This is a genomic window from Clostridium sp. CTA-6 (assembly GCF_054768115.1).
In genome coordinates, this window is the sequence record NZ_BAAAAU010000007.1 from 1 (window position 1) to 115,343 (window position 115,343).

Sequence of the window (115,343 nt, forward strand, 5' to 3'; positions counted from 1 at the left end):
TAAGGGATTCGAACCCCTGGCCCACGCCTTAGAAGGGCGTTGCTCTATCCATCTGAGCTAAAGACGCATATTATGGAGCGGGTGAAGGGAATCGAACCCTCGTAACTAGCTTGGAAGGCTAGCACTCTACCATTGAGTTACACCCGCACTCTTTTGGTCGGGGTGACAGGGCTCGAACCTGCGACCTCATGGTCCCAAACCACGCGCGCTCCCATCTGCGCCACACCCCGATATTAAAGAGTTTCTCGAGTTATTATCTTGTTTTGCCGTCTTTTTCGTTTGTTCTCACAATTCTCAACGACATAAACTATTCTACATCATATAATTATATTCGTCAATACATTTTTTTATTTTTTTTTATGTTTTTTAAAATTTCATTATATCTTCTTTATAACAGGCACTACTTTATCCCCATCAATACCTATAACAGCAATGCTTCTAACCCCATTTCTTGGGAGTGTCGGGCTACCAGGATTAATAAACCATATTCCATCTATATACTCTATCTGAGATATATGAGTATGTCCAAATAGGACTATATCAGCTTCTAATTCTAGAGCTCTATATCTTAATTTAGCTAAGTCATACTTCACATCATATCTATTTCCATGAGTTATAAAAAATCTTTTTCCTCCTATATTTTCTATTAATTCAGATGGAGTTTGTTTTGAAAAATCACAGTTTCCTCTTACATTTATAATTTTTCCTTTATAAACAGAAGACAATATTTTTACATCCTCTACATTATCCCCCAAATGAATTATTAAATTTACATTACCTAAACTATTTACAAGAGAAGTTGCATCTCCTATATATCTATGGGTATCGCTAATAACACCTATTTTCAAAATTGCCCCCCCTTATCTATATATATTTTTCTAATTCACATTTTAAAATTTTTAAAGCCTTTCCCCTATGACTTATAGAATTTTTAGTTTGGGAATCCATTTGCGCAAAAGTTTTTTTATACTCTGGTATATAAAATAAAGGATCATATCCAAATCCATCTTCCCCTATTTCTTTTTCTCCTATAATCCCATTAATTTCACCTTGGACTTTTATTACATTATCTTTATCTATTATAAATACTATAGAACAAACGAACTTAGCTTTTCTTTCTTCTACTTTTTTGCCATCTAATTCTCTTAATAACTTTTGATTATTTTTTTTATAGTTTCCATGCTCCCCTGCAAATCTAGCAGAATAAATTCCTGGAGCTCCATTTAAAGCATCTACCATAAGTCCTGAATCATCTGCTATTACCATATACTTAGGCAAAATCTCATGTATAGTAGCTGCTTTTTTATAAGCATTTTCCATGAAGGTATTTCCATCTTCTTCTATATCTATATCAATACCTGCTTCTTTCATTGATAAAGCATCAATATTAAATTTTTTTAATATTTCTTTTATCTCTCTTATTTTATCCTTGTTATTACTTGCAACAATAACTTCTTTTTTCATATGTTAATCCTCCAAACAAATTAAATATTTTATTTATGTATCACTAAATTACCCTTGTATAACATATTATAATATAAGAATTAATTTATGGTAGGTGTGTTTTTTGAAATATATAGGTCCTTTTTTAAGAATGAATACATTAGATCCAAGTAATATTTACTCTCAAATGAACTTTTTAGCTAAAGAATCTTTACAAAACATAATACTTCATTCCAATTGTGGTATTTGTATACCCTTTAGTGAACTAAAACTAAAAAATGATTTTGCTAATTCTAAAAATTTTAGCTCTTGCACACCTTTATTGTGTGTCTATAGAAAAGCTAACCCTAAACTTATAAATTCAAATAAAAAACTAACATGGAATGATAGTAAATTTAAAAAAGAAGTAAACATATTAGGTAATAGCTTTATGGTTCTATCCATTCTCCAATTAATAGAATATTATGAACAATTTAAAGATAAGGATAAAAATTTATACTCTTACACTAAATTATACAATAAATTGTGTAAAAAACAATTAGAATTCTTTGCAACTTATTTTAGAAATGAAGAAGGAGTTTTTGTTGATAAACTAGATGTATCAGACAGTATATTATCTAAAATAGATTTTAAAGAAAAAAATAAAAAATTTAATTTTTCAAATCAATGCTTTTTAATGTGTGCTTACTATGGTACATCTTTATTAGATAAAGATGATTATTGTTCCAACTATAATGACTTTTCTTTAGATATACTTAATATGTTTTTAGACTACAAAGATGAACTTTACACTCTTTCTACAGATGAAATATCCAAATTGTGTTTAGGAATGAATATATTTTATAAATATTCTAAAAATGATGATAGCAAAGTGTTATTACTAGATCTATCAGAACTTTTACAAGAAAAATTAAAGGAAAAAGATTTAAATACTGAAAAAAAAGTTGATACTTATTGTTTAGCTTATATAGACTTTATGCTTACCTTTAATAATTTAGGAATATTAAAATTTAAAAACCTAAGTAAGGAAATATATAAATCATTGATAAAATTATATAATGATAATTTGAGTATATTTATTAAAAATACAGATAAAAAAGAAATAAAATATTCCTGCGATGAGTTAATATTATATCTCTTAGTATTACTTAATGAGCATAAAAGCGATAAAGAAAATTCAGATAAGAACTTATTGCTTAAATTTTATAGAAATCAAATAATAAATTCTGGAATAATACTAAGTTGGCCTGAAGAACCTGCATTAAATAGTATTGAAAGATATAAAAACTTTTCTTTAAAATCAGAAGATTTATTAGATGAACAATGTTTTAGAATGGGATCTATACCATCTCCTGAAGCCATCGAAATAGCACCAATACTAGCTAAATATGTAGAATATAATACAAAGAAACAAGAGTTTACTAATTGCAGAAATTCTTTTGATAGTAATAAAAATTTCTTTCTATGGTTTTTAATTTTATATACACTTAAAAATTAATATGAGGATATTGCACTGCAATATCCTCATATTAATTTATTTTTTGGATATAATAAACGTACATCAATAAGTACAAGCATTGGTAATAAAATACTTTATAGGAGGGCTTTGTATGAATATAACTTGTTCTGAAAAATGTAAAAATAATAAAAATGGAAGATGCATATTAAATTACATCAGTCCCTTTTTAAGTATTCATGAAGAAAATGCCAATTGTGCTTATTTTCTTCCTATTAAATCATCTAAAAATACAACTACTATAAAATAATATTAATTATAGGGTGCTAAGGTTATTTTCTTTATAACAATATTACCATGTATAGTAATATATTGTCCTTGTACCCTACTTCTTTTACATAATATATCATAAAAAAAACAAACAGGAATTGTATGCAAATCCTTAACCAGAACATCTTGTGCTTTATTTATATATTCTTTTTTTTGCCACATATTATTTTCTGATTTAATTTTATTTAAAAACTCTTCATATTGCAAAGAATCACTAGTAAAGTTTAAAAGGAAAAATAAAGGATCATTATTTTTAGCCTTATTCCTAACAAAAGCTAAATCATAATCTCCATCTTTTATTTTTTTCTTTAATTCACTTTCATCTTTGCAATTAACTAAAGTAATATTTATATCTAAATTTTCTTTTAATTCCTCTATTAAACTGTTAGTTATTTTATTAGAAATAGGATCCTCTATTGATATAATTTTTAAATCCTTTCTTTCTTTTTTATATTCACTTTTATCTAAAAATTCTTTTGCTCTTTGTAAATTTCTATTTAAATTAAAATAATTTTTTCCATAACTTATATCATCATTTTGTGCTATATTATTTGGCACATAGGCAACCGCTGGCACTGCTTTCCCATATAATATCTTTGAACACATTTCTTCTCTACTAATACAGCTATCTATGGCCCTTCTTAAGTTTAGGTCCATATAATCTTTTTTATTGAATATTATACTCCCTGTTTCTAAAGATAGCTTTTTAGATATTAATCCTTCTTTATTTAAATCATTAATTTCAGCTATAGGAGGATCAATAAACAAATCTAGTTTGGAAGTTTTTAAATATGCTAATGCTTCTTCACTACTTTGTATGGATTTAAGTACTATTCTATTAATTTTTATATTTTCTTTATCCCAGTATTTATTGTTTTTATTGATTGTTATTTGATCCTTTTCTATTTTACTTATATAAAATGCACCTGTACATGATATTTCATTGAAATTTTCTTTATAGTTTTTAGTTTTCTCATCTATTTTTCTTAATTTATATCTAGGCTTAGAAAGAGTACTTAAAAAATTTGTATCTTTATTATTTAGCCTTATTTCTAATATATTATTTTCTTTAGCTTTTATAGCTATGTTATCTAAATTTCCATTAGTTAAATAATCTTTAACTCCATATACTGAATTTAATTCATTAAATTTTATGTCATTTTCCTTACAATATATGAGCATATCTTTAAAAAATTTTTCAAAATCTCTGGCTACTATTTTTTTACCATTACTCCAAAATAAATTATCCTTAATATAAAATTTATAATCTATACCATCTTTGCTTATTTCCCATTTTTCTGACAATTCTGGAACAATATTATTATTTTTATCTAATCCTACTAGCCCATCAAATAAACTTAATAATAAATCCCCTTCCCTTTGTGAATCTTCTTCTAGCATAATTAAATCCTTAGGCATAGCTTCTATGTTATATATTAAGTAATCTCTTACCCCTTCATCTGAGGTAACTTCTTTATTTTTTTCCACACAACCACTTAAAAAAATTAATGTAAAACTTAATAAAAAACATATAATCTTTTTCATTTTATCCCCCCTGCTTTAAAGAATTATATACTATATTTAATTATTTACACTTATGGGTTAAAATAAACAATATTTTAAAACTTTACATATATTTAAATTATTTTTCACATAAAAAATCCCCACATTTTTATGCGGGGATTTTTTATTTTAATATTTACATTTTGTTTGCTTCTTCACTTACTAATTTATTTACTATTTGAGGATTAGCTTTTCCCTTTGTTTCTTTCATTACAAGACCTACAAGGAATCCTAAGGCTCTTTTCTTTCCATTTTTAAAATCTTCTATAGATTGTGGATTATTCTCTATAATCTTTTTAACTACTTCTAATATAGCACCTTCATCATTATTTTGAACTAATCCTTTTTCTTCAACTATATCTTTAGGGTTTTTACCTGACTTAAACATATCATCCAATACTTTTTTACCTATATTATTAGATATAGTTCCAGCATTTATTAATTTAATTAATTCAGATAATTGTTCTGGATTAAACTTCAAATCTTTAACTTCCATAGCTTTTTCATTCATAAGTCTTGAAATATCACCCATTAACCAGTTGGAAGCAGCTTTTGCATCTTCACTCTTTAGGGCAGTTTCTTCGAAAAATTTAGCCATATCCATTGTTAAAGTTAATACCATAGCATCGTATTTAGGTATTCCAAATTGATTTACAAACCTTTCAGCCTTTTCATGTGGCAACTCTGGTATAGTTTTTCTTACTTCTTCTATCCATTCATCTGAAATATTTAATGTAACTAAATCTCCTTCTGGGAAGTATCTATAATCATTAGCCCTTTCTTTACTTCTCATAAGCACTGTAACAGAATTAGCTTCATCCCATCTTCTTGTTTCCTGCTCCAAGATTTCTCCTTTTGTTACAGCCTCTACATGCCTATCATACTCATATGAGAGAGCCTTTTCTAAAGCTTTAAAAGAATTCATATTTTTTATTTCTGATCTTACTCCAAATTTTTCACTACCTATAGGCCTTACAGATATATTACCGTCACATCTTAAGGAACCTTGCTCCATTTTACAATCTGACACTTCTATTGAAGATAGTATACTCTTTAATTTTTCTAAATATTTTGTAGCTTCTTCTGGAGTTCTTATATCTGGTTTTGATACTATTTCTATTAGTGGTACTCCTGCTCTATTGTAGTCTACCAATGTTCCTGCATTAGTATGAAGTAATTTTCCCGCATCTTCTTCCATATGTATTCTTTCTATACCTATTTTTTTCTTTTCACCATTTTCTAAATCTATTTCAATATATCCATCTCTACATATTGGAACTTCATCTTGAGTTATTTGATAATTTTTAGGACAATCTGGATAAAAATAATTTTTTCTATCCATTCTACAAACTTTGTTTATAGAACAATTTAAAGCTAAACCTGCTTTAATTCCATACTCCACTACCCTTTTGTTTAATTGAGGTAGGGAACCTGGTAACCCTAAACATATTGGACAAACATGAGTATTAGGTTGGCCACCAAATTCTGTAGTGCATCCACAATATATTTTAGTATTTGTTGAAAGCTCAGTATGAACTTCCAATCCTATAACTGCTTCAAAATCCATCTATGTTTTTCACTCCTTTTTTCTAATTAAATAACTATATACTTAAAACTCCGCCCTCATTTTATGAAAATCTGCTGATTGTTCATAACTATATGCTAAATTAAATAATACATCTTCTTTAAAATAATCTGATATAATTTGAAGTCCCACCGGAAGTCCATCTACCATACCACATGGTAATGATATAGCTGGTACTCCTGCTACACTTATTGGAACAGTATATATATCTGAAAGATACATTGCCATTACATCATCTTTCTTTTCTCCTACTTTAAATGCTGTAGTTGGAGATGTTGGTGATACTATAGCATCAAATTCTTTAAATACTCTTTGAAAATCATCTTTTATAAGCTTTCTTACCTTTAATGCTTTTTTGTAATAAGCATCATAGTATCCTGCTGATAATACATAAGTTCCAAGCATTATTCTTCTCTTAACTTCATCACCAAAGCCTTCACTTCTAGATTTTAAATATATATCCTGAGCATCTTTAAAGTTTTTTGCTCTGTATCCATATCTTATACCATCAAATCTAGCTAAATTTGATGAAGCTTCTGCACTAGATATTATGTAATAAGCTGATAGAGCATAATCCATTAGTGGTAGAGAACATGGTTTAACCTCTGCTCCATTTTCCTCTAATACCTTTATGGATTCTTCTACAGATTTTCTTACCTTTTCATCTAATCCTTCTCCAAAAAACTCCTTTGGAATACCAATCTTTTTACCTTTTATATCTTTAGTTAAGCTTTTTTTATAATCTGGTACTTCCTTATCTACTGTTGTAAAATCCTTTTTATCTAATCCTGCTATAGTTGATGTGAGTAATGCACAATCTTCTACATCTTTTCCCATTGGACCTACTTGATCTAATGTAGAACCAAAAGCTACAACCCCTGATCTTGATATTCTTCCATATGTAGGTTTTAAACCAACTATTCCACAAAAGGATGCAGGTTGTCTTACAGAACCACCAGTATCTGTTCCTAATGATAAAGTAGCTTCACATCCTGCTACCGCCACTGCAGATCCACCTGAAGATCCACCCGGTACTCTTTCTAAATCCCATGGATTTTTGGCTAATTTAAATGCACTATTTTCTGTAGATGATCCCATAGCAAACTCATCCATGTTTAATTTACCAAGGATTATTCCATCTTCTTTTTTTATTTTTTCTGTTACGTGAGCATCATAAGGTGAAGTATATCCTTGTAATATTTTAGATGCACAAGTATTTTGCATTCCTTTTACGTTTATGTTATCTTTTATACCTACTGGTATACCTGATAAAGCTTTTAACTCTTCATTTTTTTCTATTTTTCCATCAATTTCTTTAGCTTTTTTTATAGCTTCTTCTTCTGATACATATAAGTATGCTCCTAGATTGTTATCCACTAAATTTATTTTATCTAAAAAAGCTTTTGTGATCTCTTCTGCTTTAACTTCTTTATTTGAAAGCATCCCCTTTAATTGATGTGCTGTTAATTTAGTTAAATCCATTTTCTTTCCTCCTTTTTCCAGAAAACAAAAGAAATATTAATCTATAACTTTAGGAACAATTACATATTCCTCTAAGCTTTCTGGTGCATTATCTATAACTTCTTTTAATTCCATAGACTTTTCTACATTATCTTCTCTATATTTGTTTTCAATATAATATGGATTTACTACTATATCCACATCATCAGTATTTAATTCATCTAATTTTTCCATATAGTTTAATATTTTGTTTAAGTCATTTACAAAATTGTCCTTTTCTTCTTCTTTAAACTCTAACCTTGCAAGCTCTGCTACATATTCTACATCCTTTTTTGAAACTGACATTTTATCCCTCACTTCCTTATATAAACATTATTTTTTTACCTTATGAAGGCTAATATTTTTATTTTACCACAAATATATATTTTTTACATAGAAATAAAAAAAACTACCTGTAAAAATTAGGTAGTTTCTTTATTATATTATATAGCCTCCCCAAATGCTTCTTCTTTAATCACTTTTTCTTCAGAAATACTTTCTTTTCTAAATAACTTATCTATAACTATAGCTATAGCTCCATCCCCACATACATTTGTAGCTGTTCCAAAGCTATCTTGTGCAAAATGTATAGCTATCATTAATCCTTGTTGTACTGGATTAAACATAAGCATATCCTTTAATAATCCTAAAGTGGCATATACACCACCACCAGGTATACCTGGTGCTGCTACCATAGTAACCCCTAACATAAATATATACGGTATCATCATAGCCGCTGTTGGTGCTTGCCCTGACATAAGCATTATCCCCATAGCTCCTAATACTAAAGTTATAGTATCTCCTGCTAAATGTATTGTTGCACATAAAGGTATTACAAAATCAACTACATCATCTGATAAACCATTTTTCTTAGCACATTGTAAATTTACAGGTATAGATGCTGCTGAAGATTGAGTCCCTAAAGCCATCATATATCCTGGTATCATATTTCTTATAGCCTTAACTGGATTTTTTCTTGAAACAGCATATGCTATAGAATATTGTAATACTATGTAAGATATTTGAAGTGGTATTATTATCAAATATACTGATGAAAATGTCTTTAATGTTTGGATTATTTCTCCAGAAGCTGTTAGTTTTGAAAATATACCTGCTATATGAATAGGAACTAATGGTATTATTACATTTTTAACTATTATTTCAACTATTCCTTTAAAATCCTTTGTAACTTCTAAAAGATTTTTTCCTTTTATATAAGGAATACAAATTCCTAAGACAAAGGCAAGTACTAAAGCTGACATTACCCCCATAATAGGTGGTATATCTACTTTAAAAAACGGTTCTAAATATACATTTGATTTGAACACATTGCCACTATTTTTAATTAGTTTTGGCAGTATAGATTGTCCTAATAAAAACGCAGCCATTCCTGCTATTATAGTAGATAGATAAGAAAATAATACAGTGATTCCCAATAGCTTTCCTGATCCTTTTCCTAAATCTGCAATCCCTGGCGCTACAAAACCTATTATAATTAATGGTATAGAGAAATTAAGAAATCCTCCAAATAGACCTGAAAATGTATTTAAAGCCCTAACAACATGATACATGCCTAAGGTCTTAGATATCACCCCTATTAAAATACCAAATATAATTCCTAAAACTAATTTAGTTAAAAGACCTAATTTTTTCATTTTACTCCCCCCTTAACTTCGATGTATCTGTGTTGTATACACATGTTTTTTATTTGAATACAAATTTATGATAACACTTGCTTTTATTTTTGTCAATAATTTTTGTATTTAAATTTTATACAAATGTGTTTATTTTAAACACATAAATATTTTATCTTTTTTATTTAAAGCAGATTAATCTATAAAATTTAAGAATATACAAATTATTTAATTTAAAATAAATTTATCAACAACACTTTTATATTAGTATTTATAAATAAAAATCCTATCTAGTTAAATTGCTATTATAACTAAATAGGATTTTTATTTATAAATTAATTATTTTTAATAATAAAATTTAAAATATCCAATATTTTCATTTACTATAATAATTTATTAATGTCAATATGGAAATCACCATTAATATACCTTCATATATATAAAAAATATATTAGCTGCAGCAAGAAAAATACAAACTAAAGAATAAAATTTATCTCTTATTCCTTTTGAAAAATCTAACATCTTTACGGCCCAAACAATCATAGTAAAAAACATACACCATTGAAGTGTATAATAGCTATCAAAATATTTTATATATGTAAATTGATATATAGTAAGTAAGGTTGCTAGTAATGCCACAGTTGTTATTATAACCATTATCCAACCTAATATATTTATATACTTTCTCATCTTTATCCTCTCCACATTCTTTGAGCTATTATTATAAATTAAGCCAATTAAATAATATACCTTTTTTCATTCATTGTAAATATATGTTTCTACAATGTTATTATTTAATTTTATTGGAAAATTCTTCTTCATTAATTACTTTTACTCCTAATTCAACTGCTTTTTCATATTTAGATCCTGGTTTTTCCCCTACTAAAACATAGTCTGTATTTTTACTTACACTACTAGAAACTTTAGCTCCTAAAGACTGTAATTTATCTTTTATTTCTCCTCTGCTATAATTATTTAAACTTCCTGTTACAACTATAGTTTTACCCATAAAAGGATTCTCATCAATTATTTCTTCTTCATAATAAGGTTTTACACCCAAATTTAATAATTCTTCTATATTATTTATAATCTTTTCATCTTTAAAAAAATCATATACACTCTTAGCTACTATTTCCCCCACATCTGGAACTTCTACTAATTCTTCTATCGTTGCACTTTCTATATTTTCTAAAGTTTTAAATTTCATTACTAAATCATTAGCAGTTTTTTTACCTACATTAGGTATTCCTAATGCATATATAAAGGATGGCAAATCACAATTTTTACTATTTTCTATAGCATCTATAAGATTTTGAGACTTTTTATCCCCAAATTTATCCAAGGTTAATAATTCTTCTTTTTTTATTTTATACAAATCTGCTATAGATTTTATATCTAATTTTTCAAAAAGTTGTTCTGCAGTCTTTTCACTAAATCCTGCTATATTCATAGCCTCTCTACTAGCAAAATGAACTATACTTTTTACCATTTGTGGTTTACAAGATAATGTATTCTCACAATAATAATGTACTCCATTTTGTACTAGATGGCTATTACAATAAGGACATCTATCTGGTGCCTCTATTTCTTTACTTTCCTCTAAGGATTCTTCCACTACTCCCATTATCTCCGGTATAACATCATTAGATCTTCTAACTAAAACCTTAGCACCCAATTTTACATTTTTTCTTTGAATATCGTCCATGTTATTTAGTGTAGCTCTTTTTACCGTAACTCCTCCTAGTTCTACAGGCTCTAATAAGGCTGTTGGAGTAACTCTTCCGCTTCTTCCTACATTCCATTCTACATCTAGAAGTTTCGTGGTAATTTCCTTAGCTTCAAATTTATAAGCTATAGCCCATTTGGGGAATTTTATAGTATATCCTAATACTTTTCTTGTTTTAATATCATCTACAACAATTACTGCCCCATCTATATCATAATCTAGTTCTTCCCTTATAGATTCTATATATTGAATTTCTTTTTCCACTTCCTCCATGTTAGTACATTCTTTAATATACTTATCCTGAGGCAATCCCATATTTTTTATAAATTTCATCATTTCTGTATAACTTTTAAATTCTGGGCCTTCATTATAACCTACATCATAAAAAAATGCTGATAAATTTCTTTTAGAAGTTTCTTTAATGTCTAAATTTCTAAGTGCTCCTGCAGCCCCATTTCTTAAGTTCTTTAGAGGTACTTGAGCAGTTTTATTATATTCTTCGAAAGCTGTTTTAGTCAGTATAGCTTCCCCATGTACCTCTATAACATGGTTGTTCTTTATTTTTAATGGCACAGTTTTTATAGTTTTTATTTGTGCTGTTATATCCTCTCCTATAATACCAGTGCCTCTTGAAGCACCCTTTACTAAAATACCATTCTCATCATATGTACAATTCACTGTTAGTCCATCAAATTTTTTAGTAACTATATATCTTAACTCTGGTAATTTATCTTCATTTATAGAATTATATTGCTCTACAGCTTTTAAATTTCTATTATGCCACTCTGTTAATTGACTCATATTTTGTGCTTTATCCAAGCTCCAAAGTCTTCCTTTATGAGTATATTTACCAAATTCACCTAATATGTTATCTCCTACCCTTTGGGTTGGTGAATAAGGCAATGTAACTTTAGTTTCCTTCTCTAAAACTACCAATTCATCATATTTTAAATCATATTCTTTATCAGATATGCTAGAATTATCTAATACATAATACTCATAAGCATGCTGATTTAATTCCTCTACAAGTTCTTTCATTTTCTCTAACTTGTTATCCATGTATATACCTCCTAAACCGCTTCAATTGGTGCCATACTAAGCATTAATATTTTAACACCTCTACGGTCAAAAGCAATAGTTAACTTTATGTCATCAGAAACCTTACTCATACTAACTATAGTCCCTACTCCAAAATCTTTATGTTTAACCTTTGAACCTACATTAAGCTTATTAGAATCTACACTATTTTTAGGTCCATTATTTAAATTAGGTGATTTATAGGAATTAATACTATTTGTTTTTTGTGACCTTATTCCAAAATTTTTAGGCAATACTTTATCTGTTGCTACTTCTCCAGTAATATTTACGTTGTCCTTTAAGTCTTTTGATATCTCACTTACAAAATCTGATAAAGCATAAGCTACAGTTCTTCCAAATACTTTTCTAATTTCTGCTGAAGTTATATATAACTGCTCTTTTGCTCTTGTTATAGCAACATAACATAACCTTCTAGACTCTTCCATTTCTTTTGGATCTGATAATGATTGCGTTCCTGGAAATATCCCATTTTCCATACCTACCATAAATACTACAGGAAATTCTAATCCTTTAGCACTATGTACCGTCATCATAGCCACACTATCTGAATTTTCATCATAATTATCTATATCTGTAACTAATGCTACCTTTTCCAAAAACATTCCTAAAGATTTATCTTCTGATTCTTTTTCAAAATCAGCTGCTGCAGAAACTAGTTCTTTTAAATTTTCTACCCTACTTACATCATCTGGATTCTTAGAACTTTTTAATTCTTTTAAGTATCCTGTCTCTTCTAATATTTCTTTTATAAGAGCAGATACACTTATCTCATCTTTTTTTCTTATAAAGCTATTCATTATACTTACAAACTTTTTAATAGATGTTATACTTCTTTGAGACAATGTTAATATTTGATCCGCATCTAAAAGCACGCTATACATACATTCATCCATTTCATTTGCAAATTCTTGAACTTTTTTTACTGTAGCATCCCCTATACTTCTTTTAGGTACATTTATTATTCTCCTTAAACTTATATCATCTAATGGATTGTTTATAAGCTTTAAATAAGCCATTAAATCTTTTATTTCTTTTCTATCATAGAACTTTAATCCACCTATTAATCTATAAGGTATATCTCTTTTCATAAATACATCTTCAAAAATACGGGATTGAGCATTAGTTCTATATAAAACTGCAAAATCATTAAAGGATTTGTCACTATCCTTTATTATTTTTTTCATTTCAGATGCTACAAATTTTGCCTCATCTATATCAGAATATGCTCTAAATACTTTTATCTTGTTTCCATTTTCATTTTCAGTTCTTAAAACTTTATTTTTTCTTTGAGAATTATTTTTTATAACCTCATTGGCAGCATTTAATATATTGCCCTTTGATCTATAATTTTGCTCTAACTTTATAACCTTAGCTTCTTTATAATCCTTCTCAAAATTTAATATATTACTTATATCTGCCCCTCTCCATTCATATATGCATTGATCATCGTCACCAACTACACATATATTTCTATGAACTGAAGCTAATAATTTAACTAATTCGTATTGAGATTTGTTAGTATCTTGATATTCATCCACCATTATATATTTAAACTTTCTTTGGTAAAATTCTAATGCCTCTTTATTTGTTTTAAATAACTCCACAGTTTTATATATCAAGTCATCAAAATCTAATGCATTATTGGTCTTTAATTTTTTCTGATATAAAATATATGCATCTGCAATTTTGTCTTTTCTATAATTTCCATTAGAAATTTTTTTAAATTCCTTAGGTGATATTAAATTATCCTTTTGAGTGCTTATAGTATTTATTATTTCTCTGTCTGTAATTTCTTTATCATTTATATTTAATTCTTCCATACATTGCTTAACTAAAGTTTTTTGGTCATAGGTATCATATATAGTAAAGTTTTTATCATAACCTAACTTATCTATTTCTCTTCTTAAAATCCTTACACAGCTAGAGTGAAATGTAGAAACCCACATTCCTTCTACCACATCTCCTACTAGAGCCTTTATTCTTTCTTTCATTTCTCCTGCAGCCTTATTTGTAAAAGTTATAGCCAAAATTTTAGAAGGATATATATTCAAATTTTCTATCATATGAGCTATTCTATGAGTCAAAACCCTTGTTTTACCTGAACCTGCCCCGGCTAGTATTAGTAAAGGTCCATCTATGGTAGTAGCAGCTTCATATTGTTCTTTATTTAATTTATTTTTTAAATCCATTCCATCAGCTCCCTAAGTTTATCTGTTTTACATCTTCTTAATATTATATCATTTTAAATATTAGTTAAACATTCTTATAAATTTAAAATGTGCTAGTAAAAACTAGCACACAATAATTAATCCTATTTATTTGTTCTCTATTCTATTTAATACTATTTTATAGCCTTCACTTCCATAGTTAAGGCATCTATTTACTCTGCTTATAGTAGCAGTACTAGCCCCTGTAGCCGCTGCTATTTCCAAATATGTAATTTTCTTTCTAAGCATTCTAGCTACTTGGATCCTTTGTTCTAAAGCTTTTATCTCGTTAATAGTACATATATCGTCAAAAAACCTATAACATTCTTCTTTAGTTTTTAAACTTAAAAAAGCCTCACATAGAAAGTCCATTTCTTCGCTTTCTAATTTAGATTTATACTGCTCCATATGTTTCAGCTCCTTATCCAAACTCCAATTTATTATTATACTTTAATTTTATCATGTATTAACATATTAATCTACAAAATCAAATAAATATATAATAATAAAAAATAAAACAGCCTATTGGGGTTATAGGCTGCTTACAATAAATAAAAAGGGGGCTATTTATTCTTTTTACTTATCCTTGCATAACCTATTATAATGAATGAAAATAATAAATGCAAGATTTTTTTGCAAATTTTATTGTAAACTTTTTTTAAAATGATGTTTTTATATTCATAATATTTTAATATATTTTACATTTATATATTTTTTAATATAGATATCTCTTCATCTGTTAATTCCCTATATTGACCTTCTTCTAAGCTTTCATCCAATTTTAGTGGTCCAAATTCTTCTCTTTTTAAGTAAATAACCTTTTTATCAACACTTTCAAACATTCTTTTAACTTGATGAAATTTACCTTCATGTATAGTAACTCTTACTTCTGATTCTTCATTAAATGATTTTATTATTTCAAGCTTTGCAGGAAAACATTCATATCCATCATCTAATACTATGCCTTTTTTAAATTTCTCTATATCTTCATCAGTAACCTTTTTATTAATTTTAGCATAATATATTTTATCCACATGCCATTTAGGAGATATAAGTCTGTGATTTAATTCACCATCATTAGTAAGTAAAAGTAATCCTACTGTATTTTTATCTAACCTTCCTACAGGAAAAGGTTCAAAAATTCTATCTTCATCTTCTAACAAATCTACAATAGTTTCATCATAGTTGTCAAAAGTTGCAGAAACTACCCCTTGGGGTTTATTCATCATTAAATAAATATATTTTTTATAAACCAATTCTTTTCCAAATACAAATATTTTATTTTTTTCTGGATCTATTTGCATACCATTATCCTTAACAACTTCACCATCAACATCAACTTGACCCTTTTTAATCAAGGCCTTAACTTCTTTTCTTGTACCATATCCTAAATTAGCTAATATTTTATCTAAACGTTCCATGAAATTCCTCCTAGTTTTGCTTATTCTATTATTAGTATTACCATTATAACAAATTTAAAGGAAAGTGCATTGCACTTTCCTTTTTTATACTCCATAATTTTTCATTATATTTTTTACATAATTTCTTGTTTCACTTGGCAGCCTGTTTATATCAGAAACATTCTTTACCCCTCTCCACTGAAGAGTTCCAGGACCTGCATTGTATGCTGCCAAAGCTAACTCTTTTACGTTTCCATGCATATCTAGCATTTTCTTTAAATATTTTGTTCCCCCATCTATATTTTGCTCTATATCAAAGGGATTTGTAACTCCTACTTCTCTAGCAGTACCTGGCATAAGCTGCATTAGCCCCTTGGCCCCTGCATTTGATACACAATTAGGATTAAAATCCGATTCCTGTTTTATAACTGCCATTAAAAGTTCTTTCTCTATACCATATTTTCTTGAAGCTTTTTCTACAGCGCTATCTATAGTTATACTACCGGTTCTAACTTCTGATTTTATATTATTTATTTCTCTTTTCGCATCTTCTAATCTTTGTCCTGCTCCATAATATTTATTTCCACTATTTGCTATACCGTCTAATGATAACATATTATTTGAAGCACTAATATCCTCATTTTCCATGGCCTTTAATAAACTATCTAAAACTATTTGAAAACTTGATGAATCTCCAAAGGATGATTTCATTATCTGTCCCATCAATTGCATTTGTAGCATTTGTTGTAATACCATTTCACTACTGTTTACTTTCATAAGTCCACCACCAATTTTAAACATATATTTAATATTATCGTTTATCTTTCTACTTTATTTACACTTTAAATTTAAATATATCATAATCTTCATAAGCACATTTTAAAAAGCTACTTTTTGATAAAACTAATACTTCATATTCCCCTTCATTAAAAGGCATAAAGGTATAATATTTCTTTCTGCTATAATCTTGAACTAGCTTCCATTCCCCTTTATTCATAATATAAAATTGATAAAGAACTGCATTTCCTCCCTCACTATCTACGCTAAAAGTTACAGTTTCATTACATTTTATATCTGTCCTGCTAGTTTTTATTTTTGTATTTGTTATAGGCAATGCTTCCCTTACATAAAATTTAACTTCTTTTTTGGAATCATAAATTTCTTCACTTTCTTTATTTTTAGCTAATACTTCTATAGTATAAGCTCCACTACATTTAGGTATATATTTAAAATCTTTATTTTCAATATAATCTGTTTCTTCTACTTTTTCATTATTTATTTTTAAAATATATTTTATTAAATTATCCTTTGTATTTTGAATAATAACTTTTAATAATATCTCATCTCCTACTATATAGCTAGTCTTCACTGGACATATAACATAATCAATTATAGCTGGTATATAATTATGACTGTTTATATAAGCTATATAATGAGAATCATATTCTCTAGATGAATATTTATGTTTTGCTAAAACTTCTAGTTCATATGTACCTGTTTCTTTTGGTATAAACTTAGCCCAATTACAGGTACCAAAATCTATTTTTTCTTCTTCTTTTCCATCCTTTTTTATATAAAATGCATATCTTACATTATTTCCTCCATTACTTATGGCTCTTATTTCTACTTCTTCTCCTTTTAAAACATGTTTCCCTTTGTCTAATATTACTTTTTCAATTTTTATAGGTTCCTTAATGTATTCTAAGTTTATCGTATATTCTATAGAAGACTTATCATCAAATTCATTTTCACTAGAAGCATCTTTTACCCAGGCTTCTATAGAATATTTACCTGGAATAGAAGGTGTCCATGTATATACATTGTTTCTTATATATCCAGAATCTTCTATATGCTTACCTTCTATTATAAACTTATATAAAAGTTCCTTACCACCTTCTGCATTTATTTTCAACTCTATAGCAGTATCCGTCATTTGAGGTGAGTTTAAATTAGTTGTAAATTTTCTTATAACGATATCTCTATAGGCTTTAACTGTAAATTTTAACATAGCCCTATCATCAAATTCATTTTGAGAATACATATCCTTTACTAAACATAACAATTTATAATCTCCACTATCTTTTTCCGTATAAGATACTACATTATTACTAGAATAGTCTTGTATACATTCCTGTGTGCCATTACTATCTATTTTTATAAATTTATATAATATATCTCTACCTTCCTCATAAACTGATTCCACTTTAAAAACCAAGTCTTCGTCACATATTAATTCTTTAGTTAAGCAATTAAAATCAACTATTTCTACATTATCTATAGAATTAACTTTAAAAACTACTTTAAAAGAATCATCATAATCCTTAACAGATTTTAAATCCTTACATTCAACCATAAGTTCTTGTATACCTGGTTTTTTTACTACAAAGGATATGCTATTTTCTGTAGAATAATCCTTTATAAGCTTCCAATTATCATCTTCCTTTAGCCAATATTTAAACATTAATGGGAATTTGTTGCTTTCCACTACCGCTTCTATTCTTTCTCCCATATTGAGAGTATCTTTATTCAAATATACATTTCTTATAAACTTTTCCTCTGACTCTCCTATTACATAATCAAATTTGCTAATAAAATCAAAGGGTTTGGTGCTATCTTCCTTCTTAGCTTGTACCATTATTATATAATTGCCCTCTTCTTCAGGTACCCAACTTATAGTGTCATTAAAATTAAAATCACTAACTGTATTCCACATACCTTCTTTTCCTATTATGAATTTATATAAAATTTTTTTATTGCTTTCTATAAAAGCTTTAATTTTTATGCTAGAATTTTTCTCCTGAGGACTTTCCTTATCAAAAATAATATTTAACTCTTCCATTATTACACCATCCTCTCTTAAAAACAGTAACAAGTACATTATACTATAATACCAAATTTTGTAATAGCATTTTATTCTATTTATATTATTATATCACCTTGGGAACACTTATTATAAGGAGGTTGATGATTTTATGAAAGAAATAGATAAATATGATGGAGACTATCCATATAAAAAATCCTCTGTTTTTACTGGTAAATCAGAAAAAGGATATCCTATAATAGAAAGATTAAATAATGGATTAGTTTTTCCTGAAGGACCCCAGGAAAGATTAGAATTTAAAGATATGAGAATGGATTAATATTCTATAAAAATCAGAAAATATTAAAATTTAAAGGTGTAAAATAAGAAATATGACTATAGAATTAAAATAGGGTGTCTCAAAATTAAGGCTATTTTGAGACATCCTCTTCTTTAATTAAAATCTTATATAAATAATTTATAATGATATATTTATATATTTTTTATTGAATTATTAGTTTTATAAGATTTTTCTCTAATCTAGTATCATCTTCTAAATTTCTTTTTTTATGATTAGAAGTATTTTTTATACCTGCTCTTCTCATTTTTGCACTTACATGTCTTTCAAATAACATTCTATCTATATTGTCATTACTAAATATATATCCTTTAGGATTTATAGCTTTAGCTTTTTTTCCAAGAGCCATAGCAGCTACTCCAAAATCTTGAGTTATTATTATATCATTTTCTTTAGTTTCATTTATTAGAACCATATCTACGCTTTGAAATCCATGATCTACATATTTAATAATACTATAATTACTATTTATAACATGATTTATATCACAAAACATCATAACATCTATTTTATATTTTTTAGCTACTTGTTCTATTATGTTTCTTCCAGGGCAAGCATCTGCATCTACTAATATTCTCATAAAAATTCTATTACTTCAATCTTTCTTCTAATGTAGCTTTCATATCTTCATAGCCTGGTTTTCCCAAAAGAGCAAACATATTCTTTTTATATGCTTCTACTCCTGGTTGATCAAAAGGATTAACCCCTTGTAAATATCCACTTATTCCACAAGCTTTTTCAAAGAAATACACTAATTGTCCAAAATAATAAGCTGAAAGCTCTGGAACATTTAATACTATAGCTGGAACACCACCATCATTGTGAGCTAAAACAGTACCTCTTAATGCTTGATGATTCACATAATCCATGTCTTTCTCTGCTAAAAAGTTAAGCCCATCTAAATTCTCTTTATCTTCTTTTATTATAATTGATTTTCTAGGATTTTCTACATTTATAAATGTTTCAAATATATTTCTTAAACCTTCTTGTATATATTGTCCCATAGAATGTAAATCTGTTGAAAAATCTGCTGCTGCTGGGAATATTCCCTTTCCATCTTTACCTTCACTTTCTCCATATAGTTGTTTCCACCATTCTCCGAAATAATGTAGACATGGCTCAAAATTAACTAGCATTTCTGTAGTCTTTCCTTTTCTATATAGAGCATTTCTTACTGCTACATATCTATACACATGATTTTTTTCTATATTATCTGAAGAATATTCTTCCCTGGCATCCGCTGCACCTTTCATCATTTCATCTACATCTATTCCGGATACAGCTATAGGTAATAATCCTACTGGAGTTAAAACTGAAAATCTTCCCCCTACATCATCTGGTATTACAAAGGTTTCATAGCCTTCTAAATCAGCTAAAGTTCTTAGAGCACCTTTAGCTGCATCTGTAGTAGCAAATATTCTTTCTTTTGCTCCTTCTTTTCCATACTTCTTTTCTAATAATTCCTTAAATATTCTAAAAGCTATAGCTGGTTCTGTAGTTGTACCTGATTTAGATATTACATTTACACATATATCTTTATCTTTAACTAATTCTAATAAATCAGCCATATAAGTAGAACTTATATTGTTACCTGCAAAATATATTTGTGGCACTTTTCTTTGGTTTTCATCTAAATTATTATAAAATGTATTGGATATCATTTCTATAGCGGCTCTTGATCCTAAATAAGATCCTCCTATGCCTATAACAATAAACACATCACAATTATTTTTTATTTTTTCTGCTGCCTTTTTTATTCTTGCAAACTCCTCTTTATTATAATTTATCGGTAAATCTATCCAACCCAAGAATTTATTCCCTGGACCTGTTCTTTTACGAAGGGTATTATCCATTTCCCTTATTATTGCTTCTAAATATTGTATTTCATGTTCCTCTACATAAGGTTTAGTTTTTGTCAAATCGAGACTTAAAGAATTTCCCATATTTAATACCTCCAATGTAATTATTTACATTTTAATATAAAAGGCTGTTGAAGTAACTCAACAGCCATTTTTTCATTATTCTATTATCTTCTGAATCCTCTATTGTTGTTTCTTTCTTGTTTTCTTGCTCTTCTGCATTCTGGGCATCTTTGTGGTTCGTTTTCGAATCCCTTTTCTTTATAGAATTCTTGTTCTCCTTCAGTGAAAACGAATTCCTTTCCACAATCTTTACATGTTAGCGTCTTATCTGCCATTATATGATATCCTCCTTTATTTGGGATTTACAACCAGTGAAAAAGAACATACTTCCCAAATTCCAGGGGATATACTTCTTTATATTACCAGTTTAAATCTCACATGATTTTATTATTTTAGTATATTATAACAAAATATTAATGCCTAATCAATAGAAAGCATCTCTATTTTGTTACATTTTATTCCATAGTTTCAATGATTAATAATATTATATTATCAAACAATATATAACCATTATTAAACCTCTAGAAAAATTATTTTTTATTTAATTATTAATTTAGTTTACCCTATATACATTGTATAATCCCTAATCTCAAAATTATTTTATCTTATAAATTTTTTTCACATAAAGGTTCTAATATTTTGCTTATAACATCAAATAAGGATACTTTCATTTCTTCTATAGAATAAGGTTCATCCAATATTATAGAACTATAACAGACTGTCCCTGTTAGTTCTATAATCATAAATAACCTTTTCTCAAATTCCTTCTCATCTATTTGTTGTTTAATTATTATATTCTTAAATATATTTCTTATATCAGTAATTTCCTTTGTTTGACTAGAATTTAATAGGGCCTTTCTAAATATACCCCATGATAAATTCTTATGTATAAGCTTTAATAATCTTTTATTATTTTTAAGATATTCTATTATATAATCTGTAAAACAAAGCACTGATTCTATAAATTCTCCCTTACTCTCATTCATAGTATACTTCAAAGCTTCCTTAATTATACTTAAACTTTTCTTTATTATTATTCTATCAATAATATCATATTTGTTTTTAAAATATAAATAGAAGGTTCCCTTAGCTACCCCTGCTTTTTTTACTATATCGTCTATAGAAGTATCATTTATACCCTTTGTTATAAAAAGTTCATAAGCAGATTCATATAATTTTTTTTCTTTTAATAATTTTTTTTCTAGGAACTTTCCACTAGAAGTAGATTTCATCTTAGATTTTAGAACCATTTTAAGTCCTCCCAACTGATTATTGACTCAAAGTCATTTTTCTTCTAATTTAATTATATATCTTTTTCTAATAGTATCAATAGATATTTACATTTTTATTATGAAAGAAATTGAAAAAATTTAATCTTATTCTATAATAAATTATTTCACAAAGATAATTATATATTAATAAGTTTAAATAAATCAATGTGCATACAATTGAAATTAAATATGTTTTATTTAAAAAATAATATATTTATTTGTTTTATATAGATACATTTTTAACAAAAATAATATATTTTTTATAATTAATCAAGGTAATATTATTTAATTTATATTCATATGTATAAGTACTATAAGGCCAAACTTCGAAAACTAGAGCAAGCATTATTAAAATTTTTCCTAAAATTATGGGTATAAAATATTGTTCCATAAGCATTAGGGCATATTTAAAGTTTTATAATTTAACATATACGCTTTACATCTTTCAATATATTTTTTTTAAACTAGTATGTTAAAAATATATCTAAATATAAAGGGGGAAATTTATTATGAAAATACTAATGTATAGTGTACGCGAACATGAAAAACCAGCTATAAAAAAGTGGTTAGAAGCAAATCCTGAAGTTCAAATTGATCTATCTAATGAGGCTCTTTCTGAAGATACTGTCTGTAAGGTAAAGGGCTATGATGGAATTGCAATTCAACAAACAAATAGCATAGGTGGTGAAACTGTTTATTCTACTCTTAAAGAATATGGAATTAAACAAATAGCTTCAAGAACTGCTGGGGTAGATATGATTGATTTAAAAATGGCTTCAGAGAATAATATTCTTGTAACTAATGTTCCTGCTTATTCTCCAAATGCTATTGCAGAACTTGCTGTAACTCATACAATGAACTTGCTGAGAAACATTAAAACTGTAAATAAAAGAATAGCTTTTGGTGATTATCGTTGGTCAGCTGATCTTATAGCTAGAGAAGTAAGATCTATAACAGTTGGTGTAGTAGGTACAGGTAAAATAGGTAGAACTTCTGCCAAGCTTTTTAAAGGACTAGGGGCAAATGTTATAGGTTATGATGCTTATCCAGACAAAAAATTAGAAGAAAACAATCTTCTTACTTACAAAGAATCATTAGAAGATCTTTTAAAAGAAGCTGATGTTGTAACTCTACACACTCCTCTTACAGAAAATACTAAACATATGATAAATAAGAATAACTTAAAATATATGAAACCAGATGCTTTTATAGTAAATACTGGTCGTGGTGGAATTATCAACACTGAAGATCTTATTGAAGCCTTAGAAGAAAATAAAATAGCTGGTGCTGCACTTGATACATTTGAAAATGAAGGATTATTCTTGAATAAAGTAGTTGATCCAACTAAAATTCCTGATCCTCAGCTTGATAAATTACTAAAAATGGATCAAGTCTTAATCACTCATCATGTTGGATTCTTTACTACTACTGCAGTTCAAAATATGGTCGATACTAGCTTGGATAGTGTTGTAAAAGTTTTAAAAACTAGTGATAGTGTAAATAAAGTAAACTAGAAATTATCTTTTTAAAAAAAATGAAAGCGTTTTCAGTATTTACTAGTTTCATAGTAAACAGAAAACGCTTTTTATTACCATTTTCGATTTTATGAATTTCTAAAATTAGAAAATGGAATTCAAATATATTTAATATACAGTATTTTTACGAATTCATTTTTAACAATTCTTTTTTATACTAAAAACATTTAAAATTACTTACATACTCTTTGGTTTTTACAAGTTCCTTTTAATTCAAATTCTTGTAAATTCATAAGAGTAATTTCTACCATATTAGATACAGCTTCATCTGTATAGAATCCTAAATGAGGTGTGATAACTACATTTGGGAAACTCTTAAGTCTTTCTAATGTATCATCTTTCATGATTTCATTCATTTTATTGTTATGGAAAACCCCTTGTTCATATTCATAGGAATCTAAGGCTGCTCCAGCTATTTTACCAGATTTCAGTCCCTCTATTAAAGCTTCACTATCAATTAATGCTCCACGTGCTGCATTTATTATAAATACACCGTCTTTCATTTTGGCAATGCTCTCTTTTCCTATCATATGGTAATTATCATCTGTTAGAGGTGCATGCAATGTTATTATATCTGCTTCTTTATATACTTCATCTAAAGATTTATATTCAATATATTCTTTAGCCTTTTCATTTTCAAAAATATCGTAACCTATCATCTTTTTCATACCAAAGCCTGAAAAACCTTCAATTACTTTTAAACCTATTCTTCCAGTTCCTATAACTCCTAAAGTTAAGTTTCTTAATTCTACTCCTATTAATCCACCTAGTGCAAAATTATTAAGTTCTACTCTTTTTAATGCAAAAGGAATTTTTCTTGTTAGGGATAATGCAAGTCCTACAGTAAACTCTGAAACTGAATTAGGAGAATAAGCTGGAACATTAGCTACATTTATACCAAATTCTTTTGCAGCATCAAAATCTATATTATTTACTCCAGCAGTTCTGGTTGCTAAATATTTTATACCACAATCTTTAATTTTCTCTAATGCTTCTCTGTTACAAGTATCATTTCCTAAGATTGAAATACCATCATATCCTTTAGCTAAATGAGCCACATTTGGGCCAAAAGAATCTGGTATTAAATCAACAGTATGTCCATATTTTTCAGAAAAATTTTTAAATGAATCAATTTCATCAGGTCTTACACAATAAGCTAAAATTTTCATAATTTATACCCCCCATTTGTAAGTTTTCTTTTTCATAATTTTCTATCAAATTCAGCCTATCATATTGTTTAATATTTGTCAATAAAAATGGTATATTACATTATTTTGGTATAAATTTAAAATTTAAAAATTATTTTGTCTTAAATCTCTATTATTAGAATAACAGTAATTAATATTTTGTATTCTCAATAGTATTTGCTAGTTTAATCATAAACTCAAGCAATACTAGTGATCCTTTTTATTTAATATAATATTTAGATATTTCAAGATATTGCAAGATATTTCAAGCTTCGACCATTTTTATTGCTATATTTCTACTTTTCTAATGATTTAAAGAGTTTGTACATAATTTATAATATTGTTAAACTATTATTAAAGTAATATATAGATATTACTTTAATAGTTGATTTGTTTTTTTAATAAAAGTTTAAATTTCCCTACATATCTTAGACATAGTGATTTTGTTAAATAAATCTATTATTTACATCTTAAAGTTAAAAACTACTTATAGGATGAATCTAAAAAAGAATTTTTTCTTCCTACCTTCAGAAACTAATCATATTTTTATAGATGTAAAAAAGATGCTTAACAAGTATTTATATAAGAAGCAGACTTTTTAAAGTCTGTTTCTTATATTTTATGTTCACTCTTACATTCACTTTTATATTCAGTTTTATATTCAGTTTTATATAATCCCCTTGTTTTTTTAAATCCAACTAATATTATTGGTATAACTACTATAAATATACAAGCATATCCTAGATATTTATAGCCTTTACTTACAATAGCATCTAATCCTAAGGCAGACACTACTACACACAATATCATTAAAATTAATGTTACAACGAAATCTCTTTTTACTCCTGGCTTCATAGGAAGTTTTTCTCCATATCTTGCAACTACAGAAAATGAAAAAGAAACATTAGTGCTCATAACCGCAAGTAATACCATCACTACATATGAAAATAATAATACAGATGATCCAACTTTATCTGCTACAAAATAATTTGGTAAAGTTTTCTTTATTGAATCTGGATATGCAAATAATAAAAATACTATTCCTAAAATAAGTAATGTATTTAATATAGTACCTATAATTGCTGCTTTTTTAGACTCTTTTCTACCTTCTATACCTTGGCAAACAGATACCGCATTCGCAATATTACCAGCTGATTGAAAGCCTGTATATACAATAGCCATAATTATAGCCTTCATCGGCGAAACTTCACTAAAGGATTTAGATGTCCAGTTACCTGCAAAATCTCCCTGTGGAGAAAGTAATCCAAGCACTACCATAGCTATTAAACAAGCTATAATAAATATTGTCATAATAGTTGATGCAGAACGAACTAAGTTAGCCCCATACATTGATAAAAGTATTGTAGCCACTACTAGTATTATACTTCCTACAATTATGGGAAGACCTGTATACTCATTTAAAACTGCTGCTCCTGTGGCTATACATCCTCCTACAACCATAAGAACAGTTGCCAAAAATGTAATTTCAAAAAATGCAGAAAAAACTTTTTCATATGGATGAAATAAATTATCAGTTAATTCTCTAAAATTTTTTGCCTTTGTGAGACGAGCATATTCTACAGAGTAATAAATACAAAGGCCCATTAACACCATTGCAATAATTGGAGTTATAAAGGCCCATTTTCCAAATTCACTGTAAAAAACAGCTGTTTGTTTGCCTGAAGCTACTCCTGGTCCACAATGAGCTCCAAACCATACACTGGCAATTCCCAAATATATAGGAATACCTGATTTTTTCTGTTTTACTTCATCTGTCATATTTTTTTTACTTGTTGCCATCCTATCTTCTCCTTTCAAATTAATTTTTTTATTATATTATAATAAAACACTTCTGCTTATATTTTATTACCTTTATATACTAAAAATAATATATATTTTAATTACTGTATAAATGAACCTGATTGTTATTTTTTTAACTTTTATGAAAAATATATAAGAAACAAAAGGAGGAAACCCTCCTTTTTGTTTCTTAAAATTAAATTAATTAGCCTTCTTGTTTAATTTTTTTCACTTCTTCTATTAGTATTGGAACTATTTCATATAAGTCTCCAACGATTCCATAATCAGCTATTTCAAATATAGGTGCATTTTCATCTTTATTTATAGCAATTATTATATCAGAATTTGACATACCAGCAACGTGTTGGATAGCTCCTGATATACCACATGCAATATAAATAACAGGCTTTACAGTAGTTCCAGTTTGTCCTACTTGATGTGAGTGTTCTATCCATCCTATATCAACTGCAGCACGGCTACTACCAACTACTCCACCTAATAAATCAGCTAACTCTTTTAATAACTTAAATCCATCTGGATTTCCAAGTCCTTTACCACCAGATACAATAAAGTCTGCATCAACTAAAGAAACTTGTTTTTTAGAAGATTTAATTATTTCTAAAACTTTAGTTCTAATTTCATCTTCACTTAATGTTACTTTTATATCTATTATTTCACCTTTATTGTCTTCATTATGTTTTGCTTTCTCCATAACACCAGGTCTTACTGTAGACATTTGTGGTCTATGGTTTTTACATACTATAGTTGCCATTAAATTTCCGCCAAAGGCAGGTCTAGTTTGTTTTACGTTTTTATGTTCAGGATCTATTTCTAATTTTGTACAATCAGCTGTAAGTCCAGTATCAACTCTTGCTGCAATTCTAGGAGCTAAATCTCTTCCGATATGAGTTGCACCAAATAAAACTGATTCTGGTTTATATTGATCTATAGCATTTGAAATTACAGTAGTATAAGCATCTGTTGTATAATTTTCTAATTTTTTATCATCCGCTACATATACTTTATCTGCTCCATACTTTATTAATTCTTCTGCTAAGTCTCTAACATTATCTCCTAATAAAATTGCAGATAAATCTGTTCCTATTTCATTAGCTAATTTTTTACCTTCTCCTAATAATTCTATTACTACAGGAGTAAGTTCTCCTTGTCTTTGTTCAGCGTATACCCATACACCTTTATATTGACTAATATCCTTTTTTACAACTTTCTTCTCTTCTTTTTCTATTGCATCAAATGGGCAAGCTTCTACGCAGGCTCCACATATTGTACATTTTTCATTTACTTCTGCTAATCCGTTAATTACATGAATTGCATCAAATGGACATTGCTTTTCACATATACCACATGCTTTACATTTTTCTTTAATAATTTTGATAGCCATAATAAACCTCCCAAAACTTAAATATAGTGTTTAGATTGAAGTGCTGATACTAATTTTTCTACCTTTTCTTTAGCTGTTCCTTCTAATATAACACCTTGTGATTTTTTATCTGGCGCGAAGGATCTAAATACTGAAGTTGGAGAAGCATTTAAACCTACTTCATCTGGAGTAACATCTAAATCTTTAATTGTAAATATCTTAATATCTTTCTTATATGCATCTACTATACCTCCAACTGTCATGTAGCGAGGTTTGTTTAATTCACTAATAGCAGTAATTAATGCTGGCATAGATTTAACTTGTAATCTCTCGTAACCATCTTCTAATTGTCTATCTACAATAATTGTTTTATCTTCCTTATTGTACTCAAAACCCATAGCATAAGTTACTTGTGGTATATCAAGTCTCTCTGCTATTTGTGGTCCAACTTGAGCTGTATCTCCATCTATAGCTTGTCTACCAGCAAATATTAAATCATAATCACCAACTTTTCTTAAAGCTGAAGCTAAAGCATTAGATGTTGCCCAAGTATCTGCTCCAGCAAAAGCTCTATCTGTTACCAATATAGCTTCATCAGCTCCCATTGCTAAACATTCTCTTAACATATATGAAGAGGATGGTATACCCATAGTAATCACAGTAACCTTTACATCTTCGTATTTATCTTTTAATTTTAAAGCTTCTTCTAGTGCATTAGCATCATCCGGATTTAATATAGCAGGTACACCTTCACGAATAAGAGTTCCTTTTACAGGATCGATCTTTACTTCATTAGTATCTGGTACTTGTTTTACACATACAACTATCTTCAATTTCTCCACTCCTTACTTTAAAAGATTTGATGCGATTACCATTTGTTGAACTTCAGAAGTTCCTTCATATATAGCAATTACTCTAACATCTCTATATAATCTTTCTATTTTATAATCTTTTATGTATCCATAACCACCATGAATTTGTAGTGCGTCATTTACGATTTGTATAGCAGATTCAGCAGCAAAATATTTTGCCATAGAAGCTTCTTTATCTGCCTTTTCTCCACAATCCATTTTATAAGCAGCATTATACACTAATAATTTTGCTGCATTTAATTTTGTTTCCATATTAGCCAATTTAAATTGAATAGCTTGGAATTTTGCTATAGGTCTATTAAATTGCTTTCTTTGTTTTGCATATTTAACAGCTTCATCTACAGCAGCTTGTGCTATTCCTAAAGCTTGCGCAGCAACTCCTATACGGCCAACACTTAAAGTCTTCATTGCTGTTATAAATCCTTTATTTAATTCTCCAAGTATATCAGATTTATGGACCTTTACATTTTCTAAAATAATATCACTAGTAGGGCAACCAATCATCCCCATCTTGTCTTCAGGCTTACCAAAAGATACACCTTCTTGTTTACTATCTACTATAAATGTAGTAATTCCCTTTGTTCCTTTGCTCATATCTGTTTTTGCGAACACTATGATATTATCAGATATTGGAGCTCCTGTAATAAAAGTTTTTCTTCCATTTAATATATAATAGTCCCCTTCTTCTCTAGCAGTTGTTGCAACTGCTCCTGCATCTGAACCTGCACCTGGCTCTGTTAAAGCAAAAGCTAATGTCTTTTCTCCTCTAATCATTGGTTTTAAATATTTTTCCTTTTGTTCATCTGTACCAACTAGTAGGAATGGTGTGCCAAGCAATGAATTTGGTGATGATAAATATATACCAGCTACACCAGATGCTCTTGATATCTCTTCCATTATAGTTACATAGGCTCTATTATCTGCTCCAGCTCCACCATATTCTTTAGGCATTTTTATTCCAAAGAAACCATTTTGGGCCATTTTTTTCACAATTTCTTTAGGGAACTCGGCAGTTTTATCTACTTCATCTGCAATAGGCTCTATTTCCTGCTCTGCAAAATCTCTTGCTAATTTTCTAATAAGTTCATGTTGTTCTGTGAAAAACATTATATCCCTCCTAATATATTAATGAATTTGTTAATTTATATAAACATTGATTTCCCTTCGTCCATCCAAAGATAACTTTTTTTGAAAAATAAGTATTATTTTATAAAAAGAGAAGAGAAATCAATGTTTCAATTAATAAAGTTTACAGTAAATTTTGAAAACTTTTATTAAAGTGTTTCTGAAAAAGCCTGAATTGCAGTTCTAGCTTGTTCATAATTTTTCATTTGCATATCGGTTTCTATCAGTACATGTGGAATACCTGCTTCTTCAAAATCCTTTTTCATTTGTGGATAATCATATTCCTCTGGGTCACAGAATTTTGTCATGAAAAATATAATCCCATCTGCTTTTCTCTCTTTAGCCATTTCTACTATATATTTACCCCTTTTCTTTTCAGGGTCATATAAAGTACTACATTCTCTATTAGCAAATTGTTCAGCTAATCTATCCATTGGTGTATTCGCATCTGGAGTCAATGTTCTATATTGTCTAGATTCATGTGCTATATCATCACCAACTATAGCTATATTATTTTCTTCTAAAATTTTAAGTAAATCTTCTGAATCTGCAATTATACCTGTAGTTATAACTCTCTTTCCTTCAAATGGTTTTGGATCTATAGTTTTGATTTCATCCATCAATTGTTTAACTCTTTCAGTATGTTCTTTTTTATCCATATAATAAGCAGACTTCATAACATAATTACGTTTAGTTGGTGTTATTATACTTGGATATTTTGATGTTAACATTGAAAAATCATTCATTACTTTTCTGTGTTCATCATATATTTCTATAGCTTTTTCTAAAGATTTATCTGTTATTTTATTACCAGAAATCTTTTCTAGCTGTTCAATATTCATCTTATATTGACTTTTTAAAAATTCTTTTCCAGCTTCCATTTTTCTGTTTTGTGGAACTGTTACTGGTATAAAATCAATATTTTCAACGGTTAGTTTAAAATTTTGTCCCATGCATTTTAATGAATCACAATAATTTGGAATCATCATGCCAGACAACATATCATATTCCCCATTTAATGCATTTTCCAATGTTGTTTGTAATATTGAACAAATAAATGCTGGGAAATATGTTTTAGCTTTTGAAAGTTCTGTATTGCTTCCCCATACACCTACTGGAAACATTCCAGCAGCTAATACAAGTTCTTCAGGAGTATATAATGGCATACATCCTATAGCTTTTTGTCCAGTTTCTTCCATATGCTTCATTATATATTTTTTAGGATGGTCTATAACATCCTTAAAGTCATTAAAGAATTTATCTGAATTTGACATCTTATTCAGCCTCCTTTTTAGCAACCATTACTTCATTAAGTCCTTGAATTCTAGTATCATATTGTGCTTCTGAGAAATTTCTTGGGTCTGCTTGATCCCCATCAAATGATACTACAGGAATTCCAGTCTCCTTTTCTAATCTTCTTCCTAGCTCATATAAAAATCCACTCCACAGTTTACAGCTTCTATTTATATGAATAACAGCACCTTCTGTATTAGTGCTTGTAACAGCATTTAATCTCATCTTTAATGCATTTTCAAAACTAATTGAATTAGGAACTTTATTATAAGCAGCCATTAATTCATCTGTATTTTCATATATAACACCAAAAGCTTCGGCATATACAGTTGCTGTTACATTCATTCCATATTCACTAAGTTTAGTTAATTTATGTCTTAAATATGGCCAACAGGCAATTCCTTCAAATAATATACGTTGTTTTTCTTCTCCTCTATAAGTAGATTTTCCAGTCTTTACATTTTCCTCATATTCATCTGCTAACATTTTAAATGCATCCGCAGCTTCTTGAGTACCTCTAGCACAAACTGCTACTGCCATATGATTAAACAAATCAAATCCACTAAATGGTGAAGGTTTATATTTTGCATAAGATGCAGCTCTTAACCATTGTTTTGCACTTTCTTGGGATATCTTCATAACTTCTTCAAACTTATTTTCATCCCATTTTTTGCCTGTTATTTCTTCCAATTGTTTTATTGCATTATCAAACTGAGCTCTAATATATTTAACCCTGTCCTGTGAAATAGTATCTTCTGTATTGTATGGTATATCTATAAGAATCATTGGTATATCTAAAGTTTTTGCTATATGTTCATACCATTTAATCATTTGATTACAAATGTTATTACAGCAAAGTACAAAGTCTGGCATAGGTATTGGCTGGTCTTCACTATGACCTATGTCCATAATAGCTAAATTTACTCTTGCATAACCACATACATCATTAGAAAATCCCATAGCCTCAGCATGTTCACACATGTTTTGTCCATTTCCTCTAGCTGCTACAGCTGCTGCATGATTTTCTGGATAAACAACTTTTACCCCTAATGTTGTAGCTATTTCTTGTGGGAAGTTGGATGCACACCAACCAACTTTTTCTCCCCTTTCTTTTGCTTCGAGAGCCTCTTTATAATGCTTTGCAGTAATCTCTCTAAGATAATGCTTTGCTTTTTTTTCTTTTACTTCCTTATTTCTATCACTCATGTTTTTAGCTCCTTTCTTTTTGAAAACTTTCATAAGCGTATAGACTTGCTCCCAATGCTCCATTCAATTGGGAATTTTCAGATATATAAATGTCTTTTCCCAATTCTGCTTCCATTGCCTTTACTACACCTATATTTTTAGCTACTCCTCCACTCATAACTACTAATTCTTCTATACCACTTCTCTTTGCAAGGCTAGCCACTCTTGATGCTACAGACTTACAAATTCCTGCTATCAAATCTTCAGTTTTAACTCCTCTTGCAAGTTGAGAAATTACTTCTGACTCTGCAAATACTGTACAGGTAGAACTAATAGTACAAGGATTTTTGCTTTCTAATGCTTTTTTTCCTAACTCATCAACTGGAATTTCTATTACTCTAGACATTACATCTAAAAATCGTCCCGTTCCTGCAGCACATTTATCATTCATTATGAAATTTAAAAGTCTTCCACTATCTGCTAATTTTAATACTTTAATATCTTGTCCGCCTATATCAATAACTGTTCTAGCTTTATTGTTATGAAAATAGACCCCCTTTGCATGACAACTTAATTCAGAAATTTGTTTGTTAGCAAACTCGAAACTATTTCTTCCATATCCAGTAGATACAACATAATCTAAATCTTCAATAGATAATTTTGCTTCTCTTAATACAGAATCTATAGCTCTTTTGGGGCCGCTTGTTCCGGCCCCTACATTTATTACTGCCTGACTTACAATTTCTTTTCCATTTTTTAATACTACTGTTTTTGATGCAGTTGAACCTATATCTACACCCATAGTATAAATATCTGCCATTATTTTTACTTCCTTACCATAATATCTTTATTTTTTTCTAATTCCTGAATATCTTCTTCTGTGTATCCCATCTCTTTTAAAACTTCTGCAGTATTTTCTGCTATCTGTGGTGATTGCTTATACTCTGGTAATCCAGCTTCTTTAAAGAATACTGGAAGTCTTACTAATGCTCTTTCATTTCCTGTTGGATATTTCATCTTGTATAAATAATCATTTGCCCAAGCTTGTTCATCTTGTAGTAAATCTTCCCAAGTTTGTGCAATAGCAAATGGAATATCCGCTTCTCTAAATATTTTATCCCATTCATCCTTTGTCTTTGTAACCATTTGTTCTTCAATTATCTTATATACTTCCTTCGCACGTCCATCTTTTAAATTTTCTATCTTGTTGTATCTTTCATCTCCAACTAAATCTTCTCTACCTAAGGCAGTCATAAATCTATCATAGAAAACATCATATGGTGGCATACATACTTGAACAAAATAATCATCCTTAGATTTATATGAAACTATAAATGGGTTCGGAGTTTCATTACGATTTATTGGATATACTAAACCATGACCTGTATATTGAGCAGCCTGTATCATAATACCTAATCCATACATAGCGCTATGCATTAAACTTACTGTTACCTTATCTCCTTTTCCTGTTGTTTTTGCTTTATATAAAGCTCCTGCCATACCCGCTGCTAAAAACATGCCAGCTTGATGGTCTCCAAGTCCTGGAACAACATTTGGAGGCACAGTTCCTTTTTCATAAAGAGTACCTGAAACACCACCTCTAGCGAAAAATGCAGTATAATCAAAGCCTGGAAGATCCTTATCTGGACCCTTTTCACCATAGCCAGTTATTTGTGCAAAAACTAGCTTAGGATATTTTTCTTTTAGTGTTTCATAGTCTAATCCTTGTTTAACTAAAGCCTTTGTTCTCCAGTTAGTTAATAATATATCTGCTTCTTTCAACATTTCATGTAATATCTTTTTACCTTTTTCACTTTTGAGGTTTAAAACCATTGCCTTTTTATTTGCATTTTCCAAATCATAAGTAGTATTTTCTTCTTGGCTTAATGGTCTTCCTTCTGATGGAGCAGTATATCTTAAAGGATCTCCAGCAGGTGATTCAATTTTTATTACCTCTGCACCGCCATCAGCAAAAAATCTACCTGCTGCTGGAGCAGCTATAAAATTTGCTAATTCAATAACCTTTACTCCACTAAACATATTTGTATTGTTTTCCATAAAAAAAGCCTCCTTAAATAGATTTATTGTTAATTTAATATATTTATTATTAATTTAAATAGATTGTCTTAATTCAAACTTCTTTTCAAAGCATTCTTTTAGTTCATGTCTCTTAATCTTACCTGTGTCTGTTAAAGGAAATTCATCATAGAACTCTATGTATTTTGGAACTTTATAATGAGCTAAATTTTGAGAAATATATTTTTTTATATCCCCTTTGGTTAAGCAACTCTCTGGCTTAAGAATAATACAGGCTACAATTTCTTCTCCATATCTTTTATCTGGAACACCTATAACTTCCACTTCAGAAATTTCAGGATGGGATAATAACTTTTCCTCAATCTCATGTGGATTTATATTTTCTCCACCTCTTATAATTATATCTTGTATTCTGCCAGTTATATGATAATATCCATCTTTATCTACAAATCCTAAATCACCAGTATGAAGCCACCCTTCTTTATCAATAGTTTTCCTAGTTAGTAGATCATTTTTATAATACCCCTTCATCACATTAAATCCACGGACACAAATTTCTCCAACATTATTTACTGATAACTGTTTTTTCGTATCCATGTCAACAACCTTCATTTCCACAAAAGGTAAGGGCCTACCTACACTGTTATATTTCTTATCAATAGAATCTGTCTTTAAAGTTTGAGTACATCCAGGCGAAGCCTCTGTTTGTCCATATGCAATCTGAATATCCCTTATATTCATTTTTTCTATAATACCATCTAACAGTTCATCTGTAGCATTTGCTCCAGCTAATATCCCTGTTCTTATAGTTTTGAAATCGTTTATATCTATGCTATCATCCTCTAATACTCTACAGAACATTGTAGGAACTCCGTGTAGAACAGTGCAATTAAATGTTTTTATTGTATTTATTAATGGAGCTATTTTATAAGATTCTACTAGTACCATAGAACATCCTCTACCAACAGATAGAAGTATTCCTACTGACAAGCCAAAGCAATGAAAAAATGGAACAACTAAACATAGCTTGTCTTTATCTGTAATGCCTAAAGCCTCGCCAGTTATAAATGAATTGTTTATAAGAGAATAATGTGTTAGCATAACGCCTTTTGGAGAACTGGTAGTTCCAGAAGTAAATTGAATATTAACAACTTCATCTGGTTCTATATCATTGCAAATCAAATTAAATGTTTCTTCCTTTAAACTTTTTCCTAAAGAAATTAAATTATCTATTCCTGTATATTCTGGACGATTTTTCTCTCCAAAATAAATGAAATATTCCATCATTTGTGGTATCTTACATATTCCTTCATTATATCTTTCTTTAACTTTTTCAATAATATCTACATAATTTGTATCGTAAAATGATTCCATAAATGCTATAGCCTTTGCATCAGCTACCTCTAAAATTTTTTCTACTTCTTCTAATAAATAGTTAGTATTTAAAGTAACTGTACATACCCCTATTTTACTTGCTGCTAAAAAGATATAGATCCATTCTTTTTTATTGGAACCCCAAAGTACCAAGTTATCTCCTTTGTTAAGCCCTAATACAACCATACCTTTGGCTATATCATCTGTAATTTTATCAAGTTCACTCCATGAAATACCCTCTGGCATTTCTAAAGACTGAATAGCAACATCATTCGGGAATTTTTTACAAGTTCTTCTAAGATACTCTCCTATAGTAATATTATAAAGTCTCATAACTACACCTCAGATTCCTTAAATTTATTAGTAGAATATTACAAAAAAAATATTTAAATATAGCATGATGGAATATAATATCGTATCATAAGTTTTTCTGTCAAAAACAGATTATCATATCGTTTTATTTTTGTCAATTTAATTTGTAATTTAATAGAACCAGTGAATTAAAATTCCAGTAAAAAATTCATTTTTACTGGAATTTCTATTTTTTACTCTTTTTTCACATTACCCTCCATCCCCTTATTTTATAGTCTAAAGGAACTTTTAACACTCATTCACTTAAATTCCATCTTATGTTCAACATGAATTTTTTTGTATAAATTTTATCAATATTGCTTTTAATTTAAATCACATATTTCAAAATTATCTGACTATAATCCCTATAAAATTTTAATATTTCTATAATTGCTTTTTTATTACTAATATATTACTTCTACAGTTTAGCAGATTAACGTAGGTTAATTTTTAAAAGAATTTTCGTGTTCTAAGCTTTGAGGTTTATTTTTTTTCCCAAATATAGTGAATAAAATAGCTAATACTATAGTTGGCACAATCCATGGAAATCCGGCTTCAAAAAGAGGTAATTTTTTTACAATTCCCATGGCACCATTTAAAATACCAAATGTACCATTTATATTTATAATTAAACTAATTAAAAATGCTCCTATTACAGCACCAGTATAAGTCATATTATTAGGAATGTGTCGATCAAATAATGTCATTAATATTAAAACAATCATCACTGGATATACAGTAGATAAAATTGGTACAGCTATACTAATTAATCCTTCTACCCCTATTACAGATAACAATAAACTACATAATACTACAGCTATACTAATAGCTTTGTAAGAAAGTTTACCATTACTTACACTATTAAAAAAATTAGCTGCTGTAGAAGTAAGTCCTACCGCTGTAGTTAAACAGGCTAAAGCTACTGCTATGGATATAGCTACAGCACCAGCATTTCCAAAAAGTCCATATACTAATTTTAATAATAAGTCAACTCTACTAATATCACCCTTAAAAATTCCACTTCCAGTAGCTCCTACAAATGTAAGACCTCCATATACCAATAATAATAAAACTCCTGAAACTAAACCTACTCTAATAGTCATATATTCTTGTTCTTTTCTATCTTTATACCCCTTTAAAATTAAATCTGTTAATACTATTCCAGCCATTAATGATGCTCCCAACGCATCCATTGTTTGATATCCTTCCTGAAAACCTATTAAAAAGTATCTATTAGGTTTTGTTGCTACTATTGGCCCTACAGGTGTTACTATACTTGCAATTACTATAGCAGCTAGTATAATTAATAACAATGGTGTTAAAATTTTACCGATATTATCTATTACATGCCCCTGATTACTTACAAATATATAAGTTAATATAAAAAATATTAGTGATATAACTATAATGGGTACACCAGGTGCTATTGGTTTTACTGCTATTTCATATACAGTAGCGGCTGTTCTAGGAATGGCAAATAAAGGACCAATAACCAAAATACAGACAGCTCCTAAAACCTTTGCAAAACCTGGACTAACTCTCTTACCTAAGTCCTCGGCTTTGCCCCCTACTTTAGCTGTTGCAATTACACCTAGAATCGGAAGCACTGGATCTGTAAGCAAGAAACCAAAAGCAGCTAAAGCCCAATTGTCTCCTGCAGCCATTCCTAAACTAGGTGGAAAAATTAAGTTTCCTGCCCCGAAAAAAATTGCGAATAGTGCGAATCCTTGTACAAAAATATCCTTTCGTCTTTTTTGTTCTGACATTTTTCACACTCCTTTTTTTAAATTGTTTATTCTTTATCAATGTACCACAGAAATAAATTGTAGTCAATATAGCAATTATTCAGAATTTCTTCAAAATTTAAAATTGTATAAACCATTATTTTTCAGTTTTTTCAAATTCATCATATGAAATCGTTTTACAAGCCATAATAATTATGTTTTTAAATCCTGTATTATCAACGGTTAAAGATGAAATACATTTTAGATGTAAATAAGGTAAATTTTGATAATAAAATTATATTTTACAAATACAAAAATAAGTTTTAAATTTATCAATATTTTTTATAATATTTAATTTTATTTATAATATTTTCTTATTTGTTAAAATTTTAATCTAAATTATTACAAAAAAATATAAAAAGTGCTTTCAATATACTTTAATATAGTAATGAAAACACTTTTTAAATATATAATTTTATATCTTTAAAATATTATTTTATTCCCACTCAATAGTTGCTGGTGGTTTTGAAGTCACATCATAAACAATTCTATTTACTTCTTTAACTTCATTTACTATTCTTCTTGATACCTTATCTAATACTTCATAAGGTATTCTTGCCCAATCTGAAGTCATTGCATCTGAAGATGTAACAGCCCTTAATGCTATTGTATGGCAGTATGTTCTTTCGTCTCCCATTACTCCTACTGACTGTATATTTGGAAGGCAAGCAAAATATTGCCATATTTTTTCTTCTAAGCCTGCTTTAGCTATCTCTTCTCTAAATATAGCATCCGCTTCTCTTGTAATAGCTAATTTTTCCTCTGTAACCTCTCCTAATACTCTTATAGCTAAACCCGGTCCTGGGAAAGGCTGTCTCCATACTAATTTATGTGGTATACCTAATTCTTCTCCTACAGCTCTTACTTCATCTTTAAATAATTCTCTTAAAGGTTCTATTAATTTAAATTCCATATCTTCTGGTAAACCACCTACATTATGATGACTTTTTATAGTAGCTGATGTGTTTGTTCCACTTTCTACTATATCTGGATATATAGTACCTTGAACTAAGAAACTTATATCACCTAATTTTTTAGCTTCTTCTTCAAACACTCTTATAAATTCTTCTCCAATTATCTTTCTCTTTCTTTCTGGGTCTGAAACTCCCTTTAATTTTCCTAAAAATCTATCTTGTGCATTAACCCTTATTAAATTCATATCAAATTGATCTTTAAATATTTTTTCTACTTGATCGCCTTCATCTTTTCTAAGTAAACCGTGATCAACAAATATACAAGTTAATTGTTTTCCTATAGCTTTATGAACAATTACCGCTGCTACTGATGAATCTACACCACCAGATAAAGCACATATTACTTTTTTGTCTCCTACTTTTTCCTTTATAGCTTTTATTTGTTCTTCCGCAAAAGAACTCATAGTCCAATCACCTTTTAAATCACATATGTTGAATAAAAAATTCTTTAGCATTTGTTTTCCAAATAAAGTATGCTCTACCTCTGGATGAAATTGAACTCCATATAATTTTTTTTCTCCATTTTCCATAGCTGCACAAGGACATTCATCTGTTGTTGCTATAGTTTTAAAACCCTTCGGAACCTTTGAAATATAATCTGTATGACTCATCCAACATTGATCTTTTTCTTTTATATTCTTAAACAATAAACTACTATTATCTAAATTTACTTCTGTTTTACCATATTCTCTTTTTTCAGGACTTGTTACTTCTCCATCTAAACTATGAGCCATAAGCTGGTCTCCATAGCATATACCTAAAACTGGGATATCTAAATCGAATAGTTCTTTTTCAACTCTTGGTGCATTTTCTCCATATACACTATTAGGCCCACCTGTAAATATTATTCCTTTTGGTGCTTTTTCCTTTATTTTTTCTATAGATGTAGTATAAGGTATTATCTCACAATATACCCTATTTTCTCTTACACGTCTTGCTATTAATTGATTATATTGACCTCCAAAGTCAACTACTAATACTAATTCTTTATTCATATGTGCCTCCTTTTATTGATTAACACTATAATTTGGTGCTTCTTTTGTTATTGAAATATCATGAGGATGACTTTCTCTTATCCCTGAAGATGTTTGAATTACAAATGTAGCCTTTTCATATAAATCATTCAACGTAGCGGATCCTAAATATCCCATCCCAGAACGAATACCACCTAGCATTTGATATATAGTTTCCATTACTGGTCCTTTAAATGGTACTCTTCCCTCTACTCCTTCAGGTACTAATTTTTTGTTATCTTCTTGGAAATATCTATCTTTACTACCACAGGCCATAGCAGCTAATGATCCCATTCCTCTATATACTTTATAACTTCTTCCTTGATATATTTCTGTTTCTCCTGGTGCTTCTGCACAGCCTGCAAACATTGACCCCATCATAACAGCTTTGGCTCCAGCAGCTAATGATTTAACTATATCTCCTGAATATTTAATTCCGCCATCAGCTACTACTGATATTCCATATTTATTTGCTTCTTCAACGCAGTCCATAACTGCTGTAAGTTGAGGAACTCCAACACCTGAAACTACTCTAGTTGTACATATAGAACCTGGTCCTATTCCAATCTTTATACAATCCGCTCCTGCATTTATTAAGTCTCTAGTTGCTTCAGCTGTTGCAACATTACCTGCAATAATTTGAATATCTGGATATTTTTCTTTTATTTTTTTTACGCCTTCTATAACTCCTTTAGAATGTCCATGGGCAGTATCTACTGTAATTATATCTACTTGTGCTTTTACTAAGGCGTCTACTCTTTCCATCATATCCTTTGTAACTCCAACTGCTGCACCACATAAAAGTCTTCCTCTAGAATCTTTAGCGCTATTAGGAAATTTTTTAACTTTTTCTATATCCTTTATGGTAATAAGTCCACGTAAATTATTGTCTTTATCTACTAAAGGTAATTTCTCTATTTTATGTGACTTTAATATATCTTTTGCTTCTTCTATAGTGGTATTTTCTGGCGCTGTTATAAGATTTTCTTTAGTCATAACTTCTTCTATTTTTTTTTCATAATTATTTTCAAATAATATATCTCTATTAGTTATTATTCCGACTAATTTTTCTCCTTTAGTTATAGGCACTCCAGAAATTCTATATCTACTCATAAGATTTAGCGCATCCTGTATAGTATTATCTGGTGCAAGATAAAAAGGATCTGTTATTACTCCATTTTCTTGTCTTTTTACCTTATCAACTTCACCAGCTTGCTCAGCTATAGTCATATTTTTATGTATTATTCCCATACCGCCTTCTCTAGCCATAGCAATAGCCATTTTGGACTCCGTAACTGTATCCATTCCTGCACTCATAAGAGGTATATTTAATTTTATTTTTTTAGTTAAATTTGTGCTTAAATTAACTTCCTTTGGTAAAACTTCTGATTTATTTGGAACTAAAAGAACATCATCAAAAGTGTATGCTTGTTTTATTATTTTTGCCATTTAAATCATCCTTCCTATAAAATTATAAAAAAAAACACATTAATTACCACTGAAACTATAAGTGAAAATTAATAGGCCTTTATTGTAGCATTATTAATAATCACTCATAGTCGAAAATTTATGGTTTTCGGTAGATACTCCCACCCTTATTATGGGGATATATGAGTCAATTTTGCAAATATTGATTTTTTTATTGCATTTTAAAACAGTAACGAATTTTCTTATGCTTTTTATTAAAAATATTTGTTAGTATTATACTTCATAAAAAAGATAAATTCAATAGTAATTTCGTTTTTAATTTGCAAATTTTATCTTTCACACTAAATATTTATTCTTATTATTGAAAATCTATTTAATATTATTATAGAATCTATTTATATCTACTATTTAGTATTGTAAATTATATATGTTTTTATGTAAACTGAGAAAGGAGTTATTTTATTGATTATATTTGAAAAAAACTATAATAAAAAATTTTTAAAGTATGTAAGAAGAGCTATAGATGACTATAATATGATATCTCCAAGAGATAAAATCGCTGTAGCTGTTTCTGGTGGTAAAGATAGTATATTCTTGCTATTTTGTTTAAAGCTAATACAATTAACAGCTATAAAAGATATTGAAATAGTAGCTATCCATGTAGACTTAGGCTTAGATATGGGTCTAGAACCATTAAAAATTTTTTGCAAGAAAAATGGCATAGACTTAATAATAGAAAAAACCAATATTGCAAATGTAGTATTCAATGAAAGAAAGGATAAAAACCCATGTTCCCTTTGTTCTAAACTAAGAAAAGGTTGCCTTGTAAGAGTTTCTAAATCCATAGGTGCCACAAAAATAGCTCTTGGTCATAATTGTGATGATGTAATAGAAACTTTATTTATGAATGTTTTAAAAATTGGTAAGTTCGGATCTTTCAGTCCACATATAGATTATAAGGATAAATATGTTCATATAATCAGACCTTTAATATATTTAAGAGAAGATTTGATTAAAGATTTGGTAGAAAAATATAATTTACCTGTAATTAAAAGTACTTGTCCTGAGGATAAAAAAACTACTAGAGAAGAAATGAAAAATTTAATGTTTAAACTAGAAGAAGCTTATCCTGAAGCTATAGATAGACTTATGACTTCCTTATGTAATATAGACATGAAAAATATTTGGAAACAAAGAGACAATCATTTTTAATAATAAAAATGATATTAAATATAAAAAAATAAGAAACTCTATACAAAGAGTCTCTCATTTTTATTTTTATTAATACATTCCATCCATTCCCATTCCTGGTGCCATTGGTGGTGTATTTTCTTTTTCTGGGATATCTGCTACTGCAGCTTCTGTTGTTAAGAAAGTAGACGCAATTGAAGCTGCATTTTGTAATGCTGATCTTGTAACCTTAGTAGGATCAACTATACCAGTCTTTAACATATCTACATATTTATCATTTAAAGCATCATATCCAACGCCTGCTTCACTAGCTTTAACTTTTTCAATTATTACTGATCCTTCAGCACCTGCATTATTAGCTATTTGTCTTACTGGTTCTTCTAGAGCTTTTCTTATTATGCCTATTCCTAATTTAACATCTATAATATCAGAAGTTAAATCAGCAATTTTAGGTATAATATCTATATATGCTGTTCCACCACCTGGAACTATTCCTTCTTCTACTGCTGCTTTTGTAGCTGCAAGAGCATCTTCTATTCTTAATTTTTCTTCTTTTAATTCAGTTTCCGTAGCTGCTCCAACTCTTATAACAGCAACTCCACCTGCTAATTTAGCAAGTCTTTCTTGAAGTTTTTCCTTATCAAATTCTGAAGTTGTATCTTCAATTTGCACTCTTATTTGAGATACTCTTTCTTTTATAGCTACTTTATCACCTTTGCCATTAACTATTGTAGTATTCTCTTTAGTAACTTTTACACTGTCTGCTGTTCCTAACATATCTATAGTAACATCTTTTAGATCTCTTCCTAATTCTTCAGAAATAACTTCACCACCTGTTAAAATAGCTATATCTTGAAGCATCTCTTTTCTTCTATCTCCAAAACCTGGTGCTTTTACACCTACACAAGTAAATGTTCCTCTTAACTTGTTAAGTACTAATGTGCTTAAAGCTTCTCCTTCTATGTCTTCACTTATTATTAATAATTTTTTACCTTGTTGAACTATTTGTTCTAAGATAGGTAATATTTCTTGTATGTTGGATATTTTCTTATCAGTTATTAAAATATACACGTCATCTAATACTGCTTCCATTTTCTCAGTATCAGTTACCATATATGCACTCACATATCCTCTATCGAATTGCATACCTTCAACTACTTCTAGGTCAGTTCCCATAGATTTTGATTCTTCTACAGTTATAACTCCGTCATTTCCTACTCTTTCCATAGCATCTGCAATAAGTTTTCCTACTTCTTCACTTGCAGCTGATATAGCAGCAACTCTAGCAATATCTTCTTTTCCATTTACAGGTTTAGAAATAACTTTTATTTCTTCTACAGCCTTTTCTACAGCTTTTCTTATTCCTGTTCTTATTTGGATTGGGTTAGCCCCTGCTGTAACATTTTTTAAACCTTCTCTTATTATAGCTTGAGCTAATAACGTAGCTGTAGTAGTACCATCTCCTGCTACATCATTTGTTTTAGTTGCAACTTCTTTTACAAGTTGTGCCCCCATATTTTCATATGCATCTTCTAATTCTATTTCTCTTGCTATTGTAACACCATCATTTGTTATTAATGGTGATCCAAACTTTTTATCTAAAACAACATTTCTTCCTTTTGGTCCAAGTGTTACTTTTACTGTATCAGCTAATTTATCAACACCAGCTTGCATTGATCTTCTAGCTTCTTCTCCAAACAATAAACTTTTTGCCATTTCTCATACCTCCTAATAAAATATATAATTAACCTTCGACTACTGCTAATATGTCATCTTGCTTTAATATAGTTACTTCTTCACCTTCAATTTTTACTTCATTGCCAGCGTATTTTGAGAATAATACCTTATCCCCTACTTTTAATTCCATCTTAACTTCTTTTCCATCAACTAATCCACCAGGTCCTACAGCTATTACTTCTGCAACCTGTGGTTTTTCTTTTGCAGCTCCTGGTAATACTATTCCGCTTTTTGTAGTCTCCTCTGCTTCTACTCTTTTGATTACTACTCTATCTCCAAGTGGTCTAATCTTCATATAAACCCCTCCTTAAAATATTTTTATATTTTAAATAATTACTATCTTTTTTGTTAGCACTCATTAATCTTGAGTGCTAATACAATTATTATAATAGGCAATAGTGTTTATAATATCAAATTTGAAATAAGAATTTAATAGCTTAATTATAGCCATATTTTAAATTTATAATGCTATATATCGATATTTTGTTATTTTAGTATTATTTTCTATGTTTTTTATACATTTGTATTATTATCATAAAAATATGTTTTTTATACTCCTTTTGGTATAAAATATACATATATATTTTATAATTAGGAGATTCTATTATGATATTAAAAAACAAAGGATTTTTTATAGATATACTATTATCAATTATTTTAACTATTATTTTTATAATTGTTTCCGTAAAATTAACACTTAATTTTAAAATTTTATATTATTGGGATATTACAAATTTATCTATAATAAAAAATACAGATTTGAACATGAAAGAAATAAAAGAAAATTTTAACTACTTAATCTATTATTTAAATTCTCATAAAAACATTGTATTCTGTCTTCCTAGCTTACCTTCATCAAAAGAAGGGATAATCCATTTTAAAGATGTTAAAAATATATTCAATTTTTTAGATAAGTTTTTATTTATAAATATTTTTATTTCTGTACCTGTTATATATTATAAATTAAAAATAACTAAAAATGTTAGTTTTTTAAAATATTCTTCCATTTTAACTATTATTATGCCTCTATCACTAATAATTCCATTAACCTTGAACTTTGACAAGGGATTTACCCTTTTTCATAGGATTTTTTTCTCTAATGACTATTGGATATTTGATCCTAACAAAGATCCTATTATAAACCTATTACCTGAAGCTTTCTTTTTTCATTCTGTTTTACTTATACTATTTTTTATAATACTTTTTTCTTTAATTTCTTACATATTATATAAAAATATTAGGAAATTATAATTCCCTAATATTTTTCCCTATTTTTTTTATTATTTTTTCCCCTTTTAATACTCCTATTATAAAAAGTAAAGATGATATAACTCCTACTGTTATCAGAATAGTCCTATTTCCAGCATGAATATTTGCTCCAAAATATGCAGATGCTAAAACTCCTGGTATTCTACCTAATGTGGATAAAATAAAAAAATCCTTAAATTTAATATCTGATATACCACATATATAACCTAATGCATCTTTAGGTATTCCTGGTATTAAATATAACAAGAATACTATTAATTTTACACTTCCTATATTTAACAATCTATCAAAAAACTTTAAATCTTTTTTAGAAATTATTTTATTAACTAAAGGTCTACCATACATTTGAGCTAATAAAAATACAAAAACACTTCCTAACGTAATCCCTATAAGAGAATATACACCTCCTAGTAAAGTTCCGTATATATATCCTCCAGTTATTTGTATTACTTCTCCTGGTATAAAAAAAGCTACAACTTGAATTATTTGAAATAACAAAAAAACAATAATACCATAACTACCATAGGACAGTATAATATTTTTAATATTTCTAGGATCTTTTAATACTGCAAAATTTTTATAATATATATAACCTACAAAAATTATAAATAAAAAGAATAAAGATAATATTATACTCCCTTTGTTATCACTTAATATTTCTTTAATGATATTTAAATTCTTTTTTATATATTTTCTTATACTTTCCAGCATAATTCTTCCCCTTTATTTATAAAATATTATTTTTTTATTTATATAAATAATATCATATTTTTTTATTTACAAATTACTACTTTATAAATTTTATTAATTCTTTAAAAATCTAAAAATTATATTAAATAGTTTTTGTTAAACTGCAATAAATTATAAAAATAAATATAGCTATAAAAATAAATATAATAATTTATTTTTATAGCTATTTATTGAATAAAAATACTTTTTGTGTTAATTCTATACTTTCTGTTATTTATGCTTATGCATACTTACTTTTTCAAAATTTTCTACTTTTTTATTTTCTATAACATCTTTACTTTCAGATTCCTTACTAAATTTAATTAATTGACCTTTAGCTTTCATAAGAGAAGTCATAGTTGCTGGACCTCCAATACATCCTCCTTCACACATCATTCCTTCTACAAAGTTAAATGGAATTCTTCCTGCCTTAGCTAGCATAAGAGTTTTCTTTATTTCGTCTTTACCACTTACTTTAGTTGGATTAAATTTTATATCTATTTCTTTAGAATCAATAAAGTTTTGTATTGCAGCTGTAACACCACCACTTTGAGCAAATCCTCTTGCAAAAGCTGAAGCATCCTGAACTTCATCTTCTTCACAATCAGAAGGCTCTATTTGTAGAGCACCTAAAAGAGCTGCTATTTCTTCAAAGGTCATAACATAGTCTACTGCATCTTTTAGTTCATCTCTTAAAACTTCACTCTTTTTAGCAGTACAAGGCCCTATAAATACCACATAGGCATCTTTATCCATCTCTTTTATCATTCTTCCTGTAGCTATCATAGGAGATACCGTAGTAGATATATTTCCTGCTAAATCTTTAAATTGGTTTTCTATATAATTCACAAAGCCTGGACAACAAGATGTAGTCATACATTTTTGTCCTTCTTCCATTCTTTCTACAAACTCTTGAGACTCACTAAATACTACTGCATCCGCTCCACAAGCAGCTTCTACCATATCTTTAAACCCTGCTTTTGTTAAGGCATTCTTTACTTGTCCAACTTTTACTTGTGGACCAAATTGCCCTGTAATAGCTGGTGCTATTATCGCATATACTTTTTTCTTTTCTTTTAATAATCTAGTTATATTGACTATATAACTCTTGTCTGAAATAGCCCCAAATGGACATGCCCCCATACAGGCTCCACAATTAATACAATTTTCTTTTTCTATCATAGCTCTTTTATCATCTGGATTTATTTCTAAAGCTCCTGTAGGACACACTCTCTTGCATGGTCTCATAACCTCTACTATAGCATTATAAGGGCACACTTTTTTACACAATCCACATTCCCTACACTTATTTTGATCTATATAGGATTTACCATTTATTCTGGCTAGTGCCTTAGCTGAACAAACTTCCATACATTTATGTTGTATACATCCTCTGCAGGCTTCCGTTACTGTAAATCTATTTATAGGACATTGATCACAGGCAGAAGCTATTACATATATTATTTGGTCATTATCACTTATACTTTCTAATTCATTTGTTAAATTATCGTCTGGCTTAAATCCCGCTGCTAACTGAGCTCTTTCATATACTACTGTTCTTTCCCTATAAACACAGCATCTGTATTCTGCTTGTTTTTCATTTAATATTTTATATGGTATTTTGAGCATGTCTAGCTTATCCATATTACCTTTAATAGCTAACTGGGCAACTTCTTTTAAAACTAAATATTTTATTCTCTTTAGTTCAGTTTCAAACTTTATCATCAAACATCCTCCATATTCTTAAACTTTATATTAAATATTATTTTGTAATTTATACATATATTTTACATAAGTAAAACAAACAAAAAAATTTTAAAATACAAACATATAAATTATATCAAAAATTTGAACTTATTTTAATATAATATTACTTCCTGTACTTCATTTTATTAATATTATTCCTCATTAACATCAATTTTGTTTTCTCTTGCATAATAAAACAAATATTGTTGGGCAAATCCTGATAATTCTCCAAATTTTTCCCTTCCAAAATCTCGTATTTTTTTTAGTGATACATCAGGAGCTAGATAAAAATATTGCATAGCTCTTTTTACCCAAACGTCTACTGGAAATGCAGAGTACTTTTCCATAGAAAACAACATAACACAATCTGCAACTTTAGCACCTATGCCACTATAATTTTGTAACATTTTATGACATATATCATCTTGTTGATTTTTTATCCATAACATATCATACTCTTTTTTATATTGCTCACTTTGTTCTACAGAATTTTCATAAATTTTATTTACAGTATCTTTTATATATTTAGCTCTAAAACCAACACCACATTCTTTTAGTTCCTCTTCTGTTGCATCTTTAAGTTGTTCTACTGTAGGGAAGCTATAATATATACTTCCTTTATACTCTATAGGATACCCCCATTTTTCACTTATGTTTTTTATAGCCCTTTTAATCATTGGTATTCTATTATTCGCAGAAATTATAAAAGATACTATCATTTCAAATGGATCTTGTTTTAAAAGTCTTATTCCATGTCCAAATTCAACAGATTTAGCTAATAAATCATCTTTACTTAGTATATGTTTTATTTCGCCATAGTCTCTATATAAATCAAAATATTCTGCCCAAATATTTTTAAAATCCTCTTCTGTAGCATTATGTAATATTACATCATTATTTGCTTTTTCTACTTCTATAACCTTTCCGTAGGCTACTCCTATATAAGAACCCTTTTCTTCCCTGTACCATCTAAAGCATTGACCACATTCAAAAATATGTGCTAATTCAAAGTTTCTTACATCTTTAATAACTATAGCATTTGTACAATTTTCTATATAATTAAAATCCATATAAATCATTCCTTATAAATAAATTTTTATACTCCTTAAATAGTATATACTAAAACTTAAAAATAAATAAGCCGTACTCTAAATATAAAGTACAGCTTATAGATTATAACTAATTATATATATTTGTCAATATTTATTATAAGATAATATTATTTATCACTTAAATATTCATCTATAGATTTAGCAGCTTTTTTACCTGCTCCCATAGCCAATATAACCGTAGCAGCACCTGTTACTGCATCTCCACCTGCAAATACTCCTACCTTTGTAGTAACTCCAGTTTCTTCCTCAGCTACTATACATCCTCGTTTTGTACTTTCTAAGCCTTCTGTTGTAGATGCTATAAGTGGATTTGGAGATGTACCTAACGACATAATAACGCTATCTAACTCTATAGTAAATTCTGAACCTGGTATTTCAACAGGTCTTCTTCTTCCTGATTGATCCGGCTCTCCTAATTCCATTCTAATACATTTCATCCCTTTTACCCAACCATTTTCATCTCCTAAAATCTCTACAGGATTAGTTAGCAAATTAAACTTTATTCCTTCTTCCTTGGCATGATGTACCTCTTCTACTCTAGCTGGTAATTCTGATTCTGATCTTCTATAAACTATATATACTTCAGCTCCAAGTCTTTTTGCGGTTCTTGCAGCATCCATAGCAACGTTTCCACCACCAACTACAGCGACTTTTTCCCCTACTTTAATAGGTGTATCATATTCCTTTTTAAAAGCTTTCATAAGATTAGTTCTTGTTAAAAATTCATTAGCAGAAAATACTCCATTTAGATTTTCTCCTGGTATCCCCATAAATTTTGGAAGTCCTGCTCCAGAGCCTATAAATATAGCTTGAAAATCTTCTTCTTCTACTAATTCATCAATAGTCACAGTCTTTCCAACTATTACATTAGTTTCTATTTTAACGCCCAATTTTTTAACATTATCTATTTCATGCTTTACTACTGTATCTTTTGGCAATCTAAATTCTGGTATACCATAAACTAACACTCCACCTGGTTCATGTAAAGCTTCAAATATAGTAACATCATACCCTTTTTTAGCCAAATCACCTGCACATGTAAGCCCTGCAGGACCACTTCCTATTACCGCTACCTTTTTATTTTTCTTCTCTTCTGTTTTACTTAAATCCACATTATTTTTTCTTGACCAATCCGCTACAAACCTTTCCAATTTCCCTATAGCTACTGGTTCTCCCTTTATTCCAAGAACACATTTACCTTCACATTGAGTTTCTTGAGGACATACTCTTCCGCAAACTGCTGGTAATGCACTATCTTTTGCAATTGCTTTAGCTGCCTTTTCAAACTCACCTTTTTTTATATGTTCTATAAATTCTGGTATATTAATGCTTACAGGACACTTTCCAACACACATAGGCTTTTTACAATGAAGACATCTTTTAGCTTCTTCTATAGCTTCTTCTTCCGTATATCCTAAACAAACTTCATCAAAGTTTGTAATTCTCTTATTAGGATCTTGTTCTTTCACTGACACCCTTTTCATTTTATTCATTATTTATCACCATCCAATCCTACATGGCATACATGTCCTTCTGCTTTTTCTTGATCTTCTAATAATTTCTTTCCTTCTTCAGTTTTATACATTTGTTGTCTTCTAAGAGCCTCTTTGAAATCTACTAAATGTCCATCAAATTCCGGACCATCTACACAAGCAAACTTAGTTTGTCCTCCAACAGTTACCCTACAAGCTCCACACATACCTGTCCCATCTACCATTAAAGTGTTTAAACTTACTATAGTCTTTATGTTGTATTCCTTTGTAAGTAAAGTTACAAATTTCATCATAATCATAGGGCCTATTGCTACTACATGATTATAGGCTTTTCCTTCTTTATCAATTAAATCTTTTAATAAATTAGTTACAAGTCCTTTATATCCATAAGAACCATCATCTGTAGCTACATAAACATTCCCTGCTACCTTCTTCATTTCTTCCTCTAATATTAAATGTTCTTTTGATTTACATCCAATAATAACATCTGCTTTTATTCCATGATCACTAAGCCATTTTACTTGTGGATATACTGGTGCCGCACCAAGTCCCCCTGCTATAAATACCATTTTCTTTTTCTTTATATCATCCAAATTTTCATTTACAAAATCTGAAGGTTGTCCCAATGGTCCTACAAAATCTTTAAAGCTATCCCCTTCTTTAAAAGAATCCATTTTTTTTGTTGAAGAACCTATAGCTTGAATAACAATAGTTACACTACCCTCTTCTTTGTCGTAATCACATATAGTAAGAGGTATTCTTTCTCCTTTTTCGTCCATCTTAACTATAACAAATTGTCCTGGTTTTGCTGACTTTGCTACCCTTGGTGCTTTAATCTTCATGAGAAATATACTAGGTGCTATGTTTTTCTTTTCTAATATTTTGTACATAATAATTATTCCCCCGTATTTATATTCTTTATTTACAATATAATTATAACATAATTATTATATTTTTTTATCCTAATTAAATAAATTGCATATGCTTATACCTGTATTAAACAACATAAATAAGACCCTCTTTAACAGGATTGAAGAGAGCCCTTAAAAGTTTTCAATTTTTTATTTGGTTTGTTAATACAATAACAAACCAAATCTAAAAATAAATAAAGTTTAATGTTTTACTCAGTCTTGTTTATTAAGCAAGTCAAAGTTAAAAGACTATCACTTAAATGTACATTTTCTACTACTACATCTTCTGGAACTGACAAATCTATAGGTGCAAAATTCCATATGCCTTTTATGTCATTTTTAACAAGAATATTGGCTACCTTTTGAGCGTTATCATGGGGTACACATATTATACCTATATCTATATTGTTTTTTTCTAGATAACTAGACAAATAATCAATATCTAATATTTCTATTTCTCTTATTTTTAATCCTATTAATTTAGGATTTGTATCAAACATAGCTTTTACATTAAATCCCAATTTTGAAAATCTAGTGTAATTTGCTAACGCTTGCCCTATGTTACCTGCTCCAATAATTATAATATTGTAAGGATTGTTTAGCCCTAATATATTGCTTATTTGATGATGTAATTCGCTAACATTATACCCATATCCTTGTTGTCCAAAATCCCCAAAACAGTTTAAATCTTGGCGTATTTGAGATGCAGTAAATCCTATTTTTTCACTTAATTCTTTTGAAGATATTCTGTCTACATCATTTTTTAATAATTCATACAAATATCTATGATATTTAGGTAATCTTCTTATAACTGCCATTGAAATATTTTTTTTCTTATCCATATTACACCTCTTAATATCATATTTTTACTATTATTATTACCTATATTGTATCATACAATTAAATATTATACACTAAAATTGCTGAATACTATAGTAATATATTATATTACTGAAGTAAAAAAATCAAATCCTCCTATATAATACTACAAAAAAAATGCAATACATAGTAAAATAGTACTTGTTAAGGATGGTGAAATTAATGGTTGTATTAAGTTGTAAAAATATTTCAAAAGCTTATGGTGTTGATTTAATTTTAGATAATTTAACATTTAACATAAATGAGAATGATAAAGTTGGTTTAATAGGTGCTAATGGTGCTGGTAAATCCACTCTATTTAAAATTCTTACTTCTTCTTTAGAACAGGATAGTGGAGATATATTTATAGATAAATCTAAATCTTTAGGATATCTTGCTCAACATCTTTCATTAGATTCTAACAATACTATTTATGAAGAAGTATTAGATGTTTTTCATGATCTTATAAAAATGGAAGAAAAACTAAATAAATTAGAAAAATTAATGAATGAACCCTATGATAAAAACAATAAAGAATATCATGATAAAATTATAAAAGATTATACTACCTATACAGATTTGTATATAAATAGAGGGGGCTATACTTATAAAGGTGAAATTCATAGAGTATTAAGGGGTTTAAGTTTTGAGGAAGAAGATTTTAATAAACAAATAAATATATTAAGTGGTGGCCAAAAAACTAGAGTAGCCCTTTGTAAGCTTTTACTTCAAAGTCCAGATATATTGCTTCTAGATGAACCTACAAATCATTTAGACTTAACAGCTATAAATTGGTTAGAAGAATATTTAAAAGCCTATAAGGGTACTGTATTAATTATATCCCATGATAGATATTTTTTAGATGAAATCACAAACCAAACCTTTGAACTTATAAGTGGTCATATAAATTGTTATAATGGCAATTACTCTAAATTTATAGACCTTAGAAAAAAAGAATATGAAGTAAAGTTAAAAGCCTATAATCTTCAACAATCTGAAATTAAGAGGCAGGAAAAAATAATAGAAAAATATAGATCTTTTAATAGGGAAAAAAGTATAAAGGCAGCTGAAAGTAGGCAAAAATCTTTAGATAAAATTGAGAAGATAGATGCTCCAGATAAATTACCTAAACCTGTAAAAATAAATTTTGAAACTCAAATAAAAAGTGGAAATGATATACTCCATTTAGAAAATCTAAGCAAAAGTTATGGAGATATAACCTTGTTTACCAATGTTGAAATGGATATAAAAAGAGGAGAAAAAATCGCTTTAATTGGGGATAATGGTAGAGGTAAAACCACATTACTTAAAATAATAATGGATAAAATCCAAAGCAACTCTGGAACAAAATATATAGGTAAGAATGTATTCATTGGTTATTATGATCAAGAACAATCTGACTTAAATGAGTGTAATACTGTATTAGATGAGGTTTGGGACGAGTTTCCTGAAATGACTACTACAGAAGTTAGAAATTCTTTAGCCGCATTTTTGTTTACTGGGGATGATGTATTTAAAGAAATATCAAAGCTTAGTGGTGGAGAAAAATGCAAAGTTAATTTATTAAAATTAATGCTTTCTAAATCCAATTTTCTTCTTTTAGATGAACCTACTAACCATTTAGATATAATGTCTCGTGAGGCTTTAGAAGATGCCTTATTAAATTACGATGGTACAGTTTTAGTTATATCTCATGATAGATATTTTCTAAATAAGGTTATCGGAAAAATTTATGAACTAAATATAGATGGTATAAAAGAATATTTAGGTAATTATGATTATTATATTCACAAAAAAATTAATCCTAATAGATTTGACTATGAAGCTATAACTTCTGAAAATTCAAAAACTAAAACTCAAATACACCAAGAAAGAAAAAAGAAAAAAGAAGAAGAAAAAAAATTAAAACAAGAAAAGCTTAAAATAAAAAATTTAGAAAAGGAAATAACAGCCCTAGAAGAAGAAGTAAATTCCCTTCAAGAGCAACTTTGTCTTGAAGAAGTATATTCGGATTCTGGTAAAAGTGAAAAAATAAATAAAGATATAATAAATAAACAAAAACTAATAGAAAATCTTTATTCAGAATGGGAAAACTTTATGGAATAGTATCTTAAAATAAATTTAATTTTAACACCGCAAATATAAGGAAAATACACGTAATGAAATAATTCACATGTTTATTACGTGTATTTTTTATATTTGCTATATTAAAATTAAATCTATTTTAAAACAACCTATTATATCTGTATTTACTTGTAATTATAAGTTAACCTTGCCATTTTGTTACTATATTAAATTTATATTCCTAATATTTGTTTTACTTTTTTAACATTATTTCTACTAACAGGAATTTCTGATTGTTCTTTGTCATTCATAACTAATTTATATGTACCATTAAACCAAGAATACAATTCCTTTATATTGTCCATATTTACTATATAGCTTCTATGAACCCTAAATAAATCTGTCTTTTTTTCTATTTCTTTTAATGTATTGTGGGTTATATATTCTTCTGAGTCTGTTTTTACATAAGTTTTATCCTCCATTGTATAGCAATAATGGATATTTTTTGTGTCTATTAATATTATTTTACCTCTATATTCACAGGGTATCTTTTTAAGTGTTTTTTCTTCTTTTTCTAATTTATTTAATATATCGCTTATCATAACTGGAATTTTTTCCTTATATTTTTCCTCTATTTTTTCCTGCAATCTTTTTATAGTTACACTTATTCTTTTATCATCAAAGGGTTTTAGTATATAATCTAAAGCGTCTATTTCAAATGCTTCTAGAGCGTATTGTTCATATGCTGTTATAAATATTATATTTATATCTTTGTTAAATTCTTTTATTTTTTTAGATACAATTATACCATTTTCTATAGGTATATTTATATCCATAAAAACTACTTCTGGTTGTAGTTTTTTAACTAATTCATATCCAGCATTTCCAGTCATAGCTACATCTACTATATTTAAAAAATTATACTTAGATAAAACATACTTAAGTTCTTCTATAGCTGGCTTTTCATCCTCTATTATAATAGCTCTAATTTCTTTCATCTAAAATACCTCCTTAGGTATATAAAACATAACTTTTGTTCCTTCATTTAATTTGCTTTTTATGTGTATGAAATTTTTTTCCCCATATAGTAATTTTAATCTTTTATTAACATTTGAAAGTCCTATACCTGGCCAATCTTTTACTACACAATTAAGTGTATTTTCATCCATACCTACTCCTGTATCTTTTATTACAAATTTAATTTTATCTTTTTCATCTATTGCAGTAATTGTTACTTCTCCTCCCTGTGGCTTTATTAATATACCATGCTTCATAGAATTTTCTATTATAGGTTGAAGTACAAATACTGGAACTTTAAAATCTAAAAGTTCTTCTGGTATATTAATATCTACATTTAGCCTTTCTCCAAATCTTGCCTTTTCTATAGCTAAATAGGATTCTAAAAACTCTATTTCCTCTTTCAATATAATTTTTTCCTCTTGTCTTTTTAGGGTTTGTCTAAAATAATTTGAAAGATTCAATATAAGCTCCCTGGCTTTTATTGGATCAGTTCTACAAAAGGATGCTATGGTATTTAGTGTATTAAATAAAAAATGTGGATGTATTTGATTTCTTAACATTTTTAATTCTGCCTTTGAAACTTCTTGAGCCAATTGGTCTAATTCATATAGTTCTATTTGGGTAGCTAAAAGGGCACTTAACTCCTTAGCAAAATCACTAAAATATTTATCTACACTTTTATAGGACTTAATTTGTATTCCTATGACAAACTTAAACTTATCCTTGTCTGTGTATATAGGTATACAATAGAATAATTTTTCTTTATTATTATCTTCAAATTTTATTAACTTATAATCTTTAAAATTAAAATATTCCTTTATTTTATACTTTAATTTTTCCTTGTTCAATTCTTCTCCATTATAAGAAAATATACCATCATTTTCAGCAATAAATATGCTTTCTAAATTTATTGCTTCATATATTATTGAACATACTTTATCTGAAATTTCTTGATTAAATCCACTTCTTAAATAAATAGAAGTTTTTTTAGCTATATTAAGAGCTTTTTGAGATTGTATGGCACCAATTTTCTTATAATGTTCTTGAGTATTATTTATAATATTTATAAATATACCTACTCCAATAGAATTTGTTATTATCATCGGTAATGCTATAACTCTTTCTAATTGTAGAGCATTTTCATAGGGTTTTGCTATTAATAAAATTATTATCATCTGCAATACTTCTGCTATTATTGCTGCTGTAATACCCGTTGAAACATCTAAACTTTTATCCTTTGTAATTACATTAGCTATTCCTCCTACTATACCTTCTATTATAGTAGATATGGCACAAGAAAGGGCTGTGAAACCACCTAAAAAATACCTATGAGTTCCTGCTATAATGCCAACCATAATGCCTACTAATGGTCCACCTATATATCCAGCTACTATAGCCCCTATAGGTCTTGCATTAGCTAATGCATAAGGCTCTATATTAACTCCAGTATAAGTTCCTAACATAGATAGCACACTAAAAAAAGTTATAATTATTAACTTATATTTATAATCAGATTTATTTTTAAGAAATTTATTAAAAGTTTTAGTTTGACTATATAAATAGGCTGCTATACCAATAAGGGACATACTTTCTAATAATTGTATATATATCATAAATTTCTCCCCTTAAATTACATTATTATAAATAATTTATTAAATATTCTTTAATAAATTATACAATAAATAAATATTTTTTCTATGGTAATTTGCTAAACAGGGAATTTTTTTTACAATTCAATGTGTTTTTATGGCCTTTTATAAAAATATTATTAATAAAAATTTAATAATATATTATGATTTAAATGTAATTTATAATTCAATATTGTAATCGATTAAATTTAGTAGGAGGTAATTTTATGATATCATTTTTTCTTTCATTAATAGCACTTATTGTTGGTTATTTAATTTATGGTAAAATAGTAGAAAAAATGTTTGGGGCAGACGAAACAAAAGAAACTCCAGCCATTAGATTAGAAGACGGAGTTGACTTTGTTCCAATGCCAGCTTGGAAAATTTTTATGATTCAATTTTTAAATATTGCAGGTTTAGGTCCAATATTTGGAGCTATAGCTGGTGCACTTTGGGGACCTGCCGCATTTTTGTGGATTGTTTTTGGTTCTATTTTTGCAGGTGGAGTACATGATTATTTTTCAGGTATGTTATCTGTAAGACATGATGGTGCAAGTATACCGGAGGTAGTTGGTAAATATCTTGGACCTGGTTTCAAACAATTTATGAGAGGTTTTTCAGTAATACTTTTAATTCTTACTGGCGTTGTATTTATAATAGGACCTGCTGGTCTTTTAAATACCTTAACTGGTTATAATAAAGTTATATGGATATATGTAATATTTATTTACTATATTCTTGCAACTATGCTTCCTGTAGATAAAATTATAGGAAAAATATATCCTATATTTGGTTTATGTTTACTTATAATGGCCATAGGCGTTGCTACTGGTTTAATAGTTCAAGGATATCACATACCAGAAGTAACTTTAGCAAACCTACACCCTAACAAACTTCCAATGTGGCCTTTAATGTTTGTAACAATTGCCTGTGGAGCTATATCTGGCTTCCACTCAACTCAATCTCCATTAATGGCTAGATGTATAACAAATGAAAAACAAGGAAGACAAATATTTTATGGAGCAATGATAGCCGAAGGAATACTCGCTTTAATCTGGGCTGCTGCTGCAATGACTTTCTTTGGAAGCACTGGAGAGCTTGGCAAACAAATGACTGCTCATGGAGGACAAGCTTGGGTAGTAAATACTATTTCCAATTCATTACTTGGAAAAATAGGTGGTGCCTTAGCAATACTTGGAGTTGTTGCCTGTCCAATAACTTCTGGCGATACAGCTTTTAGAAGCTCAAGGCTTATAGTAGCTGACTTCTTAAACTATGAACAAGGACCTATAAAAAATAGATTAGCAATAAGTATACCTCTATTCGTTATAGGTTTTGTATTAACAAAAATAAATTTTGATATTGTTTGGAGATATTTTGCTTGGTCAAATCAAACCTTGGCTATGATAGTTTTATGGACTGCAGCTGCTTATTTACACAAAATAAATAAATCTCATTGGATGGCTACTATACCAGCCGTATTCATGACTGCAGTTTCTATAACTTATATACTTGTAGCTCCAGAAGGATTTAAACTTAATCCATCAATTGGATATCCTATAGGTATCGTAGTAGCTTTAGCTGTTCTAGCACTATTCTTAAAGAAAACAGCTTCTAGAAAGAGCAATATAAGCATAGCAGAATAGTATAAAAAGAATGTCTCAAAAATAAATTTAATTTTAATATAGTAAATATGAATAATATATGTAATAAGCATATGAATAAGCTTTAGAAGTTCTTAATTTGACGGAATTAAAAATTTTTGTAATTCCTCACAGGACGTGAGGAGCCGGCAGTGAAGACAGGACGTCGCCTCTACCGGGTAAAAAATCTTTAATGTAGTCAAATTTAGAACTTCTTAGCAAAATGAATTGCTTATGAATGTATTATTCATATTTACGGTTTTAAAATTAAATTTATTTTCATTTTGAGACATTCTTTTTTATTATTCAAATAAATTTATTATGTTGTTGAATTTATCCTTGTTTTCTTTTATCTTATCTTCATTTCCAATAACACATATATAATTTTCTTTCATTAACTCTTTAATAACATCACTAAAAGCTTTTATAGCTTCTTTATTAGTAGATAATATCTCTTCTCTTTCCCTTTGCCTATCTTCATAAGATATTCTTCTTAAATAATTTTCAGTAGCTCTTTCCCCTTTGGCAGCAGGTGTTAAAGGAGTATCTAAATCAGAAATAGTTCCTATAATGTACTTTGTCATTTCTCTATCCTCTGGATTAAATTCAGAAACATATTTAAATGCTTCATTGTAAGCTTCTATAGTTTTTATTAAATTAGGATCTCTATAAGATACAAAGAACATATTACCATTCTTTATAAAGGATGAAAAAGCACCGTAAGCTCCTCCTTGAACTCTAATTCTATTCCACAAATAATCATAATTTACTATAGTTCTTAAAACTTGCATGCTTCCACTATATTCATATCCCAATTTAAAGTAATTATATCCCTTAGCCACATACTGAACTTTAGAGGAGGTTGAAAAAGCTTCATTTCTATTATCAAAATTAAATTCATAATTATTATATTGTAATTTCTCTTCACTTAAACTATCATATAATATTTTAAATTCTTTATTTACTTCACTAAATTCTTCCTCTTCTCCAGTAACACTTACCAATAAGTTTGTGGAATTAAATATTTTATTAAATACACTTTGTAAATTTTTACTTATATCCTCAAATCTATCTTCAAAATTTTTCTCTATATCTACAATAAATTTATAAAATTCTACTCCTGATAAAAGTTCATCATATTTACCATAGGATGAAAAATATGAAAACAACCTTTTAACAGCTACACTATGGCCTCTATCAAACATTATCATCTCTAATCTTGATTTTAATTCTTGTATTATTTCCCTTAGTCTATTCTTTTCATCAAATTTAGAATTAGTTAATATTTCTGATAATAGTTTTATAAGTTCTTTAACATTGCTAGTTAAACACTTAGATTTTATAGTAAACATAGACGTATAATCTTCATAGCTTTCTTTTTGACTAAATATTTCTGCATTATATCTAATCCCGCCTGTATTTATATTAACTTCATTAGATAAATCTTGATAATTATAATTTTCTGTACTTACTTTACCAAGAACAGCTGATAATAATCCTATATAAGGTATGTTTTCTTTTTCTACTGCCCTTGTATTAAAATATAAATTTAAATATGAAATTTTATTAGTAAATACATTATGGTATAAAGTTTTAATACCTAAAATATTTTTTTCTTCTAAAGGAAGTCTTTCTGCTTCTTTATTTATATCTCCTATGGAAAGCAATGGTATTTTACTTAAATTTTCTATAGAATCCTTTTTATTCTGTCTTTCTTTTAGCTTCTTAGTTTGTTGTATTAATAATTCTAGCTCTTTTTCTGTTAAACTGTCTTTGTATTCTTTTAATTTTTTTCTTATGTTTTCTATTCTATTTTCTTCAAGTCCTTTTTCTGGTTTTACTATAAGTACTGAATAATGATTATTGTCTAAAATATATCTTTGAATTAAGTCCTCAAAATAATTAGAGTTTAATGCAGATTTTATTTTTGGTAGTACATCTTCATATTTTAAATGCATTGTAGGCTCTTCATCATAAAGCCAACTTTCCATAGATTTCATATTATATATTAAGCCTTTTGGATACCCTTGATAATCTGCTTCTCTTAAACTAAACTCCTTTATATTTATTGATGATTCTATTAATTTTTTATCTATACCTTCTTTTACTAAGTTTTCAAGTGTATTAAATACTACAGATTTAAATTTTTCTACCTTATCAGTATTAGAATTCTTAACTATTATACTAATTGTAGATTGAAGTATGCTATTATCATAAACTCCAAATACATCTTTACCTAATCCTGCCTCTAATAAAGCTTTCTTTAATGGTGAAGATGGTGTTTCAAGAAGTATATGCTCTAAAATCTCAAATGCCAAATATAATTCTTTATCTGTAGAATTCCCTACTGAAAAATTTAGACTTAAATAAGTTTTATCTTCAATTTTTTCTTCCTTAGATATAGGATATTTAACCTCTACATATTTAGGATCTTTAAACGCTTCTTGAGGTTTTATTTTTGAATCTACTTCTTGTTTATCAAAATCTTTTAAATAATTTTCGTCTATAAATTTTAATTTTTCTAATATATCTAAATCTCCATATAAGTATATATAGCTGTTAGATGGATGATAATATTTTTTATGAAATTCTTTAAAATTATCCTGTGTAAGATCTGGTATATAATCAGGATCTCCACCTGATTCTACCCCATATACAGTATCTGGCAATAAAGATTCTTGTATTTTTCTAAATAGTATAGATTCTGGTGAAGAGAAAGCTCCCTTCATTTCATTATATACAACACCCTTATAAGTTATATCATCTTCCTTATTTTCTATCTCATAATGCCAACCTTCTTGCATCATTATTTCTGGATATTTATATATATTAGGATATAATACTGCATCTAAGTACACATCCATCAAATTTGTAAAGTCTTTATCATTTGTACTCCCTACAGGATACATGGTTTTATCTGGGAAGGTCATAGCATTTAGGAATGTGTTTAGAGAACCTTTTATTAATTCCACAAAGGGTTCTTTAACTGGAAACTTCCTTGATCCACATAAAACAGAATGTTCTAATATATGAGCTACCCCTGTACTATCCTTTGGGGGAGTTCTAAAGCTTATAGAAAAGATTTTGTTGTCATCATCATTTTTTATAAAAAGTAATTTAGCTCCACTTTTTTCATGTAAAAATACTTGGGCTAAAGAATTAATCTCTTTTATTTCTTCTTCATTTATTAATTTAAACCCATTATAGATTTCTTCTAATTTTAAATTCATAGCATTTTTCTCCTTTCTAAATTTACTATCTATGCCTATTATTTTATATAGTGATATTAATTATACCATATATTTCTTATGGTATATATTTCATTAAAATTCTCCTAGGATAATTATATGTTTAACAAATATATTCAAATCATTTACATTTTTAAATTATAATTTAATAATTTAATTTAATAATTATCATAATATATCCATTTTAAAATCTTCTATTTAAATTTTTTTAAATTTTTATTGTTAATGTTTTGACATAGTGTGTTTTTTATTGTATAATAAGTTTATAAGATAGATGAATAAAACTAGTAAAACCCATTATAAACTTCCCATAGTAAAAAGCACCGCTTCCCCAAGCAGTGCTTTTTTTTTATTTATCTAATTATTCTAATTCTAAAAGTAATTGCCCTGACTTAACTTGATCCCCTTCTTTTACTAACAAGTTTTCTACTATTCCTCCAAAACTAGCTACTATATTAGTTTCCATTTTCATAGCTTCTATTACAATCAAGCTATCTCCTTCTTTTATTTTATCTCCTTTATTTACTAAAACTTTTATTACTGTACCCGGTATACTAGATCCTATATGTTTTTTATTTGCAGGATCTGCCATCTTTGTACTATTAGAAGTTATATTCTGTACCATTAAACTAGATTTATCTTTTATTTTTATTTCTCTTCTATTCCCATTTATTTCAAAGACTACTACTCTATTTCCCTCTGAATCTACTTTTCCTATTTCAGATAATTGAACTATAAATGTTTTTCCTTCTTGCAGTTCTATTTCAGCCGTTTCTCCTTCATATAACCCATGGAAGAATACATCACTGCCCATATGACTTAAATCTCCATATTCCTTTAAGAAATCTAAATACTTATCGAAAACCTCTGGATACAATGCGTAACTTATAATATCCTTTTCTGTTGCATCTAAATCATGTTTATCTTTTAAATGTTTTCTTACTTTTTCAAAATCTTCTGGAGGTAACATTTCTCCTGGTCTACAAGTTATAGGTTCTTCCCCCTTTAAAACTAGCTTTTGTAGTTTTTCTGGGAAGCCCCCCATTGGCTGACCCATCATTCCTTTAAAATATGATACAGCTGAATCTGGGAAAGCCATTTTTTCAGCTTTTTCATATATATTTTCAGGTGTTAAATCATTTTTCACCATAAATATAGCTAAATCTCCAACCACCTTTGAAGATGGGGTAACCTTTATAATATCACCAAGCATTTCGTTAACTTTTTTGTACATTTCTTTTACTTCTTCAAATTTATGACCTAATCCAAAGCTTTCTACCTGTGGTTTTAAATTAGAATATTGTCCTCCAGGTATTTCGTATTTATATATTTCTGCAGAGCCTGATTTTAAACCTGACTCAAATTGATTATATACTGGTCTTACAGCACTCCAATAGTCTGATAATCTCTGCATATCTGTTAAATCTAGACCTGTCTCTCTATCCGTATTTTCTAATGCTGCTACTATAGAATTTAAGGCTGGTTGACTTGTAAGACCTGACATACTATTAAAGGCAGTATCTACAATATCAACTCCTGCATGGGCTGCCATAAGTACTGTGGCCACACCATTACCTGTAGTATCATGAGTATGAAGATGTATTGGGATAGATATTTCATTTTTTAATGCCTTTATAAGCTTAACCGCGGCATATGGTTTTAATAAAGCTGACATATCCTTTATTCCAAGTATATGTGCCCCTGTTTTTTCTATATTTTTTGCTAAATCCACATAATATTGTAGGCTATATTTATCTCTATATCCCTCTAGTATATCTCCTGTATAACACATACAAGTTTCTGCTACTTTATTTTGTTTTAAAACTTCATCCGTAGCTACTTCCATTCCTTTTAACCAGTTTAAAGAATCAAATATTCTAAATACATCTATACCTGAATCTGCAGACTGTTTTATAAATTTTCTTATAACATTGTCTGGATAATTCTTGTACCCAACAGCATTAGCCCCTCTTATTAACATCTGGAACAATACATTTGGTATAGATTTTCTTAACTCTTCTAATCTAGTCCAAGGAGATTCTTTTAAAAATCTGTAGGCCACATCAAAGGTTGCTCCTCCCCACATTTCTATGGAGAATAAATCTTTTCCAAGCGCTGATTGAGCCTTAGCTATTTTAAACATATCTATACTTCTCATTCTTGTAGCCATAAGGGATTGATGAGCATCTCTCATAGTTGTATCTGTCAAGAGAAGTTTATTTTGATTTCTTATCCACTGAACTAACCCATCTGGACCTTTTTCATCTAATATTTGTTTAGTTCCTTTTAAGCTTAATCCTTCATCTACAATTGGTATTGTAGGAACATCAAAGTCTTTCTTTATTCCATGAGTTTCATTTACTACCTTTTCGCCTATGAATTTTAATATTCTAACTTCATCATCAGTCTTTGATGTTATTTCAAATAATTCTGGATTTTTTTCTATGAAGTTAGTATCACATTGTCCTTTTCTAAATTGTTCATGATTTAAAACATTTATTAAAAATCCTATATTAGTTTTAACACCATCTATTTTAAATTCCTTTATAGCTCTTATAGATTTTCTTATAGCATCATTAAATGTTCTAGACCAAGATGTGGTTTTAACTAATAAGCTATCATAATATGGACTTATTACAGAACCCGTAAAACCATTTCCACCGTCTAATCTAATACCAAATCCTGAACCTGTTCTATAATCTTCTATTTTTCCTGTATCTGGTGCAAAATTATTAGATGGATCTTCTGTAGTTACTCTACACTGAATAGCATATCCTCTTGTTTGTATAGATTCTTGAGATTTTATACCTACTTCTTCTGAATCTAATTTGTATCCCTCTGCTATTAAAATTTGGCTTTGAACAATATCAATTCCTGTAACCATTTCTGTAACAGTATGTTCTACCTGTATTCTTGGATTCATTTCTATGAAATAATGATGCCCACTAGTATCTACTAAAAATTCTAATGTACCTGCACTTCTATAGCCTACAGTTTTAGCTATTTTTAAAGCATCACTACATATTTCTTCTCTCTTTTCCTTTGGTAGAGCAAAAGCTGGTGTAAATTCTATAACCTTTTGATGCCTTCTTTGTATAGAACAGTCCCTTTCATGTAGATGTACTATATTTCCATGCTTATCTCCTAATATTTGAACTTCTATATGCTTAGGATTTTCTAAATATTTTTCTATAAATATATCATCTATACCAAAAGCTTTTTTAGCTTCATTTTTTGCACTTTTAAAAGAAGATATTAATTCTTCTTCTGTTCTAACTATTCTCATACCTCTACCACCGCCACCGGCAGCTGCTTTGAGCATTATTGGATATCCACAGTATCTTGCAAATTCTAAAGCTTCTTTCTCTGATTTAATTGGTTTTTGAACTCCAGGTATAGTAGGTACACCTGCTTTTTCTGCAACTATTTTAGATTTTATCTTATCTCCTAATTTTTCCATCATATCCGCAGTAGGTCCTATGAACTCTATTCCTGCTTCTTTACATTTTCGTGCGAATTCAGAGTTCTCTGATAAAAACCCATAACCTGGATGTATTGCATCTACCCCTTTTTTTAAAGCCAATTGTATTATTTCTTCAATATTTAAATAAGCATCTATAGGACCTTTATTTTTTCCTATAAGATATGCTTCATCTGCCTTTGTTCTAAATAATGAAAATTTGTCTTCTTCAGAATATATTGCAACAGTTCTAATGCCTAATTCGTGACAGGCTCTAAATACTCTTATTGCAATTTCTCCTCTATTTGCCACTAATACTCTTTTAAATTTGTTCATTGTTATCCCCCTTTTTGTAAATATTGTGCCCTATTCTTAACTACATTACTTTGTAAATTATAGATATACCTTTACATTATATATAATTTATAAAATTTTTTCAATTGAATATTTTTTTTATTTTTCTTTCATTTAACATTTTAGGTTATTACACTTTATAAAAATGATAAAATATTTGAAAATTTACTATCATATTAATATAAACCTAATATAATAATATAATAATTTATCACACTATTCAATGATATAGTAGTATTTTTTCAATATTTTTAACTTATTATTAATTATTTTTTAATATAATTACTACTATAGTATTAATATTTCAAATTGAATACATTTAAAAAAAGACTTCCTTATAAATAAATAACAGTAGATTTCTATTTTAACCTATCGTTTATTTATAAAAGAAAGTCTTTATTATTATCTAAAATCTTACTTATATTGAAAGTTTAATAGCTCCTATCTTTCTCCAAGTTTTAAATTTGGTACAGCATTTATATCTAAAGAAGTCCTTCTCCCTTTAATATATTCAAAATAAGCTGCACTTCCTATCATGGCTGCATTATCTGTACACAATATAAAAGGTGGTATTAGTACTTCTATTCCTTTTTTCTTACACTCTTTTACCAAAGTCTCTCTTAAGCAGGAATTAGATGCTACCCCTCCTGCTACTGCTACCTTATCTACTTTTTTATCCCTACAAGCCTTTATAGTATTATCTACAAGAACATCCACCACAGACTTTTGAAAGGATGCTGCCACATCTGCTCTATTTATTTCTTCTCCTTTCATTTCTTTCTTATTTAAATAATTTAATACTGCTGATTTTATTCCACTAAAAGAAAAATCTAGAGTATCATTATGAAAATTTGCTCTTGGAAATTTTATAGACTCTTCATTTCCTTCTTTTGATATTTTATCTATTTTAGGTCCTCCAGGATAACCTAATCCTATAGCCCTAGCTACTTTATCAAAGGCTTCGCCTGCTGCGTCATCTCTAGTTTCACCTAACACTTCAAATTCACCATAATCTTTCATATAAACTATAAATGTATGTCCTCCTGATACTACTAAACACATAAAAGGTGGTTTTAAATCTTTATATTCTATAAAATTTGCACTTATATGACCTTCTATATGATTTACTCCTATAAGAGGCTTTCCTGTTGCAAAAGCTAATCCCTTTGCATATTGTAGTCCTACAAGTAAAGCTCCTACTAATCCTGGTCCATAGGTTACACCTATAGCATCTATATCCTCTAAAGTAAAATTAGCTTCATCTAAAGCTTCTTGTACTACTGTACTTATAACCTCTATATGCTTTCTTGAAGCAACTTCCGGCACTACACCTCCAAACTTCTCATGAGTACTTATTTGTGACGCTATTATATTAGATAAAACTTCTCTGCCATTAACAACCACTGCCGCTGAAGTTTCATCACAACTACTTTCTATAGCTAAAATATTTATGTTTTCTTTCATATTTCTTACTCCTTTTTATGTAATTAAATATATATTAACTATGTAATTTATTATTCTTTTATAAATCTAAATTACATTATACTTTATTGAATTTATATATTCAAATATAGTTTTGACATAAAAAATTAATAAGTCACAGTTGAAACAAAATCCAATCTATTAAATCTAAATTTTTAATCAAATATGCTATAATAAAATACAGAATAGTAAAAGGAGCTTAAATATGAAAAATTACGCTAAAGTAATAGTTGAAGGGTCACCTATATCTAAATCTAATTTTAAATTATTCAATTTACAAGGACGAGCTATAATGCCATTAAATTCTGGTAAATATCATGATAGATATGCAGTATATGAAGAAAGAATAGCTTATGAGACAAGACTTCAAAATCCTAATACAGTATTGGAAGAATCATTAATTGCAGTATTAAAAGTATATTATAAAAGTGAAAAAAGACATCCTGATACAAACAATATAACTAAAAGTATATTTGATGGAATAGAAAAAAGTGGTCTCATAGTAAATGATGCTCAGATAAGAAGACTAATAATAGAGGAATTTTACGATAAAGAATTCCCACGATTTGAATTAGAGTTATTTGCAGAAAGTATTTTTAAAATGGAATATAATATTATAAAAAAAGAAAATACAGATAAACCAATAAATTATTCTCCTCCTCCAAACAAAAAAGTTAAATTTAATAATAAGAAAGATAAGTCTGTGTTGGTAACAAAAGATAAAATAGTATGTGAAATATGTGGTAAATCCATAAATAAAAATGATATTGTAACAGCAAATAAACAAACAATAATAATCTGTAAAAAATGTCTAACAAAATTATTTTAACAAGATATGTAGACGGATTTGTGTAAAAAGATATTTCCCTAGATAACTCTATTAAGAAAGTATAAACTTTAATATATCATATAAAAAATACACTACATAAGCCATATGTTTATGTAGTGTATTTTTATCTTTAAGTCATTAAAATTAAATCTATTTTAGCTCATTTTTTTATTTTATCCCTATAGTTATCTTTTTTAAATCTTTATAGCTTAACAATTTATCTTTAGATATTTCTATATTAATAATATCTCCAGGTTTTATATTTTCATTTGAACTTAATTTTTCTTTAATCTGATCAAAATAAATATAAATATTCTGATTTTCATATAGTTTATCAAATTTTAATTTTAACTGTACATTTTCTTTTAAATTGTGTAAATTTATAAAATTAGGCAACAAATATTTTATACCTTTATCTGCCCATAATCCTATTCTTTTACCTTCTAAAAAACTTTTCCCTTTAATATATTTAGAAGCGCTTTCCCCTACGCTATACCCCTCTTTTGTTACATTATCCGCAGTATCATATACATGTAGAACATTGCCACAAGCAAATATGCCTTCTACCATGGTTTGGAAATTTTCTCCAACCTTAGGTCCCCAGGTAGATTTGTTTAATTCTATATCTGTTTTTCTTATAATTTCACTATCTCCTCTTAGCTCTACAGATAACATTAAAGTATCACAAGGTATATACATTTCTGTACCTTGTATTGGAATTCTATCCTCATCTACTCTTGCTATAGTAACTCCCTCAACTCTATCTTTTCCTTTTATATTTACAACAGTATGACCTAACTTAAGTGGTATATCAAATTCATCTAAACAGTTCACCACATTATTTTCTGTTCCATAGCAATAAGACATAATTTCAACTACAGCTTTTATATTTGCTCCCTCTAAGGCCATTCTTCTAGCCATTACTAATGCTACATCTCCAGAACCTAATATAACCACCTCTTTACCAGGCATATATCCTTCTATATTTATAAACTTCTGTATGGAACCTGCTGTATATATACCTGCGCACTTACTTCCTGGTATATTTATTGCTCCTTTAGGTCTTTCTCTACATCCTGAAGCTAGTATAATAGCTTTAGCTTTTATACTAAACATTCCATCTTCAGGGTTAACTGCTTTAATACTTTTATCTTTATCTATAGATAAAACCATTGTATCTATTTTATATTCTATATCTAGTCTATTTATTTCATTTATTAATTTTTGAGCATATTCTGGACCAGATAAATTTTCTTTAAATACATGCAATCCAAAGCCTGTATGGATACACTGGTTAAGTATGCCGCCTAAAGAATCTTCTCTTTCTAATATCAAAATGTCATCAATACCTTTATTTTTAGCCGAAATTGCAGCAGCCATTCCTGCCGGTCCTCCCCCTATAATTACTAAATCTATTTCCTTCATTATTAGACCCTCCAGCGCAATGCTATTAATATGAATTTAGATTTAATTCCTATATAATTTTATCATATATATGAAAGAAAATAAAATTACTAATTTTTATGTCATATGAAACAATATTAATTATATTATGCTACACTGCACAAATAAATTTATATAAATAATATATAAAAAGTAACGCACAACAAAAAAATAAACTGCCTCCATTAAGTAGACAGATAAACATTTAAATTTAAACACATTGAACTGGCTCACATGCTTGATAATAACCCTAATTTTTCAACTTTAATTTTAAAATATCTATTTTTTTGCAAATTAGAATATTTACTGCAAATTAGAAATATATTTTTTCATTTGTGACATAAATTCTTTAGAAGAAATTTTTTTACCAGCTTCCATATCCAATACTTTAGAAGCACCTATACTTAAGTATATCTCATCTATATTATTATGAGAAATAACAAATATACCTTGTCCTTCAAATTCAAAATATTTTATATTTTCTTTTGACTTCACATTATTTTTTATATCTTTATATATTTTCATTAAATCTTTACTTCTGTTTTTTCCACCCATTTTTATTGGTCTAACATCGTTTGCCACTACAATTCCTTCTGGTTCATCTTCATTCATCATAAACCATAGCTTTTTATCTGTGCTTTGTAAAAGCTTAGATATGTTTTTTCCGTCACTAGATAAAATATATTTTGTTTCAGCCATGCTGTAAATTGGAAGTGAAAAATCTGAAAGTTGAAGTCCATCTTGATTTTTTTTAGGTAAAATATATTTTGCACTTTGATTTTGTCCTGCTTTATAGTCCTCTAAGGCTAAATTTTCTACTCTATCAGAAGCCATAATATTGTAAGAAGTAATTCCAATAGCACCTATTACTACTCCAGCTAAAACTAAAGTTTTAAATATTTTTATCACAAAAAAACCTCCTTTAAAAATTAATTTCTTCTAAAATTACCTATATAAGCTTGCCATGAAAATTCGGAATTTGCTTTATAGTAATCAAAAGCATAATCAAAATGATCTCCATACCAAGGATCCATAATTTTTATATAGTTTCTTCCGCCATTAGTATAGCATCCATCTAATACTTGAGCATGTCCACCTCCACTAGACCAACTAATCATAGTTTCTAATGGATTCCCATTGCCAATTTCAGATTGAACAGCTAAATAGGAAGGTAGAGTATAGAATACTTGAGCATATAATCCAAAATGATTAGCTGCATTTAACATTTCTCTATCTGTTCCAGTTTGATTTACTAAACCTCCTTTTATATAAGAAACTACTTGTTGTTGAGTTACATTGAAACCATAATGCTGAAGGATTGCGCTAGTTGTAGTTGCCCAACACCAGTTGCTCATTTGTTGTTTAATTTCTGGAACTGTGGCACTTCCAGATGGGTCAGATGGATCAGTAGTTGAAGGCGGATTTCCATCTATTCCTGCTGAAGCAATATAAACTTTTCCATAATTTCTATCTGTGTAAAAGAACCATTTGTTATCTGGTTCACCTGTCCAATAATCATATATGGAATCACCAGTTACCCACCCTTCAAAATTTACAGTTGTGTTACCTGGTATAGTGTAAACTGTTTGGCTATTAATACTTGGCTGTAAACGAACATTGCATCCTATGGGGGCTGTAACGCCTGAAAAATTCACATTTTCAGCACAAACTTTTCCCATACTTGTTTCTTGAAAACCAATTAACAGAAAAGTTAAAGTCATCAAAAATACAGTAACTAACTTTTTCATACATTATACACCCTTTCTTATATTATTTTATTGATAATAATATATCAATAAATATAGGAAGTCAATGCCTTTTTGTGAATTTTTTATATAAATTATAATGAAATTTACAATAATTGAACAAATACACTGTGCAGTTTGTTAATTTTATAATAACTTAAACTATTGATGTATAATTTAAATTTCACAAAATTTTTTAGCATATTTTAGTGTATAATCATATATACAGTTAAATATTTATAACACTTCTTAATTTCTATTTATATAGAATTTTATTAACGCTATCGTACTTTATTTAGACACATTGATTATAATTATCCCGCAAATTATGTACAAACTCCTTTTATAATATACATTGAACCATTCCTGTTTAGCTAATGCTTTGATAACAAAGAATATTTCTTTTTAAATTCAATTCATAGAAAATACAGAACAGTTAAAATTAGATAAACATTAAATTTTTAAAAAGATATCATTAATATTAGTACTTTCATATTCAAGATTTATAGTTTATATTTTTTCTAATAATAAAATATAAGAAATGTTATTTTTATTTTTTGTAAATCTTTTGATGAGTTTAAAAAGAACCACTGACATACAATATGAAAGATTAATTATCATGTTAAAATAAGTGTTTTAAGACTTGAAAAAATTTATATAAGCTAATAGAAAAGCCTAAAGAAATTTTATAACATGTTTAAGAGTATTATAAAACTACCTATATAGCAATTAGTTTTATAACAAGTAAAAAGCCAGCAATCTTTACGATTACTGGCTTTTCTAATGGCAGGGGCACGAGGACTTGAACCCGGAACCAACGGTTTTGGAGACCGCTACTCTACCAATTGAGCTATACCCCTATATTAATGTGCTAAGTTTTAATAAATATTTACTCTCAACCTAGTCACCGGTCTAATGACAAGTATTATAATACATTATTTTTGCAATTATGTCAATATGGAATTTTATTTTTCAACTAAAAATATCCTTTTATATATTTCGATAGCTATTACATAAAAGCGCACTAAATATATTTTCTAGTTTTTAAACTCTTTATAATTATTCCATAATCTCATAATTGGAGTTGATAATTTAAGTATATCAACATTAGACTTATTGCTACATAACTTATCAAATACCGTATCTATAATTTTATTATCTAAATTTTTAACATGAAAGTCTAGCTGATCATCAGTCAAATTTTCCATAAATCTTCTAAAAACCAAAGAATGATTATAATTTTCAAATAAGTGATTAGTAAGTTTCTCATAATTTACTACTCCACAAATATCATATGCTGAATATATTCCTGTTAGAATTGAATTAAATTGACCAAATCCCAATCCAGGTGAAATGCTGCCAAAACAATTACCTACAAAATAGGTATTATCAATTTTAGGTTTATTACATATTCCCATCATATATCTTGTAATTTCAAATTCATCTGTTATATTAAAGTTTTGATCTAAATTCTCACAGGCTAAATTATAGAATTTTTCCCACATATAGTTTATATCTAATTTTATATTACTCGGGTAATCCGGATAAGCCATCACTAAATTAGCTTCTTTTTCAGAAAAAGGGATTAGCCACGCATATCCCATAGGTAGTATATCATAATTAAACCACACATGAGGACTACTTGTTATAAATTTTCCTTCTACAGTTACTCCTTTTATTGTACAAGTTAAATCACATCTATAATTACCTAAGTGAGAAGAATATTCTCCATCCCCAGTAGCTAACACTACATAATGAAATTCTTTACATAAATCTTCATATTCATAGTTTGAATTAAAATTAATATCACACTTTACTTGTTTTTCCAATTGACTTTCATATGAATTTTTGTGTCTGCCTCTTATATTTGTATATCCAATTTCCCCATCAATAGTACCAAGTTCATTTTTAGAATGAACATATAATTTATTAACTTGATCTATAGGTTTTAAATTTATATGATAATTTTCTGCTATGTAATGTATGCAATCTTTAACAGGCTTATTAAGAATATTAAACATTGCTTCACCATTAATAAACCTGTCACCTACTCTATTTCTTTTTTCAAAAATAGTTGGTGTAATTCCATACTGTTCTAATATTATGGCACAAGAAAGTCCAGATATTCCAGCTCCCATTATAGCAACCTCCATTTACAACACCTCCTATATCGTATAGTATAAACTGAAATAATCTCTCTATACATTATAGTAAATTGAAATAGAGTAACCATAACCTTATTCCTTTTTAAAAATATAACTTTTCCCCACAATGTGGACAATATTTAAAAGAACAATTTATCGCTCTTCCGCAATTACTACAAATCATTGTATCATTATTATCACTTGAACTTTCTGTATATATTTCCTCTAAGTGAATATTGTTAAAGCTTCTCTCTACTTTAACCCTATCTAAGTTTTCCTTTGATATAGCATATATAGTATTACAACATCTAGATTTTAAATAATACTTTTCTCCCCACTTAATAAGTGGTATAAAGAAAAAATGAAAAACATTATAGGTTTTTATCACAGTGTACCTACTTAAAATACCACATTTTTTACAAACCAAATTTTCAAAATCCTCGATTTCTTCTTGTTTTGTATTTATACCAAATATACCAAAGAAGAACATAACTCTTCTCCTTTCATATTAACATATATAATTTACCAGTAAATTATATATGTTAATTTTACCAACTTTTAAATAACGTAATTTTAATTCAACTTTAATGTTTCCAAAAATCATTCCAATCATCATTGGTATTTAGCCTTCTCCAGGGTCTAAAACTGCCAAACTTACTTCTTATAGGTATACCAATGCTTAGTGGAAATATAAATAATATAATAACAGCATGACCTAACCCTAAAAAGATTACACTCCTTATTACTTCATAAAAGACTACACCAACTAATATAGAAGTCATAGGAGATACCTTTGATTTTAAAAATCTTTTTCCTACATATAGGCACATAGATGTAAATCCCACAAGAAAAGTTATTATGAACACTATTGCTACTATTGGGATCAATATAATGCCTACTATACTAAATAATAAAGTAATCAACAGCATAGCAATCAATATTATAGTACCATATCCATAGATCAAACTTTTCCCCAATTCCTTATCTATAGCAGATGCCATTCTCATTTCATTATAGGGCATTAAGTTATATGTTATAATGCACAATATAAATAATAATATAGCTGATGCTACTCTACTATGATCAAATTTAGTGCTTTCTATATTTTTATTACTATTTATAAAAGGAATCTTGCTTTTTTTAAATCTTTCTTTTATAGTTCCTTTTATGATTCCTTTTGAACCCTTTGTAACTCTTCCACCTATAGCTGTTGCATCTCCTGTAACTTTGCCATTTATATATACATTTCCACCTATAGAAGTTACATCTCCATTTACAGTTCCATTTACATATATATCTGATCCTATACTTATAACATCAGCATTTTCCACTTTATCTGGCTGAATATATATATTTTTATTTAACTTAACTACCCCTTCTGTAATCATATATGTACTATTTGCTTTAACATTTCCCATAGGAATAAGCAATATAACTAACAGTACACCAACTATGTAGGAGTATATTTTTTTCAATACAAACACCGCCTTTTATTTAAAAGTACTTTTTAGTAGTGATATATTATACTGTATCATATCCTCATATAAAATATCATTATCATAAATTTTCAGTAGTAGAGGTTTTATTTTATATTTATCTAATAAATTTTTATTATTTTTTAATATATCATTACTGCTAGATAAAAGTACGCATTTTCCTTTATGCTTTTTACATATATCTTCTATTTCTTTTTCATTAGTTATATTATCTTTTTCATCTCTCTTGATTTTTAGTGTGTTTACATTTAAATATTTTATAAAATAATCTAATTTATCTTCATCAACTATAAATACAAATTCACCAGTTTTATCGGATATTTTACTAAACTCCTCTTCATAACCTTCTATTCTTTTTAATATATTTGAAAAATTTTTTTCATAAAAATCTCTATTGCTAGGATCTTTATCCTGTATAGCATTTTTTGTATTAGATAAAACTATTTTGTAATTATTCAAATTCAAAAAATAATAGGGATTATCTTTTAATACCTTATTTTCAAACTTTACTTCTTTCTCATAAGGCATTAGCTTAGATCCTCTAGATACATTGACAACTCCCACTTTGCTTTTATCCAATTTTGATAAGAATTCATCAATCCAAGGTTCAAAACTAGCTCCTACATAAAAAAACAAATCCTTGCTACCTATATTCTCTAATGTATCTTCTTTTATTTTATAATTTATTAATTCTTCTCTATTTTTAAATATATATTCTACATAATGCTTATCTTTTACTATTTCTTTTACTATGTTATATATGTTTTTATCTGTAGTAGCTATATCTAAATAAACTTCTTTTTTTATATTCTCTTCTTCATTATCACTAATATTTGGTTTTGAGCATCCAAACAAATTTATACATATCATAAATCCAATTATAAAAATTATAGTTTTTTTCATAAATACACCTCTGTAACATATACATTGAAATATATGTATTATCTAATAACATTATATTATATTTTACATAATAGATTTTTTTATTGCAAATTTTATATATTACTTTATTCATTTTAGCTCATTAAGGGAATTATATTTATTATTTAATGTAGCTATGTTAAAATAATAAGGAAAATTTAGTATTGAGAGGTTTTATTATGTATATAAGCATGGATAAAGTTTTAAGATCTATCTCTATAGCCTTAGACTTAGCTGAAATGAGTTCTATAGGAACTAATAGTATAATAGAAGATGTTACTAACATCGATTATTCAAAGCACCTATTTCTTAATCACTCTCAAAGGACATGCTATATATCTTTATGTCTAGCTAAAGCTTTAAATATAAGTGGTACCCATTTAGAAGAATTATATGTTTCTTCCCTACTCCATGATATAGGTGCTACAAATTTTCTTTCCAAGAGTCACTCTAGCAATGAATTTATTTTAGGACATTGTCTTACTGGTTCTGAAATAACTAAATCTTTCCCTATTTTTAATAATATATCTAACTTTATACTATATCATCATGAAAATTGGGATGGAAGTGGAGCTTTAAAAATAAAAAAAGATAATATTCCTGTTCAAAGTCAAATAATAAGATTAGCAGATTTAACAGACCTTTTATATAATGATGATATACCCTCTTATGCACAAAAAACACATATAGTGAATTGGATTAAAGGGAATAAAAATAAAATCTTTTGTCCTAAAGTTGTAGAAGCCTTTTTAGAAATATCTTCTACAGACATGTTTTGGCTAGATTTAGAAAATACTAGCTATTTAAAATATATTTTAGATAAGGTCAGCCCTATATACAATTATGAATTAGATTTATATAAATTTATGGATATGGCTTATATATTTTCAGAAATAATAGATAATAAGAGTGCTTTTACCGCTGAACATTCCAGAGAAATTGCGGAACTCTGTTACAAAGTAGGTAAAACTATAGGATATGATGAAACAAAATGTATAAAACTTAAAATAGCTGGTCTTCTTCATGATATAGGAAAATTAGCTATACAAAAAGAAATTCTAGATAAAAATGGACCTTTAAATAAAGATGAATTTTCAATTATAAAATCTCATCCTTACTATACTGACATAATATTAAACAGATTCGGTGAAATTGGTGATATCGGATTTTGGGCATGCAATCATCATGAAAAATTAAATGGTAAGGGCTATCCTAGAGGATTAAAAGCAAAAGATTTGTGTGAAGAAGATAGAATTATAGCAGTTTGTGACATATATCAAGCTCTAATAGAAGATAGACCTTATAGAGAAGGAATGGACTTTAAAAGAGCTTTTTCTATATTAGATAAAATGGTATCAGAGGGCTTACTATGTGATAAAGCCGTATACCACTTAAAAAAAGCTATGACACAAAGTAGCTAAAGTTGTTTTTCATCTATCTTTGTGCTATAAATATTTTGAGGTAGGATAAATTAAGATATGAACTATATAAAAATTTAATTGTTATAATATTTTACTTTTCTATGAAATATTATAACTACATTATTCGAGGTGATTATATGGAATTTATAGTTGACTCTATAAATAAAACTATTGATATAGGTAATTTTATAGGGAGCCATTGTAATTCAGGAGATATTCTATGTCTAAATGGAGACTTAGGTGCAGGTAAAACTCACTTATCTAAAGGAATAGCTAAAGGCTTAAATATTAAGGATAATATAACTAGTCCAACTTTCAATATAGTAAATGAATATGATGGAAGATTAAAACTATATCATTTTGATGTTTATAGAGTAAATGATCCAGATGAAATAGAAGCTATTGGATTTGATGAGTACATATTTGGAGAAGGTATAAGTATTATTGAATGGTCTGATTATATAGAAGACCTTATTCCAAATGAACACATGGATATAAGAATAAATAAAATACCGGAAAAGGGAGAAAGTTATAGAAAAGTAACAATAAATTACCATGGCAATAGATATGATTATATAAAGGAGCTAAAAATATGAAAATACTAAGTATAGATTCTGCTACGGAATGTGCTAGTTGTTCTGTACTAGATGAAGATAAATTATATGGCGAAATAAATTTTAACTATAAAAAACAACACTCTACCATATTAATAAATATGATAGATACTTTACTTAAAAACATAAATTGTGATATATCCTCTATAGATGCCTTTGTTATATCTAAAGGACCTGGCTCTTTTACAGGATTAAGAATAGGTGCTGCTACTGTAAAAGGATTAAGTCAAGGCACAAAAAAACCGTTTGTTTCTATATCTTCCCTAGATAGTCTAGCTTTTAATTTAGCTTTTGCAGAGGGGATTATTTGTCCAATATTAGATGCTTTAAGAGGAAACGTTTATACATCATTATACAAATTTGAAAACCATAAGTTGGAAAGATTAATGGACTATAATGTAATATCTATAGAAGAGTTAATAAATATATTAAAATCTAAGAATGAACCTATAACCTTTATTGGTGATGGAATTTTCAAATTTAAAGATACCATTTTGTCTAATATGGATAATGTAAAATTTGCTCCTACTCATTTAAATTTAGCTCGTTCTTCATCTTTAGGTGAACTTGGATTACATTTATTAAAAGAAGGACATAAAGATGATATATATACTTTTGCTCCTTTGTATATAAGAAAATCCCAAGCTGAAAGGGAATACGAGAAAAAAATAGGAATGAAAAATCATGAATAAAGAAGATATAATTGTATTATCCTTTTCTCTAGAACATATAGATGGAGTAATGGAAATAGATAATTTAAGCTTTTCTGTGCCTTGGAGTAGGAATTCTTATGAAACAGAACTGAAAAATAAATTTGCAAAATATATAGTTGTTGTAGATAAAAAAACTGATAAAGTCTTAGGATTTGCAGGAATGTGGCTTATAATAGATGAATGCCATATAACAAATATAGCAGTTCACCCCTATTATAGAAGATTAGGTATAGGGAATATTTTAATGAATGAAATAATAGAGATTTGTAAAAAATACAATATAACTGGTATAACATTAGAAGTTAGAGAATCTAATGCAGCTGCTAAAAATCTTTATTACAAATATGGATTTAAAGATAGCGGTATACGAAAAGGCTATTATGCAGATAATAATGAAAACGCCTTATTAATGTGGAAAACAGATTTATAACCATAATTAAAAAATACTATTTTAATATACATGCCAACTTTACATATATATTAAAATAGTAAGGTGTCTCAAAATAGATTTATTTTTGAGACACCTTTTTATGCATTACTCTACAACTATTCTGTTAAAGTTCTTTTTACCTCTTCTAATCATTATTCCATCTTCTGTCACATGTTCTTCTGTTACTACTAAATTTATATCTGTAACTTTCTCATCATTTACATAAAGACCACCCTGCTTTATTAGTCTTCTAGCTTCACTCTTAGATGGGAATATTTCACACTTAACTAATAGATCTACTAATGGATTATTTAAATGATCTTTACCTATATAAGCTGTAGGCATATTCCCTAAATCTTTAGCATTTCCTCCGAATAAAGCTTCTGCAGCGACTTTAGCTTTTTCAGCTTCTTCTTCTCCATGTATAAGCTTAGTAACTTCAAAAGCTAAAACCTTTTTAGCTTCATTTATTTCTGCTCCTTCTAATGATGAAAGTCTTCTAACTTCATCCATTGGTAAGAAAGTTATTAGGCGTAAACATTTTTCTACATCTGCATCTGCCACATTTCTCCAATATTGATAAAATTCATATGGTGATGTTTTTTCTGGATCTAACCATAGGGCACCACTTTCTGTTTTACCCATTTTCTTTCCTTCACTATTAGTTAAAAGGGTAAATGTCATACCATAAGCTGATTTGCTTTCTTTTCTTCTTATTAAATCCACACCAGCTAATATATTAGACCATTGATCATCTCCACCTAATTCCATAACACAATTATATTTTCTATTTAATTCTAAGAAATCATAACCTTGCATTAACATATAATTAAATTCTAAAAAAGATAATCCTTTTTCTAATCTACTTTTAAAACATTCTGCTGTTAACATTTTATTTACTGAAAAATGAACGCCTATTTCTCTTAAGAATTCTATGTAATTTAAATTTAAAAGCCAATCTGCATTATTAACCATAATAGCTTTATCATCTGAAAAATCTATTATTTTTGCTAATTGCTTTTTAAAACAGTTACAATTATGTTCTATTTGATCTTTTGTCATCATCTTTCTCATATCAGTTTTTCCAGTAGGATCCCCTATCATTCCTGTTCCTCCACCTACTAGAGCTATAGGTCTATGCCCAGCCTTTTGCATATGAGCCATAACCATCATTTGAAGAAAGTGACCTACATGTAGACTATCTGCTGTAGGATCAAAACCTATATAAAAAGAAATTTTTTCTTTGCCTAGAAGTTCTCTTATTTCTTCTTCATGTGTTAATTGTTTTATGTAACCACGTTCTTTTAATATATCATATACATTACTCAATATTCATTCCTCCTAATATTAGTTCCTTTTTTTAGTATATATTGAAAGCTATATTTTATCAATATTCATATAAGCGATTAAGCAATGTTTCATACAATTTAAATCTTAACATAAAAATTATTGTTTGTTTTTCCAAGATTAAAGCTATTGAAAGTTCCCTTATCAATAGCTTTAATATTTACTATATAAAATTATTCTTTATCTATATAAACTAAAAATTGTTTTCAACTTTAATAATCTTTATGCTACATACTTTTTTATAATCTCAGGTATATCCTTCTCTTCATTTATACTTATATAAAAATTCACATTATATTGTTCCCCAATATCTTCCAAGGAATAAAATAATTGTGCGGCATTACATACACTCTTAGTTACAATATCAAACAGCCCATCAATATATACGCTTTCAATATCATAATCTTTTGATAAAATGCCGCACAAAAATCCATAAAAGCTCTCGCAACTATTAATTTTAAACTCTGAACTATCAATCAACCTTATTTCACTATTAAGCTGAAACATAGCACTATTATCCTCATCGATGTAAACAATATTACCCTCTCTAAACTTAACCTCCTCATTAGCCATATTAATCATAGCCTTTGTTTTTCCTGATCCTCTTTGATCACAAAAAACTTGAATCATCTTTACCACCCCTTTTATAATATTTAGGTGAACTCCTCAATTTAAATTATATAGTAATTAAAAATGTTTTTCAATAATATTGGGAATATTTTAAAAATAAAAAATAATCTAAAATATTACATTTTACAATATTTTTTTATCTATTTTTCTTGTAGAATTTATTTATTCCAGGAAACATAACTTTAAAACAGTTTTCTTTAAAAGAATTTATAAAAATAACCTTTCCCTTTCCCCTAAAGGCTTTTTTCATTCTCCTAAATCCATTACCGGATTTAATGAATCTATTTTTATCATCTAATGATATTAACTTTTCATATATCCACATATTTCTTTTTAGTGTATTAAAAGAACTCATATTATTATCTCTTAAAAGACAACCAGGACTTATTATACTAATAGTTTTATAATCTATTAAAACTTCTATTTCTTCATAAAATATAGAATAATCCCTATATAACACCGCATTGTTTATAGCCTCACATACAGCATCTATAGGATATGATTTTGGTAAAATATTTACCAATATATCTCTAGACTTATCTATAATATATATTAAATCTCCTTGAATTATATTAACTTTATCAAATTTTTTATTTATATTATTGATTATTTTTATTCTATTATGAGGTAAAAACATATTATTTTTTTTACAAAATATGAGTAATCCCCCTAAAGAACCTATAAATTCACCTTTTTCTTTATCATAATTTATTATAGATGCCTTTTCCATCATGCTTACCCTATTGTCTTCATTAACCAACACACCTATAGCATTAAAATATTTATCTACTAAAGATATATCCATATCCCTTTCATCACTTTTGACTATAGAACATAATTCAATATTTAAACTTAAATTATCCTGAAGAGATGATATAATCTCCTCTTTTCTCATAGTATCTGTAGTTGATCCTCTTCTTATATAAAAAACTCCATTTTCTCTTGTTTGATAAGGTTTTTGATCACTATCATATATATTAATAATAGCTAACTTTTTCCCATAGTATTGCAGTGTATCTAAAGATACTGGTACAGGGGGATCTATTCTTGAACTTATAATCTGTTGAATCTGTTCCTCTTTAAAATCCATATTATCTATACCAACTATATTTTTAGTTTTATCCTCTATCCCTATAATAATATATCCTCTACCACCCTTAGAATTAGCAATGGCAGAAACATCCTTTGCTAATTCTTTTTTCCCACTTTCTGTATTAATATCTATCATCTGTTTAAAATCTAATTTTAATCCTTCATTTTTTCTAATTAAACTAGCTAATTTTTTTTCATCCATAACATTACTCCTAAAATACTTATAGCTGATAATATATTATATACATTAAAACCTGTTTATATATTATATTTTAATGTATTTAATTTAATATTTAAAGAGTACAATGAACAAAATAAGGAAAGTGCGTCCCACTTTCCTTATTTTATACTTTTCATTAGATTTGATTTTTTTAATGCTTTTCCTAGTGGCAATGCTATTACAATTCCAACTACTGCTTGTGCTATATTTGATGGTATATCTTTTAAAGCTATTAATAAGGCTTGATTTAAAGTTGCACTTTCAAACATTATAAATCTTGCTATTATAGCTCCTGCTAAATAGTAAGCAACTATCATCCACATCCCTGCTAATATAAATCCTAATAATTTTATAGATAAAGTTTCTTGTTTTTCTTTATTTTTGTATATTATTGTTCCAGCTATAAATGCCATTAAACCCTTTATTACTATTGTGAAAGGTGCCCAAATTAAGTATCCACTTATTATATCCGCCATTCCCATTCCTATAGCTGATGATAAAACTCCCTTTTTTCTTCCTAAAAGTACTACTGATAAAAGTACCATACTATCGCCTAGGTGAGTGTATCCAGCATAGGTTGGAACTTTTATAGTAAAAGTAACAACACATATTATTGCTGCCATAATAGCTACTTGTACTATATCTAATATATTAGTATTATACATAATTTTTTTGTGCTCCATTATAATCCCTCTCTTTAAAATATACTTTATATACAGTATATAAAGTATTTATATTTTTTTAAAATGTATGGACACACTATTTAAATAAATTTTATTATTATAGGAAAAGCTATGTTTATAAATAAATTAAAACATATTATAAGTATAATTGCTAAAGGAGATGACTTCATGAATTTCTTAAAATGGATAGCATCTATTATTCTTATGTTTTCTCTAATATCCTTTGTATTTAAACTAGGGAGTATTTTCATAAATTCTCTTCTATTGCTTGCAACAACAATTTTTATAATTGATATCTTTACGGAAAGGGAAAAAATAAAATAATTATATATATTGCAGTTGTTACTAATCAACTGCAATTTTTAATATGGATATATAAAGTATTTATTAATTTAAACTTAAATAAATATTTTTGTATATACATTTTTTTGTATATATTATATAATTTATTAATGAAAGATTAATTTTTTTAATTTTTTTTAAATTTTATTAATAATGAAAGGAGAATATCATTGGCTAATAATAAAAAAATATCTTTCTTTATGAATAAATGTAAATTAAATTCTGTTTTACATTTTTTGGACAAGTATTATTCAATAATTATAGGTATTATAGTTTTATTTTTCTTTATAAGATCTATAAATATACCTAATTTATCTCAAGATTATAAGTTTTATTTACTTTTACTAGCCATTGCTACTCTTACAGCATATAAGGAAATTAGAAGAGATGTAAAAATATTACCTTTTTTAATACTGGCAGTCCCTTTTTTACTCTTTATAATGTATATAAATAAACACGGGTATGCATTTTGGGGAAAAATGTTAAGTTGGCAAATAAGTAGAGATATCGTGGTGGATCTTAATCCATCCTTTAAAAATATACCTTTTAACGATGCTGGTTTTGCACGAATTTTCCAAACGGAAACTCTTACTTGGTTTTTCAGATTGGTTTACAATAATGGTTTTGTTGTACCTGCTTTAATTCCTATGTATAGAGCAGCTTTGTCTAAAGATTTCAGAAAAATGATGCGATATGCTTTATCTGCCCATGTACTTCAAGTTTTCTTAATAACCCCATTTTATCTAATGTTCCATCTACAAGAAGTTTGGTATGTAAATGGACATCCTGATGGTTTAGCTAGAAACTTAAGTCCTGAAGCTGCTGCTGGAGTTACTTTGAATTGTTTTCCATCCATGCATACATCTATAGCTTTTGCTATGTTTTTAGTTGTATTACATGAAAAAGACAAAATATTTAAATATATATGGTCATTTTTCTGTTTATCTGTAGTCTACTCCACAATGTATCTAGAAATACATTGGATTATAGATGTATTTGGAGGAATGATATTAGCTTTTGTAACTGTAAAACTAGTAGACTTTATATTGGCTAAGGGAAAGATTTTATTAAAGGATAAACTAAATAGGTTTTATTATAAAAAACCTAAGGAAACTGTATGCTTAGATAATGTATTAGTAGGAAACTCTACGTCACTATATTAATATAAAATAAAAAAGAAATGATACTTAAATTATATTTTTAAGTATCATTTCTCTTTTATTATTTAAAAAATATTAACTTCAATATTTAACTATTTAAATTTAATTTTTGCCTATATCTGAAAGCACTAGTCCCTCATTATGCTCCAAAGCCCAACTTATAGCCCAATCACTTTGGAATAATAATAAATCTCTATCTTTTAAATCTTTTACTATCTTTGTATCACTAGTTATACTTAATTTTTCTGCTTCTTTTTCTGTTTCCTCAATCCATCTTACATATTTATAAGGTACTCTTTCTAATTTTATATCTACATTATATTCATTTTTCATTCTATATTCTAAAACTTCAAACTGAAGAACCCCTACTACTCCAACTACTATTTCTTCTATTCCTATATGAAGTTCTTTAAATACTTGTATTGCTCCTTCTTGAGATATTTGAGTTATACCTTTTATAAATTGTTTTCTTTTCATAGTATCTATAGTTCTAACTCTAGCAAAATACTCTGGAGCAAAAGTAGGTATACCTTCAAATCTAAATTTATCTTGAGCAGAACACAATGTATCTCCTATTCTAAATATACCTGGATCAAACACGCCAATTATATCTCCTGCATAAGCTTCATCAACTATTTCCCTATCTTGAGCTAAGAACTGTTGTGGTTGAGCAAGCTTAACCTTGTTTTCGCCTTGATAATGGTAAACTTCCATGCCCTTCTTAAACTTACCAGAACATATTCTCATAAAAGCTATTCTATCCCTATGAGCTGGATTCATATTAGCCTGAATTTTAAATACAAAGGCAGAAAATTTATCACTAAATACATCTATTTCTCCAATATCTGATTCTCTTGATAATGGTGGTGGTGTTAAATTTAAGAACTCTTCTAAAAATGGTTCTACCCCAAAGTTAGTTAAAGCGCTCCCAAAAAATACTGGTGTAAGTTCACCAACTCTTACTTTTTCTAAATCAAAATCATCTCCTGCAATATCTAAAAGTTCTATATCTTCTTTTAATTTTTCATGTAAATCTTCACCTATTAAATCTTTAAATACATCATCATCTATGTCCCCGGATAAAGATTCTACTGCTGTTTGACCATGGTTTCCGCCATTAAAGGCTTGAATTATCTTTTTATTTCTGTCATAAACTCCCTTAAAGCCTTTACCTGATCCTATAGGCCAGTTTATTGGATAAGATTTTATACCTAATACATTTTCTATATCCTCCATAAGTTCAAAGGGATCTTTACTTTCTCTATCCATTTTATTTACAAAGGTAAATATAGGGATTCCTCTTAAACTACATACATGGAATAATTTTTTTGTTTGCTCCTCTACACCTTTGGCAGCATCTATAACCATTACCGCACTGTCCGCCGCCATTAAAGTTCTATATGTATCTTCACTAAAATCTTGATGTCCTGGAGTATCTAATATGTTTATACAATATCCCTCATAATTAAATTGCATTACAGATGAAGTTACTGATATTCCTCTTTGTTTTTCTATTTCCATCCAGTCTGAAGTGGCATGTCTTGATGCCTTTCTAGCTTTTACAGAACCTGCTAGTCTTATAGCTCCTCCGTATAATAATAGCTTTTCTGTTAAAGTAGTTTTACCAGCATCTGGATGTGATATTATAGCAAAAGTTCTTCTTGTTTCTATTTTTTCTCTTAAATCAGCCATTAAATCACTCTCCTTTTTTCCAATAAATATTTATTCTCTAGCTAATTAACATTAAAACTCCATCTACAAAATAATATAGGAATAATTTTTGTAAAGATTGATTAAAATACTTTTTACATGAAGCCTAATATAAATCAACTTTGAGTTTAATATTATAAAAAATTCTATAAGCATTATGAAATAAAATAGAGGATGTCTAATGAGCTACATCCTCTCCTATTAGATCAAAATTATATATGTATAGTATTTGTATAAATTATGTACATAATACTTCAATAAAACAAGTTAAATTATATCATTTACACAATTTATTTTCAATAAAAATACATTGGCATAATCTCCTAATCCATTTAAATCAACTATTAATTGAAATATAAACACAAATAAAATTTCTAAAAAATTTGTAAATATTAAAATGTAAACAATATCACCAATGCCTATAAAGTTGATTTTAATTACAAAATGATATAATATTTTTATATTATAACTAATATGGAGGTCATAATATGTATAAATTAATAGCATTAGACATGGACGGAACTCTTCTTAATGATAAGAAAACTATCTCTAGAGAAAATAAAGAAGCTATAAAAGCTGCTATATCCAACGGATCTAAAGTAGTTTTAGCTACAGGAAGGCCTCTTAAAGGTATTGAAAAGTATTTAAAAGAATTAAATTTAATTAACAATGGTGATTATGCTATTGCTTTTAACGGTGCTTTAGTTCAGGAAACAAAAACAGGTAAAGTTTTATATGAAAATAATATGACTAAAGAAGATTTAAAAATATTATATAAATTAAGCAAAGAATTAGATGTAGATATTCATTTCTTAACTATTGGTGAATGCTATACACCTAAATTTAATGTATATAGCCAAATAGAAACTACTCTTAATAATATACCTTTAAATATAATAGATTTTGATAATATACCTGAGGATTTAAAAATAATAAAAATAATGTTTGTGGGTAGTGAAGAAAAAATAACTGAAATAATTAAACTAGTACCAAAGGAACTTCAAGAAAAGTATAATGTGGTAAGAACTGCATCTATTTATTTAGAATTTTTAAATAAGGATACAAGTAAAGGCTACGGCATAGAAAAATTATGTAATATTTTAAACATAGATAAAAAAGAAGTAATATGTGCTGGTGATGCAGAAAATGACATACATATGATAGAATATGCTGGTCTAGGAGTAGCTATGGAAAACGCTTATCCCCAAGTAAAAAAAGTAGCTAACTATATTACTAAAAATAATGAAGATCATGGTGTTGCGCAAGTAATAAATAAATTTGTATTAAATAAATAATTAATAAAATTACAGATTATAATAAATAAAAAGTTTTCATTACACTTATGAAAACTTTTTATCTTTACAAAAATTTATCCTATCTAGGTATAAATCCTATCTTTTTTTGCATTTTTCTTAGCATTTTATAAGATACTTTATAAGCTTTTTCTGCTCCTTTTTTATATATAGATTCTAAGTATTCTTTATTAGTTAATAATTCATTTACTTTGTTTTGAATTGGTTCTAGTTCTGAAATTATAGCCTCTGCCACATCATTTTTAAATTGAGCATATCCTTTTCCTTCATATTTCTTTTCTATCTCTTCCATATTCATGCCAGTTATTGTACCTAGTATTGTCATTAAATTTTTAATTCCTGGCTGATCATCTGTATATTTAACTATTCCTAAACTATCTGTTACGCACCTATTAATTTTTCTTCTTATAGCATCTGGTGGATCCATAATTAATATATATGAATTTTCATTATCTGATGACTTAGACATTTTTTTAGTTGGATCTTGAAGATCCATTATTTTAGCTCCAGCTTCTGGTATATATGGATCTGGCATTTTAAAAGTTGGACTATATAAATTATTAAATCTTTGAGCTAAGTCTCTTGTTATTTCTAAATGTTGTTTTTGGTCTTTACCTACTGGTACCAAATCTGTATTATATAATAATATATCCGCAGCCATTAGAACTGGATAAGTTAATAACCCTGCACTTACAGATTCCCCATAGCGTTGAGATTTATCTTTATACTGAGTCATTCTAAACAATTCTCCTATATATGTGTTACAGTTTAAAAGCCACCCTGCTTCACAATGAGTAGGTACATGTGATTGTATAAATATAGTATTTTTATCAGGATCTATACCTGAAGCTATATATATTGCTAATACCTCTAAAGTTCTTCTTCTTAAATCTTTAGGTTCTTGTTTTACTGTTATAGCATGTAGATCCACTACACAATAATAACAATCATATTCATCTTGTAATTTAACCCAATTTTTCAATGCACCTAAATAATTACCTAAAGTTAAATTTCCGGAAGGCTGAATTCCACTAAATATAACCTTTTTATTATCTTCCATACTTCTACCTCCATTTATTTCATTAAAAAAATATATAAAAAAACCCTACAACAAAAGTTATAGGGCGAATTATCGCGGTACCACCTATATTCAAGAAATTTTAAATTTCTCCTCTACGAATATAAAATTCTGTCTTTATAACGTAAGACCTACGCCTAGAGCTACTTTTATTTCACTTAGGTTTTCCGGGGCCCATTCAGCTTAATCATAACTACTGTAATTCCACCCTATACAGCTCTCTTTAAGTTTGTTTTTAAACTTACTTTTTCCCTTCTTAAAATATTAATATGTAAATTTTTGTATTATTACTCATTAATGTTTAAAATACTAATTTGAAGCTATTCTACAATTATATTATACATTATTTAAGTACACTGTTGTCAACAATTGAATTAAAAACTATTTTTTATTATTCTAACCAAATATACTAAAGTTATTATTAAAATTATAAATAAAAATTTATTATTAATTTACAAAATATGCAAAACCCTATTTATTTATATTTAAATAGGGTTTTGTTTAATTATTAATAAAGAATATTTTTTAAACTAGAAAACTACATTTAAAATTTTTAATAAATTTCATACTCCATCTCAAATTATTATATTTTATTTTTTCCATAGTCCATGTATATTACAATATTCTCTAACCTTTACTACTTCTTCATCTAATTTAAATTCTGCTTCTGGTTTTTCTCCTGGTTTTAAATATTTTTTATAAACTTTGTTTTCTGTAATAACTTCTATCCATTCTATATAGTGTTTTTCTTCCATTGGATGCTCTTTTTCTCCAACTTTTACCTTAACCCCATTCTCTGTTTTTTCAACTACTGGAACATGTTTTTCTAATGCTGCATCTGTTGTATTTTCTTCCAATAGCCTCATAGGCTTACCACAGCACACTAATTGTCCTGCTGAAGCATGAACAACCTGTACTATATTACCACATACTTCACATTTGTATACTTCGTTTAATTTTACCATAAAAATTCCCCCCTATTATTTAAATTTTTATATATTATATGATTTCTCTATTTATTATATTTTTCCTTTTAAAAAGAAAATATTTCATAAACATTTAATATCAGTTAATAATTCATTTACATAATTATTTTTATTATTAGTGGAATAATAAATTATATAATCATTTTAAAAGGAGTGATTTAAATGGATAAAAAACCTTATCTTCCCAAGGAAAGAGACTATTTAGAACAAAACCCTAAAATAATAAAAACTATGTCTCCTACTGGTAAAACTTATTCTAAATTACCTGACAATGTAAGAGATCCTATAGTATGCAATAATATAGCTTGGCCAGAATTTGATTATACTTCAAATGAATTAGGAGAAGATGACATATAAATATTAAAATTAATCTTTAATATAAAAAATCAAATTTTATAATAAAAATTACAAATAAAATCTTATTTAATAAAAACCCTATTTAGTTAAATAAAAATTGTAACTAAATAGGGTCTTCTTGTTAGTCAAATATTTAATTTAAAAATCATTATGTTTTACATAACTTTTAAAATTTAAATTAATATATTTTTATCCGATGACTACCCGCTCTAATACTCCCATCTTCTTCAAAGTGGGAGTAAAGAGCGGGTACGTACCCGAAAACGATTTCTAAGCTTCAGTGGGAGTAAAAACTCCCTCTGAAGCCAAGAACTCTGTTTATATTACAACCTTTATTTCATGAGTACCTTCTTCAAATATTGGTATAATATTTTCCTCTTTTAGTTCACCATCTACCCAAAGTTCTTTTTTATTTTCTCTAATAACTTTTATATTATATTTACAGTTTCCTCTATTGTAGACTATTTCATATTCACTCCAATCTTTAGGAATGCATGGATCTACATAAAAGCCATCTTTCCCCTTTAATTTTAACCCCAATATTCCTTCTATGCCTGTTCTATACATCCATGAAGCAGCTCCTGTATACCAGCTCCAACCACCTCTTCCTATATGAGGTTCTACATCATATATATCTGCAGTCATAACATAAGGTTCAACTTTGTAATTTTGGCAGTTAAAATAAGATTTTGTATGATTTATAGGATTTATCATATTAAATAAGCTCCATGCCTTATCCTCCATTTTTAATTTAGAAAAAGCTAATACTACCCATATTGCTGCATGAGTATATTGTCCTCCATTTTCTCTAACACCAGGTAAATAACCCTTAATATATCCTGGTTGCAGAGTTGACTTGTCAAAAGCTGGAGTTAAGAGAGCAATTATTCCTTTATCCTTTTTAATAAGATTTCTTTCAACCGCTGCCATTGCCTCTTTAACTCTATCTTCTTTACCTGCTCCTGATAACACTGACCAAGATTGTGATAAAGAATCTATGGTACATTCTTCATTTTCTATAGAACCTAAAGGAGTACCATTATCAAAGTAAGCCCTTCTGTACCAACTTCCATCCCAAGCATTTTTTTCTATATTTTCTTTTATAAATTGTAAATATTCTTTATATCGTTCCATATTTACAACATCTTTTTTATAATCACATATATTTATAAATGACTCTAATATAGTATACAAAAACCATCCAAGCCAAACGCTTTCTCCTTTTCCTTGGTTCCCTACTGTACTCATCCCGTCATTCCAGTCACCAGAACCCATTAAAGGTATATTATGTTCTCCAAATTTTAAAGCTCTGTTAATAGCTCTTATGCAATGTTCATATATTGTCCCTTTTTCACTAGATACATAAGCTACATTATATCTTTCATCTTCTCCTTCTTTTAATGGTGGTTCTTCCAAATAATTTGTACTTTCATCTAGAATGCTATAATCTCCTGTGTTCTTTATATAATCTATAGTTACATAAGGAAGCCATAATAAATCATCTGAAAATCTAGTTCTTATACCACTTTCCACTACTGGATGCCACCAATGCTGAACATCTCCCTCTTTAAATTGTCTTGAAGAACTATATATTATTTGTTTTTTTGTTATCTCTGGCTTTATATAGCATACTGACATTACATCCTGAAGCTGATCTCTAAATCCATATGCACCTCCTGATTGATAAAAAGCTGTTCTAGCCCATAACCTACACACTATTACCTGATATAAAAGCCATCCATTTAACATTAAGTCCATACTTTTATCTGGAGTTTTTACTTTTATAGTTTCAGTAAGACTTTTCCAGTATTCCTTAGTATTATCTAGCTCTTTAAAGGCTACTATTTCATTGTCATACTTATTAATATTTTCTTTTACAGCCTCTATACTGTCTTCTGCTCCTAATATAGCTATCAATACTTTTTCTTCATTAGGTTCTAAGGTTATTTTTGAATTTTCAGCCATACAAGGATCTATACCTGCACCTACTTCATTACTTAGTTTTTCATAATTTAATGCTTTAGGATTTTCTATAGTACCTTCAATACCTAAAAATTCCTTTCTATTCCCTGTAAAGGATTCTTCTTCTCCTCCTACTATTTTTAAATAAGCGGTAGTTTCTCTAAAACTACTATTATAAGGATTTCTAGAATATATAAAATTTTCTTTATCTAAATAGGTACTTATATATGGTGAACTTAACTGTTTAGATACCCCTAAAACCGTTGAAGCATAATAGGTAACAGATATTTCTCTTTTTATATTAGTGTTGTTCTTAAGTTTTATTAGAGATATTTTGCAGTTATCTTCCATAGGACAATAACTTGTAATTTCTCCAATTATACCCTTTGTATAATGCTTAAAATTAGAATACCCAAATCCATGATTTATTATATACTGCCCTTCATCTCTTATAGGTTTAGGTGTAATACTCCATATTTCTCCTGTTTCCTCATCTCTTATATAAATGTGCTCACTTTCTCCATCTATTACTGGATCATTGCACCAATTAGTTAGCTTATTTTCTCGACTATTTTTATACCAGCTATAGGATGATCCACTCTCTGATACATGAAATCCAAAGTTACCATTAGACATTACATTTATCCATGGTAGGGGAGTATTATTATAATCCTTTAACACTATGGTATATTCATTATTTCCCATATCAAATCCACCTATATCATTAAAATACTCTAATTTAGGCACTTCAAATTTATATGATTTAGCAGTATATTGTATTTCTCTTTTTTGTAACAAATCTAATTCCTTATTTTTATTATTACCTGTATCTATTTGTTCTGCTAAAGAACCTTTATTAGAGTCTATATACAACCTACACATAGCCTTCAATAAACTTAAAGCTTCTTCCTTCATAGTAGATTTATTAAATAGAAATATCCCTGATGATTTATTTATATTATTCATTAATCCTAGAGTATTTATTAAATTTAATATAGAATCTTCTATTGGTTGTATATAAGAACTTTCTTTAGTATTAACTATTATTAAGTCTACATTTATATTTTTCATTTTCCAATATCTATAAGCAATTAACAATTGTCTTACCATATCTATTCCACTTTCTTTATCTAAAGTAGCTAAAACTATAGGATAATCTCCTGATATTCCATAGGCCCAAAGATCTGATTGACCTGATTTTATATATTTTATATAATTTTCTCTTTCCCTCATATTTCTATTTATAAATAATATATTAGATACAATATACTGATACATATTAGCTGCGGTGGATCTTATACCTAAATGTTTCATTTCTAAATTACTGTGACTCCAAGATAAGTTAAAGGCATTTTTTACATTATCTATATTTCTATATTTCTCTGCTATTTTTATTCCTTCTTCTTTAGAATTACAAAAAGCAGTTGTATAAGCTACTATGCAGTTTTCTTTAGCCTTTAATCTTACTCTAGTTCTTATGCTTATAATAGGATCTAGCACCGGTCCTATAGAACTTTTAAGGTTAGCTTCATTATCCATAGCCTGTGGATTAGATAAGTTTCTTCCTCTTCCTATAAAATCTATTCTACTTGTTTCATATTGAAATCCACCAATTTGTTCCCCTTCCACAGCTACAGTTTGAATTAACCAAGGAGATATATCCTTTTCACTTCTTTTTCTCCTATTGGCTAAAATACAAAAAGGTTCTTCCTTCAATTCTGTTTTTACAAATAAATTGCTAAAGCTAGGATGAACTAAATCTGCATTATAATTTGATAATGTAGCCTCACAATAACTAGTTACTTCTATCATTCTGTCATTGCTACTATTATTTTTTAAATTTATGCTTCTTATTTCTGCATCATCTTCTTGAGAAACCGTAACATGAGTTTCAGTTATTATATTGCCATCCACTCTTGAAAAAATAATTTTATCACTAGAAAACTGAGCTTTATAATACTCACCTTCAAATTTACAAGGTTCATAAGTAGCACTCCAATAATTATTAGCATTTATATTTTTTATATAGAAAAACAATCCTTTAGAATCAGAAGTTAAGTCCTCTCTCCATCTATAAATAGTAGTATCATCTTTTTTACTATATCCTCCACCCCTATTAGAAATCATTAAAGAATAACTTCCATTAGATAATAACCCTACTCTAGGTATATCAGTTTTAGCTGTGTTATAGATTCTACTATATTGATTGATATTATTAAGCTTCAATTCTGTGTTATATTTCTTTATACTTCTATTGTATATGATTCTATTACTTTTTCTTTCTTGCAATAATAGTTCTGTAGCTTTAACTTCTGGTTTATTATGAAATCTATTTTGGAGTATATTATTATTAAGAATATTATTTAAAGCCATAAGGCTCATTCCCTGATGATGTACCATAAAAGATTTAATTATAGCTTTACTCTTTCCTTTCGGTATTCTATTTTTAGTATAATCTACAGCCTCATAAAATCCGTATCTATCTAATAATTTAGAATTTATTAGTGTATTTATATTCTCAATACCACTACTTATATCTTTTTGCAAAGCTAATATAGTTGAATAAGGCGATATAACTAAATCCTTAGACAATCCTCTTTTTATTCCTATGCCAGGCACTCCAAAAGCCATATATTGATAGTTTTTATCTCCATCAAAATGATAAAATGCAGATTCGGATATTCCCCAAGGTATCCTTTTATTTTTAGCGTACAATTGCTGTCCTTTTATTACTGATTTATATGTTTGGTCTAATAAAGTACCTTCATAATTCTTCATTATTAATAAAGGCATAAAATACTCAAACATAGTTCCACTCCAAGAAGCTAACCCTTTTAATTTTTTTCCCATATAAGTTATACCTCTACCTAATGTTATCCAGTTATCTTGTGGGATGTCGCCCTTTGCTATAGCAACAAAACTTGCTTGCCTAGCTTCTGAAGCTAGTAAATCATAATAAGAATTTGCCATCTCTCCTGAATCTACATTGTATCCTATAGTAAATAAATTTCTATCCTTATTGTATAGAACTTTAAAGTCTGTATTTTTAGCTAATTCATCTAATTTTAAATTTAATCCATATATACCCTGTATTAAATTTTTAATATTATCACTACTAGTATTTAAATTATTTATAAAATTTAAAATCCATTCTCTTTCATAATTGTCCTTTGTTTTTATTTGTTCTAAATTTTTAGTAATATAATTTATTTTATCTGGCATTTTTTTTATAGGTATCTTTGTAACAAAGTCTCTAATCTCTTCTATTACATCTTTACATAATCCTATATTTTCTATTATTTGATCCTTCCAAGGAATTAATTTTTTAAATTCCTGAAGAGATTCATTTAAAAAATCGTATAACTTTTTATTCCAATAGAAATTATTTATATCTATATTAAAATTATCTAGTTCCTTTTGCTTGTTCAATATTTTTATAAATATGTTGTTTATAAAAACAATATCCGGTTCCATTTCTTTTAAAATAAATATTATATTAAAATAAAAGTTATCTATATCCTCTTCTTTTTTTAATTCTTCATTAGCTAATTCTAGTATACTTAATAACCCATCAATATTTTTTTTGCTTAATAAAGGTTTATTTATAATATCCTTTAAAGATTCTTCTGTAAGCCATAAATATCCTACTAAATTTCCACTATCTACTGCAGATATATATCTAGGATTTAGTGGTTTACCATTTTTTATATCATACCAATTATAAAAATGGCCCTCATATTTATCTAAATTATTCATACTAGATACTATATTTTCCAGTCTATTTATAAGATTTTCTAATGTTATAAATCCTAAATCATAGGCTACAATATTTGAAGTTATTCCCATTCCCATATTGGTAGGTGATGTTCTATAGGCTATTCCTTTATATGGTTCTTTCTGATAGTTATCTGGTGCTAACCATTTAGTATCTTCATAAACAAAATCCTCAAAATAAGCCCAAGTTCTTCTAGCTATATTAAGTAATAGCTTTTTATCATCTTTATTTATATATAATCTATTTTTCTTATCCTTACTTACATAGAAAGCTATATAAGGACTAATAAACCAAATTATACAAGCAGGCACAAGCAATATAGCTAATTCATTAGATCTTATTATAGATAGATAAAGTATAAGAAGAGCTATTAAGCTTCCTACCCACATACTTTTTACATATCCTTTTAAATCCTTTTGGGACATTTTCTCTGCTTCTTCTGCAGTTTGCCATTCTAATAAATTTTTTTTGCTTATAAGAAGTCTATATAAAGTTCTTGTTATAGCATCTAACATTAAATATGCTTTGTGAGGTATAAAAGTAAATATTAAGAAGAATTGTTTTAGTACGTTTTTCACACTATATATCCTACCAGATAAACCTATACCTTTACTTGGGAAAATAATGACCTCTGAAACATTAAACAATATAGGTGCAATAATAGAAAGAAAAGCTACTGTAATCATTTCGTTAGTTCCATAATAACTAATTAATGAAAATAATATAAGTCTAATTATAGCTGGTTCTAAAAGACTTCTCCTTAGGTTATCTATTATTTTCCATTTTGACAATCTATTTATTGCTGTTCTTTTAAATATCCAAGGTATAAGCTGCCAATCACCTCTAACCCATCTATGTAGTCTTTTACAACTTGAATTGTAATAGGCTGGATATCCATCTACTAATTCTATATCTGTAACTAAAGCTGTTCTAACATAAGATCCCTCTAATAAATCGTGGCTTAAAACAGAATTTTCTTTTATTTCTCCATTAAGCATAGTATTAAAAGTATCCACATGATATATCCCTTTTCCTGTAAATATACCTTCTTTAAATACATCTTGATAAATATCAGATACAGCCGTAGTATAAGTATCTAATCCTACCTGTCCGGAAAAAATTTTTGAAAATAAAGTTTTATTAGCATCTTCTACACCTATACTAATTCTAGGCTGCATAAGCCCGTATCCATGAATCACTGATTTTTTCACATTATTTATTATAGGTCTATTAAGTGGATGCTCCATAGCGCCTATTAGACTTTTAGCCACATCTCTTGGAAGTTTTGTATCTGCATCTAGTGTTATTACATATTTAACTTTTTTTAAAATATTTATATCTCCACTTATAGTATTATAGCTAGTATTTTTTTCTCCACGTATAAGTTTATTAAATTCTTCTAACTTCCCTCTCTTTCTTTCCCATCCCATCCATATTTTTTCTTTTTCATTATATTGCCTATATCTATTTAAAAAGAAAAATATTTCTTCTCCTGCTTTGGAATGCTTATTGTTTAACTCCTTTACTCTCTTTAACATTTCTTTTATTATTTCTTCATCATTTTCTTCTTTTTCACTTTTGCTATCTTTAAAATCTCCTAAAATAGCAAAATAAAGATTCTTTTCTTTATTAGCTAAATAATATACTTCCATATCCTTTACTAATTCTTGAGCTCTTTTTTTACTTCCTATTAATGTAGGTATTACAACAACTGTTGAATTTTCCTTAGCTATACCATTTGTAAATTGTAATTTAGGTATAAAATCTGGCTTAGTTAAATTATTCAAACTCCAATTTAGTATGGATATTATGATTTCACTGGTAGGTATTAAAAGTACTCTGATTTGTAACAACATTATATATACATTATTGTATTCTATGGATTTAATGATAAAAAATTCGAATATAAATGTAAAAACTATTATGCTAGTTATATAAGATCTAACTTTATTTTTAATTAAAAAATCTTTTATTTTATCCTTTCCTTCATTTTTTACACCTAATACTTTTTTGAGTAATCTAACCCCTTTTTCTTCAACTATATAATATCCTACATGTTTTTTATAATTATCTTCCTCAGTTTTAACTTCAAATTGTTGTGCACATTCTATACTTTTTTTTGCTATATAACTTTCTGGAAGTTTTAATTTTCTTGAAAGTCTCTCTATTTTACTTCTATAAAAGTCTTTGGATGGAAAATCCATATCATTATAAACTTTTGAAGGGTCTTCTTTTAATATTTCTTCGATAACACTAACATTTTGAAATATATTTTTCCAATTAATAGCTTCTATATCTCTTAATCCATTTATACAATTACCCATAATTATTTGTTGTTTAGATTGTTTTCTATATCCTAAATTTATTATGTTATCTATGTTTTTTTCTTTTATCTCTAATTGTTCTTGTATAAATAGATTTAATTTTTCTTCTTTTATTCCATTATCATTTATTATATTTATAAATGTTTCCATAAAATAAGGACTAATATTTATCCCTTTATCCTTTAATTCATCAATAGTTTTTTCTAAATCTCCATCATTATAATTTTTAATTATTTTATCTGCTAATTCTTCCCCCCTTTTTCTTTCTCTTTGTATATATGTTATTTCTTCTGTTATTATAGATATCTTTTGTATTAAAGCTATTCTCAACATTATAGGCAAAGCCCATACTTCTGAGCTAGTCAATATATTATTTTTCTGATATCCATTCATAAATTTTATTATAAAATCTTTATCCATATTTCCATGAAAATTGTGTATTATGGCTAAAGCTAAATGATATACCCTAGGGTAACATTTCATTATGCCTTTATTTATAACAGGTAATTTTACATAATGAGAAGATGGCATATTTTTTTTTATATCTTTATATTCTTTTTCTATAAGATATATATTGTCTAATAACCACTCTCCAGCAGGTACAGTCATATTTATATCTTCATCTAAAGATACTATGTATTTGTGATTATTCATTATTCTCTCATAACTTTTATCTAAGCTTTCCAAAACCAATTTTCTACATTTTCTATTAGATACTATACTATGAAATTCTGAGATATCTTCTGCAAATTGTTCTAGATCCTGTTTATCTTCACTAAAAAATATATTATTTATATCATCTATTAAACTTTCTTTACTATCACTATTCTTATATATTAAATATGTTAAAATAATTAAACTCACACAAATTGGTATAAACACTGTCATAAGAATTCATCCTTTCCTTATCAAGAGTATGCCTAATTTAGTATTTCCAATTAATATAAAAATATTACATTTAAAAACTAACCTATAAACAAACATTAATTACATTTCCTTCAGTTACCACTACTTTAAATTAATATAAAATTAATTAAATAAAAAAAATCTTATTAAGTTAATTTAGATTTAACTCAATAAGATTTTTTATTTATCATTACTAAAAAACATTTATTTTAATAACTATATTATTTTTGATAAATATTTTACACTTCATTTTGTATTAAATTTTCATAGCTTTGTCTTCTACATACTAATTTTACTTTATCATTATTAACAAAAACCACAGATGGTAATAAAGCTTTATTATAATTACTTGCCATAGAATATCCATAAGCTCCTGTATTTAATATTGCAAACAAATCATTAGTTTCTACTATTGGTAATTTTACATTATTTATAAGTACATCTCCTGATTCACAACATTTCCCTACTATTTTTACTTCTTCTAATAAATTATCTAAGGCTTTGTTACATACTACACATTCATATTCTGATTTATATAATGCAGGCCTTATATTATCCGTCATCCCTCCATTTACAGCTACATACTTAGCTACATTAGGAATTTCTTTAATAGAACCTACAGAATATAGTGTAACTCCTGAATTACCTACTATAGACCTACCTGGCTCTATTATTAAAACAGGTTCTCTAACCCCTATCTCTTTTGAATAATTTTTCACTTTATCTAATATAATTTTACAAAACTCTTCTATTTCTTTAGGCTTATCTCCATCCTTATAATATATTCCGAAGCCCCCACCTAAATCCAGCTCCTCTATATCTATATTTAGTTCTTTATTAGTTCTTTTTATTAACTTAAGCATTATTTCTATTTCTTCTTCATAAGGTTTTGTTTCAAATATTTGAGAGCCTATATGACAATGGAACCCAACAAATTGTATATTTTCTAGTTCATACGCTTTTTTTACTGCTTTGATAGCACCATTATCTATTAATGTAAATCCAAATTTAGAATCTATTTGTCCAGTTTTAATATATTCATGGGTATGTGCTTCAATACCTGGAATTATTCTTAAAATTACTCTTTGCTTTATATTTTTATTTTTACAGGCATTATCTATTATATCTAATTCCTGAAAATTATCTGCTACAAAGGTTCCAACACCTAAATTTATGGCCATCTCTATTTCTTCTATAGTTTTATTGTTGCCATGAAAATACACCTTTTCCATAGGGAATCCACTTTTATAAGCAGTAAATATTTCTCCTCCTGATACTACATCTAAATAAAGCCCTTCTTCTTTTATTAGATTACACATAGCCTTAGTAAGAAAGGCTTTTCCCGCATAAGCTACTTTGTTTTTTTCTTTATTAAAGGAAGTTACATATCTTCTACAATTATCTCTTATAAGAGTTTCATCCATTACATATAAAGGTGTTCCAAATTCCGTAGCTAATCCTAAAGTGTTTATTTTACCTATATATAAATTATTGTTCTTTATATTCATACTTCCAAAAAGTTTCATACTCCCACATCCTATTTATAAATTAAATTCTTTTGCTACTAAATTTATAGCATTTATTTTATCTTCTACATTTATTGCGCAAGTAATCCTTATTTCTGAGGTTGTTATCATTTTTATTTTTATATTATTATCACTAAAAATTTTTAACATTTTAGCTGCAACACCGGATGTATTTTTCATTCCTATTCCTACTATAGAAAATTTGGTTAAATTTTCGTCAATTTTTATTTTATCCTTTGGTGCATACCCTTTTATTATTTTCATTCCATCCTGTAAATCTTCTTTTGGTATAGTAAAAGATAAACTTATTCTACTATTTATAGGTGCTGTTTGACTTATCATATCTACATTTATTTGCTTTTCTGCCAATTTCGTAAATATATCCGCTACTATGTTTATGTTCTCATTTATATCTTCCATTGTTATTGCAACATCATCATCACTAGTTGCTAATCCTGTTACTGATTTTATTTCCATATTCATATTATTCATCCCCCTAATAACTGTTCCCTTGATATTGCCATTGCTTAATCCTACATAAATAGGTATATTATATTTTTCAGCTAATTCTATAGATCTTGAATGCATAACCTGTGCACCTAGGCTAGATAATTCTAACATTTCTTCATAGTCTATATAATCTAATTTTTTAGCTTTATTATATACTCGCGGATCTACGCTATATATTCCATCCACATCTGTGTATATTTCACACATGGCATTATTTAGCTTTGCTGCTATTGCTACTGCTGAAGTATCAGACCCACCTCTACCTAAAGTTGTTATATTACCATCACAATTTATTCCTTGAAATCCTGCGACAACAACAACCTTTCCTTCCTTTAGGCTTTTATCTATCTTTTTTTCATCTATATCATTTATTAAAGATTTTCCATGTTGTCCATTGGTGCTTATATTTATTTGATAAGCAGTATAACTTATAGCATCTTCCCCTAGTTCCTTAATTGCCATAGATAAAAGTGATGATGACACCATTTCCCCTGTAGAGATTAATGCATCTAATTCTCTTTTATCTGGTACATTGCTTATATCTTTAGCTAAATTTATAAGATTATCTGTAGTGTGTCCCATAGCAGAAACAACAACTACTATATCATTTCCTTCTTTTTTTCTTTTTACGATAGATTTGGCTACGTTTTTTATCTTTTCTACCGTTGCTACAGATGTACCTCCATATTTTTGAACGATTGTTGCCATATAAATACCCCCTACTTCTAAATAAAATATTTTAAATATTTCTTTAAAATTTAATAAATACTCTAACTTATGTATTTCACAAAAATAAAAAATAATGCAACAAAGGAACACCTTTGCTGCATTATTTCAATAATACAAATAAATAATATGCAACTTCCGTGTACCTATGCAGCTCTCCACTTTTTCAAGTGACAGCCTTACACATATTATGTGCAAAGCCAGGAAAAACTTTTACCAAACCTTTTCCTTCGGCCATAATTCCTTTTTTTATTCCTCAAAGTCTGCCGACTAAGAATAAATACTATTAATTACAGCACCTCTCCATAAGTAGCTTTCATTTAATTAAATTTTCATTAGTTTAACATGAATTATGAAATAAATCAATACTTTTTATTTAAATATTAAAAAATTCTAGAAAAGACCTTATAGCATAAACTTGATCCTTTACTCCTCCTAACTCTCTAATAGAATGCATAGCAAGTAATGCCGTTCCTATATCTACTGATTGTATATTTATATGAGTTCCAGATATAGGCCCTATAGTAGATCCCCCTCTTTCATCAGATCTATTTACAAATTTCTGTACTGGTACTTTAGCCCTGTGGCATATTTCTTCATATACAGAAGAAGAATAGGCATCTGAAGTATAACTCTGACTAGCGCTAATTTTTATAACGGGGCCATTATTCATAATAACTTTATTAGTAGGATCTGATTTTTCACTTACATTAGGATGTATAGCATGGGCTGAATCACAAGATATCATAAATGATTTTGAAAGGGTTCTAAAGTACTCTTCTCTATTTTTGTTTAAACATAATGTTATCCTTTCTAATGTTTGAGATAAGAATGGTGAATCCGCACCTTGTTTTGTTGCACTTCCTACCTCTTCATTATCAAAACATACCATAATTTTTGTAGATTTATTATTAGTGGAAGAAAGTAAAGCCTTTAACGATGCATGAACCATGGATAAATCATCTAATTTACCTGTAGATATAAATTCACTCTTATCTCCAATTAAACATCCCTTCTCAAATTCATATAAGAATAATTCAAAATCTAATATCTCATCTATATTAGCATCTAATTCTTTGCATATTATATTAACCAAGTAATTTTCTTTTTCTAATTTATCCTGAACCATTGAGATTATAGGCAGCATATCCTTCTGTTTATTGAGTTCTATACCTTTATTTATATTTCTATTCATATGAATAGCTAAATTAGGAATTATAAGTATAGGTCTTTTTATATTTACAAGTTCCATTTTAGGTTTTAATGGATTTTCCCCTTTTAAAACTACTCTTCCTGCCAAAGATAAAGGTCTATCCATCCAAGTGTTTAGTATAGGTCCTCCATATACTTCCGTATTAAGTTTAATATAATTACCCTCGGCAAAAATTTCTGGAGCAGGCTTTACTTTAAAAGTTGGAGAATCTGTATGGGAAGCCACTATTCTAAAACCTGAATTCTCTATTTCATCCTCTCCAATAAAAAATGCTACTATTGCAGAATCATTCTTACTGGTAAAATATTTACCACCTTTTTTCAATTTCCAAGCTTCACTTTCTTTAATCTCTATAAAACCTTCCTTTGTTAATACGTTTTTTAAATTATGTACCACATGATATGGCGATGGACTATCATATATAAAATCTATTAGTTCATTAGATACCTTAGATAGCTTTATTTTATCCATATAAAACACCTACTTTTCATAATATTTTATAAATTTATTATATCAGAGTATATTAATATATTATATGCTATAAAATATTTTAATATAGAAAATTTTACTAAAAAAATATGTTATAATACATTTTATATTGAATTGAAAGTAGGTGCTATTATGTTATCTAAACTTTTAGTGATTAAATTTGTAAAAGACTATAAAAATACTAATCATAAAGAAGTTAGAGATTCTTATGGATATTTAGCTAGTATAGTTGGTATTCTAACAAATATATTTTTATTTATAATTAAAATTTCTGTGGGATTAATATCTCATAGTATTGCAGTTACAGCAGACGCTTTTAACAATTTATCTGATGCTGCATCATCTATAATAACATTCTTAGGCTTTAAATTAGCCTCTAAACCTGCAGATAAAGAACATCCCTTTGGCCATGGTAGAATTGAATACATATCTGGATTAATTGTATCTTTTATGGTACTTTTAGTTGGATTTGAATTTATAAAATCTTCTTTTGATAGAATAAGAAATCCTTCTATAGTAAAATTTCAATGGATACCATTTTTATTAATATTATTTTCTATTATTATAAAATTATGGTTAAGTAATTTTAATAAATATATAGGTAATACTATTAACTCTGGTGCACTTAAAGCCTCTTCTTTAGATGCATTAAGTGATGTTATAACATCTTCCTCTGTTGCCTTATCTTTATTGTTAGCTAAGTGGATTTCCTTTCCTATAGATGGATACTTCGGAATATTGGTTTCTTTATTTATAATATATTCTGGTATTTCACTTATAAAAGAAACTTTAGATCCATTATTAGGTGAAGCTCCAGATAAAGAACTAGTATCTGAAATAATAGAAAGAGTTATGAGTTATGAGTTAATAATGGGCGTGCATGATTTGATAGTACACAATTACGGTCCTGGGAGATGTATGGCTTCTATCCATGCAGAAGTTCCTTCAAATGAATCTATTGTTAAAATTCATGAAGTTATAGATAAAGCTGAAAATGAAATATCTAAAAAATTAGATCTTCTTCTAGTTATTCATATGGATCCTATTAATGTAGATAATAAAGAAGTAGCTTATACTCGTAAAGAGGTAGTTAAAATTTTAGAAGAATTTCCTATAATAAAATCTATGCATGATTTTAGAATGGTTGGCGAAGATGAATATAAAAATCTAATATTTGATATAGTAATAGATCATTCTTTTAAGCTTACTCCTGAATTGGAAAATCAGCTTGAAAAAGATATAGATAACTGTATAAAAAAGTTACATCCTAAATATAATACAGTTATAACCATAGATAGAGATTTTTATTAACTTAATTTTTTTATTTCATATATAAATACTCTAAAATCTATATATGGGAACTTTCATTAGTATACAAAATTATGTTTTGTGCATATTATATATAGTGATTTTAATTAAGGAGTTGATTTTTTTGATAAACCCATCAAAACACTTCTTTGCTGGTGGTAATACCGCTGAAGGTTTCTACTCTCTCTTTAATAATATAATAGATATTAATGATGCTAATAGAATTATATATTTAAAAGGTGGTCCTGGTACTGGGAAATCTTCTCTAATGAAAAGCATTGCTGATTTTTTTATAAAAAGTAATTATACTGTAGAGTTTTTTCACTGTTCTTCAGATAGTAATTCTTTAGATTCTATAAGAATCAAAGAATTAAAGATAGCTATGGTAGATGGAACAGCTCCCCATATGCTTGACCCTAAGGTACCTGGGGCCATAGACAAAATAATAAATTTAGGTGATTTATTAGATGAAAATAAATTAAAGAAACATAAAAATGAAATAATAAAGATAAGCAATGAAATAAGCGAAACCTTCAAAAGAACCTATAGGTACTTAAATGCAGCTAAAACCATCCATGAAGACTGGAGTATTTTAAACTGTAGGGCTAAAAACTATGATAATCTATATAAATTAGAAAAAGAATTAAAAAATAACTTATTTAAAGAAAATATATCTAATGATTCTAGAGGAAAGAAAAGACATCTATTCATCAGCGCTATTAGTCCTGAAGGAATAGTAAGCCACACAGATAGTGTATATATTGGTATAAAAGATATATATGTTTTAAATGGAGCTCCTGGAACTGGCAAAACAGAAATATTAAATAGCATAAGCAATGAAGCTATAAATAGAGGTTTCCTTGTTGAATATTATCATAATCCCTTAATTCCAAATATGCTAGAACATATTGTAATCCCAGATCTTAATTCTGCAATTGTAACCTCTAATGAAATTAACAAACAATTTTTAGATGGTGAACAAATATATATGGACAATTTATTAGACTTATCTATTTTAAATAGTAATAGAACAAAAATAAATGAAGATAAAGAATTATTTTATACACTTATAAATAAAGCTACAGATATACTTCATTCTGAAAAAAGTCTTCATGACGATCTAGAAAAATATTATGTAAATAATATGGATTTTTCTAAAATTCCACAAATTAGAGAATCCATAATTGAAGATTTTTTAAGTTTTAAAACAAATTAATTTAATTATAGCTTTTATTAGTATCATTCATCAATAACTAATTAAAATTATGTGTAAAATTTTAAAAAGATCTTATAAATTTAAATATAATTCGGAAAATTCCACAAAAATAAAGAACTGCTAATTCTTAAGAGTTTATAGACTCTTCGGAATTAGCAGTTCTTTTTATTAATCTTATTTAAACTATTATTAATTACAACTTATAGTGTAAAATTTATCTGTTAGTATTTTTGTATACATAGTCCCCATTATTAGTGCAAAGTTATCCACACTGTTTATAACTTTTCATCTTTTTTGTGTACAACTATCATTTCATGTAAAGCTCTTGTAGCCATTATATATTTTAAGTTTTCTCCTACATTACTATCATCTAATATTAAAATAGTAGCATCAAATTCTAAACCTTTTGATAAATAAGAAGGAATTATTATCTTACCTCCAGAATAAATTATATTTTCTCTTTCTATTAAATTAATATACATTTGCTTTTTTAATTCTGTTCCTATAACTTTCCCCTGTTCTAGTGTAGTTGTTATGATTGCAATACTTTCATAACCTTTATTCTCTAAGTAGCTCAAATAATAATTAACTTTATCTATTACTTCGTCTGTATTCTTTACTATTACTTCTTTTACAGGTTCTCCTTCTCTTACTAAAGGAACAATTTTATTTGTTTTTAAGTATTTATTAGCATACTCCATAATCTCTTTTGTTGATCTATAACTTTTGTCTAAATTAAAATACTCTACATCAACTCTATCAAAGACAGAATCTAAGCATAACATAGGAACTTCATCCTTGCAAGGTAATGTTCTTTGATTAACATCTCCTACTATAGTTATAGATTGACAATCTGTAAGTTCTTTTAATACTACAAACTGTAAAAATGAATAATCTTGTGCTTCGTCTATTACTATATGTTTTATTTCAGTTTTATATCTTAAACCCTCTAATTTTATTTTTAAATATAATATAGCTATAATATCATCTACAGTAAGTTTTTTGTTATTATTAAACTCATTATATATATCCAGAACCTGTGGATTATCTAGCCATACTAATGATTTTTTTACCTCCATAGATTTTTTCACTATGTTTCTTATATTATTCTTTCTTTCAAACTCTAAATTATTTTTATTGAGTTGTAGTTCTTCTTCTGATAGCTTTTTTATCTCTTCTTCATATTGTCTTTGGATTTCATAGACTTTTTTGTTTCTCACATCTCTTATTTTAGAAAATACTATTCTTTTTACCTTTTTACTTCTTTTAAACAAAGGCATATATTTATAATAAGAATAAAGCATTTCATCTATTTCTTTTTTATCTATAGCAACTTCGTCCATTAATACTACGTCTTCTGTAATAAATATGTTTTGTTCTAACTCTTCCATAAAACTATCTAAATCTTCCATATATGCTTTGGATTGTTTATATGTTATATCTTCTATAAATTTATTATCTTTTTGTATAAATCTTTTTATATAATTATCATATTCTAGAAAATTATTTACAGGTAGCAAGTCTTCTATAAAATCCTTAAAGGTAGTTTGCTTAACTCCATTTTCACCTAAACTTGGTAATACTTCTGATATATAATCTACAAAAATATTATTAGGTCCTAGTATTAATACTTTATCTTGTATTTGATTCCTATAATTATATAATAAGTATGCTACTCTATGAAGAGCAATAGTAGTCTTACCACTACCTGCAACTCCATTAACAATCATAGATTTATTTTTAGGTTGTCTAATTAAGTTATCTTGCTCTTCTTGTATAGTCATAACTATATCCTTTAATTTTTCCTTGGTGTTTTCACTTAAAATCATTTGAAGAACTTCATCTTTTACATCTAAAACAGAATCAAACATACCTTTTAATATACCCTTACGGATAACATATTGTCTTTTAGATTTTACATCTACCTCTATTTTACCTTCTGGTGATTCATAGGCTATATTTCCTAATTTACCTTGATAAAATATTTGGCATATAGGAGCTCTCCAGTCTACAATAAAAGGTTTATAATTACCTGTTTCTAAAAATCCGTATCTACCTATATAGATAGAATCTTCATCCCCTTCATCTACAAAATTAACTTTTCCAAAGTAAGGATTCTGTTCTAAAACTGTGAGCTCTTTTAGTTTTTTATCTATAAAACCATAAAGCTTTTCTTTTAAGTATCTTTCATGATCAAAGTATTCTGCTACTTTATCTTCATCATTTTTATCTTCCTCTAAAAATTCTTTTCTATATTCTACTATATCCTTTACTATATCTTTTCTTTTATCTAAATATATTCCTGTCTCTTTTCTTACTTTATCTATTATAAAATCTAAATATTCTCTTTCCATACTTAATTCTATATATTTATCTATGGAATTATTTATCTGATTATTATCCATAAACCTCTCTCCATTCCGGTTTATTCTTCTATAGGTGATTTATCACTTACTCTTTTTGTCTCCATTATAGATTCATCTATGACCTTTTCATCTAATATTCTATCCTCTATTTCATTTTCGTCTACTTCTTTTTCCTTTTCCTCTACCTTTGTTCCCTTTGATGTAGACTCATCTTCTCCTTTAACCATTGCCATAAATTCATCTCCCATAAGAGTTTCTTTTTCTAATAATTTTTCTGTTATCTTGTTTAATAACTCTTCATTTTCTTTTAGCATTCTCTTTGCTTTTTCATGACATTCTTTTATTATATTTAAAGCCTCATCATCTATTATAGCAGCTGTTTCTGCACTACAATTTTGAACTGGTCTTCCATCTAAATATCTATTTTGAACAGATTCTAAAGCCATCATATCAAATCTATCAGTCATACCATATACAGTAACCATACTTCTAGCAGTTTGAGTAGCTCTCTCTATATCGTTAGCAGCTCCTGTAGATATAGAATTAAATTTAACTTCCTCTGCAGAACGACCACCTAACATAACTGTTATTTTGTCTAACATTTCCTCTTTATTTATTAAATATTTATCTTCTGTTGGAAGTTGCATAGTATAACCTAATGCCCCCATAGTTCTTGGAACAATAGTTATTTTGTGTACTGGATCTGTATTAGGAAGCAATGCTGCTACAAGAGCATGCCCAACTTCATGAAAAGCAACCTGCCTTTTTTCTTGAGGAGATAATATTCTGTCTTTTTTCTCCTTACCTGCAATAATAACTTCCACTGCTTCTTCTAAATCCTCTTGTATTACTTCCTGCCTACCATTTTTAACAGCTCTTAAGGCGGCCTCATTTATTATATTAGCCAAATCAGATCCTACTGCTCCTGGAGTACTTTTTGCAACAGATGACATATCTACTTCTTTTGATATTTTTACTCCCTTTGAATGAACTTTTAATATATCTTCTCTTCCTTTTAAATCTGGTCTATCTACTATTACTCTTCTATCAAATCTACCTGGTCTTAAAAGGGCTTTATCTAATATTTCTGGTCTATTAGTAGCCGCTAATATAACAACACCTTTAGATGAATCAAACCCATCCATCTCTGCTAATAATTGATTTAAAGTTTGTTCTCTTTCATCATTGCTACTCATAGCATTATCTCTACTCTTACCTATAGCATCTATCTCATCTATAAATATTATACAAGGAGCCTTTTCTTGTGCTTGTTCAAATAAGTCTCTTACCCTAGCAGCTCCCATACCTACAAACATTTCCACAAAACTTGAACCAGATAATGAAAAGAAAGGAACCTTAGCTTCTCCAGCAACTGCCTTAGCTAATAGAGTTTTACCTGTTCCTGGAGGTCCTACAAGTAATGCGCCCTTAGGTAGCTTAGCTCCTATTTCTGTATATCTTTCTGGTTTATGTAGAAAATCTACAATCTCTACTAAAGATTCTTTAGCCTCATCCTGACCTGCTACATCTTCAAAAGTAATTCCTGTTTCATTTTCCGCATATATTTTAGCTGTGTTTTTCCCAAAGGACATAACACCGCTACCCATTTTTTTATCTAATTTACCAAACAACATTCTTCCTAAAAACATAAATATTATTATAGGTATGACCCAGTTTACAATAAAACTTTTTATGGCTGAATTTTCCTGAGGAACACCACCATATTTCACCTTAGAATCATCTAATTTTTTTACTAAATTAGGGTCATATATTGACTCTGTGTACATTACTTTCTTTTTTTCGCCTTTATTAATCTTAGGATGAATTATTATTTTATCCCTTGTTAATTGAACTTCTTCTATTCTATTTTCATTTAAATATTTTACAAATTCACTGTATTTTATATGATCTGACTTTATGTTTGTAACATAATCATTAAGCATATATACTATTAGTGCTACTGCTATAGCATAATAAGCAAAATACTTTATTTTGTTCTTGTCAAATTTATTATTTTTAGACATAATTTTTCCTCCATTTTATATTAAATAAATTTACGCCTTAAACACATAGTATATTCTATCATAATTATAAAAAAATAAATATAATTTTTCTCCCCTATAAATACTATTACATTTCTATTATTATTTCCATATTCTTATTTAGAATAATCTTAAATTTATTATTAAATATTTGTTACAAAAAATATTTAATAATAAATTCAAGAAAAAATTATGAATATTATAACTATATATACTTTTAATACCATCTAATTTAGCATACTATATATGTATGTTTGTTTATATTAGGTATATGATTTGTACCATAAACAAAATCATTTACTATTATAATTTTTTATAAATTACTATAGACAAATAAAAGATATGAGCAAATACTATATATTTATCTCACATCTTTTTATAAATAACTATAAAACTTATAAATATACTATTTGGCTAATTCATATATAGCATGTCCGTATATCTTAGAATTTAATACCAAATTTTCTAGTTCTATATATTCATCTTTTTTGTGAATTACATCTGGTTCTCCTGGGAAAAGTGGTCCAAAAGCAACCATATTAGGCATTTCCTTTGCATAAGTTCCTCCACCTATAGCTAATAATTCTGGTTCTTTTCCTGTTTGTTCTTTATATACCTTTTGTAATGATTTTATCAATGGATGTTTATCATCAAAATATAAAGGTTTTTGATCTTGAAAATTTTCTATTTTTATTCCTGTTCCCTCTATTTTTTTATTAAACTTTTCCATAAGATCCTCTGCTTTGTATGTAACAGGATATCTTAAATTTAATGACATTTTTATTTCATTATTTTCCATAGAAATAGTTCCTACATTAAAGCTTAGCTTACCTGAAGGTTCATCCTCTAAATCTACACCAAAAGATTTACCATCAGTTTCATTTCCTACATTATTATTAAAAAATCTTATAAATTGTAATTCATCACAATGGCCTAATGGAAGTTCTGCTAAAAATTTAAACATTTGCATGATAGCATTTTTCCCAATTTCTGGTGTACTCCCATGAGCAGATAGACCAAAAGATTTGACTACTACTAAGCCATCTTTTTCTTCTGCTGTTAATTCTATTCCATTTCTATTAGCACAATACTCTACAGACCTTATTATCATATCTGTATCTGGACATTCTATACCAGCTTCACAATAGTCAGGTACCATATTAGAAGCTTCCCCACCCTTAATATATTTTAATTTAATTGCTTTATCACTTTTTATTTCTAATTTTTTTACTACATCAAATATTGTAATTCCTTTTTCAGCATAGATTATTGGATACTCAGCATCTGGAGTGAATCCAAGTACTGGTGGTTTTTCCTTTGCTAAATAATGTTCTATTTCATTAGATCCTGTTTCCTCATTTGTCCCAAACAAAATTCTAACCTTTTTAGATAAAGGAAGTTTTGCTTCTTTTATAGCTTTTAAACCATAAAGTGCTGCCATTATAGGTCCTTTGTCATCTGTAGTTCCTCTACCATACATTTTTCCATCGTGTATTTCTGCCGCATAAGGTGGATACTTCCATCCATCTCCTTCTGGTACTAAATCCAAATGACCTAAAACACCTACATATTCATCACCTTCACCGTATTCAGCATATCCAACATATCCGTCTACATTTACAGTTTTAAATCCTAACTTTTCGCTTATTTCTAATGCTTTTTCCAATGCACTGGCTACGCCTTCCCCATAAGGTTTACCTTCCTTTGCTTCGTCTTCTATACTTTTAATTTTAATCAATTCTGCAGTAGAGTCTATAAGATCATCTTTTAACTCTTCTATTATTTTATTTATCTCCAAAAAAATACCCCCTCAATGTATAATGTATTTTCATATTACAAATACATTATACCTCTTTACTTCCAAAATTTACACCATAATTTACAAATATAAAAGTTAAAGCTTACCACATAAAAGGTATAGAAAAATCATTGATTCCCCTATACCTTTTAATTTTCCAATATATTACTTTATAAGATCTATTAATTAAATAACTTTTTAATTAATATGCTCTTCCCCAGTAAACTAAATTTTTAGCTTTTTTGCCACAACATACACAAGTATCTGATACATCTTCTCCATCAAATGGTATACATCTAGAACTAGCCCCTGTTTCTTCTTTTATTTTTTCTTCACATTCTTTATCTCCGCACCACATAGCCTTTACAAAACCAGCTTTATTTTCAACAACTTTTTTAAATTCATCCATGTTTTTAGCTATACTAGTTTTTTGTTCCATTCTTTCTTTAGCTTTATTAAACATAGATTCATGTATTTTATTTAACAATTCTGGTATAACTACTTCTAGTTCATCCATAGAAACTGTAATTTTTTCTCTTGTATCTCTTCTTACCAAAACCACTTGGTTTTTTTCTATATCTTTAGGTCCAACTTCCAATCTTATTGGAACACCTTTCATTTCATATTCATTAAATTTCCAACCTGGCATCTTGTCTGTATCATCAAGTTTAACTCTCGCTACTTTACCCACTCTTTCTTTTAGTTCATAAGCTTTATCAAGTACTCCTTCTTTATGCTGAGCTACTGGTACTATAACTACTTGTATTGGTGCTATTCTTGGTGGAACTACTAATCCACTGTTATCTCCATGAACCATTATTATAGCTCCTAACATACGAGTTGTAACGCCCCATGAAGTTTGATGTACATTTTGAAGTTTTCCTTCTTTATCTGAATATTGAATTCCAAAGGCACTTGCAAAATGGTCTCCAAGATAGTGAGATGTACCTGTTTGTAGCGCTTTACCATCATGCATTAAACTTTCTATTGTGTAAGTAGCCACTGCCCCTGCAAATTTTTCTTGTTCTGTTTTTTGTCCCTTTATTACAGGTATAGCTAACACATCTTCAACATGTTTTGCATATACATTAAGCATTTGTTCCGTTTCTTTTCTTGCTTCTTCTGCTGTAGCATGAATTGTATGGCCTTCTTGCCATAAAAATTCTGCAGTTCTTAAAAATGGTCTTGTAGTTTTTTCCCATCTTACTACTGAGCACCATTGATTATAAAGCTTTGGCAAATCCTTATAAGATTGAACTATTTTTGCATAGTGTTCACAGAATAATGTTTCTGATGTAGGTCTAACACATAATCTTTCTGTAAGCTCTTCTTCTCCACCATGAGTTACCCAAGCAACCTCTGGAGCGAACCCTTCTATATGATCTTTTTCTTTATTTAATAAACTTTCTGGTATGAATAAAGGCATATATACATTTTCATGTCCTGTAGCTTTAAATCTTTCATCTAAGTCCTTTTGAATCATTTCCCACATAGCATAGGCATAAGGACGTATTATCATACACCCCCTTACACTTGAATAGTCTGCAAGTTCAGCCTTCTTTACTATATCTGTATACCATTGTGCAAAGTCTTCATCCATTGGTGTAATATCTTCAACAAATTTTTTATCTCTTGCCATATTAAATTCCTCCCTAAAATTTATTTTTTTGTAAATAAAAAAAACTTCTAATCCCTATACAGGGACCGAAGTTGTGTCGGCGGTACCACCCTTGTTAACATATATAAAATATGCTCACTTTTATTGATAACGGAATTTTTCCGCTGTATCCTACTTAAATTCAGTACAGAACTCGGAGGCTGGTTCAAAACTTAGCTTTCAGGAATTCTCATCTTACATCCCTCTCTGTAAAAAGCCTAGGAATCTACTATTCCTCTTCTTTGCTATAAAATTATTTAATTTTCTAAGATTTAATTATTATAATAAGTTATATTACAAACATTGTCAATACCTTAACTAAGTTTAATTTTTTTAACTTTATATTGATATTTAACTATGTGCTTTTTCATTATTTTAATGAATAATAATATTATTTGCCAATTAAACTAATTATAATCAAATAATTTTATTTTATCCTTTCTGGATAGTTTTTTTATTTCACATTCTCTTTTCATAGCTTCTCTATTTGTATCAAATTTCTCAGAATGTTTTAAAACTACTGGTCTTCTAACTCTTGTATATTTTGCACCCTTTCCTTTATTGTGCTCACTTATTCTTCTTTCAATATCTGTTGTCCATCCTGTATATAAAGTTCCATCTCTACATTCTACTATATAAACATATGCCATATAAAACAATCCTTTTCTCAATATATTCTACATCTTATATATTCTACATTTATAACAAAATTACTGCTTAATGCATTGTTTTTTATATAACTATTATTTAATTTTATTGAATTATTCTTGATGGAATAAAAATTATTCTTTATTTTATCTCTTCATATTTTAATTTTCTATGTAAAATATAAGTTAATAATGTTCCTAATACAATAGAATAAATTAAAATAAAATAAGGATAAATTAAAGGCTGTCCAAATATATTAATTGTACTAAATACATCATATATTTTTGTAGCATTAAAAATTTGTGTAATACTTAAACTTATCAATGGCTTTTTCCACCAAACATTAGCCACGCCAATGAATTTTTCTACTAACATTGGAAATACAAATATAAAACCAGAAATAAAAAAAGTCATCATAGAGGATTTGGTAATGTTAGATATCAATAATATCAATAATACAAATAAAATAGCTCCTATTATACTTGTAAAAAATAATGTAAGGTAAAACTGTGCTATAGTAAAATTGTACGGAGAGCAGCTAAACTCAAATAAAGATTGCATGGGTGCATTAAATCCTTCTATACCATACATTTTAGTTATTACAATAGTACCTATAAGATTACATA

The 115,343-nt window shown here is 27.9% G+C and carries 87 protein-coding genes, 4 tRNA genes, 2 riboswitches and 2 other annotated features (1 of these 95 running past the window's edge); of the genes, 19 read left to right on the plus strand and 72 right to left on the minus strand.

Features of this window, described 5'->3' with window-relative positions; all coding sequences use genetic code 11:
• From ACYUDJ_RS11810 to ACYUDJ_RS11830, 5 genes are all read right to left on the minus strand, one after another.
• Positions 1 to 59, minus strand: a tRNA-Arg gene (locus tag ACYUDJ_RS11810).
• Positions 60 to 73: 14 nt separating this feature from the next.
• Positions 74 to 147: transfer RNA gene (locus ACYUDJ_RS11815), tRNA-Gly, on the minus strand.
• Between the two features lie 7 nt (positions 148 to 154).
• Positions 155 to 230: transfer RNA gene (locus ACYUDJ_RS11820), tRNA-Pro, on the minus strand.
• Between the two features lie 147 nt (positions 231 to 377).
• Positions 378 to 848, minus strand: a complete 471-nt coding sequence (locus tag ACYUDJ_RS11825; protein WP_003483326.1) for a metallophosphoesterase — start codon at positions 846 to 848, stop codon at positions 378 to 380.
• 16 nt (positions 849 to 864) lie between these two features.
• The gene (locus ACYUDJ_RS11830) at positions 865 to 1,464 is read right to left on the minus strand and encodes an XTP/dITP diphosphatase (RefSeq protein ID WP_003483325.1); all 600 of its coding nucleotides are present in this window, start codon (positions 1,462 to 1,464) and stop codon (positions 865 to 867) included.
• Positions 1,465 to 1,567: 103 nt separating this feature from the next.
• On the opposite strand from ACYUDJ_RS11830, the gene ACYUDJ_RS11835 reads away from it, so the two are divergent.
• Positions 1,568 to 2,941, plus strand: coding sequence for a hypothetical protein (locus ACYUDJ_RS11835; RefSeq protein ID WP_042384232.1), 1,374 nt, complete (start codon positions 1,568 to 1,570; stop codon positions 2,939 to 2,941).
• Positions 2,942 to 3,053: 112 nt separating this feature from the next.
• A complete protein-coding gene (locus ACYUDJ_RS11840) occupies positions 3,054 to 3,209 on the plus strand; it encodes a hypothetical protein (RefSeq protein ID WP_003483320.1) in 156 nt (51 codons plus the stop codon).
• Positions 3,210 to 3,211: 2 nt separating this feature from the next.
• On the opposite strand, the gene ACYUDJ_RS11845 is transcribed toward ACYUDJ_RS11840, so the two are convergent.
• The 12 genes from ACYUDJ_RS11845 to ACYUDJ_RS11900 all read right to left on the minus strand — a co-directional run bounded on the left by ACYUDJ_RS11845 (position 3,212) and on the right by ACYUDJ_RS11900 (position 18,781).
• Positions 3,212 to 4,774: an ABC transporter substrate-binding protein gene (locus ACYUDJ_RS11845; protein ID WP_043032539.1), complete on the minus strand. Its 1,563-nt coding sequence runs from the start codon at positions 4,772 to 4,774 to the stop codon at positions 3,212 to 3,214.
• Positions 4,775 to 4,928: 154 nt separating this feature from the next.
• On the minus strand, positions 4,929 to 6,359 hold the full coding sequence (gatB, locus tag ACYUDJ_RS11850; protein WP_003483317.1) for an Asp-tRNA(Asn)/Glu-tRNA(Gln) amidotransferase subunit GatB: 1,431 nt from the start codon (positions 6,357 to 6,359) through the stop codon (positions 4,929 to 4,931).
• Positions 6,360 to 6,401: 42 nt separating this feature from the next.
• A complete protein-coding gene (gene gatA, locus ACYUDJ_RS11855; RefSeq protein ID WP_003483315.1) occupies positions 6,402 to 7,859 on the minus strand; it encodes an Asp-tRNA(Asn)/Glu-tRNA(Gln) amidotransferase subunit GatA in 1,458 nt (485 codons plus the stop codon).
• 36 nt (positions 7,860 to 7,895) lie between these two features.
• Complete coding sequence (gene gatC / locus ACYUDJ_RS11860) at positions 7,896 to 8,183, minus strand: Asp-tRNA(Asn)/Glu-tRNA(Gln) amidotransferase subunit GatC (protein WP_003357679.1); 288 nt, start codon at positions 8,181 to 8,183, stop codon at positions 7,896 to 7,898.
• A gap of 137 nt (positions 8,184 to 8,320) precedes the next feature.
• Complete coding sequence (locus ACYUDJ_RS11865) at positions 8,321 to 9,532, minus strand: dicarboxylate/amino acid:cation symporter (protein ID WP_003483313.1); 1,212 nt, start codon at positions 9,530 to 9,532, stop codon at positions 8,321 to 8,323.
• A gap of 399 nt (positions 9,533 to 9,931) precedes the next feature.
• Positions 9,932 to 10,201: a hypothetical protein gene (locus tag ACYUDJ_RS11870; RefSeq protein WP_003483311.1), complete on the minus strand. Its 270-nt coding sequence runs from the start codon at positions 10,199 to 10,201 to the stop codon at positions 9,932 to 9,934.
• A gap of 100 nt (positions 10,202 to 10,301) precedes the next feature.
• Positions 10,302 to 12,296: an NAD-dependent DNA ligase LigA gene (gene ligA, locus ACYUDJ_RS11875; RefSeq protein WP_043032540.1), complete on the minus strand. Its 1,995-nt coding sequence runs from the start codon at positions 12,294 to 12,296 to the stop codon at positions 10,302 to 10,304.
• A gap of 11 nt (positions 12,297 to 12,307) precedes the next feature.
• The gene (gene pcrA / locus ACYUDJ_RS11880) at positions 12,308 to 14,524 is read right to left on the minus strand and encodes a DNA helicase PcrA (protein ID WP_003483307.1); all 2,217 of its coding nucleotides are present in this window, start codon (positions 14,522 to 14,524) and stop codon (positions 12,308 to 12,310) included.
• A gap of 126 nt (positions 14,525 to 14,650) precedes the next feature.
• On the minus strand, positions 14,651 to 14,950 hold the full coding sequence (locus ACYUDJ_RS11885; RefSeq protein ID WP_030036925.1) for a YerC/YecD family TrpR-related protein: 300 nt from the start codon (positions 14,948 to 14,950) through the stop codon (positions 14,651 to 14,653).
• Between the two features lie 296 nt (positions 14,951 to 15,246).
• On the minus strand, positions 15,247 to 15,963 hold the full coding sequence (locus ACYUDJ_RS11890; protein WP_003483304.1) for a pseudouridine synthase: 717 nt from the start codon (positions 15,961 to 15,963) through the stop codon (positions 15,247 to 15,249).
• A gap of 84 nt (positions 15,964 to 16,047) precedes the next feature.
• Entirely contained in the window at positions 16,048 to 16,719 is a 672-nt protein-coding gene (locus tag ACYUDJ_RS11895) for a lytic transglycosylase domain-containing protein (protein ID WP_043032541.1), read from the minus strand.
• 58 nt (positions 16,720 to 16,777) lie between these two features.
• Positions 16,778 to 18,781 (minus strand): triple tyrosine motif-containing protein, encoded by a 2,004-nt coding sequence (locus tag ACYUDJ_RS11900; RefSeq protein WP_042384220.1) that lies wholly within the window; start codon positions 18,779 to 18,781, stop codon positions 16,778 to 16,780.
• 133 nt (positions 18,782 to 18,914) lie between these two features.
• Here ACYUDJ_RS11900 and ACYUDJ_RS11905 point away from each other — a divergent pair, with 133 nt between their 5' ends.
• Positions 18,915 to 19,082 carry a hypothetical protein gene (locus tag ACYUDJ_RS11905; RefSeq protein WP_003483298.1) on the plus strand — a complete coding sequence of 56 codons (168 nt, stop codon included), beginning with the start codon at positions 18,915 to 18,917 and terminating at the stop codon, positions 19,080 to 19,082.
• A gap of 163 nt (positions 19,083 to 19,245) precedes the next feature.
• Here the strand turns inward: ACYUDJ_RS11905 and ACYUDJ_RS11910 are convergent, their stop codons facing one another.
• The 4 genes from ACYUDJ_RS11910 to ACYUDJ_RS11925 form a co-directional block, all read right to left on the minus strand.
• Positions 19,246 to 19,680, minus strand: a complete 435-nt coding sequence (locus ACYUDJ_RS11910; protein ID WP_003483296.1) for a YaiI/YqxD family protein — start codon at positions 19,678 to 19,680, stop codon at positions 19,246 to 19,248.
• Between the two features lie 10 nt (positions 19,681 to 19,690).
• On the minus strand, positions 19,691 to 21,043 hold the full coding sequence (locus tag ACYUDJ_RS11915) for a glucose-6-phosphate isomerase (protein ID WP_043032542.1): 1,353 nt from the start codon (positions 21,041 to 21,043) through the stop codon (positions 19,691 to 19,693).
• A gap of 83 nt (positions 21,044 to 21,126) precedes the next feature.
• Positions 21,127 to 21,297 (minus strand): zinc-ribbon domain-containing protein, encoded by a 171-nt coding sequence (locus tag ACYUDJ_RS11920; RefSeq protein WP_003387504.1) that lies wholly within the window; start codon positions 21,295 to 21,297, stop codon positions 21,127 to 21,129.
• Positions 21,298 to 21,627: 330 nt separating this feature from the next.
• Entirely contained in the window at positions 21,628 to 22,272 is a 645-nt protein-coding gene (locus ACYUDJ_RS11925) for a TetR/AcrR family transcriptional regulator (RefSeq protein ID WP_003483294.1), read from the minus strand.
• 530 nt (positions 22,273 to 22,802) lie between these two features.
• On the opposite strand from ACYUDJ_RS11925, the gene ACYUDJ_RS11930 reads away from it, so the two are divergent.
• Positions 22,803 to 23,807 (plus strand): D-2-hydroxyacid dehydrogenase, encoded by a 1,005-nt coding sequence (locus ACYUDJ_RS11930; protein ID WP_460289643.1) that lies wholly within the window; start codon positions 22,803 to 22,805, stop codon positions 23,805 to 23,807.
• Positions 23,808 to 24,001: 194 nt separating this feature from the next.
• Here the strand turns inward: ACYUDJ_RS11930 and ACYUDJ_RS11935 are convergent, their stop codons facing one another.
• From ACYUDJ_RS11935 to guaB, 13 genes are all read right to left on the minus strand, one after another.
• Entirely contained in the window at positions 24,002 to 24,997 is a 996-nt protein-coding gene (locus ACYUDJ_RS11935) for a D-isomer specific 2-hydroxyacid dehydrogenase family protein (protein WP_003483291.1), read from the minus strand.
• Between the two features lie 630 nt (positions 24,998 to 25,627).
• The gene (locus ACYUDJ_RS11940) at positions 25,628 to 26,815 is read right to left on the minus strand and encodes a YkvI family membrane protein (protein WP_042384212.1); all 1,188 of its coding nucleotides are present in this window, start codon (positions 26,813 to 26,815) and stop codon (positions 25,628 to 25,630) included.
• A gap of 205 nt (positions 26,816 to 27,020) precedes the next feature.
• Positions 27,021 to 28,217: an electron transfer flavoprotein subunit alpha gene (locus ACYUDJ_RS11945; protein ID WP_003483289.1), complete on the minus strand. Its 1,197-nt coding sequence runs from the start codon at positions 28,215 to 28,217 to the stop codon at positions 27,021 to 27,023.
• A 17-nt stretch (positions 28,218 to 28,234) separates the two neighbouring features.
• A complete protein-coding gene (gene etfB / locus ACYUDJ_RS11950) occupies positions 28,235 to 29,029 on the minus strand; it encodes an electron transfer flavoprotein subunit beta (protein WP_003492357.1) in 795 nt (264 codons plus the stop codon).
• A gap of 12 nt (positions 29,030 to 29,041) precedes the next feature.
• Complete coding sequence (gene acdA / locus ACYUDJ_RS11955) at positions 29,042 to 30,175, minus strand: 3-(aryl)acrylate reductase AcdA (RefSeq protein ID WP_003483287.1); 1,134 nt, start codon at positions 30,173 to 30,175, stop codon at positions 29,042 to 29,044.
• 167 nt (positions 30,176 to 30,342) lie between these two features.
• Positions 30,343 to 31,467, minus strand: coding sequence for a phenyllactyl-CoA dehydratase subunit FldC (gene fldC / locus ACYUDJ_RS11960; RefSeq protein WP_043032543.1), 1,125 nt, complete (start codon positions 31,465 to 31,467; stop codon positions 30,343 to 30,345).
• Position 31,468: 1 nt separating this feature from the next.
• Positions 31,469 to 32,692, minus strand: coding sequence for a phenyllactyl-CoA dehydratase subunit FldB (gene fldB, locus ACYUDJ_RS11965; RefSeq protein WP_003361700.1), 1,224 nt, complete (start codon positions 32,690 to 32,692; stop codon positions 31,469 to 31,471).
• 4 nt (positions 32,693 to 32,696) lie between these two features.
• Complete coding sequence (gene fldI / locus ACYUDJ_RS11970) at positions 32,697 to 33,491, minus strand: phenyllactyl-CoA dehydratase activase FldI (protein WP_003483284.1); 795 nt, start codon at positions 33,489 to 33,491, stop codon at positions 32,697 to 32,699.
• 5 nt (positions 33,492 to 33,496) lie between these two features.
• The gene (gene fldA, locus ACYUDJ_RS11975) at positions 33,497 to 34,729 is read right to left on the minus strand and encodes a 3-(aryl)acryloyl-CoA:(R)-3-(aryl)lactate CoA-transferase FldA (RefSeq protein ID WP_003483282.1); all 1,233 of its coding nucleotides are present in this window, start codon (positions 34,727 to 34,729) and stop codon (positions 33,497 to 33,499) included.
• Between the two features lie 54 nt (positions 34,730 to 34,783).
• Positions 34,784 to 36,415, minus strand: coding sequence for an AMP-binding protein (locus ACYUDJ_RS11980; protein WP_003483279.1), 1,632 nt, complete (start codon positions 36,413 to 36,415; stop codon positions 34,784 to 34,786).
• Positions 36,416 to 36,876: 461 nt separating this feature from the next.
• Positions 36,877 to 38,199: a branched-chain amino acid transport system II carrier protein gene (gene brnQ / locus ACYUDJ_RS11985; RefSeq protein WP_003483277.1), complete on the minus strand. Its 1,323-nt coding sequence runs from the start codon at positions 38,197 to 38,199 to the stop codon at positions 36,877 to 36,879.
• 454 nt (positions 38,200 to 38,653) lie between these two features.
• Positions 38,654 to 40,186, minus strand: coding sequence for a glutamine-hydrolyzing GMP synthase (gene guaA, locus ACYUDJ_RS11990; protein ID WP_003483274.1), 1,533 nt, complete (start codon positions 40,184 to 40,186; stop codon positions 38,654 to 38,656).
• A 12-nt stretch (positions 40,187 to 40,198) separates the two neighbouring features.
• Complete coding sequence (gene guaB / locus ACYUDJ_RS11995) at positions 40,199 to 41,653, minus strand: IMP dehydrogenase (RefSeq protein ID WP_003483272.1); 1,455 nt, start codon at positions 41,651 to 41,653, stop codon at positions 40,199 to 40,201.
• An 87-nt stretch (positions 41,654 to 41,740) separates the two neighbouring features.
• Positions 41,741 to 41,838: riboswitch (purine riboswitch) on the minus strand.
• A 256-nt stretch (positions 41,839 to 42,094) separates the two neighbouring features.
• Here guaB and ACYUDJ_RS12000 point away from each other — a divergent pair.
• Positions 42,095 to 42,844 carry a tRNA lysidine(34) synthetase gene (locus ACYUDJ_RS12000; RefSeq protein ID WP_003483270.1) on the plus strand — a complete coding sequence of 250 codons (750 nt, stop codon included), beginning with the start codon at positions 42,095 to 42,097 and terminating at the stop codon, positions 42,842 to 42,844.
• A gap of 69 nt (positions 42,845 to 42,913) precedes the next feature.
• On the opposite strand, the gene groL is transcribed toward ACYUDJ_RS12000, so the two are convergent.
• Together groL and ACYUDJ_RS12010 are read right to left on the minus strand one after the other, a co-directional pair.
• The gene (groL, locus tag ACYUDJ_RS12005) at positions 42,914 to 44,539 is read right to left on the minus strand and encodes a chaperonin GroEL (RefSeq protein ID WP_003483269.1); all 1,626 of its coding nucleotides are present in this window, start codon (positions 44,537 to 44,539) and stop codon (positions 42,914 to 42,916) included.
• Between the two features lie 28 nt (positions 44,540 to 44,567).
• The gene (locus ACYUDJ_RS12010) at positions 44,568 to 44,855 is read right to left on the minus strand and encodes a co-chaperone GroES (RefSeq protein WP_003483267.1); all 288 of its coding nucleotides are present in this window, start codon (positions 44,853 to 44,855) and stop codon (positions 44,568 to 44,570) included.
• A gap of 311 nt (positions 44,856 to 45,166) precedes the next feature.
• Between ACYUDJ_RS12010 and ACYUDJ_RS12015 the strand changes: the two genes are divergently transcribed.
• A complete protein-coding gene (locus tag ACYUDJ_RS12015) occupies positions 45,167 to 45,811 on the plus strand; it encodes a TIGR01906 family membrane protein (protein ID WP_003483266.1) in 645 nt (214 codons plus the stop codon).
• Here the strand turns inward: ACYUDJ_RS12015 and ACYUDJ_RS12020 are convergent.
• From ACYUDJ_RS12020 to ACYUDJ_RS12045, 6 genes are all read right to left on the minus strand, one after another.
• On the minus strand, positions 45,806 to 46,540 hold the full coding sequence (locus tag ACYUDJ_RS12020; RefSeq protein WP_043032544.1) for a TVP38/TMEM64 family protein: 735 nt from the start codon (positions 46,538 to 46,540) through the stop codon (positions 45,806 to 45,808). The genes ACYUDJ_RS12015 and ACYUDJ_RS12020 overlap by 6 nt on opposite strands.
• A 249-nt stretch (positions 46,541 to 46,789) precedes the next feature.
• Positions 46,790 to 48,283 carry a 4Fe-4S dicluster domain-containing protein gene (locus ACYUDJ_RS12025; RefSeq protein ID WP_003483262.1) on the minus strand — a complete coding sequence of 498 codons (1,494 nt, stop codon included), beginning with the start codon at positions 48,281 to 48,283 and terminating at the stop codon, positions 46,790 to 46,792.
• Between the two features lie 173 nt (positions 48,284 to 48,456).
• Entirely contained in the window at positions 48,457 to 49,374 is a 918-nt protein-coding gene (locus ACYUDJ_RS12030; RefSeq protein ID WP_043032545.1) for a DNA-3-methyladenine glycosylase family protein, read from the minus strand.
• A gap of 149 nt (positions 49,375 to 49,523) precedes the next feature.
• A complete protein-coding gene (gltA, locus tag ACYUDJ_RS12035; protein WP_043032546.1) occupies positions 49,524 to 50,909 on the minus strand; it encodes an NADPH-dependent glutamate synthase in 1,386 nt (461 codons plus the stop codon).
• Positions 50,909 to 51,799 carry a sulfide/dihydroorotate dehydrogenase-like FAD/NAD-binding protein gene (locus ACYUDJ_RS12040; protein ID WP_003483256.1) on the minus strand — a complete coding sequence of 297 codons (891 nt, stop codon included), beginning with the start codon at positions 51,797 to 51,799 and terminating at the stop codon, positions 50,909 to 50,911. Before ACYUDJ_RS12040 ends, gltA begins: the two co-directional genes overlap by 1 nt.
• 230 nt (positions 51,800 to 52,029) lie before the next feature.
• A complete protein-coding gene (locus tag ACYUDJ_RS12045) occupies positions 52,030 to 52,662 on the minus strand; it encodes a redox-sensing transcriptional repressor Rex (protein WP_003357537.1) in 633 nt (210 codons plus the stop codon).
• A gap of 199 nt (positions 52,663 to 52,861) precedes the next feature.
• On the opposite strand from ACYUDJ_RS12045, the gene ACYUDJ_RS12050 reads away from it, so the two are divergent.
• Entirely contained in the window at positions 52,862 to 54,784 is a 1,923-nt protein-coding gene (locus ACYUDJ_RS12050; protein WP_042384202.1) for an ABC-F family ATP-binding cassette domain-containing protein, read from the plus strand.
• Positions 54,785 to 54,975: 191 nt separating this feature from the next.
• Here ACYUDJ_RS12050 and ACYUDJ_RS12055 read toward each other — a convergent pair whose 3' ends face one another.
• Positions 54,976 to 55,740: a LytR/AlgR family response regulator transcription factor gene (locus tag ACYUDJ_RS12055; RefSeq protein ID WP_003483251.1), complete on the minus strand. Its 765-nt coding sequence runs from the start codon at positions 55,738 to 55,740 to the stop codon at positions 54,976 to 54,978.
• Positions 55,741 to 57,375, minus strand: a complete 1,635-nt coding sequence (locus ACYUDJ_RS12060) for a LytS/YhcK type 5TM receptor domain-containing protein (RefSeq protein ID WP_003483249.1) — start codon at positions 57,373 to 57,375, stop codon at positions 55,741 to 55,743.
• A gap of 242 nt (positions 57,376 to 57,617) precedes the next feature.
• Here ACYUDJ_RS12060 and ACYUDJ_RS12065 point away from each other — a divergent pair, with 242 nt between their 5' ends.
• Positions 57,618 to 59,036, plus strand: coding sequence for a carbon starvation CstA family protein (locus tag ACYUDJ_RS12065; protein WP_003483246.1), 1,419 nt, complete (start codon positions 57,618 to 57,620; stop codon positions 59,034 to 59,036).
• Between the two features lie 299 nt (positions 59,037 to 59,335).
• On the opposite strand, the gene ACYUDJ_RS12070 is transcribed toward ACYUDJ_RS12065, so the two are convergent.
• The 3 genes from ACYUDJ_RS12070 to tsaD all read right to left on the minus strand — a co-directional run bounded on the left by ACYUDJ_RS12070 (position 59,336) and on the right by tsaD (position 67,559).
• Complete coding sequence (locus tag ACYUDJ_RS12070; RefSeq protein ID WP_003483244.1) at positions 59,336 to 62,263, minus strand: insulinase family protein; 2,928 nt, start codon at positions 62,261 to 62,263, stop codon at positions 59,336 to 59,338.
• 379 nt (positions 62,264 to 62,642) lie between these two features.
• A complete protein-coding gene (locus tag ACYUDJ_RS12075; RefSeq protein ID WP_043032548.1) occupies positions 62,643 to 66,077 on the minus strand; it encodes a pyruvate carboxylase in 3,435 nt (1,144 codons plus the stop codon).
• 459 nt (positions 66,078 to 66,536) lie between these two features.
• Complete coding sequence (gene tsaD, locus ACYUDJ_RS12080; RefSeq protein ID WP_003483239.1) at positions 66,537 to 67,559, minus strand: tRNA (adenosine(37)-N6)-threonylcarbamoyltransferase complex transferase subunit TsaD; 1,023 nt, start codon at positions 67,557 to 67,559, stop codon at positions 66,537 to 66,539.
• A gap of 223 nt (positions 67,560 to 67,782) precedes the next feature.
• Between tsaD and ACYUDJ_RS12085 the strand changes: the two genes are divergently transcribed.
• Positions 67,783 to 68,406: a RusA family crossover junction endodeoxyribonuclease gene (locus ACYUDJ_RS12085; RefSeq protein ID WP_003483237.1), complete on the plus strand. Its 624-nt coding sequence runs from the start codon at positions 67,783 to 67,785 to the stop codon at positions 68,404 to 68,406.
• 168 nt (positions 68,407 to 68,574) lie between these two features.
• Here the strand turns inward: ACYUDJ_RS12085 and ACYUDJ_RS12090 are convergent, their stop codons facing one another.
• From ACYUDJ_RS12090 to ACYUDJ_RS12125, 8 genes are all read right to left on the minus strand, one after another.
• The gene (locus tag ACYUDJ_RS12090; protein ID WP_043032549.1) at positions 68,575 to 69,831 is read right to left on the minus strand and encodes an NAD(P)/FAD-dependent oxidoreductase; all 1,257 of its coding nucleotides are present in this window, start codon (positions 69,829 to 69,831) and stop codon (positions 68,575 to 68,577) included.
• A 321-nt stretch (positions 69,832 to 70,152) separates the two neighbouring features.
• The gene (locus ACYUDJ_RS12095) at positions 70,153 to 70,758 is read right to left on the minus strand and encodes a hypothetical protein (protein WP_043032550.1); all 606 of its coding nucleotides are present in this window, start codon (positions 70,756 to 70,758) and stop codon (positions 70,153 to 70,155) included.
• 20 nt (positions 70,759 to 70,778) lie between these two features.
• The gene (locus tag ACYUDJ_RS12100; protein WP_003483231.1) at positions 70,779 to 71,597 is read right to left on the minus strand and encodes a papain-like cysteine protease family protein; all 819 of its coding nucleotides are present in this window, start codon (positions 71,595 to 71,597) and stop codon (positions 70,779 to 70,781) included.
• Between the two features lie 781 nt (positions 71,598 to 72,378).
• Positions 72,379 to 72,454, minus strand: a tRNA-Trp gene (locus tag ACYUDJ_RS12105).
• Between the two features lie 177 nt (positions 72,455 to 72,631).
• A complete protein-coding gene (locus ACYUDJ_RS12110) occupies positions 72,632 to 73,747 on the minus strand; it encodes an NAD(P)-binding protein (RefSeq protein WP_003483229.1) in 1,116 nt (371 codons plus the stop codon).
• Between the two features lie 94 nt (positions 73,748 to 73,841).
• Positions 73,842 to 74,228 (minus strand): zinc ribbon domain-containing protein, encoded by a 387-nt coding sequence (locus tag ACYUDJ_RS12115; RefSeq protein ID WP_043032551.1) that lies wholly within the window; start codon positions 74,226 to 74,228, stop codon positions 73,842 to 73,844.
• 94 nt (positions 74,229 to 74,322) lie between these two features.
• Positions 74,323 to 75,213: a bactofilin family protein gene (locus ACYUDJ_RS12120; RefSeq protein WP_042384197.1), complete on the minus strand. Its 891-nt coding sequence runs from the start codon at positions 75,211 to 75,213 to the stop codon at positions 74,323 to 74,325.
• A 15-nt stretch (positions 75,214 to 75,228) separates the two neighbouring features.
• The gene (locus tag ACYUDJ_RS12125; protein WP_043032552.1) at positions 75,229 to 76,137 is read right to left on the minus strand and encodes a metal ABC transporter substrate-binding protein; all 909 of its coding nucleotides are present in this window, start codon (positions 76,135 to 76,137) and stop codon (positions 75,229 to 75,231) included.
• Between the two features lie 197 nt (positions 76,138 to 76,334).
• Here ACYUDJ_RS12125 and ACYUDJ_RS12130 point away from each other — a divergent pair, with 197 nt between their 5' ends.
• The 4 genes from ACYUDJ_RS12130 (at position 76,335) to rimI (ending at position 79,333) form a co-directional block, all read left to right on the plus strand.
• Complete coding sequence (locus ACYUDJ_RS12130) at positions 76,335 to 77,576, plus strand: HD-GYP domain-containing protein (protein WP_043032553.1); 1,242 nt, start codon at positions 76,335 to 76,337, stop codon at positions 77,574 to 77,576.
• Positions 77,577 to 77,713: 137 nt separating this feature from the next.
• The gene (gene tsaE, locus ACYUDJ_RS12135; protein WP_042384191.1) at positions 77,714 to 78,172 is read left to right on the plus strand and encodes a tRNA (adenosine(37)-N6)-threonylcarbamoyltransferase complex ATPase subunit type 1 TsaE; all 459 of its coding nucleotides are present in this window, start codon (positions 77,714 to 77,716) and stop codon (positions 78,170 to 78,172) included.
• A complete protein-coding gene (gene tsaB / locus ACYUDJ_RS12140; RefSeq protein ID WP_003483218.1) occupies positions 78,169 to 78,882 on the plus strand; it encodes a tRNA (adenosine(37)-N6)-threonylcarbamoyltransferase complex dimerization subunit type 1 TsaB in 714 nt (237 codons plus the stop codon). The genes tsaE and tsaB overlap by 4 nt, the downstream gene beginning before the upstream one ends.
• Positions 78,875 to 79,333, plus strand: coding sequence for a ribosomal protein S18-alanine N-acetyltransferase (rimI, locus tag ACYUDJ_RS12145; protein ID WP_043032554.1), 459 nt, complete (start codon positions 78,875 to 78,877; stop codon positions 79,331 to 79,333). Before tsaB ends, rimI begins: the two co-directional genes overlap by 8 nt.
• A 105-nt stretch (positions 79,334 to 79,438) precedes the next feature.
• On the opposite strand, the gene tyrS is transcribed toward rimI, so the two are convergent.
• The 4 genes from tyrS to ACYUDJ_RS12165 all read right to left on the minus strand — a co-directional run bounded on the left by tyrS (position 79,439) and on the right by ACYUDJ_RS12165 (position 83,305).
• On the minus strand, positions 79,439 to 80,662 hold the full coding sequence (gene tyrS / locus ACYUDJ_RS12150; protein WP_003483214.1) for a tyrosine--tRNA ligase: 1,224 nt from the start codon (positions 80,660 to 80,662) through the stop codon (positions 79,439 to 79,441).
• 240 nt (positions 80,663 to 80,902) lie between these two features.
• The gene (locus ACYUDJ_RS12155; protein ID WP_003483212.1) at positions 80,903 to 81,310 is read right to left on the minus strand and encodes a hypothetical protein; all 408 of its coding nucleotides are present in this window, start codon (positions 81,308 to 81,310) and stop codon (positions 80,903 to 80,905) included.
• A 136-nt stretch (positions 81,311 to 81,446) separates the two neighbouring features.
• Complete coding sequence (locus ACYUDJ_RS12160) at positions 81,447 to 82,604, minus strand: AlbA family DNA-binding domain-containing protein (RefSeq protein WP_003483211.1); 1,158 nt, start codon at positions 82,602 to 82,604, stop codon at positions 81,447 to 81,449.
• Between the two features lie 137 nt (positions 82,605 to 82,741).
• On the minus strand, positions 82,742 to 83,305 hold the full coding sequence (locus ACYUDJ_RS12165; protein ID WP_003483209.1) for an ECF transporter S component: 564 nt from the start codon (positions 83,303 to 83,305) through the stop codon (positions 82,742 to 82,744).
• Positions 83,306 to 83,473: 168 nt separating this feature from the next.
• Between ACYUDJ_RS12165 and ACYUDJ_RS12170 the strand changes: the two genes are divergently transcribed.
• On the plus strand, positions 83,474 to 83,629 hold the full coding sequence (locus ACYUDJ_RS12170; RefSeq protein ID WP_163243976.1) for a hypothetical protein: 156 nt from the start codon (positions 83,474 to 83,476) through the stop codon (positions 83,627 to 83,629).
• A gap of 188 nt (positions 83,630 to 83,817) precedes the next feature.
• Complete coding sequence (locus tag ACYUDJ_RS12175; RefSeq protein WP_080333662.1) at positions 83,818 to 84,810, plus strand: phosphatase PAP2 family protein; 993 nt, start codon at positions 83,818 to 83,820, stop codon at positions 84,808 to 84,810.
• A 99-nt stretch (positions 84,811 to 84,909) separates the two neighbouring features.
• On the opposite strand, the gene ACYUDJ_RS12180 is transcribed toward ACYUDJ_RS12175, so the two are convergent.
• Positions 84,910 to 86,499 carry a peptide chain release factor 3 gene (locus ACYUDJ_RS12180; RefSeq protein WP_003483206.1) on the minus strand — a complete coding sequence of 530 codons (1,590 nt, stop codon included), beginning with the start codon at positions 86,497 to 86,499 and terminating at the stop codon, positions 84,910 to 84,912.
• Between the two features lie 506 nt (positions 86,500 to 87,005).
• Here ACYUDJ_RS12180 and yidA point away from each other — a divergent pair.
• Positions 87,006 to 87,812 (plus strand): sugar-phosphatase, encoded by an 807-nt coding sequence (gene yidA, locus ACYUDJ_RS12185; protein ID WP_043032556.1) that lies wholly within the window; start codon positions 87,006 to 87,008, stop codon positions 87,810 to 87,812.
• A 79-nt stretch (positions 87,813 to 87,891) separates the two neighbouring features.
• Here the strand turns inward: yidA and trpS are convergent, their stop codons facing one another.
• The gene (gene trpS, locus ACYUDJ_RS12190) at positions 87,892 to 88,890 is read right to left on the minus strand and encodes a tryptophan--tRNA ligase (protein WP_003483204.1); all 999 of its coding nucleotides are present in this window, start codon (positions 88,888 to 88,890) and stop codon (positions 87,892 to 87,894) included.
• Positions 88,891 to 88,947: 57 nt separating this feature from the next.
• Positions 88,948 to 89,175, minus strand: a binding site (T-box leader).
• A gap of 323 nt (positions 89,176 to 89,498) precedes the next feature.
• Entirely contained in the window at positions 89,499 to 89,873 is a 375-nt protein-coding gene (locus ACYUDJ_RS12195; protein WP_043032557.1) for a desulfoferrodoxin, read from the minus strand.
• Positions 89,874 to 90,056: 183 nt separating this feature from the next.
• Here ACYUDJ_RS12195 and ACYUDJ_RS12200 point away from each other — a divergent pair, with 183 nt between their 5' ends.
• Entirely contained in the window at positions 90,057 to 90,251 is a 195-nt protein-coding gene (locus ACYUDJ_RS12200; protein ID WP_003483201.1) for a hypothetical protein, read from the plus strand.
• A 318-nt stretch (positions 90,252 to 90,569) separates the two neighbouring features.
• Here ACYUDJ_RS12200 and ACYUDJ_RS12205 read toward each other — a convergent pair whose 3' ends face one another.
• The 4 genes from ACYUDJ_RS12205 to ACYUDJ_RS12220 form a co-directional block, all read right to left on the minus strand.
• Positions 90,570 to 99,200: a GH36-type glycosyl hydrolase domain-containing protein gene (locus ACYUDJ_RS12205; protein ID WP_003483200.1), complete on the minus strand. Its 8,631-nt coding sequence runs from the start codon at positions 99,198 to 99,200 to the stop codon at positions 90,570 to 90,572.
• A 257-nt stretch (positions 99,201 to 99,457) separates the two neighbouring features.
• Positions 99,458 to 100,744, minus strand: a complete 1,287-nt coding sequence (gene lysA / locus ACYUDJ_RS12210; RefSeq protein ID WP_003483196.1) for a diaminopimelate decarboxylase — start codon at positions 100,742 to 100,744, stop codon at positions 99,458 to 99,460.
• A 15-nt stretch (positions 100,745 to 100,759) separates the two neighbouring features.
• The gene (locus ACYUDJ_RS12215) at positions 100,760 to 101,962 is read right to left on the minus strand and encodes an aspartate kinase (protein ID WP_003483194.1); all 1,203 of its coding nucleotides are present in this window, start codon (positions 101,960 to 101,962) and stop codon (positions 100,760 to 100,762) included.
• A gap of 161 nt (positions 101,963 to 102,123) precedes the next feature.
• Positions 102,124 to 102,292: riboswitch (Lysine riboswitch) on the minus strand.
• A gap of 64 nt (positions 102,293 to 102,356) precedes the next feature.
• Positions 102,357 to 103,664 (minus strand): M18 family aminopeptidase, encoded by a 1,308-nt coding sequence (locus tag ACYUDJ_RS12220; RefSeq protein WP_043032558.1) that lies wholly within the window; start codon positions 103,662 to 103,664, stop codon positions 102,357 to 102,359.
• Between the two features lie 150 nt (positions 103,665 to 103,814).
• On the opposite strand from ACYUDJ_RS12220, the gene ACYUDJ_RS12225 reads away from it, so the two are divergent.
• Both ACYUDJ_RS12225 and ACYUDJ_RS12230 read left to right on the plus strand, forming a co-directional pair.
• Positions 103,815 to 104,993: a cation diffusion facilitator family transporter gene (locus tag ACYUDJ_RS12225; protein ID WP_042384177.1), complete on the plus strand. Its 1,179-nt coding sequence runs from the start codon at positions 103,815 to 103,817 to the stop codon at positions 104,991 to 104,993.
• A 121-nt stretch (positions 104,994 to 105,114) separates the two neighbouring features.
• Complete coding sequence (locus ACYUDJ_RS12230) at positions 105,115 to 106,206, plus strand: PRK06851 family protein (protein ID WP_042384174.1); 1,092 nt, start codon at positions 105,115 to 105,117, stop codon at positions 106,204 to 106,206.
• A gap of 275 nt (positions 106,207 to 106,481) precedes the next feature.
• On the opposite strand, the gene ACYUDJ_RS12235 is transcribed toward ACYUDJ_RS12230, so the two are convergent.
• From ACYUDJ_RS12235 to ACYUDJ_RS12260, 6 genes are all read right to left on the minus strand, one after another.
• Complete coding sequence (locus ACYUDJ_RS12235) at positions 106,482 to 108,611, minus strand: HelD family protein (RefSeq protein WP_003483186.1); 2,130 nt, start codon at positions 108,609 to 108,611, stop codon at positions 106,482 to 106,484.
• 20 nt (positions 108,612 to 108,631) lie between these two features.
• Positions 108,632 to 110,596 (minus strand): ATP-dependent zinc metalloprotease FtsH, encoded by a 1,965-nt coding sequence (gene ftsH / locus ACYUDJ_RS12240; protein ID WP_003483184.1) that lies wholly within the window; start codon positions 110,594 to 110,596, stop codon positions 108,632 to 108,634.
• 424 nt (positions 110,597 to 111,020) lie between these two features.
• On the minus strand, positions 111,021 to 112,412 hold the full coding sequence (pepV, locus tag ACYUDJ_RS12245; protein ID WP_003483183.1) for a dipeptidase PepV: 1,392 nt from the start codon (positions 112,410 to 112,412) through the stop codon (positions 111,021 to 111,023).
• 202 nt (positions 112,413 to 112,614) lie between these two features.
• On the minus strand, positions 112,615 to 114,051 hold the full coding sequence (proS, locus tag ACYUDJ_RS12250) for a proline--tRNA ligase (protein ID WP_043032559.1): 1,437 nt from the start codon (positions 114,049 to 114,051) through the stop codon (positions 112,615 to 112,617).
• 57 nt (positions 114,052 to 114,108) lie between these two features.
• Positions 114,109 to 114,321 (minus strand) — a binding site (T-box leader).
• A 155-nt stretch (positions 114,322 to 114,476) separates the two neighbouring features.
• Entirely contained in the window at positions 114,477 to 114,719 is a 243-nt protein-coding gene (locus ACYUDJ_RS12255) for a GIY-YIG nuclease family protein (protein WP_003483178.1), read from the minus strand.
• Between the two features lie 139 nt (positions 114,720 to 114,858).
• Positions 114,859 to 115,343, minus strand: partial view of a hypothetical protein gene (locus ACYUDJ_RS12260; protein WP_042384166.1) — the 3' end only. Its footprint extends 739 nt past the window's final position; 485 of the gene's 1,224 nt are visible here — the last part of the coding sequence; its start codon lies off the right edge, out of view — the gene reads right to left on this strand; it ends in the stop codon at positions 114,859 to 114,861.

What these genes read in the sequence shown, in the direction of transcription:
- ACYUDJ_RS11830 (WP_003483325.1), bottom strand. Translation starts at nt 1,464, where the DNA reads ATGAAAAAAGAAGTTATTGTTGCAAGTAATAACAAGGATAAAATAAGA.
- ACYUDJ_RS11840 (WP_003483320.1), top strand. Translation starts at nt 3,054, where the DNA reads ATGAATATAACTTGTTCTGAAAAATGTAAAAATAATAAAAATGGAAGA.
- ACYUDJ_RS11845 (WP_043032539.1), bottom strand. Translation starts at nt 4,774, where the DNA reads ATGAAAAAGATTATATGTTTTTTATTAAGTTTTACATTAATTTTTTTA.
- gatB (WP_003483317.1), bottom strand. Translation starts at nt 6,359, where the DNA reads ATGGATTTTGAAGCAGTTATAGGATTGGAAGTTCATACTGAGCTTTCA.
- gatA (WP_003483315.1), bottom strand. Translation starts at nt 7,859, where the DNA reads ATGGATTTAACTAAATTAACAGCACATCAATTAAAGGGGATGCTTTCA.
- gatC (WP_003357679.1), bottom strand. Translation starts at nt 8,183, where the DNA reads ATGTCAGTTTCAAAAAAGGATGTAGAATATGTAGCAGAGCTTGCAAGG.
- ACYUDJ_RS11865 (WP_003483313.1), bottom strand. Translation starts at nt 9,532, where the DNA reads ATGAAAAAATTAGGTCTTTTAACTAAATTAGTTTTAGGAATTATATTT.
- ACYUDJ_RS11870 (WP_003483311.1), bottom strand. Translation starts at nt 10,201, where the DNA reads ATGAGAAAGTATATAAATATATTAGGTTGGATAATGGTTATAATAACA.
- ligA (WP_043032540.1), bottom strand. Translation starts at nt 12,296, where the DNA reads ATGGATAACAAGTTAGAGAAAATGAAAGAACTTGTAGAGGAATTAAAT.
- pcrA (WP_003483307.1), bottom strand. Translation starts at nt 14,524, where the DNA reads ATGGATTTAAAAAATAAATTAAATAAAGAACAATATGAAGCTGCTACT.
- ACYUDJ_RS11885 (WP_030036925.1), bottom strand. Translation starts at nt 14,950, where the DNA reads ATGGAGCAGTATAAATCTAAATTAGAAAGCGAAGAAATGGACTTTCTA.
- ACYUDJ_RS11890 (WP_003483304.1), bottom strand. Translation starts at nt 15,963, where the DNA reads ATGGAACGTTTAGATAAAATATTAGCTAATTTAGGATATGGTACAAGA.
- ACYUDJ_RS11895 (WP_043032541.1), bottom strand. Translation starts at nt 16,719, where the DNA reads ATGAAAGTAAACAGTAGTGAAATGGTATTACAACAAATGCTACAAATG.
- ACYUDJ_RS11900 (WP_042384220.1), bottom strand. Translation starts at nt 18,781, where the DNA reads ATGGAAGAGTTAAATATTATTTTTGATAAGGAAAGTCCTCAGGAGAAA.
- ACYUDJ_RS11905 (WP_003483298.1), top strand. Translation starts at nt 18,915, where the DNA reads ATGAAAGAAATAGATAAATATGATGGAGACTATCCATATAAAAAATCC.
- ACYUDJ_RS11910 (WP_003483296.1), bottom strand. Translation starts at nt 19,680, where the DNA reads ATGAGAATATTAGTAGATGCAGATGCTTGCCCTGGAAGAAACATAATA.
- ACYUDJ_RS11915 (WP_043032542.1), bottom strand. Translation starts at nt 21,043, where the DNA reads ATGGGAAATTCTTTAAGTCTCGATTTGACAAAAACTAAACCTTATGTA.
- ACYUDJ_RS11920 (WP_003387504.1), bottom strand. Translation starts at nt 21,297, where the DNA reads ATGGCAGATAAGACGCTAACATGTAAAGATTGTGGAAAGGAATTCGTT.
- ACYUDJ_RS11925 (WP_003483294.1), bottom strand. Translation starts at nt 22,272, where the DNA reads ATGGTTCTAAAATCTAAGATGAAATCTACTTCTAGTGGAAAGTTCCTA.
- ACYUDJ_RS11930 (WP_460289643.1), top strand. Translation starts at nt 22,803, where the DNA reads ATGAAAATACTAATGTATAGTGTACGCGAACATGAAAAACCAGCTATA.
- ACYUDJ_RS11935 (WP_003483291.1), bottom strand. Translation starts at nt 24,997, where the DNA reads ATGAAAATTTTAGCTTATTGTGTAAGACCTGATGAAATTGATTCATTT.
- ACYUDJ_RS11940 (WP_042384212.1), bottom strand. Translation starts at nt 26,815, where the DNA reads ATGGCAACAAGTAAAAAAAATATGACAGATGAAGTAAAACAGAAAAAA.
- ACYUDJ_RS11945 (WP_003483289.1), bottom strand. Translation starts at nt 28,217, where the DNA reads ATGGCTATCAAAATTATTAAAGAAAAATGTAAAGCATGTGGTATATGT.
- acdA (WP_003483287.1), bottom strand. Translation starts at nt 30,175, where the DNA reads ATGTTTTTCACAGAACAACATGAACTTATTAGAAAATTAGCAAGAGAT.
- fldC (WP_043032543.1), bottom strand. Translation starts at nt 31,467, where the DNA reads ATGTCAAATTCAGATAAATTCTTTAATGACTTTAAGGATGTTATAGAC.
- fldB (WP_003361700.1), bottom strand. Translation starts at nt 32,692, where the DNA reads ATGAGTGATAGAAATAAGGAAGTAAAAGAAAAAAAAGCAAAGCATTAT.
- fldI (WP_003483284.1), bottom strand. Translation starts at nt 33,491, where the DNA reads ATGGCAGATATTTATACTATGGGTGTAGATATAGGTTCAACTGCATCA.
- fldA (WP_003483282.1), bottom strand. Translation starts at nt 34,729, where the DNA reads ATGGAAAACAATACAAATATGTTTAGTGGAGTAAAGGTTATTGAATTA.
- ACYUDJ_RS11980 (WP_003483279.1), bottom strand. Translation starts at nt 36,415, where the DNA reads ATGAGACTTTATAATATTACTATAGGAGAGTATCTTAGAAGAACTTGT.
- brnQ (WP_003483277.1), bottom strand. Translation starts at nt 38,199, where the DNA reads ATGTCAGAACAAAAAAGACGAAAGGATATTTTTGTACAAGGATTCGCA.
- guaA (WP_003483274.1), bottom strand. Translation starts at nt 40,186, where the DNA reads ATGAATAAAGAATTAGTATTAGTAGTTGACTTTGGAGGTCAATATAAT.
- guaB (WP_003483272.1), bottom strand. Translation starts at nt 41,653, where the DNA reads ATGGCAAAAATAATAAAACAAGCATACACTTTTGATGATGTTCTTTTA.
- groL (WP_003483269.1), bottom strand. Translation starts at nt 44,539, where the DNA reads ATGGCAAAAAGTTTATTGTTTGGAGAAGAAGCTAGAAGATCAATGCAA.
- ACYUDJ_RS12010 (WP_003483267.1), bottom strand. Translation starts at nt 44,855, where the DNA reads ATGAAGATTAGACCACTTGGAGATAGAGTAGTAATCAAAAGAGTAGAA.
- ACYUDJ_RS12015 (WP_003483266.1), top strand. Translation starts at nt 45,167, where the DNA reads ATGATATTAAAAAACAAAGGATTTTTTATAGATATACTATTATCAATT.
- ACYUDJ_RS12020 (WP_043032544.1), bottom strand. Translation starts at nt 46,540, where the DNA reads ATGCTGGAAAGTATAAGAAAATATATAAAAAAGAATTTAAATATCATT.
- ACYUDJ_RS12025 (WP_003483262.1), bottom strand. Translation starts at nt 48,283, where the DNA reads ATGATAAAGTTTGAAACTGAACTAAAGAGAATAAAATATTTAGTTTTA.
- ACYUDJ_RS12030 (WP_043032545.1), bottom strand. Translation starts at nt 49,374, where the DNA reads ATGGATTTTAATTATATAGAAAATTGTACAAATGCTATAGTTATTAAA.
- gltA (WP_043032546.1), bottom strand. Translation starts at nt 50,909, where the DNA reads ATGAATAAAATGAAAAGGGTGTCAGTGAAAGAACAAGATCCTAATAAG.
- ACYUDJ_RS12040 (WP_003483256.1), bottom strand. Translation starts at nt 51,799, where the DNA reads ATGTACAAAATATTAGAAAAGAAAAACATAGCACCTAGTATATTTCTC.
- ACYUDJ_RS12045 (WP_003357537.1), bottom strand. Translation starts at nt 52,662, where the DNA reads ATGGATAAGAAAAAAAATATTTCAATGGCAGTTATAAGAAGATTACCT.
- ACYUDJ_RS12050 (WP_042384202.1), top strand. Translation starts at nt 52,862, where the DNA reads ATGGTTGTATTAAGTTGTAAAAATATTTCAAAAGCTTATGGTGTTGAT.
- ACYUDJ_RS12055 (WP_003483251.1), bottom strand. Translation starts at nt 55,740, where the DNA reads ATGAAAGAAATTAGAGCTATTATAATAGAGGATGAAAAGCCAGCTATA.
- ACYUDJ_RS12060 (WP_003483249.1), bottom strand. Translation starts at nt 57,375, where the DNA reads ATGATATATATACAATTATTAGAAAGTATGTCCCTTATTGGTATAGCA.
- ACYUDJ_RS12065 (WP_003483246.1), top strand. Translation starts at nt 57,618, where the DNA reads ATGATATCATTTTTTCTTTCATTAATAGCACTTATTGTTGGTTATTTA.
- ACYUDJ_RS12070 (WP_003483244.1), bottom strand. Translation starts at nt 62,263, where the DNA reads ATGAATTTAAAATTAGAAGAAATCTATAATGGGTTTAAATTAATAAAT.
- ACYUDJ_RS12075 (WP_043032548.1), bottom strand. Translation starts at nt 66,077, where the DNA reads ATGAACAAATTTAAAAGAGTATTAGTGGCAAATAGAGGAGAAATTGCA.
- tsaD (WP_003483239.1), bottom strand. Translation starts at nt 67,559, where the DNA reads ATGAAAGAAAACATAAATATTTTAGCTATAGAAAGTAGTTGTGATGAA.
- ACYUDJ_RS12085 (WP_003483237.1), top strand. Translation starts at nt 67,783, where the DNA reads ATGAAAAATTACGCTAAAGTAATAGTTGAAGGGTCACCTATATCTAAA.
- ACYUDJ_RS12090 (WP_043032549.1), bottom strand. Translation starts at nt 69,831, where the DNA reads ATGAAGGAAATAGATTTAGTAATTATAGGGGGAGGACCGGCAGGAATG.
- ACYUDJ_RS12100 (WP_003483231.1), bottom strand. Translation starts at nt 71,597, where the DNA reads ATGAAAAAGTTAGTTACTGTATTTTTGATGACTTTAACTTTTCTGTTA.
- ACYUDJ_RS12110 (WP_003483229.1), bottom strand. Translation starts at nt 73,747, where the DNA reads ATGGAGGTTGCTATAATGGGAGCTGGAATATCTGGACTTTCTTGTGCC.
- ACYUDJ_RS12115 (WP_043032551.1), bottom strand. Translation starts at nt 74,228, where the DNA reads ATGTTCTTCTTTGGTATATTTGGTATAAATACAAAACAAGAAGAAATC.
- ACYUDJ_RS12125 (WP_043032552.1), bottom strand. Translation starts at nt 76,137, where the DNA reads ATGAAAAAAACTATAATTTTTATAATTGGATTTATGATATGTATAAAT.
- ACYUDJ_RS12130 (WP_043032553.1), top strand. Translation starts at nt 76,335, where the DNA reads ATGTATATAAGCATGGATAAAGTTTTAAGATCTATCTCTATAGCCTTA.
- tsaE (WP_042384191.1), top strand. Translation starts at nt 77,714, where the DNA reads ATGGAATTTATAGTTGACTCTATAAATAAAACTATTGATATAGGTAAT.
- tsaB (WP_003483218.1), top strand. Translation starts at nt 78,169, where the DNA reads ATGAAAATACTAAGTATAGATTCTGCTACGGAATGTGCTAGTTGTTCT.
- rimI (WP_043032554.1), top strand. Translation starts at nt 78,875, where the DNA reads ATGAATAAAGAAGATATAATTGTATTATCCTTTTCTCTAGAACATATA.
- ACYUDJ_RS12155 (WP_003483212.1), bottom strand. Translation starts at nt 81,310, where the DNA reads ATGATTCAAGTTTTTTGTGATCAAAGAGGATCAGGAAAAACAAAGGCT.
- ACYUDJ_RS12160 (WP_003483211.1), bottom strand. Translation starts at nt 82,604, where the DNA reads ATGGATGAAAAAAAATTAGCTAGTTTAATTAGAAAAAATGAAGGATTA.
- ACYUDJ_RS12165 (WP_003483209.1), bottom strand. Translation starts at nt 83,305, where the DNA reads ATGGAGCACAAAAAAATTATGTATAATACTAATATATTAGATATAGTA.
- ACYUDJ_RS12170 (WP_163243976.1), top strand. Translation starts at nt 83,474, where the DNA reads ATGAATTTCTTAAAATGGATAGCATCTATTATTCTTATGTTTTCTCTA.
- ACYUDJ_RS12180 (WP_003483206.1), bottom strand. Translation starts at nt 86,499, where the DNA reads ATGGCTGATTTAAGAGAAAAAATAGAAACAAGAAGAACTTTTGCTATA.
- yidA (WP_043032556.1), top strand. Translation starts at nt 87,006, where the DNA reads ATGTATAAATTAATAGCATTAGACATGGACGGAACTCTTCTTAATGAT.
- trpS (WP_003483204.1), bottom strand. Translation starts at nt 88,890, where the DNA reads ATGGAAGATAATAAAAAGGTTATATTTAGTGGAATTCAGCCTTCCGGA.
- ACYUDJ_RS12195 (WP_043032557.1), bottom strand. Translation starts at nt 89,873, where the DNA reads ATGGTAAAATTAAACGAAGTATACAAATGTGAAGTATGTGGTAATATA.
- ACYUDJ_RS12200 (WP_003483201.1), top strand. Translation starts at nt 90,057, where the DNA reads ATGGATAAAAAACCTTATCTTCCCAAGGAAAGAGACTATTTAGAACAA.
- ACYUDJ_RS12205 (WP_003483200.1), bottom strand. Translation starts at nt 99,200, where the DNA reads ATGACAGTGTTTATACCAATTTGTGTGAGTTTAATTATTTTAACATAT.
- lysA (WP_003483196.1), bottom strand. Translation starts at nt 100,744, where the DNA reads ATGAAACTTTTTGGAAGTATGAATATAAAGAACAATAATTTATATATA.
- ACYUDJ_RS12215 (WP_003483194.1), bottom strand. Translation starts at nt 101,962, where the DNA reads ATGGCAACAATCGTTCAAAAATATGGAGGTACATCTGTAGCAACGGTA.
- ACYUDJ_RS12220 (WP_043032558.1), bottom strand. Translation starts at nt 103,664, where the DNA reads ATGGATAAAATAAAGCTATCTAAGGTATCTAATGAACTAATAGATTTT.
- ACYUDJ_RS12225 (WP_042384177.1), top strand. Translation starts at nt 103,815, where the DNA reads ATGTTATCTAAACTTTTAGTGATTAAATTTGTAAAAGACTATAAAAAT.
- ACYUDJ_RS12235 (WP_003483186.1), bottom strand. Translation starts at nt 108,611, where the DNA reads ATGGATAATAATCAGATAAATAATTCCATAGATAAATATATAGAATTA.
- ftsH (WP_003483184.1), bottom strand. Translation starts at nt 110,596, where the DNA reads ATGTCTAAAAATAATAAATTTGACAAGAACAAAATAAAGTATTTTGCT.
- proS (WP_043032559.1), bottom strand. Translation starts at nt 114,051, where the DNA reads ATGGCAAGAGATAAAAAATTTGTTGAAGATATTACACCAATGGATGAA.
- ACYUDJ_RS12255 (WP_003483178.1), bottom strand. Translation starts at nt 114,719, where the DNA reads ATGGCATATGTTTATATAGTAGAATGTAGAGATGGAACTTTATATACA.